This window comes from Rhodanobacter koreensis, assembly GCF_054782855.1.
The window spans coordinates 447899-562352 of record NZ_BAAGRR010000002.1; the positions used below are offsets into that span (position 1 = coordinate 447899).

The 114454-nt window shown below is 63.3% G+C and carries 103 protein-coding genes and 1 tRNA gene (2 of these 104 cut by a window edge); 68 read left to right on the plus strand and 36 right to left on the minus strand.

The window, feature by feature from the left end; translation table 11 throughout:
• The 4 genes from ACYVKM_RS07895 to ACYVKM_RS07910 all read left to right on the plus strand — a co-directional run.
• On the plus strand, positions 1 to 337 hold the final stretch of the coding sequence (locus ACYVKM_RS07895; protein ID WP_460877051.1) for an FKBP-type peptidyl-prolyl cis-trans isomerase N-terminal domain-containing protein. Its footprint begins 419 nt before the window's first position; 337 of the gene's 756 nt are visible here — the last part of the coding sequence; the start codon falls outside the window, past its left edge; it ends in the stop codon at positions 335 to 337.
• A gap of 144 nt (positions 338 to 481) precedes the next feature.
• Positions 482 to 1825 carry a UDP-glucose dehydrogenase family protein gene (locus ACYVKM_RS07900; protein WP_460877801.1) on the plus strand — a complete coding sequence of 448 codons (1344 nt, stop codon included), beginning with the start codon at positions 482 to 484 and terminating at the stop codon, positions 1823 to 1825.
• Positions 1822 to 2043, plus strand: coding sequence for a SlyX family protein (locus ACYVKM_RS07905; RefSeq protein WP_460877052.1), 222 nt, complete (start codon positions 1822 to 1824; stop codon positions 2041 to 2043). The genes ACYVKM_RS07900 and ACYVKM_RS07905 overlap by 4 nt, the downstream gene beginning before the upstream one ends.
• A gap of 31 nt (positions 2044 to 2074) precedes the next feature.
• Entirely contained in the window at positions 2075 to 2671 is a 597-nt protein-coding gene (locus tag ACYVKM_RS07910; RefSeq protein ID WP_460877053.1) for a DUF2058 domain-containing protein, read from the plus strand.
• A gap of 100 nt (positions 2672 to 2771) precedes the next feature.
• Here the strand turns inward: ACYVKM_RS07910 and ACYVKM_RS07915 are convergent, their stop codons facing one another.
• Positions 2772 to 4853 (minus strand): 3-hydroxyacyl-CoA dehydrogenase NAD-binding domain-containing protein, encoded by a 2082-nt coding sequence (locus tag ACYVKM_RS07915; protein WP_460877054.1) that lies wholly within the window; start codon positions 4851 to 4853, stop codon positions 2772 to 2774.
• A gap of 315 nt (positions 4854 to 5168) precedes the next feature.
• Here ACYVKM_RS07915 and ACYVKM_RS07920 point away from each other — a divergent pair, with 315 nt between their 5' ends.
• The 11 genes from ACYVKM_RS07920 to recO all read left to right on the plus strand — a co-directional run bounded on the left by ACYVKM_RS07920 (position 5169) and on the right by recO (position 17469).
• Entirely contained in the window at positions 5169 to 5663 is a 495-nt protein-coding gene (locus ACYVKM_RS07920) for a hypothetical protein (protein ID WP_460877055.1), read from the plus strand.
• Positions 5664 to 5675: 12 nt separating this feature from the next.
• Positions 5676 to 8237 (plus strand): GGDEF/EAL domain-containing response regulator, encoded by a 2562-nt coding sequence (locus ACYVKM_RS07925; protein ID WP_460877056.1) that lies wholly within the window; start codon positions 5676 to 5678, stop codon positions 8235 to 8237.
• A 216-nt stretch (positions 8238 to 8453) separates the two neighbouring features.
• On the plus strand, positions 8454 to 9047 hold the full coding sequence (rpoE, locus tag ACYVKM_RS07930; RefSeq protein WP_460877802.1) for an RNA polymerase sigma factor RpoE: 594 nt from the start codon (positions 8454 to 8456) through the stop codon (positions 9045 to 9047).
• Entirely contained in the window at positions 9044 to 9742 is a 699-nt protein-coding gene (locus ACYVKM_RS07935; RefSeq protein ID WP_460877057.1) for a sigma-E factor negative regulatory protein, read from the plus strand. The genes rpoE and ACYVKM_RS07935 overlap by 4 nt, the downstream gene beginning before the upstream one ends.
• 181 nt (positions 9743 to 9923) lie before the next feature.
• On the plus strand, positions 9924 to 11396 hold the full coding sequence (locus ACYVKM_RS07940) for a DegQ family serine endoprotease (RefSeq protein WP_460877058.1): 1473 nt from the start codon (positions 9924 to 9926) through the stop codon (positions 11394 to 11396).
• A gap of 185 nt (positions 11397 to 11581) precedes the next feature.
• Positions 11582 to 13372, plus strand: coding sequence for a translation elongation factor 4 (gene lepA, locus ACYVKM_RS07945; protein WP_460877059.1), 1791 nt, complete (start codon positions 11582 to 11584; stop codon positions 13370 to 13372).
• Between the two features lie 45 nt (positions 13373 to 13417).
• Positions 13418 to 14329, plus strand: a complete 912-nt coding sequence (gene lepB, locus ACYVKM_RS07950; protein ID WP_460877060.1) for a signal peptidase I — start codon at positions 13418 to 13420, stop codon at positions 14327 to 14329.
• A gap of 169 nt (positions 14330 to 14498) precedes the next feature.
• On the plus strand, positions 14499 to 14882 hold the full coding sequence (locus ACYVKM_RS07955) for a DUF4845 domain-containing protein (RefSeq protein ID WP_460877061.1): 384 nt from the start codon (positions 14499 to 14501) through the stop codon (positions 14880 to 14882).
• 3 nt (positions 14883 to 14885) lie between these two features.
• Positions 14886 to 15545, plus strand: a complete 660-nt coding sequence (gene rnc, locus ACYVKM_RS07960; protein WP_460877062.1) for a ribonuclease III — start codon at positions 14886 to 14888, stop codon at positions 15543 to 15545.
• A gap of 142 nt (positions 15546 to 15687) precedes the next feature.
• A complete protein-coding gene (era, locus tag ACYVKM_RS07965) occupies positions 15688 to 16629 on the plus strand; it encodes a GTPase Era (RefSeq protein WP_460877063.1) in 942 nt (313 codons plus the stop codon).
• 129 nt (positions 16630 to 16758) lie between these two features.
• Complete coding sequence (gene recO / locus ACYVKM_RS07970; RefSeq protein WP_460877064.1) at positions 16759 to 17469, plus strand: DNA repair protein RecO; 711 nt, start codon at positions 16759 to 16761, stop codon at positions 17467 to 17469.
• A 23-nt stretch (positions 17470 to 17492) separates the two neighbouring features.
• Here recO and ACYVKM_RS07975 read toward each other — a convergent pair whose 3' ends face one another.
• Entirely contained in the window at positions 17493 to 18230 is a 738-nt protein-coding gene (locus tag ACYVKM_RS07975; protein WP_460877065.1) for a response regulator, read from the minus strand.
• Between the two features lie 45 nt (positions 18231 to 18275).
• Here ACYVKM_RS07975 and ACYVKM_RS07980 point away from each other — a divergent pair, with 45 nt between their 5' ends.
• The 18 genes from ACYVKM_RS07980 to ACYVKM_RS08065 all read left to right on the plus strand — a co-directional run bounded on the left by ACYVKM_RS07980 (position 18276) and on the right by ACYVKM_RS08065 (position 36166).
• Positions 18276 to 20297 (plus strand): translocation/assembly module TamB domain-containing protein, encoded by a 2022-nt coding sequence (locus ACYVKM_RS07980; protein WP_460877066.1) that lies wholly within the window; start codon positions 18276 to 18278, stop codon positions 20295 to 20297.
• Positions 20298 to 20345: 48 nt separating this feature from the next.
• Positions 20346 to 20954: a YdbL family probable chaperone protein gene (locus ACYVKM_RS07985; RefSeq protein ID WP_460877067.1), complete on the plus strand. Its 609-nt coding sequence runs from the start codon at positions 20346 to 20348 to the stop codon at positions 20952 to 20954.
• Between the two features lie 83 nt (positions 20955 to 21037).
• On the plus strand, positions 21038 to 22378 hold the full coding sequence (rlmD, locus tag ACYVKM_RS07990; RefSeq protein ID WP_460877068.1) for a 23S rRNA (uracil(1939)-C(5))-methyltransferase RlmD: 1341 nt from the start codon (positions 21038 to 21040) through the stop codon (positions 22376 to 22378).
• A complete protein-coding gene (locus ACYVKM_RS07995) occupies positions 22375 to 22875 on the plus strand; it encodes a GNAT family N-acetyltransferase (protein ID WP_460877069.1) in 501 nt (166 codons plus the stop codon). Before rlmD ends, ACYVKM_RS07995 begins: the two co-directional genes overlap by 4 nt.
• A 54-nt stretch (positions 22876 to 22929) precedes the next feature.
• Positions 22930 to 23451 carry a CYTH domain-containing protein gene (locus ACYVKM_RS08000; protein WP_460877070.1) on the plus strand — a complete coding sequence of 174 codons (522 nt, stop codon included), beginning with the start codon at positions 22930 to 22932 and terminating at the stop codon, positions 23449 to 23451.
• Positions 23445 to 24467, plus strand: coding sequence for a beta-N-acetylhexosaminidase (nagZ, locus tag ACYVKM_RS08005; protein WP_460877071.1), 1023 nt, complete (start codon positions 23445 to 23447; stop codon positions 24465 to 24467). The genes ACYVKM_RS08000 and nagZ overlap by 7 nt, the downstream gene beginning before the upstream one ends.
• A complete protein-coding gene (locus ACYVKM_RS08010) occupies positions 24464 to 25024 on the plus strand; it encodes a hypoxanthine-guanine phosphoribosyltransferase (RefSeq protein WP_460877072.1) in 561 nt (186 codons plus the stop codon). The genes nagZ and ACYVKM_RS08010 overlap by 4 nt, the downstream gene beginning before the upstream one ends.
• A complete protein-coding gene (locus ACYVKM_RS08015) occupies positions 25021 to 25767 on the plus strand; it encodes an S-methyl-5'-thioinosine phosphorylase (RefSeq protein ID WP_460877073.1) in 747 nt (248 codons plus the stop codon). Before ACYVKM_RS08010 ends, ACYVKM_RS08015 begins: the two co-directional genes overlap by 4 nt.
• A 151-nt stretch (positions 25768 to 25918) precedes the next feature.
• Complete coding sequence (locus ACYVKM_RS08020) at positions 25919 to 26122, plus strand: cold-shock protein (RefSeq protein WP_077440322.1); 204 nt, start codon at positions 25919 to 25921, stop codon at positions 26120 to 26122.
• An 82-nt stretch (positions 26123 to 26204) separates the two neighbouring features.
• The gene (locus tag ACYVKM_RS08025; protein WP_460877074.1) at positions 26205 to 27260 is read left to right on the plus strand and encodes a N(4)-(beta-N-acetylglucosaminyl)-L-asparaginase; all 1056 of its coding nucleotides are present in this window, start codon (positions 26205 to 26207) and stop codon (positions 27258 to 27260) included.
• Positions 27257 to 28000, plus strand: a complete 744-nt coding sequence (locus tag ACYVKM_RS08030) for a copper homeostasis protein CutC (protein ID WP_460877075.1) — start codon at positions 27257 to 27259, stop codon at positions 27998 to 28000. The genes ACYVKM_RS08025 and ACYVKM_RS08030 overlap by 4 nt, the downstream gene beginning before the upstream one ends.
• A gap of 250 nt (positions 28001 to 28250) precedes the next feature.
• On the plus strand, positions 28251 to 29453 hold the full coding sequence (gene fabV, locus ACYVKM_RS08035; RefSeq protein ID WP_460877076.1) for an enoyl-ACP reductase FabV: 1203 nt from the start codon (positions 28251 to 28253) through the stop codon (positions 29451 to 29453).
• A gap of 345 nt (positions 29454 to 29798) precedes the next feature.
• Positions 29799 to 31133, plus strand: a complete 1335-nt coding sequence (locus ACYVKM_RS08040) for a phospholipase D-like domain-containing protein (RefSeq protein WP_460877077.1) — start codon at positions 29799 to 29801, stop codon at positions 31131 to 31133.
• A gap of 114 nt (positions 31134 to 31247) precedes the next feature.
• On the plus strand, positions 31248 to 32342 hold the full coding sequence (locus tag ACYVKM_RS08045) for a DUF4238 domain-containing protein (RefSeq protein WP_460877078.1): 1095 nt from the start codon (positions 31248 to 31250) through the stop codon (positions 32340 to 32342).
• Between the two features lie 222 nt (positions 32343 to 32564).
• On the plus strand, positions 32565 to 33707 hold the full coding sequence (locus ACYVKM_RS08050) for a S41 family peptidase (RefSeq protein ID WP_460877079.1): 1143 nt from the start codon (positions 32565 to 32567) through the stop codon (positions 33705 to 33707).
• A gap of 210 nt (positions 33708 to 33917) precedes the next feature.
• Positions 33918 to 34331, plus strand: coding sequence for a response regulator transcription factor (locus ACYVKM_RS08055; RefSeq protein WP_460877080.1), 414 nt, complete (start codon positions 33918 to 33920; stop codon positions 34329 to 34331).
• Between the two features lie 233 nt (positions 34332 to 34564).
• On the plus strand, positions 34565 to 35101 hold the full coding sequence (locus ACYVKM_RS08060; RefSeq protein WP_460877081.1) for a DUF4199 domain-containing protein: 537 nt from the start codon (positions 34565 to 34567) through the stop codon (positions 35099 to 35101).
• Positions 35102 to 35458: 357 nt separating this feature from the next.
• Complete coding sequence (locus ACYVKM_RS08065) at positions 35459 to 36166, plus strand: YceI family protein (protein ID WP_460877082.1); 708 nt, start codon at positions 35459 to 35461, stop codon at positions 36164 to 36166.
• A gap of 72 nt (positions 36167 to 36238) precedes the next feature.
• Here the strand turns inward: ACYVKM_RS08065 and ACYVKM_RS08070 are convergent, their stop codons facing one another.
• Together ACYVKM_RS08070 and bhcC are read right to left on the minus strand one after the other, a co-directional pair.
• Complete coding sequence (locus ACYVKM_RS08070) at positions 36239 to 37258, minus strand: alpha/beta hydrolase family protein (protein ID WP_460877083.1); 1020 nt, start codon at positions 37256 to 37258, stop codon at positions 36239 to 36241.
• Between the two features lie 112 nt (positions 37259 to 37370).
• The gene (gene bhcC / locus ACYVKM_RS08075; protein WP_460877084.1) at positions 37371 to 38693 is read right to left on the minus strand and encodes a 3-hydroxy-D-aspartate aldolase BhcC; all 1323 of its coding nucleotides are present in this window, start codon (positions 38691 to 38693) and stop codon (positions 37371 to 37373) included.
• Between the two features lie 110 nt (positions 38694 to 38803).
• Here bhcC and ACYVKM_RS08080 point away from each other — a divergent pair, with 110 nt between their 5' ends.
• Entirely contained in the window at positions 38804 to 39754 is a 951-nt protein-coding gene (locus ACYVKM_RS08080; protein ID WP_460877085.1) for an alpha/beta hydrolase, read from the plus strand.
• Between the two features lie 44 nt (positions 39755 to 39798).
• Here the strand turns inward: ACYVKM_RS08080 and ACYVKM_RS08085 are convergent, their stop codons facing one another.
• Both ACYVKM_RS08085 and ACYVKM_RS08090 read right to left on the minus strand, forming a co-directional pair.
• Positions 39799 to 40359: a sugar O-acetyltransferase gene (locus ACYVKM_RS08085; protein ID WP_460877086.1), complete on the minus strand. Its 561-nt coding sequence runs from the start codon at positions 40357 to 40359 to the stop codon at positions 39799 to 39801.
• A 114-nt stretch (positions 40360 to 40473) separates the two neighbouring features.
• On the minus strand, positions 40474 to 41526 hold the full coding sequence (locus tag ACYVKM_RS08090; RefSeq protein WP_460877087.1) for an SDR family oxidoreductase: 1053 nt from the start codon (positions 41524 to 41526) through the stop codon (positions 40474 to 40476).
• Positions 41527 to 41896: 370 nt separating this feature from the next.
• On the opposite strand from ACYVKM_RS08090, the gene ACYVKM_RS08095 reads away from it, so the two are divergent.
• Positions 41897 to 43102, plus strand: a complete 1206-nt coding sequence (locus tag ACYVKM_RS08095) for a serine hydrolase domain-containing protein (protein WP_460877088.1) — start codon at positions 41897 to 41899, stop codon at positions 43100 to 43102.
• Between the two features lie 134 nt (positions 43103 to 43236).
• Here ACYVKM_RS08095 and ACYVKM_RS08100 read toward each other — a convergent pair whose 3' ends face one another.
• Positions 43237 to 43737, minus strand: coding sequence for a PepSY domain-containing protein (locus ACYVKM_RS08100; RefSeq protein WP_460877089.1), 501 nt, complete (start codon positions 43735 to 43737; stop codon positions 43237 to 43239).
• A 303-nt stretch (positions 43738 to 44040) separates the two neighbouring features.
• Here ACYVKM_RS08100 and ACYVKM_RS08105 point away from each other — a divergent pair, with 303 nt between their 5' ends.
• On the plus strand, positions 44041 to 44490 hold the full coding sequence (locus ACYVKM_RS08105) for a hypothetical protein (RefSeq protein ID WP_460877090.1): 450 nt from the start codon (positions 44041 to 44043) through the stop codon (positions 44488 to 44490).
• A 22-nt stretch (positions 44491 to 44512) separates the two neighbouring features.
• Here ACYVKM_RS08105 and ACYVKM_RS08110 read toward each other — a convergent pair whose 3' ends face one another.
• Entirely contained in the window at positions 44513 to 46285 is a 1773-nt protein-coding gene (locus tag ACYVKM_RS08110; RefSeq protein ID WP_460877091.1) for an ABC transporter transmembrane domain-containing protein, read from the minus strand.
• 114 nt (positions 46286 to 46399) lie between these two features.
• Positions 46400 to 46996 (minus strand): IMPACT family protein, encoded by a 597-nt coding sequence (locus tag ACYVKM_RS08115; RefSeq protein ID WP_460877092.1) that lies wholly within the window; start codon positions 46994 to 46996, stop codon positions 46400 to 46402.
• 97 nt (positions 46997 to 47093) lie between these two features.
• On the opposite strand from ACYVKM_RS08115, the gene ACYVKM_RS08120 reads away from it, so the two are divergent.
• Positions 47094 to 47567, plus strand: coding sequence for a YehS family protein (locus tag ACYVKM_RS08120; protein WP_460877093.1), 474 nt, complete (start codon positions 47094 to 47096; stop codon positions 47565 to 47567).
• Positions 47568 to 47606: 39 nt separating this feature from the next.
• Here ACYVKM_RS08120 and ACYVKM_RS08125 read toward each other — a convergent pair whose 3' ends face one another.
• Positions 47607 to 47798: a hypothetical protein gene (locus ACYVKM_RS08125; protein ID WP_460877094.1), complete on the minus strand. Its 192-nt coding sequence runs from the start codon at positions 47796 to 47798 to the stop codon at positions 47607 to 47609.
• A gap of 112 nt (positions 47799 to 47910) precedes the next feature.
• On the opposite strand from ACYVKM_RS08125, the gene ACYVKM_RS08130 reads away from it, so the two are divergent.
• Positions 47911 to 50355: a S53 family peptidase gene (locus tag ACYVKM_RS08130; protein ID WP_460877095.1), complete on the plus strand. Its 2445-nt coding sequence runs from the start codon at positions 47911 to 47913 to the stop codon at positions 50353 to 50355.
• A 141-nt stretch (positions 50356 to 50496) separates the two neighbouring features.
• On the opposite strand, the gene ACYVKM_RS08135 is transcribed toward ACYVKM_RS08130, so the two are convergent.
• Positions 50497 to 53925: a glycosyltransferase gene (locus ACYVKM_RS08135; RefSeq protein ID WP_460877096.1), complete on the minus strand. Its 3429-nt coding sequence runs from the start codon at positions 53923 to 53925 to the stop codon at positions 50497 to 50499.
• 131 nt (positions 53926 to 54056) lie between these two features.
• Positions 54057 to 55496 carry a lipase family protein gene (locus tag ACYVKM_RS08140; protein ID WP_460877097.1) on the minus strand — a complete coding sequence of 480 codons (1440 nt, stop codon included), beginning with the start codon at positions 55494 to 55496 and terminating at the stop codon, positions 54057 to 54059.
• A gap of 196 nt (positions 55497 to 55692) precedes the next feature.
• Between ACYVKM_RS08140 and ACYVKM_RS08145 the strand changes: the two genes are divergently transcribed.
• Positions 55693 to 56463 (plus strand): YdcF family protein, encoded by a 771-nt coding sequence (locus ACYVKM_RS08145; protein WP_460877098.1) that lies wholly within the window; start codon positions 55693 to 55695, stop codon positions 56461 to 56463.
• Between the two features lie 42 nt (positions 56464 to 56505).
• On the opposite strand, the gene ACYVKM_RS08150 is transcribed toward ACYVKM_RS08145, so the two are convergent.
• The 6 genes from ACYVKM_RS08150 to ACYVKM_RS08175 form a co-directional block, all read right to left on the minus strand.
• Positions 56506 to 57936 carry an aldehyde dehydrogenase family protein gene (locus ACYVKM_RS08150; protein WP_460877099.1) on the minus strand — a complete coding sequence of 477 codons (1431 nt, stop codon included), beginning with the start codon at positions 57934 to 57936 and terminating at the stop codon, positions 56506 to 56508.
• Positions 57937 to 58066: 130 nt separating this feature from the next.
• Positions 58067 to 58834 carry an ABC-2 transporter permease gene (locus ACYVKM_RS08155; RefSeq protein ID WP_460877100.1) on the minus strand — a complete coding sequence of 256 codons (768 nt, stop codon included), beginning with the start codon at positions 58832 to 58834 and terminating at the stop codon, positions 58067 to 58069.
• Entirely contained in the window at positions 58831 to 59502 is a 672-nt protein-coding gene (locus ACYVKM_RS08160; RefSeq protein WP_460877101.1) for a hypothetical protein, read from the minus strand. The genes ACYVKM_RS08155 and ACYVKM_RS08160 overlap by 4 nt, the downstream gene beginning before the upstream one ends.
• Before the next feature lie 53 nt (positions 59503 to 59555).
• Positions 59556 to 60482 carry an ABC transporter ATP-binding protein gene (locus ACYVKM_RS08165; RefSeq protein ID WP_460877102.1) on the minus strand — a complete coding sequence of 309 codons (927 nt, stop codon included), beginning with the start codon at positions 60480 to 60482 and terminating at the stop codon, positions 59556 to 59558.
• A gap of 103 nt (positions 60483 to 60585) precedes the next feature.
• Positions 60586 to 61962 (minus strand): exodeoxyribonuclease VII large subunit, encoded by a 1377-nt coding sequence (gene xseA, locus ACYVKM_RS08170; RefSeq protein WP_460877103.1) that lies wholly within the window; start codon positions 61960 to 61962, stop codon positions 60586 to 60588.
• 99 nt (positions 61963 to 62061) lie between these two features.
• Entirely contained in the window at positions 62062 to 63546 is a 1485-nt protein-coding gene (locus ACYVKM_RS08175) for a phospholipase D-like domain-containing protein (RefSeq protein ID WP_460877104.1), read from the minus strand.
• A gap of 36 nt (positions 63547 to 63582) precedes the next feature.
• Between ACYVKM_RS08175 and ACYVKM_RS08180 the strand changes: the two genes are divergently transcribed.
• From ACYVKM_RS08180 to ACYVKM_RS08190, 3 genes are all read left to right on the plus strand, one after another.
• The gene (locus tag ACYVKM_RS08180) at positions 63583 to 65532 is read left to right on the plus strand and encodes an acetyl-CoA hydrolase/transferase C-terminal domain-containing protein (protein WP_460877105.1); all 1950 of its coding nucleotides are present in this window, start codon (positions 63583 to 63585) and stop codon (positions 65530 to 65532) included.
• A 77-nt stretch (positions 65533 to 65609) separates the two neighbouring features.
• On the plus strand, positions 65610 to 66884 hold the full coding sequence (ispG, locus tag ACYVKM_RS08185; RefSeq protein WP_460877106.1) for a flavodoxin-dependent (E)-4-hydroxy-3-methylbut-2-enyl-diphosphate synthase: 1275 nt from the start codon (positions 65610 to 65612) through the stop codon (positions 66882 to 66884).
• Positions 66885 to 66989: 105 nt separating this feature from the next.
• On the plus strand, positions 66990 to 67802 hold the full coding sequence (locus ACYVKM_RS08190) for an HD-GYP domain-containing protein (RefSeq protein ID WP_460877107.1): 813 nt from the start codon (positions 66990 to 66992) through the stop codon (positions 67800 to 67802).
• A gap of 42 nt (positions 67803 to 67844) precedes the next feature.
• Here ACYVKM_RS08190 and aat read toward each other — a convergent pair whose 3' ends face one another.
• From aat to trxB, 3 genes are read right to left on the minus strand one after another with little or no spacing between them, the layout of a single operon-like run.
• Positions 67845 to 68552: a leucyl/phenylalanyl-tRNA--protein transferase gene (gene aat / locus ACYVKM_RS08195; RefSeq protein WP_460877108.1), complete on the minus strand. Its 708-nt coding sequence runs from the start codon at positions 68550 to 68552 to the stop codon at positions 67845 to 67847.
• Complete coding sequence (locus tag ACYVKM_RS08200) at positions 68549 to 69688, minus strand: GNAT family N-acetyltransferase (protein WP_460877109.1); 1140 nt, start codon at positions 69686 to 69688, stop codon at positions 68549 to 68551. Before ACYVKM_RS08200 ends, aat begins: the two co-directional genes overlap by 4 nt.
• A gap of 40 nt (positions 69689 to 69728) precedes the next feature.
• A complete protein-coding gene (gene trxB, locus ACYVKM_RS08205; RefSeq protein WP_460877110.1) occupies positions 69729 to 70691 on the minus strand; it encodes a thioredoxin-disulfide reductase in 963 nt (320 codons plus the stop codon).
• A 217-nt stretch (positions 70692 to 70908) separates the two neighbouring features.
• Here trxB and ACYVKM_RS08210 point away from each other — a divergent pair, with 217 nt between their 5' ends.
• The 4 genes from ACYVKM_RS08210 to ACYVKM_RS08225 all read left to right on the plus strand — a co-directional run bounded on the left by ACYVKM_RS08210 (position 70909) and on the right by ACYVKM_RS08225 (position 75772).
• Positions 70909 to 71973 carry an alanine dehydrogenase gene (locus ACYVKM_RS08210; protein ID WP_460877111.1) on the plus strand — a complete coding sequence of 355 codons (1065 nt, stop codon included), beginning with the start codon at positions 70909 to 70911 and terminating at the stop codon, positions 71971 to 71973.
• Between the two features lie 30 nt (positions 71974 to 72003).
• Entirely contained in the window at positions 72004 to 74328 is a 2325-nt protein-coding gene (locus tag ACYVKM_RS08215; protein WP_460877112.1) for a DNA translocase FtsK, read from the plus strand.
• 79 nt (positions 74329 to 74407) lie between these two features.
• The gene (gene lolA, locus ACYVKM_RS08220; RefSeq protein WP_460877113.1) at positions 74408 to 75073 is read left to right on the plus strand and encodes an outer membrane lipoprotein chaperone LolA; all 666 of its coding nucleotides are present in this window, start codon (positions 74408 to 74410) and stop codon (positions 75071 to 75073) included.
• A 6-nt stretch (positions 75074 to 75079) separates the two neighbouring features.
• Positions 75080 to 75772, plus strand: a complete 693-nt coding sequence (locus ACYVKM_RS08225; RefSeq protein ID WP_460877114.1) for a YoaK family protein — start codon at positions 75080 to 75082, stop codon at positions 75770 to 75772.
• A gap of 9 nt (positions 75773 to 75781) precedes the next feature.
• Here ACYVKM_RS08225 and ACYVKM_RS08230 read toward each other — a convergent pair whose 3' ends face one another.
• The 3 genes from ACYVKM_RS08230 to ACYVKM_RS08240 all read right to left on the minus strand — a co-directional run bounded on the left by ACYVKM_RS08230 (position 75782) and on the right by ACYVKM_RS08240 (position 82071).
• A complete protein-coding gene (locus ACYVKM_RS08230; RefSeq protein WP_460877115.1) occupies positions 75782 to 78685 on the minus strand; it encodes a ligand-binding sensor domain-containing diguanylate cyclase in 2904 nt (967 codons plus the stop codon).
• A 384-nt stretch (positions 78686 to 79069) separates the two neighbouring features.
• The gene (locus tag ACYVKM_RS08235) at positions 79070 to 79771 is read right to left on the minus strand and encodes an acid phosphatase (RefSeq protein ID WP_460877116.1); all 702 of its coding nucleotides are present in this window, start codon (positions 79769 to 79771) and stop codon (positions 79070 to 79072) included.
• Positions 79771 to 82071: a TonB-dependent receptor gene (locus ACYVKM_RS08240; RefSeq protein ID WP_460877117.1), complete on the minus strand. Its 2301-nt coding sequence runs from the start codon at positions 82069 to 82071 to the stop codon at positions 79771 to 79773. The genes ACYVKM_RS08235 and ACYVKM_RS08240 overlap by 1 nt, the downstream gene beginning before the upstream one ends.
• A 325-nt stretch (positions 82072 to 82396) precedes the next feature.
• Between ACYVKM_RS08240 and ACYVKM_RS08245 the strand changes: the two genes are divergently transcribed.
• Positions 82397 to 83734, plus strand: coding sequence for a replication-associated recombination protein A (locus tag ACYVKM_RS08245; RefSeq protein ID WP_460877118.1), 1338 nt, complete (start codon positions 82397 to 82399; stop codon positions 83732 to 83734).
• A gap of 30 nt (positions 83735 to 83764) precedes the next feature.
• Here ACYVKM_RS08245 and pdxR read toward each other — a convergent pair whose 3' ends face one another.
• Complete coding sequence (gene pdxR / locus ACYVKM_RS08250) at positions 83765 to 85282, minus strand: MocR-like pyridoxine biosynthesis transcription factor PdxR (RefSeq protein ID WP_460877119.1); 1518 nt, start codon at positions 85280 to 85282, stop codon at positions 83765 to 83767.
• Between the two features lie 117 nt (positions 85283 to 85399).
• Here pdxR and ACYVKM_RS08255 point away from each other — a divergent pair, with 117 nt between their 5' ends.
• The 9 genes from ACYVKM_RS08255 (at position 85400) to ACYVKM_RS08295 (ending at position 92611) form a co-directional block, all read left to right on the plus strand.
• Positions 85400 to 86734 (plus strand): hypothetical protein, encoded by a 1335-nt coding sequence (locus tag ACYVKM_RS08255; protein ID WP_460877120.1) that lies wholly within the window; start codon positions 85400 to 85402, stop codon positions 86732 to 86734.
• A 134-nt stretch (positions 86735 to 86868) separates the two neighbouring features.
• Positions 86869 to 87291, plus strand: a complete 423-nt coding sequence (locus ACYVKM_RS08260) for a nuclear transport factor 2 family protein (RefSeq protein ID WP_460877121.1) — start codon at positions 86869 to 86871, stop codon at positions 87289 to 87291.
• Positions 87278 to 87829 carry a hypothetical protein gene (locus ACYVKM_RS08265; protein WP_460877122.1) on the plus strand — a complete coding sequence of 184 codons (552 nt, stop codon included), beginning with the start codon at positions 87278 to 87280 and terminating at the stop codon, positions 87827 to 87829. Before ACYVKM_RS08260 ends, ACYVKM_RS08265 begins: the two co-directional genes overlap by 14 nt.
• A gap of 165 nt (positions 87830 to 87994) precedes the next feature.
• A complete protein-coding gene (locus ACYVKM_RS08270; RefSeq protein WP_460877123.1) occupies positions 87995 to 88573 on the plus strand; it encodes a hypothetical protein in 579 nt (192 codons plus the stop codon).
• Positions 88574 to 88711: 138 nt separating this feature from the next.
• Complete coding sequence (serS, locus tag ACYVKM_RS08275; protein ID WP_460877124.1) at positions 88712 to 89992, plus strand: serine--tRNA ligase; 1281 nt, start codon at positions 88712 to 88714, stop codon at positions 89990 to 89992.
• Positions 89989 to 90372, plus strand: coding sequence for an LrgA (locus tag ACYVKM_RS08280; RefSeq protein ID WP_460877125.1), 384 nt, complete (start codon positions 89989 to 89991; stop codon positions 90370 to 90372). Before serS ends, ACYVKM_RS08280 begins: the two co-directional genes overlap by 4 nt.
• A 37-nt stretch (positions 90373 to 90409) precedes the next feature.
• Positions 90410 to 90499 (plus strand) — tRNA-Ser (locus tag ACYVKM_RS08285).
• Positions 90500 to 90809: 310 nt separating this feature from the next.
• On the plus strand, positions 90810 to 92012 hold the full coding sequence (locus ACYVKM_RS08290; protein ID WP_460877126.1) for an AAA family ATPase: 1203 nt from the start codon (positions 90810 to 90812) through the stop codon (positions 92010 to 92012).
• Positions 92009 to 92611 (plus strand): DUF4276 family protein, encoded by a 603-nt coding sequence (locus ACYVKM_RS08295; protein ID WP_460877127.1) that lies wholly within the window; start codon positions 92009 to 92011, stop codon positions 92609 to 92611. Before ACYVKM_RS08290 ends, ACYVKM_RS08295 begins: the two co-directional genes overlap by 4 nt.
• 72 nt (positions 92612 to 92683) lie before the next feature.
• Here the strand turns inward: ACYVKM_RS08295 and ACYVKM_RS08300 are convergent, their stop codons facing one another.
• The 11 genes from ACYVKM_RS08300 to ACYVKM_RS08350 all read right to left on the minus strand — a co-directional run bounded on the left by ACYVKM_RS08300 (position 92684) and on the right by ACYVKM_RS08350 (position 103433).
• Positions 92684 to 93076, minus strand: a complete 393-nt coding sequence (locus tag ACYVKM_RS08300) for a lipocalin-like domain-containing protein (protein WP_460877128.1) — start codon at positions 93074 to 93076, stop codon at positions 92684 to 92686.
• Between the two features lie 38 nt (positions 93077 to 93114).
• On the minus strand, positions 93115 to 94080 hold the full coding sequence (locus ACYVKM_RS08305) for an SOS response-associated peptidase family protein (RefSeq protein WP_460877129.1): 966 nt from the start codon (positions 94078 to 94080) through the stop codon (positions 93115 to 93117).
• A 142-nt stretch (positions 94081 to 94222) separates the two neighbouring features.
• The gene (gene folE2, locus ACYVKM_RS08310) at positions 94223 to 95125 is read right to left on the minus strand and encodes a GTP cyclohydrolase FolE2 (RefSeq protein ID WP_460877803.1); all 903 of its coding nucleotides are present in this window, start codon (positions 95123 to 95125) and stop codon (positions 94223 to 94225) included.
• Between the two features lie 136 nt (positions 95126 to 95261).
• A complete protein-coding gene (locus ACYVKM_RS08315) occupies positions 95262 to 96566 on the minus strand; it encodes a S8 family serine peptidase (RefSeq protein WP_460877130.1) in 1305 nt (434 codons plus the stop codon).
• Complete coding sequence (locus ACYVKM_RS08320) at positions 96563 to 97195, minus strand: anti-sigma factor (RefSeq protein ID WP_460877131.1); 633 nt, start codon at positions 97193 to 97195, stop codon at positions 96563 to 96565. The genes ACYVKM_RS08315 and ACYVKM_RS08320 overlap by 4 nt, the downstream gene beginning before the upstream one ends.
• Positions 97192 to 97776: an RNA polymerase sigma factor gene (locus ACYVKM_RS08325; protein ID WP_460877132.1), complete on the minus strand. Its 585-nt coding sequence runs from the start codon at positions 97774 to 97776 to the stop codon at positions 97192 to 97194. Before ACYVKM_RS08325 ends, ACYVKM_RS08320 begins: the two co-directional genes overlap by 4 nt.
• A 77-nt stretch (positions 97777 to 97853) precedes the next feature.
• Positions 97854 to 98567 carry a TorF family putative porin gene (locus ACYVKM_RS08330; protein ID WP_460877133.1) on the minus strand — a complete coding sequence of 238 codons (714 nt, stop codon included), beginning with the start codon at positions 98565 to 98567 and terminating at the stop codon, positions 97854 to 97856.
• A gap of 122 nt (positions 98568 to 98689) precedes the next feature.
• The gene (locus ACYVKM_RS08335; protein WP_460877134.1) at positions 98690 to 99397 is read right to left on the minus strand and encodes a c-type cytochrome; all 708 of its coding nucleotides are present in this window, start codon (positions 99395 to 99397) and stop codon (positions 98690 to 98692) included.
• A gap of 13 nt (positions 99398 to 99410) precedes the next feature.
• Positions 99411 to 102044, minus strand: coding sequence for an MtrB/PioB family outer membrane beta-barrel protein (locus ACYVKM_RS08340; protein ID WP_460877135.1), 2634 nt, complete (start codon positions 102042 to 102044; stop codon positions 99411 to 99413).
• A gap of 25 nt (positions 102045 to 102069) precedes the next feature.
• Positions 102070 to 103200, minus strand: coding sequence for a DmsE family decaheme c-type cytochrome (locus ACYVKM_RS08345; RefSeq protein WP_460877136.1), 1131 nt, complete (start codon positions 103198 to 103200; stop codon positions 102070 to 102072).
• A gap of 53 nt (positions 103201 to 103253) precedes the next feature.
• The gene (locus tag ACYVKM_RS08350; protein ID WP_460877137.1) at positions 103254 to 103433 is read right to left on the minus strand and encodes a hypothetical protein; all 180 of its coding nucleotides are present in this window, start codon (positions 103431 to 103433) and stop codon (positions 103254 to 103256) included.
• A 151-nt stretch (positions 103434 to 103584) separates the two neighbouring features.
• Between ACYVKM_RS08350 and ACYVKM_RS08355 the strand changes: the two genes are divergently transcribed.
• The 12 genes from ACYVKM_RS08355 to ACYVKM_RS08410 all read left to right on the plus strand — a co-directional run.
• Positions 103585 to 104022, plus strand: a complete 438-nt coding sequence (locus tag ACYVKM_RS08355) for a sugar 3,4-ketoisomerase (RefSeq protein WP_460877138.1) — start codon at positions 103585 to 103587, stop codon at positions 104020 to 104022.
• Positions 104007 to 104672 carry an acetyltransferase gene (locus tag ACYVKM_RS08360; protein WP_460877139.1) on the plus strand — a complete coding sequence of 222 codons (666 nt, stop codon included), beginning with the start codon at positions 104007 to 104009 and terminating at the stop codon, positions 104670 to 104672. Before ACYVKM_RS08355 ends, ACYVKM_RS08360 begins: the two co-directional genes overlap by 16 nt.
• A 7-nt stretch (positions 104673 to 104679) precedes the next feature.
• A complete protein-coding gene (locus ACYVKM_RS08365; RefSeq protein ID WP_460877140.1) occupies positions 104680 to 105633 on the plus strand; it encodes a hypothetical protein in 954 nt (317 codons plus the stop codon).
• Entirely contained in the window at positions 105620 to 106552 is a 933-nt protein-coding gene (locus tag ACYVKM_RS08370) for a GNAT family N-acetyltransferase (RefSeq protein ID WP_460877804.1), read from the plus strand. The genes ACYVKM_RS08365 and ACYVKM_RS08370 overlap by 14 nt, the downstream gene beginning before the upstream one ends.
• Before the next feature lie 44 nt (positions 106553 to 106596).
• Positions 106597 to 107709, plus strand: coding sequence for a DegT/DnrJ/EryC1/StrS family aminotransferase (locus ACYVKM_RS08375; RefSeq protein ID WP_460877805.1), 1113 nt, complete (start codon positions 106597 to 106599; stop codon positions 107707 to 107709).
• Complete coding sequence (locus ACYVKM_RS08380; RefSeq protein WP_460877141.1) at positions 107706 to 108956, plus strand: O-antigen translocase; 1251 nt, start codon at positions 107706 to 107708, stop codon at positions 108954 to 108956. The genes ACYVKM_RS08375 and ACYVKM_RS08380 overlap by 4 nt, the downstream gene beginning before the upstream one ends.
• Positions 108957 to 108958: 2 nt before the next feature.
• Positions 108959 to 109906 carry a glycosyltransferase gene (locus tag ACYVKM_RS08385; RefSeq protein ID WP_460877806.1) on the plus strand — a complete coding sequence of 316 codons (948 nt, stop codon included), beginning with the start codon at positions 108959 to 108961 and terminating at the stop codon, positions 109904 to 109906.
• Complete coding sequence (locus ACYVKM_RS08390) at positions 109903 to 111117, plus strand: O-antigen polymerase (RefSeq protein WP_460877142.1); 1215 nt, start codon at positions 109903 to 109905, stop codon at positions 111115 to 111117. Before ACYVKM_RS08385 ends, ACYVKM_RS08390 begins: the two co-directional genes overlap by 4 nt.
• Positions 111104 to 111940: a Wzz/FepE/Etk N-terminal domain-containing protein gene (locus ACYVKM_RS08395; RefSeq protein WP_460877143.1), complete on the plus strand. Its 837-nt coding sequence runs from the start codon at positions 111104 to 111106 to the stop codon at positions 111938 to 111940. The genes ACYVKM_RS08390 and ACYVKM_RS08395 overlap by 14 nt, the downstream gene beginning before the upstream one ends.
• A gap of 263 nt (positions 111941 to 112203) precedes the next feature.
• The gene (locus ACYVKM_RS08400) at positions 112204 to 113040 is read left to right on the plus strand and encodes a class I SAM-dependent methyltransferase (protein WP_460877144.1); all 837 of its coding nucleotides are present in this window, start codon (positions 112204 to 112206) and stop codon (positions 113038 to 113040) included.
• Positions 113041 to 113044: 4 nt separating this feature from the next.
• Positions 113045 to 114283, plus strand: coding sequence for an amidohydrolase family protein (locus tag ACYVKM_RS08405; RefSeq protein ID WP_460877145.1), 1239 nt, complete (start codon positions 113045 to 113047; stop codon positions 114281 to 114283).
• A protein-coding gene (locus ACYVKM_RS08410) for a class I SAM-dependent methyltransferase (RefSeq protein ID WP_460877146.1) crosses the window boundary here: on the plus strand, positions 114283 to 114454 show its beginning. 533 nt of this gene lie beyond the right edge of the window; 172 of the gene's 705 nt are visible here — the first part of the coding sequence; the start codon lies at positions 114283 to 114285; its stop codon lies off the right edge, out of view. The genes ACYVKM_RS08405 and ACYVKM_RS08410 overlap by 1 nt, the downstream gene beginning before the upstream one ends.

Genomic DNA, 114454 nt, shown 5'->3' on the forward strand with positions numbered 1-114454 from the left:
GTATCAGGTGCTCAGCCAGGGTACGGGTGCCCGTCCGGGTCCGAACGACACGGTTGAAATCAACTATACCGGCACCTTCATTGACGGTACGGTGTTCGATGCTTCCGCCAAGCATAACCCGCCGGGCGCGGCCAAGATTCCTCTGGCTGGCGTGATTCCGGGCTTCCGCGAAGGTCTGCAGCTGATGCAGGTCGGTGGCCACTACAAGCTGTTCATTCCGTCGGCCCTGGCCTACGGTGCCGAACCGCAGCCGCCGATGCAGCCGAACCAGACGCTGATCTTCGACGTGACCCTGGTCAGCACCGGCCCGACGCCGGCTGGAGCTGAAGGCAAGTAAGCGCAGCTCTAACAGCGCTACAAGTCGGAGGGGCGCGAAGCGATTCGCGCCCTTTCGTTTTTGAGGGCCATGGATGCCATGCCATCGCTGCTGCCCGGTTAGAATAGGCGGCTCACACCGCAAGGGAATGGTCGCACCACCATGATGAAGGTCACTATCTTCGGTACCGGCTATGTCGGACTGGTCACCGGCGCCTGTCTGGCCGAGATGGGCAACCACGTGATCTGCGTCGATGTCGATGCGGCCAAGATCGCACGCCTGAAGCGCGGCGAGATTCCGATCTACGAGCCGGGTCTGGAATCGATCGTCAGGCGCAACCACGCCAGCGGTCAGCTTGATTTCACCGTCGACGCGGCTCCCGCGATCGCGCATGGCGAGGTGATCTTCATCGCCGTCGGCACGCCGCCGGACGAGGATGGCAGCGCGGACCTGAAGTACGTGCTGGCAGTGGCCGGAACCATTGGCCGGCATCTGGATCGCTACACCGTGGTGGTGAACAAGTCGACCGTGCCGGTGGGCACGGCGGACCGGGTGCGTGAGGCTGTGACGTCGGAACTGGCCGCACGCAACGCCACGATCGGGTTCGACGTAGTGTCCAATCCGGAGTTTCTGAAGGAAGGTGCGGCGGTGGAAGACTGCCTGCGACCGGATCGCATCATCGTGGGTGCTTCCAGCGAGCATGCGGTGGCCGTGCTGCGCAAACTGTATGGGCCGTTCAACCGCAATCACGAGCGCATGGTGGTGATGGACGAGCGCTCGGCCGAGCTGACCAAATACGCCGCCAATGCGATGCTGGCGACGAAGATCAGCTTCATGAACGAGATCGCGAATATCGCCGAGCGCGTCGGTGCCGATGTGGAACTGGTGCGCCAGGGCATCGGTTCGGATCCGCGGATCGGCTATCACTTCATCTATCCGGGTGCAGGTTACGGCGGCTCGTGCTTTCCCAAGGACGTGCAGGCGCTTGAGCGTACTGCGCGCAGTCATGGTTACGACGCGCACCTGCTCGGCGCTGTCGAGGCGGTGAACCTGCAGCAGAAGGCCAAACTGTTTGAGCTGATCTCGCGCCACTTCGATGGCCAGCTGAAGGGCAGGACGGTCGCGTTGTGGGGACTGGCGTTCAAGCCGAACACCGACGACATGCGCGAGGCTTCCAGTCGCCAGTTAATGGAGGCGTTATGGGCGGCGGGCGCGAAAGTGCGCGCGTTCGATCCGGAAGCGCGTGAGGAAGCCCTGCGTCTGTACGGCCAGCGTGACGACCTGGTGCTGTGCGAACACGCTTACGATGCTCTTCATGGCGCCGATGTGCTGGCCGTGGTCACCGAGTGGAAGGCGTTCCGCAGTCCGGATTTTGCGCGGATCCGCGCCGTACTGACCGAGCCGGCGATCTTCGATGGTCGCAATCTTTACGATCCCGCGGCGGTGGAGGAGGCCGGTCTGGCCTACTACGGTATAGGCCGTGGCCGCAGCCTTCGGGTGCCCCGATGAATACAAGTGACACCATCGTGCAACGGCTTGACGAGATGGAGGTAAAGCTGACCTTCGTCGATGACACCGTGCAGGAACTGGCGACTGCGGACGCCAATTTGGCGCTGCGCATTGCCTCACTCGAGCGCGCCTTGCGCGAGCTGCGTGGCGAACTCTCGGCGATGCGCGTTGCGCAGGCGGATGACCCGCACAACGAGCCTCCGCCTCCGCATTACTGATTCAACCGATCACCGACCACGGATCATTCTCATGGCCGATTCCCTGCGCGATCAGCTTCTCAAGAGCGGTATCGTCAAACAGGTTCAAGTAAACCGGGCTCAGGCAGACCGGCCCCGCGAAGATCGGCGACCTGCAACGTCATCGTCTGGCAAGACTGCGCGCAAGGGCGGCAAGCCGCATGTCCCGTCGCAGACTTCGCGGCCGCCGCGGCAGAGCCAGGAAGACATCGATCTGGCCAGGGCTTATGCGATACGCGCACAGACCGAGGCCAGTGAGCGCAAGCGCGTCGAGCAGGAAGTGGCGGAGCAGGCCCGGCTGCGCCGCGAGCGCAAGCTGAAGATCCAGCAATTGCTCGACGGCAAGGTGTTGAACAAGGCCGAAGCCGACCAGCCGCGCAATTTCGAATACGGCGGCAAGATCCGCCGGGTGCATGTCGATGCGGTGCAGCTGGCTGCGCTCAATGCTGGTGAGCTGGGCGTGGTGCAGCAGGGTGGTCGCTACCTGCTGGTCAGCCGCGAGATCGCCGAACAGGTGCGCGATATCGATGCGCGGCAACTGGCACTGCTGGTCGATCCCGGCGCGACTGGCGTGGGTGACGATGGCGTTCCCGACGACTTGATGTGGTGATAGCGGCCGTGACTTCGGTCGGGCAACGCCCATGAAGCATGTGTAAATAAAAACGCCCGGTCATGCCGGGCGTTTTCATTGTTGGACGACTGCAGGGTGATCAGCTCGCTGTTACGACAGGCAGCTCGAAGCCGCTCTGTGCCAGCGCCGGATGATCCCAGCCATTCTTCGGCTTGAAGCGGTCACCATAACGCTGGGCCAGCTGCTCCAGTTTCGCCTTGAGCTTGTCGGTGCCTTCGCTGCGTGCGTACTGGATCGGGCCGCCGCGGAAGGGGGCAAAACCGGTGCCGAAGATCACGCCGGCATCGAGCAGGTCGGCATCGTCGACCACGCCGTCGGCGAGGCAGGCGATGGCCTCGTTGACCATCGACAGGATCATGCGCTCCTGCAGGTCCGGCGGCATCACATACTCCTTGTCGACCTCGGGTTTTATCGGTTTGCCGTCCTGCCATACGTACAGGCCTTGACCATCCTTCTTGCCGCGTTTCCCGGCCTCGAGCTTGCCGTCCAGGCCCGGCGGCACTTCCAGGCCGAGGAAGGGTGCCAGTTCCTTGCCAACCGACGCACAGACATCCAGACCCACGGTGTCGGCCAGTTCGATCGGTCCCATCGGCATGCCGAACTTCTTCGCTTCGCGATCCAGCACCGGACCGGGCACGCCTTCGCTGTAAAGCCGCATGGCTTCGAGCAGGTAAGGCATCAGGATGCGGTTGACCAGGAAGCCGGGCGTACCCTTGACCGCCACCGGCAGCTTGCCGATCGCCTTGCAGAAGGCGAGGGCCCGTTTCTCGATGGTCGGGTCCAGCTGGTCGTGCCGCACCACCTCGACCAAGGGCATCTGCGCCACCGGATTGAAGAAGTGCAGGCCGAGGAAGCGTTGCGGCGCCTTGAGGTTCCTGCGCAGCTCGTCCAGCGGGATGCTGGAGGTATTGCTGGCGAGGATCTCGTCGGTCTGGAACTGCGGTTCGAGATTGGCGTACAGCGCCTCCTTCGCCTCGGCGCTCTCGAAGATGGCCTCGATGGCGAGATCGGCCGTGGCCACGCCCTTGCCTTCGACATCGGCGCGCAAACGCCGGGCGGTTTCCTCGACCTTCTCGGGAACCTTCAGTTTTTTCTCGTAGAGCCGGCGGGCCCGGTCCAGCGCGGGCTGGATGAATTTCATCTCGCGATCCTGCAGGGTCACATCGAAACCCTTGAACGCAGCCCATGCCGCGATATCGCCACCCATCACGCCGGCACCGACCACATGCACATGCTTGATGCCAGGATCCACGCCGCTACCCTGGGCCTTCAACCGTTCCTGCAGGAAGAAGATGCGGATCAGATTCTGCGTGGTGGGGGTTTTTGCCAGCTTCGCTACCGAGCGTGCCTCCAGCTTCAGTCGCTGCTGGATGCTGGAGCCACCGCGCTTCCACACCTCGATCATCGCGAACGGGGCAGGGTAATGCTCCTTGCGCACCTTGGCTGCGGTCTGTTTGAGCACCATCGGGGCAAGGATCTGCCGGGCCAGCCAGGTATTGCTGGCCCAGGCCTTGGCGCGCCGTGTGAACGGATGTGGCTGCGGCCGACGCAGCAGCAGGCGTGCTTCGACCAGCAGTTCTTCCGGGCGGGCCAGACGATCGACCACGCCCAGTGCCAGCGCGCGTCCGGCTGACAACGACTTGCCGGTGAGCATCAGTGGTAGCGCCTCGGTAGCGCCGATCAGGCGAGGCAGGCGCGCCGTACCGCCCCAGCCGGGGTGAATGCCAAGCATCACCTCGGGCAGTGCGATCCGGGTCTTGTCGTCGTCGGCCGCGATACGCTGGTGGCAGGCCAGGATCAGTTCGGTACCCCCGCCCATGCAGGCGCCGTGCACGGCTGCCACCGTGGGGCAGGGCAGGCGCGCGAGCGATTCGTACACGCGCTGGCCATGCTCGATGTTTTCCAGCACGGTGTCGTGCTTTGCATAATCGACGAAAGCCTTGATGTCGGCGCCTACCGCAAAGCCTGCCGGCTTGGCCGAATGGATGACGACGCCGGCCGGCTTTTCGATCGCCAGCCGCTCGACGATCTGTTCGAGTTCGTCCAGTACCGCGCGGGAAATGGCATTGACGCTGCTGTCGGCACGGTCGAGAGTCAGCGTGACGATGCCGTCGTCACCTTCGCTGGTCTTCCAGTGGTTGAAGCGCAGTCCTTCGAACATGGCGGGTACGGGGTGATGGAGGAGGTCTGAACCATACCGTCCTGCTGCCGTGATTGCGAGATGTGACGGCCGTGCTTGACCGGGCCCGAAGGCGGGTATGAAATCGCATAATCACCTGGAACCTGGCCTGCCGGGCACAACAGGCTGATCCGGGACATCGGGGAGCGAGCTGCCTGACTGGACAATGGAGCGGTCCGGCGTGGTTCAATGAGTCGCGCCACGGTCGGGACGGATTCTCATGGATTGGCGGCTCCGGTCGAGGATCGATCCGGTTTCATCATGGCACTACCACAGGCACTGCAGGACGGGGACCCAATGACTTCCGTGATGGCCTCCGCCCCACCGCAAGCCGGAGCTGAAATCTTTGAGCGCATCCTGGCTGCACCCAGCGGCCTGGTCGTGCTGGACAGCAAGGATGTGCACGCGCTGATCGACCAGTTCCGCACCCTTGCCCGGCACACCGGTCAGGCAGTCTACCTGTGGCAGCCCGATACCGGCCTGGGCAGCCTGCGCGATGCTCACGTGCGGGTGCCGGATTGTCAGCGGCTTGGCAATGCACTGCGCTACATGCAGCAAAGCATGCATTTCGGTGTCTATTTCCTGATCGGGCTGGAACTGCCGTTGTCGGCGATGGATGCCACCTTGCTGCGCCAGCTGGCCCGCGCGCCGAAGGAGCATCTGCGGCGTGTCGTATTGATCGATGCACCGGCGACGTTGATCGAGCACCTGGGCAAGGTGGCGGCACGGGTGAGCAGCGAAGACAGTCAGCCGCGGCGCCTGCGCCTGCGCGATGGCCGTTGGCTGGTCTGAGGCAGAGCGCGCATGAACTCAGGCATCCTGGTGGTCGCTGCCCAGCGCGAATTGCGCCGCGGCCTGTTCGACGCGCTGGATCAGGCGGGTTATCCGCAGATCCACAGCGCGCGTGACGTATCGCATGCGGCCATCCTGCTCGAGGGCCGCCCTCCGTTGCCGCCGCTGCAGCTGATGGTCGTGGTATTGACTGGCGATCGGGCGCAGGCGCTGAGTGTCTGCGAGCAGTTGCGCCGATTGCCCGGTGGGTCCGATACGCCGCTGATCGTGGTGCTGGCCGAGGAGGCGACGATCAGTCCGACCGACCTGCCGCCCGGCATTACCGACTGGTTGTCGGCTGCCCAGATCGGCACCGAGCTGGTGGCGCGCTGGCGCCGCTCGCAGACAGGGAGGCAGGCGCGGCACAAAACGCCTGTACCCGTCAGCGATGTGCATGAGGACTACCGCTATGTATTCGAGGAAGGCAACAGCGAATGGCTGATTGTCGACGCTCAGACCCGCTGCCTGCTTGAAGTCAGTCCGACGGTGGCCAGGCACAGTCGCCTGCATGCCAGCCAGTGGGAAGGATTGCCGTTGTCCGACGTGCTGCGGTTCGAGGGCATCGCGCTCGAACAGGTGCTGGCAGAAGCCAATCGCAACTGGTACCCGTGCCAGCGCAAGTCGGCACAGGGTGCCGATACCGGGCAGGCCAGTGCGCGACGCATCCGTCATGGCGGGCGTGATGCGCTGGCGCTGATGTTCCGCAGCGATCGCGCCGATCTGCGTGCCGAGGCGGCCCTGTCCCTGCTGTCACGCATCTTCGCCTCGAGCAGTGGCGTCGATGCGCAGGGTGCGGCCGGTCGCCTGCTGTTCGACGAACTGGGACTGGACTACCTGGCCGTCTGGTCGACACGCCAGGATGGCGCCGAAGGGCCGGCGCAGCTGCTGCAGTTGTGGAACGGCGATGATCCGGCATGGCCACCAGCGCACGCGCAGAGCTCGCTGCAGCTGGTGCTGGGTGGCAAATCCATTCTTTATCGGACCGACGCGAAGCGGCTGGCACCGATCGACCCGCTGGTGCAGCAGCTCGATCTGGCTGGATTCGCCGGCTTGCCGCTGTACGACGAAAGGCACACGGTGCTCGGTGCCATGCTGGCCGGCAGCCGTCGGGGATTCGGTGAAATGGGTATCACCGAGCCGGTACTGCGTTGCTCCGCAGCCCGTTTTGCGCAGGTGCTGGAACTGGGGCGCACACGCGAGCAGGGACGCGCGGAAGGTCTGGTCGATGCATTGACCGGATTGCCGAACCGGCTGCTGTTCAATGACCGGCTGGACACGATCATCCGCGAGGCGATCCGCAACGGCGAGTGTTTCGCGATGCTGTTCGTCGATCTCGATCGTTTCAAGGCGATCAACGACACCCATGGTCATGCCGCCGGTGACCAGGTACTGCGGACAGTGGCACAGCGCCTGTGCAGCAGCATCCGCGCGTCCGATACGGTGGCGCGTTATGCCGGCGACGAGTTCACCATCGTGTTGCGGCATATCGTCAAGAACGAGGATGTGCTGCGCGTAGCCGAAAAGATCGTGCAGGTGATGGAGACGCCGCTGTACCTCGAGGACGGCACCGAACTGCAGGTCACCGCATCGATGGGCCTGAGCTTCTTCCCGGACGATGCCGGTGATGCACAAACCCTGCTCGAACACGCCGATGAGGCGATGTACGCCGCCAAACATCTCGGCCGCAACAATTTCCAGATCTACGAAGTAAGTCCAGAGTACGCCCAGGAACACGGCATGGCGTTGAAGACCCGCCTGCGCCACGCCGAAGGCAATGGCGAGCTGCGGGTTGTCTACCAGCCCCAGGTCGACGCCGAGAGCGAGGACATTGTCGGCATGGAGGCCCTGGTGCGCTGGGAACACCCGGAACTGGGCATGATCAGTCCGGCCGTGTTCATTCCGTTGGCCGAAGAGAGCGGCCTGATCGTCTCGATCGGCGAATGGGTGATGCGTACAGCCTGTCGCCAGGCAAAGGAGTGGGAACAGCTCTACGGATTGCGCCTGCGCCTGGGCGTGAATCTGTCGGCGGTGCAGCTGATGGAACCCAGGCTGTTGGATACCGTGACCACGGTACTGCGCGAGACCGGCCTGGACCCCACCCTGCTGGAGCTGGAAATCACCGAGAGCATCAGCATCAAGCAGGCACCCAACCTGGTCGAGAACCTGCATGGGCTGCATCGGCTGGGCTGCCATATCGCGATCGACGACTTCGGCACCGGCGCGGCGTCGCTGGATTACCTGCGCCGACTGCCGGCCGACCGCATCAAGATCGACCAGAGCTTCGTGCGCAATATCGGCGTCGATCCCGACGACGAGGCGATCGTGCGTGCCACCATCGAGATGGCGCATCGGCTGAAGCGTGCCGTCGTGGCGGAAGGCGTGGAAATCGAACAGCACCTGCAGTTCCTGCGCAACCATGGCTGTGACGAGTTGCAGGGTTATCTGTTCTGCCGCCCGCTGCAGCCGGTCAGCTTCGACAAGTTGCTGGCCGAGCGGCAGCGCCTGCTGGATGTGCAGGTGGCCGAAACGGCTTGAGCCGCGGACAGGCGGCCCCATAACTGGCATGGATCCTCTCTCTGGCATGAGGATGCGCCCGGCTCCGGCATGACAACCCGTGAACGGGCTGCGCGTTATGGTTGAATCGGTCACGCGCTTGCTGAACTTGCGCGATCGATGACGGTCTGAACGGCGCATTCAGTTCCCAACAAGTTTTCGCAGCGGATAACGGCATTGATGACGGATACGGCCCGGATGGGCGAAAACGAACTGGATCGCGCGCTGGTCGAACGTGTCCAGAACGGGGACAAACGGGCCTTCGACCTGCTGGTGCGCAAATACCAGCACAAGGTGATCGGGCTGGTGTCACGCTATGTAAGGAGCCATGCCGAGTGCGAGGACATCGCGCAGGAATCATTCATCCGTGCATGGCGGGCGATCGGCTCGTTTCGCGGCGACAGCGCGTTCTACACCTGGCTGTACAAGATCGCGGTGAACACCGCCAAGAACCATCTGGTGGCCATGGGGCGGCGCCCGCCGACCGACGACATCGACGCCGAGGATGCCGTATTCATGGCCGGTGCCGAGCGCATGCACGACAGCGCCACGCCCGAGCGCGAGATGATGCGCCAGGAAATTGAACAATCCGTGTTTTCCACTGTCCAAGCCCTGCCCGAGGAGCTGCGGACTGCCATTACGCTGCGCGAAGTGGATGGCCTCAGCTACGATGAAATCGCCGAAGCGATGGGCTGCCCGATCGGCACGGTGCGTTCGCGCATCTTCCGGGCGCGCGAGGCGATCGACGAGAAGCTGCGGCCCCTGTTGTCGGACCGCGAGGATCAGACATGAAGCAGGCAGGTATGAACCAGGCAGATACGAACAAGAATGTCCGGGAAGACCTTTCAGCCGGCATCGACGGCGAGTTGTCGAAGGAGCAGCTGCGTTTCCTGCTGCGCCGGATCGACCACGATGCGTCGTTGCAGCAGGTATGGGCGCGGTACAACCTTGCCCGTGACGGTTTGCGCAGGCAATTGCCACCGCTGGCCGCTCCCGGTTTCGCTGCCCGGGTGATGCAGGCCATCGAGCAGGAATCGATGCCGGTTGTCGCCAACCGACGTCATCACCACTGGTTGCGCTGGTCCGCTGGCGGTGCGATTGCCGCGAGCGTGGCCGCTGCCGCCTTGATGATCACCCAGCCAACCGGTGATCCCGAGCGCAATGCCATTGCGGCATTGCCTGCCCAGCAACAGAGCCATGCCGTCGCACAGGCTGTGCCGGTCAGCCGGCCAGCCACTCCGGCGGCGGTGCCGCCATGGCTGAGCGGCAATTCCGCCGGCTTGCTCAGCCAGCAGGCGTCGGCCACGCTGGGTGCTCCGTTCGATGTGAATCAGCCGATTTATACCCGTCGCCTGTCGGCATATCCGTCGCTGCCCCGGTTCCGTACGCTCGACAACAAGGATGGCAGTTATCTGCTGCTGCTGGATCCGGCGCAGCAGGCCACGCCGACAAATATCTCGCGTCAGGCCGCCGCCGTCGCGCAGTAAGGAGGAGTCCGCGCGTGTCTGCCCGCGCGGGTTGCTCCAGTCCATCGCCTGCTTCGTCCAGCCAGTCAGCGGCCGGGCGTGGCGGTGTGCGCGTAATGCGAAACCACGCAGCACGAATTCATTGAGCCCGGGAGTCATGCAACCCTGAAGTCTTCCGGGTCGAGTCAACCAAGGAGGAGTCATGAATCGTTCCATCTTGCGCACCTTCGCGTGCTCTGCATTGATCAGCATTGCCATCATTGGTGGCGTGCAGGCACAGCCGGCACCCAGCACGGCGGTGCTGCCGGATTTCACCGGTATCGTGGAAAAAAATGCGGCTGCCGTGGTGCACGTCGAGGCCCGGTATACCGGCGAATCCCCCCAGACGAATCAGGCTGCAGGCGGACAGGCGGCGCCGGGACAGGGCATTCCCGATGATCCGCAGGCCGAATTCTTCCGACGCTTCTTCGGCATGCCGATGATGCCGTCCCCGCAGGAACAGAAGCACACCTCACTCGGTTCGGGCTTCATCATTTCCAGTGACGGTTACATCCTTACCAACAATCACGTCGTCGATCATGCGGACAAGGTCATCGTTCGCCTGCAGGACCGGCGCACGCTGACTGCGAAGGTGGTCGGCACCGATCCCACCTACGATATCGCCCTGCTCAAGGTCGATGCCAACGGCAAGTTGCCCACGGTGAGCATCGGTGATTCACGCAGCCTCAAACCAGGCCAGTGGGTGCTGGCGATCGGCTCACCCTTCGGCTTCGACTATACGGTGACGCAAGGCATCGTGAGCGCCGTCGGGCGCAATCTGGGCGAGCGCGATCAGGCGTACACCTCGTTCATCCAGACCGACGTGCCGATCAATCGCGGCAATTCCGGTGGTCCGCTGTTCAATCTGCAAGGTCAGGTGGTCGGCATCAACTCGCAGATCTATTCCAATACCGGCGATTACCTGGGCGTGTCGTTCTCGATCCCGATCGACATGGCGATGAATGCGGTGCAGCAGATCAAGACCAAGGGCTATGTGTCGCGCGGCATGCTTGGCGTGACCGTGCAACCGGTCACCGACGACATGGTCAAGGCCTTCAAGCTCGACAATGGCGCCGGGGCAGCAGTGGTCGATGTGACTCCCGGCAGCGGCGCGGCCAAAGCCGGCATCCAGGTCGGCGACATCATCCTCAGCTACAACGGCCAGGTGCTGCAGCAGTCCGCAGATCTTCCGCCACTGGTTGGCATGACCAAATCGGGCAGCAAGGTACCTATCGAGATTCTGCGCAATGGCAGGAAGCAGACTCTGGAGGTCACCATTACTGAAACTTCGCGCGATCAGACTGCGGCAAACAAGCCCGGAGCGGCACCCTCGACGCATGGTGGCGCCGCTGCGCTGGGTCTGACCGTACAGCCGCTGGACAACGACACCCGCAAGCAGCTTGGCCTGAATTCGGGGCAAGGCGTGGTGATCAGCGACATCAGTGGTCCGGTCGCGGCACAGGCCGGCTTGCAGGCCGGTGACGTGATCCTGATGGTCAACCAGCAGAAGATCGGCAGTGTGGCCGAGTTCCAGGCCGCCACCAGGAATGTGAAAGGCGGCGACACGGTGCTGCTGCTGGTGCGTCGTGGCGAGCAGAGCCAGTTCATCGGCCTGACCGTACCGGGCGGCAAGTAGTTCGGCTGCCGGCTGCCGCGGCAGGCATCGGCACGGGTGTCCAGCAGGACACCCGTGCCGTGCGGAATCCGGTGCCAGCGGCGGGTTCCATGCGATAATGCCGGGTTAGCGTCGCCCGACGGTGACGCGCTGTCATGCATGGTGCGTGGTGGCAAAACCCAAGCCCGACAGGCCACCCGCGTTCCATGGAATTGATCCGCAACTTCTCCATCATTGCCCATATCGACCACGGCAAGTCGACTCTCGCCGACCGCATCATCCAGATCTGCGGCGGCCTGGCCGACCGCGAGATGGAAGCGCAGGTGCTGGACAACAACCCGATCGAGCGCGAGCGCGGCATCACGATCAAGGCACAGTCGGTGTCGTTGCCGTACACGGCGCGTGATGGCAAGACCTATCAGCTGAACTTCATCGACACGCCGGGACACGTCGACTTCTCCTACGAGGTCAGCCGTTCGCTGGCGGCCTGCGAGGGCGCGCTACTGGTGGTGGATGCCGCGCAGGGCGTCGAGGCGCAATCGGTGGCGAATTGCTACACCGCGGTGGAGATGGGTCTGGAAGTGGTGCCGGTGCTGAACAAGATCGATCTGCCGACCGCCGATATCGAGAAAGTGAAACTCGAAATCGAGGCGGTGATCGGCGTCGACGCCACCGATGCGGTGGCGATCAGCGCCAAGACCGGTCTCAATGTGGTCGAGGTGCTGGAGGCGATCATCGCCCGCATCCCGCCGCCGAAGCCGCGCGATACGGACCGGCTGCAGGCACTGATCATCGACTCCTGGTTTGACAATTATCTCGGTGTGGTGTCGCTGGTACGCGTCATGCAGGGCGAGATCAGGCCCGGCGACAAGCTGCTGGTGATGTCGACCGGCCGCACGCATGAAGTGGGCGATGTCGGCGTTTTTACACCCAAGCGCAAGAAGCTGGACAAGCTCGGCGCCGGCGAGGTGGGCTGGATCAACGCCTCGATCAAGGACGTGCACGGCGCCCCGGTGGGCGACACCCTGACCCACGCCGGCAAGCCGGCCGAGAAGCCACTGCCAGGCTTCCAGCACATGCAGCCGCGCGTGTTCGCCGGCCTGTTCCCGGTGTCCTCGGATGATTACCCCGCCATGCGCGAGGCGCTGGACAAGCTGCGCCTGAACGATGCCGCGCTGTTCTTCGAGCCGGAGTCGTCCGAAGCGATGGGGTTCGGCTTCCGCTGCGGTTTCCTCGGCATGCTGCACATGGAGATCGTGCAGGAGCGCCTTGAGCGCGAATACGATCTGAACCTGATCACCACCGCGCCGACCGTGGTGTACGAGATCCTGAAAAACGACGGCACGACCATGCTGCTGGACAACCCGGCCAAGCTGCCGGCGTCGCCGCAGGTACAGGAAATCCGCGAGCCGATCATCATCGCCAACATCCTCACTCCGCCGGACTACATCGGCAACGTGATCACCCTGTGCGAGGAAAAACGCGGCGTGCAACGCTCGATCCAGTACCTGGCGAGCCAGGTCCAGATCAGCTACGAGATGCCGCTGGCCGAGGTGGTGATGGATTTCTTCGACCGGCTCAAGTCCGTTTCGCGTGGCTACGCCTCGATGGACTATCACTTCGATCGCTTCGAGGCGGGTCCGTTCGTGCGTACCGACGTGCTGATCAATGGCGATCGCGTCGATGCATTGAGCCTGATCGTGCACCGTAGTCATGCCGACCGTCGCGGCCGTGATCTGGTCGAGAGGATGAAGGACCTGATTCCGCGCCAGCAGTTCGACGTGGCGATCCAGGCGGCGATCGGCGCGCAGATCATCGCGCGCTCCACCGTGAAAGCCCTGCGCAAGAATGTTCTGGCCAAGTGCTACGGCGGCGACGTCAGTCGCAAGAAGAAATTGCTGGAGAAGCAGAAGGAAGGCAAGAAGCGGATGAAGCAGGTCGGTCGGGTGGAAATTCCGCAGGAAGCCTTCCTGGCCGTGCTGAAGGTCGACAAATAACACACGCGATCAGTGATGATCCGTCAGGCAATCTGGAGTTAAGGTATGGAATTCGATTTTTCGGCGATTCTGCTTGGCCTCACCGTGCTGTTCGGCGTGGTGTGGGGCCTGGATCGCCTGTTTCTGTTCCGCAAGCGCAAGGCGCGACTGGATGCAGGGGGCAGGGAGTACAGCGACCCGATGCCGGTGGACTGGGCACGCTCGCTTTTCCCGGTGGTACTGGTGGTGCTCTTGTTGCGTTCGTTCGTGGCCGAGCCGTTCCGGATTCCGTCCGGCTCGATGATGCCGACGCTGGACGTGGGCGACTTCATCCTGGTCAACAAGTTCGCCTACGGCCTGCGCATGCCGGCATTCAACAACAAGTTCATGAGTCTGGGCGAGCCGAAACGTGGCGATGTGGTGGTGTTCCGCTTTCCAGGCTATCTGTGCGAGGACAACGGTGCCCTTGTGCGCAGCGGCGACATGAGTTGCGCCGATCCGCATGCGCCAGTGCCGCAGCAGAACTGGATCAAGCGGGTGATCGGCCTGCCTGGCGACACGGTCGAGGTGCACGGTGCCGACCTGGTGGTCAACGGCCGGCCAGTGACCGCGGACGAGATTGGCCCGTACCTGGGCAATCCGCAGCGCAGCGTGGACCAGATCATGCTGAACATGGGAGCCACGGTCTGGAACGAGCATTTGCCGCGTCCGGATGGCAGCATGGTCAACCACACCATCGCGCGGATGCCGGCCTACAACACGCCGAATTCGATCCCCGGCGACCGGGTACCGTCGAAGGTGCCGCCGGGCTGCTATCTGGTGATGGGCGACAACCGCAACGACAGCCTCGATAGCCGCTGGTGGGGCTGCATGCCGGAGCAGAATCTGGCCGGCAAGGCGTTCCTGATCTGGATGAGCTGGAAGGGCTGGGGTACCGGCGGCGTGGATTTCTCGCGGATCGGCACGGTGATTCACTGAGCCCACCCGTAGCGACAAAGCGTGACGGGGTCGAAAACCCCGTACACGGGTCGGACAACAGTGCGAGAATCCGCTGGCATAATCGGCACGCCGGATCGATCCAGCGGGAACTCGGCAGAGCAGATCCATACAGATGGGCACGCCGCACAGTCGGCATAGCGAGGGGACTATGAAATCGAGGCAGTCGGGCATCACCCTGATCGGGTTTCTGATCGTCATGGCCGTCGTGGGCTTTTTCGCCTTCATGGCGATGAAATTGTTGCCGTCATATTCCGAGTACATGGGCGTGGTCAAGTCCATGAACCAGATCGCCACCGAAGGCACCACGGGCAAGACGCTGGACGACATCCGCCGTGAGCTGATGTTCAAGATGGGCTTTCAGTACGTCGACGACGCCACCGTCAAGCCGGCGGACATCACCATCCTGCACAGCAATGGCGATGCCAACCAGCTGCACGTGGAGTACGACAAGCAGATCCCGTTCATGTACAACATCTCCTTCCTGCTGCACTTCGAGAAGAGCGTGGCGCTGCAGGGCAATGTGGGTCAGTAATCCTTGAATCTGCCTTACCGTTTTCGCGACCCGGCGCTGGCGCAGCTGGCACTTACCCACCGCAGCATCGGCAAGCCGAACAACGAGCGGCTGGAGTTTCTCGGTGACGCGCTGCTCGGTGCGGTCATCGCCGAGATGCTGTACGAGGAGCACCCCAAGGCCAGTGAGGGCGAGCTGTCACGGCTGCGTGCCCAACTGGTCAATGGTCAGGCGCTGGCGGTGCTGGCACGTGAACTGGATCTGGGCGATGGCCTGAAGCTTGGCCCTGGTGAGTTGAAGAGTGGCGGTTTCCGGCGCGACTCGATCCTTGCCGACGCGTTCGAGGCGCTGGTGGCGGCGGTATACCTCGATGGTGGTTTCGACGCCTGCCGCGATGTGCTTCGGGGATTGTTCGGCCAGCAGATCACCGCACTGCGACGATCCTCCAAGGACGCCAAGACCCGCCTGCAGGAATGGTTGCAGGCCGGTGGCTGGCCGTTGCCGGATTATCAGTTGATCGCCAGCCATGGCGAAGATCATGCCAAGACGTTCGATGTCAGCTGCATGATCGTCGAACCGCTGCCAGTCAGCGCAGAAGCCCGTGGCGTCAGCCGGCGCGCCGCCGAACAGGATGCCGCCGAGATCGTGCTGAACCAGTTGCTGGAGCAGCACCGCAAACCCTGATTGCTTCGCTTTGCCGGTGCGCAACTGCGACATGGTCGGGGCGATCTGCCGCGCCGCACATGCACACGAACCAGTCGCCGGTGCCATGCTGCTTCCGGCGAAGCACTACACTTGCCCTCCGACTTGCCGAGTACGCCCTGTCATGAACCACGAAACGGATTCCGCCGAAGATACTGCCGGCAGCCTGCCGCACGAGGATTTCCGCTGCGGCCTGGTCGCGCTGGCCGGGCGTCCCAACGTGGGCAAGTCGACCCTGCTGAATGCGTTGATCGGCTTTCGCCTGTCGATCGTCAGCCCGCGTCCGCAGACCACCCGTCACCGCATCCTCGGCATCGCCAACAGCGAGGCCGGGCAGATCATGTACGTGGACACGCCGGGGCTGCATCGCGGTGCCAAGCGGGCGATGAACCGCAGCCTGAACCGCGCTGCACGCTCGGCGATCAGCGATGTCGACCTGGCGGTGCAGGTGATCGAGGCCGGCCGCTTCACCGACGAGGACGAGGCGCTGTACGCCGCGCTGGTCGAACAGTCGTCGCCGCGGTTTCTGGTCATCAACAAGGTCGACCTGAGCAAGGACAAGACGGTGATGCTGCCGTTCGTCGCCGAGCTGGTCGCGAAGCACAGCTACGATGAGATCCATTACGTCAGCGCACTCAAGCAGCAGGGCCTGAAGGAACTGGAGCAGGCGATCCTGAAGCGACTGCCGGTGCAGCCGCCGGTCTACGCTGACGACGAGATCACCGACCGCAGCGAGCGTTTTCTTGCCGCCGAGATGGTGCGCGAGCAGCTGATGCTGCGACTCGACCAGGAACTGCCGTATGCCACCACGGTGGAAATCGAGCAGTTCAGCGACCGGCCCGATGGCATTGCCGAAATCCACGCGATCATCTGGGTCGAACGCGACGGCCAGAAGGCGATCGTGATCGGCAACGGCGGTGCCCAGCTCAAGGCGATCGGCATGAGTGCCCGGCGCCACATGGAGCGCATGTTCGAACGCAAGGTGTTCCTGAAACTGTGGGTCAAGGTGCGCGAGGGCTGGGTCGACGACGAGAACATGCTGAAGAAGTTCGGCTATACCGATTAGGAGCGGGAAGTGAGAGCTGAGGAGTGAGATGCAAGAGACGAAGCAGGAAGAGCGGTTGCGGTACAGGAAGCATCACCGTCGCAGCTTTTCTCCCGCTCCTCGCTTCTCATTCCTCACTCCTGATTTTTCATGCGCCTCGAACAGCAACCAAGCTACGTCCTGCACGCGCGACCCTACCGCGAGACGTCGCTGTTGCTGGAGTGCCTGACCAGGGAACATGGCCGGTTGGGCGTAGTGGCACGCGGCGTGCGCGGTGAGCGGGCACGCCTGCGGCGCGCGCAGCTCGAACCGTTTCAGCCACTGGCGCTGGACCTGCTGCTGCGTGGCGAAATGGCCACGCTGACCGCAGTCGAAACAGTCGGAACCTCGTTGCGTCTGCCCGGTGACGCCGGTCTGGCCGGACTCTATCTCAACGAACTGGTGGTGCGCCTGACCGAACGGCAGGATCCGTTCCCGCTGCTGTTCGACGCCTATGCACAGACACTCGCACGACTGGCTTGCGACGAACCGCTGGCGTGGAGCCTGCGTCGCTTCGAGCGCGATCTGCTGGAAGCGATCGGCTACGGCCTGCAGTTGCAATACGAGTCGGACACCGGCGAGCCGCTGGCACCGGATGCGTATTATCGCTATCAGGTCGAGCAGGGTGCCGTGCGCTGTGCCGCCAGCCACGCGCAGGTCTTGCGCGGCAGCGATCTGCTGGCGCTGGCGCAGGACCGGTCGCCCGACGGCCCGGGTCTGAAAAGACTGCGCGATCTGATGCGCGAAGTGATCCGTTTCCACCTGGGTGGTGGCGAACTGCGTGCCTGGCGGGTACTGGCCATGGCGGTCTCGCGCCGCTGAACTAGGGCCGCCGAAACCGGCGGTCAGTGATCCAGCGCGTGCAGGGTCGCCAGCAGCGTCCTGCGGAAACGGATCAGGGCAACCGGGGGCACCTCGTGTTGCGATAGCTGCTGCTGCAACAAGGCGGTCCGGGCCGACAGCGCGGCAGCACCGCAGAATCCGCAGGACGAACGTAGCCGGTGCAGACGTTCGCCGAAGGCCACCGGATCCTGGCTCAGCGGCTCCAGTTCCCGCTCGAGCAGGATCAGTTCTTCGCGCAACAGCGACCGCAGCGCATGCATGATGGTGGCGTCGCCCGTGCTGTTCAGGGCAGCCTGGTCATCGAGTACGCCCGCATCGGAAGGCTCGGCCCGGACCAGCGCCAGCAACCGCTGCAGATCGGCCAGTCCGCAGGGTTTGAGCAGGATCTCGCTGAAGCCGGCGGCGAGCAGCGACTGGCGGTCACGCGGTGCCAGTTCGGCCGTGGTGGCCACGGCGGTGCATTCTGCCGAACCGGCCTGCGGATCTGCGCGCAACCCGGTAAGGACCTCCAGCGCACCGGCTCCCGGCATGCGGCAATCCAGCAGCAGCAGGTCGAAAGCCTCGGAACGGGCGAACGCCAGTGCTGTTGCACCATCGCGGCAGGCCTGTGTCTGCGCGCCCAGCGAGCGCAATCCATCGCACAGGAAACGGCAACTAGCCGGGTCGTCATCCGCCACCAACACCCTCGGGTGGATGCTGCCGGTAGCTTCGATGGAAGGCATATCTGAATGGCTGGGCATGACGAAATCCGTGTCGTTCAGCGTTATTTGGCAGAATGGCCTGACATGCGTTCCACATCAAGCCATCTTTTGCTGTGCTGCTGCCTGCTGCTGGGAATCGGCTGGGCCGCGCCTGCACGGGCGGATGTGCTGCTGACGGCCAAGGCGATCAGCGTGCCAGGCGCCCATCTGCAGCAGGTGACCGCCCGGATCGGCGAAGACGCCGTGGGCGGCATGCACCTGCAGTTGAGTGCGGCGATGGCGGACGTGCCGGCCATGGGTTGGCAACGACTGGGTCTGATGCTCGACGGCAGCCTGCAGCGTGACGAACGCATGCGCTGGATCTTCGACGGCAAGGTCCGTCTTGCTGGTGCGCCGGGCGGTGCACTCAGCGATGCGCACGTGAACATCCAGCTGAGCGAGTCGGCGAACACCTTGCTGGTCGACATCCTGCAGGGCTCGACCCAGGCCAATACCGCATTGCCACTTGATCAGCTCAGCCATGCCCAGATCAGTCTGAAGAATCTTCCATCCGGCTGGCTGCAGGGCCTGCTCGGCACGGTATGGAAGGGTCGTCCCACCGGCGGCAAGCTCGATGCGGAGCTGGCACTGGACATGCGCGATGTGGGCCTGCAGTCGTCAGGGCAGTTCACGCTCAATGGCATCGGCTTCGATACGCCGACCGGTACGCTGGCAGGGCAGGGCGTGAGCGGCAATGGCCGGTTCAGTCTCGACACGAGCAATGGTCCGGCATCGATCGACCTGGATGCCAGCCTGCACGGGGGCGAGTTGCTGCTTGGCCCGCTCTACGCGAAATTGCCGGAACACGCGGTCCAGCTCGGCTTGCACGCCAATGCACAGGGAGGCGCATTTGAAGTGCCCCGGTTGCGGGTGAGCGATGCCGACGCATTGCAGCTCGACGGTGCGCTGGCCTTCGATGCGAAGGGTGGGCTGAAGACGCTCAGACTCGATCATCTGCATGCCAGCTTCCCGGCCGCCTACCAGCGCTACGGCCAGGCGTGGCTGAACACGCTGGGCCTGCGCAACATGAACATCATCGGCCAGTTGAGCGCTAGCGTGGATCTGCATGCCGATGGCCTGCACAGCTTTGCGTTCGATACGGATGGCCTGAACCTGGCTGATGCGAATGGCAGCCTGGCCATCGATGACCTGCGCGGCGGACTGGACTGGGCAGCGCAGGGCGAGAGGCCGGCGACCACGCTGGGCTGGCGTGGGCTGCAGTTCTACCGGATAGCCAACGGCGCGGCGCAATCGCAATGGCAAAGCCGCGGCGGCGCGCTCAGCCTGCGCCAGCCGCTGGAGGTGCCGGTGCTGAAAGGCCGCCTGCGGGTGGGTGAACTGGATTGGCGCCCGGCGGCAGCGAAAGGACAGCGGCTGGAAACCTCGCTGGTGCTGACCGGCGTCGACATGGCCGCTTTCAGCCGTGCGATGGGATGGCCGGCCTTCCCCGGCACGCTCGGCGGTGCGATTCCGTCGCTGCGCTGGGTCGATGATCGCTTTGAGCTGCAGGGTGGCCTGTCCGCAACCCTGTTCGGCGGCTTCGTCGACATCACCCAGCTTTCGCTGCAGCAACCGTTCGGGGCGAGCCCGGTGCTGAGTGGCGACATCGCCTTGAGCCAGCTGGACCTGGGTGCGATCACCAGCGTGTTCGATTTCGGCAGCATCACCGGCCGGATGCATGGGACGATCGACGACCTGCGTCTGGTCAACTGGAATCCGGTGGCGTTCAAGGCAAGCCTGCTCGCGGACGGCGGCGGGCGGATCAGCCAGCGTGCAGTGAACAATCTCACCACCGTCGGCGGCGGCGGTATGGCCGCCGGTCTGCAGGGTGCCATGCTGAAATTGTTCAAGACCTTCGGCTACAGCCGCATCGGCCTCAACTGCAGCCTGCAGGGCACGGTTTGCCAGATGGGCGGGTTGGGAGCTGCTGGTGACGGCTACACTATCGTCGAGGGGAGTGGCCTGCCGCATCTGCAGGTGATCGGCCATCAGACGCAGGTCGACTGGCCGACTCTGGTGCGGCGACTCCGCGAAGCCATCAACGGCACGGCACCGGAAGTTCGCTGACGGGCGTGCTGCCTGTTCTCTCCATCTCTTTCATTCCCGGAGTCCGCCATGCGCAAGCTCGTCTACGTCATCCTGACCTCGCTGGCCGTGGCACTGGTCGGCTGCGTCACCATCAATGTGTATTTCCCGGAAGCGGCGGCGCAGAAGGCGGCCGACCAGTTCATCGGCAATGTGCTGGATGACGCCGGACAGACGGTGACCCCGGCACCGAAGTCGCAGAAGCCGACAGCAGACAGTAACGACCACCCGCCGTCGGCGATGCTGCTCGATCTGCTGATCCCGGCGGCCTACGCTGCCGATACGCCGAACATCCGCATCCAGACCAGCACCACCGAGGCGATCCGCGAGCGCACGCATGCGCGCTTCCAGGGAGCCTTGGGTGCGTTGCTGGACAGTGGCGCAGTCGGCTTCACCAACGACGGCATGGTGGCCATGCGCGACGCTGCGAAGGTGCCGTTGAACCAGCGCGCGCAGGCCAATGCCACGGTCGCGGACGAGAACCGGGACCGCGCCGCGCTGTATCGTGAAATCGCCAATGCCAACAACCATCCGGAGTGGGAAGCGCAGATCCGCGCCACCTTTGCCAAGGGCTGGATCGAGAAGGCGCGTGCCGGCTGGTATTACCAGAACGCTGCCGGTGTCTGGCAGAGGAAATAAGCCGTAACGCTCCGATGGGCGTCACTCGGGCCGATCTGTGATAATCGGCGGCCAGCCCGCGCGGCCTCATCTGTTCATGCCTCATGTCACGATCCAACTCGGTTCCCTCGGCACCTTTTGAAGCGGTCATCACCGACCTCGGCCATGACGGTCGCGGCGTGGCCCGCATCGACGGCAAGACGGTGTTCGTCAGCGGCGCGCTGCTGGGCGAACAGGTGCTGGCCAAGCTGCGCAAGCGCCATCGCCACTTCGACGAGGCGGAAGTCGTCGAACTGATCACCCGTTCGCCGCACCGGGTGGAGCCGCGCTGCCGCCACTTCGGCCAGTGCAGCGGCTGCTCGCTGCAGCATCTGGACGCCGAATCGCAGATCGCCACCAAGCAGCGCGTGCTGGCCGAGAACTTCGAACGCATCGGCAAGGTGACGCCGCAGTCGTGGCTGCCACCACTCACCGGCGAACCCTGGGGCTACCGGCGCAAGGGTCGTCTGTCGGTACGCAACGTGCTGAAGAAGGGCCGCGTGCTAGTGGGCTTTCGCGAAGAGGAAAACCCGCGCTTCGTGGCCGACATCCAGCAGTGCGAAGTGATGCATCCCGCACTGGGTCCGAAGGTCGGCCTGCTCGCCGAGCTGCTCAACGGCATGGACGCGGCCAACGACATTCCGCAGATCGAGTTTGCCGCCGGCGACGACATCATGGCCCTGGTGTTTCGCCACATGCAGCCGCTGAGCGAACGCGACCTTGCCGCGTTGACCGCATTTGGCCAGCAGCACGGGCTGGCGATCTATCTGCAGCCAGGCGGCAACAGCAGCGTGCACCCGCTGTGGCCGGAACAGCCGCGGCTGGCCTTCCGCATTGCCAGCGGCGATGCGCAGGTCGACGATGTCGAGCTGGAGTTCCTGCCGCTCGATTTCGTGCAGGTCAATGCCGACATGAACCAGCGCATGATGGCGCGCACGCTGGAGCTGCTCGATCTGCAGCCGACCGACCGCGTGCTCGACCTGTTCTGTGGCCTGGGCAATTTCACCCTGCCCATCGCGCGCCGGGTCGCCGAGGTCGTGGGCGTGGAGGGCGAGCATGGGCTGGTCGAGCGTGCCGCACAGAATGCCGCACGCAACAGCATCGACAACGCGCGCTTCCATGTGGCGAACCTGTTCGAGGATCAGCGCAGCGCCGACTGGGCGCGCCAGCCGTGGGACAAGCTGTTGCTCGATCCGCCGCGCGCCGGCGCCGACAAGGTGCTGGAATACCTGCCGCACAGGCAGACCCGGTGCATCGTCTACGTGTCCTGCCATCCGGCCTCGCTGGCGCGCGATGCCGGCATCCTGGTGAATCAGCATGGTTTCAAGCTGAAGTCGGCGGGAGTGATGGACATGTTTCCGCATACCTCGCATGTCGAATCCATCGCGCTGTTCGAGCGCGATTGATCGGCGGTAGCATCGCGCATCCGGCCCGCCCATCCGCATCGGGAAACACCATGGCGACAAATGTGACTTTCAGGCCGTACTCCCACACTGACAAGCAAGCCTGTCTCGGCATCTTCGATGCCAACTGCCCGGAATTTTTCGCTCCCAACGAGCGCGCCGACTATGAGAGCTTTCTGGATGCCGATCCCGCCAACTACGAGTTGTGTGTGGCCAATGCACATGTCGTAGGCGCATTTGGGCTGAGCGGGCATGGTTCACACGATCGCAGGTTGAACTGGATTCTGCTCAGTCCATCATCACATGGGGTGGGCATCGGCTCGGCCATCATGGAACGGGTCGCCAGCCTGGCGCAGGATGCCGGGCTGGACCTGATCGCCATCGCCGCCAGCCACAAGTCCGCGCCATTCTTTGCCCGGTTCGGGGCGGTCGCCATGCGTACTACCGAGAATGGCTGGGGTCCCGGAATGCATCGGATCGACATGGAGCTTCGCCCGTGAGTTTGAACAAACCGCGCAAACCCCGGTCGCGTCGTGGCGTGGCCTGATTCGACGATGGGTATCGAGATCGAACGGAAATTCCTGTTGCGCGACGAACGCTGGCGCGCAGACATCGAGCGCAGCGAGCCGATCGCGCAAGGCTACCTGGTCAGTGCACAGGCGCTGCGCGACGGTAGCGCACGCGCGTCGGTACGCGCGCGGCTTGCGGGTGAGCAGGCATGGCTGAACATCAAGGCGGCTACGGTTGGCATCGAGCGGGCCGAGTTCGAGTACGCGATACCGGTATCGGATGCGAGGGTACTGCTGGCCACGCTGTGCGATGGCGTGCTGGAAAAGGTCCGCCATCATGTGCGGGTCGACGGTACGTTGTTCGAGGTCGATGAGTTTCTCGGCGACAACAGCGGGCTGATCGTGGCCGAGGTCGAATTGTCAGCCGTCGATGCACCGTTCCCGCGACCTGCATGGCTGGGGCGCGAGGTGAGTACCTTGACGCGCTACTACAACGTCAACCTGATCGCGCATCCGTACCGGCAATGGTCGCCGGCCGAGCGCGCCGCCGAGGATGCCGCATGTTGATGATCGGCGTGGCCGGACTGCAACTGGCCGAACACGAAAAACACTGGCTGACGGCGCCGGGTGTCGCCGGCGTGCTGCTGTTTTCACGCAATTACCAGTCGCGCGAACAACTGATCGCGCTGTGCGAATCGATCCGCGATGCCGGCGGCGACGAGCTGCTGATCGCGGTCGACCAGGAAGGCGGGCCGGTGCAGCGCTTCCGCGACGGCTTCACCCGCCTGCCGCCGTTGGCGGCAATCGGCGCGGTCCACGACCGCGACCCCGGCGAGGCAGTGCGGCTGGCCGAGGAGCACGCCTGGGTGATGGCCAGCGAGCTGCGCGCCAGCGGCGTCGATTTCAGCTTTGCGCCGGTGGTGGATCTGGCGCGCGGCAACGCGGCGATCGGCCTGCGCGCGTTCCACGCCGATCCGGCGGTGACCGCCGAGCTTGCGCAGGCCTATGTGCGCGGCATGCACCTGGGTGGCATGGCGGCCGTGCTCAAGCATTTCCCGGGACATGGTTCGGTCGCCACCGATACGCACAAGGCGCAGGCAATCGACCCGCGGAGCCTTGACGAGATCCGCCGCGACGACTTGCTGCCGTTCGCCGAATGCATCGAGGCGCGGGTCGAGGCGGTGATGATGGCGCACGTGACCTATCCGGCCGTGGACAGCCGGCCCGCCGGTTACTCGCCAGTGTGGATCGAACAGATCCTGCGCGGCGAGCTGGGCTTCGCCGGCGCGGTGATCAGCGACGACATCAGCATGGCCGCCGCGGGCGCCGCCGGCAGCGTGGGCGCACGCGTGCAGGCACATCTGGCTGCCGGCTGCGACCTGGTGCTGGCCTGCTTCCCCGAGGCGGTGGACGAGGCGATTGCCGCGATGCCCGACGTTCCAGCAACCAGGACGATACCGCCGCCACTGGCGGCCATGCGCGGCGCCCTCGGCGCCAGCTGGACCAGCCTCACCGACAATCCGCAGCGCGACCGCTTCGTTGCACGCATCATGGCGTTGCACGCCGATCAAGGAACCGCATGAACACCCCAATACCTTCGCTTGCCGATGCGCTGGAACAGTCGGATCTTCTGCACGAGCGCGGCGAACTGGAAACCGTGATCGCCGACATGGGCCGCCAGATCGACGCCGCGCTGGACGGCGAGCGTGCGGTCTTCCTCACCGTGATGAACGGCGCGCTGATCTTTGCCGGCCAGCTGGCGCTGGCGATACGCACCGATCTGGAATTCGACTACGTGCACGCGACGCGCTATCGCGGCGCCACCTCGGGCAGCGATCTGCATTGGCTGCGTGAACCACTGGTGCCGTTGGCCGGCCGCGTGGTGCTGCTGGTCGACGACATTCTCGACGAAGGCCACACGCTCAAGGCCGTACGCGACGACTGCTACAAGCGCGGCGCGAAACGCGTGCTGATCGTCAGCCTGTGCACCAAGCGGCATGACCGCCTCGTGGAAGGCATCGCCTCCGATTTCAACGGCGTCGAGCTGCCGGATCGCTACGTGTTCGGCTACGGCATGGATTATCACGAGCAGGGTCGCAACCTGCCGGGTATCTATGCGCTGAAGGAGGGTGCGGCATGAGCACCATCGATCTTGCCGTGATCGGCGGCAGCGGCCTGTACAAGTTTCCGGGGCTGGAAAACACCACACGGCACAGCGTGGATACGCCTTACGGCCCCGCCTCGGGCGATGTGGTGATCGGTGATTTTGCCGGCAAGCGGGTGGCCTTCCTGGCGCGTCATGGCGAAAGTCATACCTTGCCGCCGCATCGGGTCAACTACCGCGCGAATCTGTGGGCATTGCACAGCCTCGGCGCGCGCCGGGTGATCGGCGTCAACGCGGTCGGCGGCATCCGTGGCGACATGGGGCCGCGGGTGATCGTCGTGCCCGACCAGCTGATCGACTACACCCACGGCCGCTACACCAGCTTCTGCGACGTCGAGGGCGCCGAGGTGAAGCACATCGACTTCAGCGAACCGTATACCGAGTCGCTGCGGCGGCAATTGCTGGCAGCGGCGCGTGCAGCGGACATCGCGGTGATCGGCAGCGGCTGCTACGGCGCGACACAGGGACCGCGGCTGGAAACCCGCGCCGAGATCGCGCGGATGAAGCGCGACGGCTGCGACCTGGTCGGCATGACCGGCATGCCCGAGGCGGCACTGGCGCGCGAACTGGCGCTGGAATACGCGTGTCTGGCCCTGGTCGCCAATTTCGCCGCCGGCTGCGGCGACGAGGCGGAGATCAGCATCGACGAGATCTTTGCGCACCTGGCGGCGGCCACGGCCGAGGTACCACGCATTCTCGCGGCGATGCTGGAAAGCTGAGCACGGGGCCCGGCGACGTGTGACCGGCGCATATTGCGTTGAACCTGAACATGTTGGTACTTTCCTCTGGCCGGGATAGCGGGCCAAAGGGGGTAGTGGTTCTGCATGGGGATCCCGGCGCACCCATTCCATGGATCCAGAGGTTCGCGCAATGAGTTTCGGTACGGTCAAATGGTTTAACGATGCCAAGGGTTTCGGTTTCATCGCACCCGAGGACGGCAGTGCGGACGTATTCGTCCATTTTTCGGCGATCACCAGCAAGGGCTTTCGCAGCCTGCAGGAAGGTCAGCGCGTGAAGTTTGAAATTACCCAGGGGCCGAAGGGCGCTCAGGCTTCGGCAGTCGAAGCCGCCTGATCAGCCTGATCATAACGTTGTGATGCAAAGTGAAACCCCGCATCCTGTGCGGGGTTTTTTGTTTTCGGCGATGGAGATGGCAATGACTGACCGCAGACGTTTTCTCAAGGCCTCCCTGCTGGGCACCGCGGCATCGGCCCTGGCGTGGGGTGGCAAGCTGTCAGCCACGCAGGCGTCGCGGATTCCGGCGGCAACGGGTGCGCGGGTGATCTCGACCTGGGATTTCGGCGTGGCGGCGAACCAGGCGGCATGGGCCATCCTCGGCAAGGGCGGCCATGCGCTGGATGCGGTCGAGGCCGGTGCGCGGGTGCCCGAGGCCGACCTGAAGAACCACAGCGTCGGCCGGGCCGGTTATCCGGACCGCGACGGCCATGTCACCCTCGACGCCAGCATCATGGATGCCGACGGCAACTGCGGTGCCGTCGCCGCGATCGAGCACATCGCCCACCCGATCTCGGTGGCGCGGCGGGTGATGGAACGCACGCCGCATGTCCTGCTGGTCGGCGATGGCGCCCTGCAGTTCGCGCTGGAACAGGGTTTCAAGAAGGAACACCTGCTGACGCCGGAATCCGAGCAGGCCTGGCACGAATGGCTGAAGACGGCGCACTACCAGCCGTCGATCAACAGCGAAGTGCGCGATTACGGCCGCACGGCTGACAAGAGCATGGGCATGCCCGGCGGTGCCAACAACCACGACACCATCGGCATGCTCGCGCTGGACGCGCACGGCAAGCTGGCCGGTGCCTGCACCACCAGCGGCATGGCGTGGAAGCTGCACGGCCGCGTCGGCGACAGTCCGATCATCGGCGCCGGCCTGTACGTCGATGGCGAGGTCGGCGGCGCCACCTCCACCGGCGTCGGCGAGGAAGTGATCCGCAATGCCGGCAGCTTCCTGGTGGTGGAACTGATGCGCCATGGCCGCTCGCCGCAGGAAGCCTGCAAGGAGGCGGTGATGCGCATCGTGAAAAAACGCCCCGAGGCATCGAAGACCCTGCAGGTCGGCTTCCTGGCGATGAACCGAGAAGGCGAGGTCGGCGCGTACGCGATCCAGCACGGCTTCTCCTACGCCGTGTGCGATGCGAAGAAGCAGGACGGTTTGATCCCGTCGTCAAGCGTCTACACGACGAGCTATTCATGATACTGGAGATCGCCGCCAACTCGGTTGCGTCCGCGCTGGCCGCCCAGGCGGGCGGGGCGGGGCGCATCGAGTTGTGCTGCGCGCTCGAACTCGGCGGGCTGACGCCTTCGCATGCGCAGATCGCGCTGGCCCGCGAACGTTTGCATATCCCGCTGTACGTGCTGATCCGCCCGCGCGCCGGCGACTTTCTCTACAGCGACCTCGAATGCGAAGTGATGCAACGGGACATCGAAACCTGCGCGGCACTGGGATGCGATGGCGTGGTGCTCGGCGTGCTCGATGCGGAAGGCCGGGTGGACAGCGCCCGCTGCCGCGAGTTGATCGCCGTCGCCGGCAAACTCGGCGTGACCTTCCACCGTGCCTTCGACTTCAGCCGTGACCCCGCACAGGCGCTGGAAGATATCGTCGCGCTCGGCTGCGAACGCATCCTGACCTCGGGCACGCAGGCCAGTGCGCCGGACGGCGCGGCGCTGATCCGTGATCTCGTAGTGCAGGCCGCGGGACGTCTGGCGGTGATGCCCGGCGCTGGTGTCACCGCGCAGAACATCGCTGCGCTCGCCGCCGCCACCGGTGCGCATGAATTCCACGCGTCCGCCAAGCGCCAGTTGCCATCAGGCATGCGTCATCGGCGACCGCTGCTCGGCGACATGGAAGGCGGTGAGCTGCGCAGTGATGTCGAGCAAGTGCGCGCCTTGGCTACCGCGTTGGGGACCGTGGCGCAAAACGGGATCGGCACCTGAGTGGGTTTCAGTCGGAGACGGTCCCTCGAAGCACCTCGCCTCCTCATGTCGTCATCCCGGCGAAGGCCGGGATCGCACTTCAACTACGAAGCCGGCCATCCCTTCGGCCTTTCTCGGCGGCGAAGTGCGATTCCGGCCTTCGCCGGAATGACGAGTAAAAATCGGGTCATTCAATACTCCCTACGGCAGCGCATGGCCGCCCGCCTTGGTTAATATGGCGAATTGCCGAACAGCAGCAGGAGCCACCCGAGTGATCATCAAGCCCAAAGTCCGCGGTTTCATCTGCATCACCGCCCATCCGGTCGGTTGCGAGCACAACGTGCTCGACCAGATCAAGGTCACCCAGGCTGCCGGCCATGCGAAGGGCAACGGCCCCAAGCGCGTGCTGGTGATCGGCGCCTCCACCGGCTACGGCCTGGCCTCGCGCATCACCGCCGCATTCGGCTACGGCGCCGCCACGCTCGGCGTGTTCTTCGAAAAGCCCAGCAGCGCGGAGAAGAACGGCACCGCCGGCTGGTACAACTCCGCTGCGTTCGACAAGGCGGCCAAGCAGGCTGGCCTGTACAGCAAGTCGATCAACGGCGACGCGTTCGCCAACGAAACCCGCGCCCGCGCGATCGAGATCATCAAGAACGACATGGGCGGCCCGATCGACCTGGTGGTCTATTCGCTGGCCTCGCCCGTGCGCAAGCTGCCGGATACCGGCGAAGTGGTGCGCTCGGCGCTCAAGACCATCGGCCAGCCGTTCACCAACACCTCGGTCGACACCAACAAGGACACCGTCATCGAGGCCACCATCGAGCCGGCCACCGAGCAGGAAATCAAGGACACCGTCACCGTGATGGGCGGCGAGGACTGGGCGCTGTGGATCGACGCGCTGAGCGCCGCCGGCGTACTGGCCGAACACGCCAAGACCGTCGCCTACAGCTACATCGGCACCGAGATCACCTGGCCGATGTACTGGCACGGCACCCTGGGCCAGGCCAAGCAGCACCTGGACAACACCGCCAAGCAACTGCGCAGCCGCCACCCCGGCCTCGACGCCTACGTCGGCGTGATGAAGTCCGTCGTCACCCAGGCCAGCGCCGCCATCCCGGTGATTCCGCTGTACGTGTCCATCGCCTTCAAGATCATGAAGGAGAAAGGCATCCACGAAGGCCCCATCGAACAGGCCAACCGCCTGTTCCACGACCGCCTCTATCGTGCCGATGGAAAAGCCGCGCCCACCGACGACGAAGGCCGCCTGCGCCTGGACGATTGGGAACTGCGCGACGACGTGCAGATCCCCTGCAAAACCCTCTGGCCCACCGTCACCACCGAAAACCTCAAGCAGATCACCGACTACGCCGGCTACAAGCACGAATTTTTGCAGCTGTTCGGGTTTGATCGGGCGGATGTGGACTATGACGCCGAGGTGGAGGCGGATCGGCGGTTTGATTGTTTGGAGATTTGAGGGACGGAGGTTTGCGCTGAATCTTCGAGGGCACGAAGCCGAAGCAGCTCCCGCAAGGCGAGTTGGGTCGAATGTGAGATGTCGTGTGTGTAGCGATGGTGACTGCCCACATGCACATTCAGCCGTGTGAGACGAATGCTGCGCTGGATCCAGGCCGCTACGCGATGATGGTCTATCGCGCGTCTAGTGATGGCGTGGGCACCAATCCTTACGATCATCATCGAGGGTGGCGACGTCGGTGGGCCCGTGGCGACCGCCTTGGAGCGCTGAAGGACTGAGTGGTTGGACACCTCGCTGAGGATTCCGGATACTCGGCGAGCGTTTCAGGGGAAACTAGGGAGCAACATGAAACTCATCACGGGGCCGCTGGGCGGCGGCTGGTTGCGGGACTGTTTGATCGACTGTGAAAAGGAATGCACCGCGGTTCGGGCCGCGATTGCCTATGCAGACTGGGACATGCTGGATTTCTTCAAGTCCTGCATGACGAACAGCAAGGCGCTCGATTTCTACGGTCGGTACGACTCGACGGTTCCCGTGGATCCACGGATTCTCCGATGGTTTATTGAGCGCGCGAACCTCGACCTTCGGTGCCATCTGGTGCCGGACTTCCTGCATGCCAAAGTGATCTGGTGGGTCGATAAGGGTGCCTACATTGGCTCCGCCAATCTCACTGATCGCGCATGGAACCGCAATTTTGAAGTCGGCACGTTCTTCGATCGATCAGAACTGGTCGATCTTGGGCTCGACGAGCGGCTTGAAACTTTCTTCGAAAATCTGAGCGACCATTCGACTCGACTGAGCCTTGAGATTGTCGAAGAACAGGAGCAATGGGCGAAGAAGCATGGCGACGTCGAAACACGAAGGCTCGCTCGTGAACGCGAATTCGACTCGAAACGGCTGATTCCCAAAGGATCAAATCCGATCATGGAGTCCAACGAGCCCGCGGGCAACCGGCACTACAAAGAGTTTCAGGCCGAGTGGAACGCGACCCTCGAATTGATGCGAACGATTGCCCGGCGCGTGTCTTCGGACGAGTTTCGGCCTGACTGGATCCCAGCGGATGTTCCCGGTGGCGCCCAGGCCGACCAGTTCCTGCACGGGTTCTACTATCAGCAAGTGAAGCAAGGCATTCACTATCACGTGGACGAGTTCCACAAGAGGAACGTCGGTCGTCCCGACCAGGCGCTTGTCGATGCCATGAAGTGGTGGAAGTCGGGCAAATACGATCACCAGCACGAATTTACGATGCTGACGGATTGGGCCAAGACTGTGCGTGAGACATTTTCTTGGGAGAGCTTGCTGACGTTGACCGAAGGCCAGTGGGTCAAGGCAGCCTCCTGTGTTCACGCCATCCGCGACTACGCGGGCAAGCAGTCCCTGAGCGATGGGGTTCCCATGGTCCATGACGACAAGGTGGATATTCACTGCCATGCGCTCTGGCAGCGCAAGTCGGCCTCGGGCAAATCGGTTCGCGAATTGCTTGAGTATGTGATCTGGGGGCCGGGCCCGGTGGCTGAAAGGCTGTGGCGCGCACACCGAACCGAAGAGTGGAAAATCGAAGGTATCGGCCTCAGCAGTCTGGGAGAGATTGTTGGCTGGGCGCGTCCTGACGAATTCCCCCCTAGGAACATGCGCACGAGCAAGGGACTTCGCGCACTGGGCAACAACGTTCGCGTGTGACTAGCGCGAACTAACTGGGTCAGCTCACTTCGTCCCCTTTCTCGACCTTTCTCCGTAAAGAAGTGGAATGAGGCTCAATGCCAAAAACCTTTCACGCAGTCTCGCAGGTAAAGTATGAGTGAGCCTAAGAATCATCACTTCGTACCTCAGTTCTATCTCAGAAATTTTTCGGCCAACAAAAAACAAATCAAGCTTTATAACTTTTCAGGGGACAGGTTCGTAACAGAGGCCAGTGTCAGCGGACAGTGTTATCGTCGAAAACTGCACGCGTTCGAGCCTGGACTTGAGAAAAGGCTCGGTGACATGGAAACGATGGCCTCAATCGTCATCCGTTCTGTGATGGATGAGCAAGCTCTCCCCACTCCTCACACACAGGAATGGCTTGACCTCCTCATATTCCTGATATTTCAGAAGGCCCGCACAACACGCTCCATCAAGTCTGTCGACACCATGAATAAATTCCTACGGGAGCAGGTCGAGCAAGGCTCGGAAGAAGAGCCGGAAGGTTTTATCAAAGAGCTGATGGAGGATCAGACACCACCGCTCAAAATCATCTTTAACACGCTACCGCAAATGGCCTTGGTCGCCACCGACCTTCAGATGCATCTTCTCATCAACGATACGGCGGAACAGTTCATCACCTGCGATGACCCCGTGGTTTTCCACAACATGTACTGCGAGGGCATCACGTACAGAGGAGTTCTGGGATGGGATTGCCGTGGCTTGCAGGCATTCTTTCCACTATCCCCAAAGCATCTCCTGATGCTCTATGACGCAGACACCTACAGAGTGACAGGTGACCAAGGACTGCGGCACACGAGCACTTTAAAAGACGTACGCGACGTCCGTTGCTTCAACACCTTCCAAGCCCTGAACGCGTACGAGAACTTGTATTTTATTGACGACCTGAGCGCAGAATTCGAAGCGTTCTGTCGTGATAGCAGAGCACGCCGAACTCAAGGTCGAACCACTCTTGTGTCTTCAAAGATGACGAAGAATGCGGATGGCACGATGAGTCAAATCGTACACAGCTATGAACCACTGCTTCCAATTCGCCTCACCCCAAATTTCATAAAAATACGTCGTGCCTCCAACTCAGTACCACTGCACAAGAGAGGTGCACTATACCGTCACCGCCTGCCCCGAAATGCGCACCCAAGAATTGGCTCTTACGTGCGCTATGAAGTCGACGACATCAAACATCGATGATGTCCTGTAAAGGCCAACCTCTAAGGAAGGGCATGTATCCGACGGTATCGGGTCGACTATCGGGGTTAGGTTCACTTACTGCCGTGAGAAAGTGAACCTGACCTCGATCTTCAATCTTCCAGCAGCCCACCGGTTGTAAGTGCGCTGGTGCAACTGCGACCAGCTTGCGTGTATCTCTAATGTTCGAACGGCCATCATTCGTGGCCACCCGACGAGATACTCATGTACTTACGCTATGCACTACCTCTGTCGCTGCTGACTCTGGTTTTCAGTCCCGCTGTGTTCGCCCAGACATCATCGCCATCAAGCACACCGGTCAATGCTGCCGAGCAGTCCGCGGTCATCGCGGCCCTGGGTCGGCAGTTGAAGTCCCAGTACGTTTTCCCCGACGTCGCCGCCAGGACAGCCGCCGCGCTCTCGAGCAAGGCGGCGCATGGTGACTACCGCGATGCCAACACTACGACGGCATTTGCCAAGGTGCTGTCCACGGACTTGCGGACCATCGGCAACGACAGGCATTTTGCCGTCAAATTCGCCCCGGACTTGTCGCCGCCGCCGCAGAACGATGACAAGGGCGGGGACGACAAAGGCGTGGATGACAAAGACGCGAACGCCAGGGAAATCGCGCAAATGATCGCGCAGATGCGGTCCGATTCGGCGCGCGAGAGCTATGGCATCAGCCGTGTGCAGTTGCTGCCTGGCGACGTCAGCTACATCGACCTTCGGAGCTTTGGCCATCCGGAAATCGTCGGTGCCGCTTACGACGCGGCCATGTCGCTAGTTGCTGGAACCAAGGCGCTGGTGCTCGACCTGCGGCAGAACTACGGCGGCGAACCGGACGGCGTGGCCTATCTGCTCAGTCACTTTTTCGCGGAGGGCGATGCCCGGCACCTCAACGATGTCTACTACCGCCCGGACCACAGCACACACCAGTTCTGGACGATCCCGTCCGCGATGCCGCGCTTCGACGGCCCCATCTACGTGCTCACCTCGCCGTTTACGGGCTCCGCCGCCGAGGAATGCGCCTACGACCTGCAAACCCAGAAGCGCGCCACGCTGGTCGGTGAAACCACCGTGGGTGCCGCCAATCCGGGCGGCTGGATTCCGCTCGGGCATGGCTTCATGGCCTTCATCCCCATGGCGCGTGCCATCAACCCGATCACCCAGACCAACTGGGAACATGTGGGCGTGAAGCCGGATGTGGCCGTACCGGCCAGTTCGGCCATGAAAACGGCTTACGTCACCATTCTCAACGACCTCCTGAAAAAGTCGAAGGCGCCGGAGGAACAAGCCGGGTTGAAGGACATCCTGGCTGGTGTCCAATCGGACAAGTTCCCGTTGCCCGCGTACTACCCGCGACACTGACGTGATGCCGACCATCGGTCGCTGACTTTGCCAAGGCGGTCGAAAGTGCGGAACTCGAAAGGTGTCACGGACCATGTGGGTGGCCGTCGCCGCGCCTGCATTGTCCGTGACGCCTTGTTTCGCAGGTCGGGTATCGAACCGAGCGACCATTTCTTGGTGCCCGCGGACGAGCGCTAAGATGAGCCGGTATGGGGCGAGCGGAGACAGGGGATGTGGAAGCGGGTGGTCGGTTACGGGGCGCTGCTGGCGGCGGGAACGCTTGCCCTGCAGTGGCTCGACTACCAGCGCCTGGTGCGGATGCATTCGGGTGACGTCTACCTGTTCCTGGTCGCGGCCGCCTTCCTGGTGCTGGGCATCGTGCTGGGCGTGCGGGTGTTCGCCGCGCCGGCGCCGACCGCCTTCGACGGCAACCCGAAGGCGCAGGCGACGCTGGGCTTGAGCGAGCGGGAGCTGGAGGTGTTGCACGAACTGGCCGCCGGCCACTCCAACAAGGAGATCGCCGCGCACCTCCACGTTTCGCCGAACACGATCAAGACGCATGTGGCACGGCTGTTCGAGAAGCTGGGTGCGAAGCGGCGCACCGAGGCGATCCGCCGGGCGCGCGAGCTGGGGATCGTGCCCTAAGGATGGTCTGAATAAGCCTTTGCCCGTCATTCCAGCGAAAGCTGGAACCCAGCGTATTCAGTGCCTTGAACGGCACTGGATCCCAGCTTTCGCTGGGATGACGAGTTATTCAGACCATTCCTAACGCCGGATTATTTGGGATGAATATGCCGAAATCACCCGTTCGGGCGATTGCAGGGCGGGGCCGGATCGCCGTCAATGCCAGCTCAATCCATCACTCAAGGGGTAACACCATGTTGCGCACCATCCTGAAATACGGCGTGATTGCCGGCTTGGTCGTCGGCGGTTTCGAGATCGTCACCTTTGTCGCGTTCTCCGGCATGCCGCCGATGAAATACGGCATGGTGATCGGCTACACGACGATGCTGATCGCACTGAGCGCGGTGTTCGTGGGGATCAAGCGGCACCGCGATGTGGACCGGGGCGGGGTGATCGGGTTCTGGCCGGCGCTCGGGGTCGGGCTGGGTGTCAGCTTCATCGCCGGGATCTTCTACGTGGCCGCGTGGGAAGCGGTGCAGGCGATGACTCACATGGATTTCGCCACCTCCTATGCGAACGCGATCATCGCGAGCGAGAAGGCGAAGGGCGCGAGCGCCGAAGCACTGGCGAAACTGAGCGTCGACATGGAGGCCTTCAAGGTCCAGTACGCGAACCCGATGTACCGCCTGCCGATGACCTTCGCGGAGATCTTCCCGGTCGGCGTGCTGGTGTCGCTGGTCTCGGCAGGACTGCTGCGCAATAGCCGGTTCTTGCCCGCGCGCCGGGGTTGAAGAGTTTTTACGACCATGGGTGAGGCGGGTGGCGCGCTGCGTGGGTTTCAAGCCATGCAGTTTTTATCCGCGAAGGACCGCTTTCCAAAGCGACAAGCAAAATCTCTATGTGGGCTACTCGTGCTAAACAGGGCTGAATGAATAGGGTCGCCGGCATTTACGAAATTTTGCAAAGCACGGCCGATGCGTGTCGATTCAGCGATCAGTCGTTCGTTGCATAGATGGATGGATGAATACACAGCTGAGGCGTGCGACACACGGGACTGACGCGAGTGTGCAGGCCGCAGAACGTGGGTAGCAGCCATCCGCGTTGCCAACCCTGACCGGGACACTTCAACTCATACGGAATTACCTGTCATGAACAACACGATCCGAACCGCTTCGCGGCGGCTTGCCGCCAGCGCGGTTTTTGCTTTGCTTGGCGTGTATTGCGCCATGTCCCGCGCTGCCGACTCGTCCGCGCCACCTGCCATGCCTCCTGCGATTGCACCACCCGCGGGCGTGTACCAGATCGACAAGGCCCACGCGAGTCTGCAACTTCGTGTAAGCCATCTGGGATTCTCGACTTACACCACGCGGTTTAGCCGCTTCGATGCAACATTGACGTTCGACCCAAACAACATACCTGCATCCAAGCTTGTGGCCACCGTCGACGCTGCGTCATTGGAAATGGATGCGGCACCGAAGATGTGTGTGGATATCGTGCAAGGACCTCAGTTCCTTGATACCAAAAAGTTTCCCAAGATCGTCTTCCGCTCGGGAAAAATTCGAATGACCGGCGCCAAATCGTTTGAGATCTCGGGTACCTTGGATCTGCACGGCATCACGCGCCCACTGGTGCTAACCGGCACATACAACGGAGGGTATGCAGGCATCGCCAACATGGACCCTCACGCTCGCATCGGATTCTCCGCGCATGGAACCTTCAAACGCTCAGATTTCGGTATGGGATACGGTGTACCCGCGCCGGGCACCACCATGGGTGTAGGTGACTTGATCGACATGTCCATTGAGGTCGAATTCAGTGGGCCGCCGCTGCAGGCTGCTGCTGGTAGCCCACACTGACGCCAGTTATCAGAGACGGGGGTAAGGTCCTGCCTTTGCGGCCTCGATGACGGCCGGCAAGCGCGCGGATGCTCAGTGTGCTGCGACGCCCAGCGCCTCGCGGAAGAACGCCAGTGCGCTGGCGTTTATGCTCTGATGCGCCGTGACGCGATCGACGCCTGGCGGGTCCTTGCAAATGTCCGCTGCGCCCCTGGCTAGTTGCGGCGAGCATGGCGAGAGAAACACGTAATGCCCCGCCTTGGGAATCATCTTGATGCCGGCGAGCTTCCTGATCAGCGGTGCGATGTGCAGAACGTTTTCCTGCGGCAGCAGCACCCGATCGTCCTGGCCGTAATAGAGGAAAACCGGGCGATCGACGTGGGCAAGGCCGGCCTTGTCGAACACCAGGCTCAGCGGCGCCATGACGAAGGCGGCTTTCACGCGCGGGTCATCGGGCTTGCCCCAGCGGTCGACGTTGGCTTGCAGTGCGGCGAGGGCCGCTGACGCGGTCCCCTGGGATTGGAGCTTCTGCAGCAGCCCGCAGTCCGGGTCGTGGGGATGTCGTTTGCAGTAGCCGACGTAGAGATCGAAACGGGGTACCGCACCGACAACCACCAGCGCGGCGTAGCCGCCTGCGGAAAAGCCGGTGACGCCGATCCGGTTCGGGTCGATCAGCGTCTTCCAGTGCGGATCGTTCAGCAGTTCGCTGATCGCGGCCTTTACCTGGATCGGCCGGCCGTCCAGCACGGCGGCGGTTCCGACCCCGCTCGTGTCGTGGAAATTGTCCTTGGGGTGTTCCAGCGTCGCCACCACAAAGCCGTGGCTCGCCAGGTAAACCGCGAGATCGTGATGGCCGAGGTCCGACCCGCCGTGGCCATGCGAGATCACCACCAGCGGTTTGGCGCCGGCGATGGGTGCTGCGTCGGGCGTGGCATGCAATTCGTAAGGCCTGCGCCAGGTGATCTTCGAGGGTTGCGCGGACGGATAGAACACATAGCCGGGCGTTGTGCCGCCGTTGACCGGATCGTGAATCACGATCGCCTGAAATCCGACGCCGGTCGCGGCTTGGGCGATGGCGACGGCCGGCGCGAGGAGCAGCACCAGGATGAGCATGTGACTCACCAGACCATGGCGTAAACGGATATTCATGCGGTCGACCTTCCATGAAGGGAGACGGAATTGTAATGAGTCGGCACGTTGCAATGGCGACTTGGCGCGTGAAACGTCAATAGCTCTTTCCACGCGCCGATACCGGCCAGACCACCTCGACCTTGCCGTTGCGCACGCCGACATACCAGTCGTGCAGGTTGCAGGTCGGGTCGCAATGTCCGGGAACGAGCTTCAGCTTTTCGTTGATGCGCAGAACGCCGCGCTTGTCCTCGATCACGCCGTGTTCGTCGGAGGCGTTGACGTATGCCACGTCGTTGCGGCCGTGGATGACGGGCAGGCCGCTGTCGAGCGACTGCACCTTGAGGCCCGCGTCGCAGACGGCCTGGCCGGGTATCGCACGGCTCATCACCGAGGTCAGGATGAATAGCGCGTTCTCCCATTCGCCCTGGTCGATGCGATGGCCGTCCTTGTCCCTGATGCGCCCGTAGTCCGCATCCATGAAGGCGTAGCTGCCGCATTGCAGTTCGTTGTAGATGCCTGAGTTCGACTCGAAGTAATACGAGCCCGTGCCGCCACCCGAGACGAGTTCGGGTGGCAGCCCGGCCGCTTGCAAACCCTCGACGATGGTCTTCACCACGGCGATGGCATTGTCGAGCTTGGCCTTGCGGTCCTCGTAGCTTTCCAGGTGCTGCATGGCGCCCTGGTACGCCTGGATGCCGGCGAATCTCAGGGCCGGCGCGGCGTCGATGGCTTTGGCGATCCCGACCGCTTCGCCGGTCGTGAAAATGCCGCAGCGGCCCGCACCGCAGTCGATCTCGACGAGGCACTCCAGGGTGGTGCCGTGCCTTTGCGCCGCCGCCGAAAGTTCGGTGACGTTCGCCACGTCGTCGACGCAGACGATGATCCGCGCGCCGTAGCCCGGCAGTCGCGCGAGCCGGTCGATCTTGCCCGGGTCGCGCACCTGGTTCGACAAGAGGATGTCCCTGATGCAGCCACGCGCAAAGACCTCGGCTTCGGAAACCTTCTGGCAGCAGACGCCGACCGCACCACCCAGGCTTTCCTGCAGCTTCTGCACATCGACCGACTTGTGCATCTTGCCGTGGCTGCGGTGGCGCACGCCGTGCGCCTTCGCGTAGTTGCCCATCTTGATGATGTTGCGCTCCAGCGCGTCGAGATCGAGGACCAGGCAGGGCGTCTGGATATCCGCCTCGTCCATGCCCGGCAGGGCGGGGATGTCATAGCCGACTTCATGGTCGGCGAAATCCGTCGTTGCGTTCACGGGAGTCTCCGCAGTGCTTGAGTGGCTTGGCGAGATCGGCATGGCTTCCGGGCGATGATGACATTGACGCGCTTCGAAGCGGGAGCCAGGGTGCGCTGGCCCGCCAGCAACCCCCAGACTTCCCATCGGCTGCAGTGGGCTTTGCCCGAAGAAATCCACGGAAGCGGCTGCAGCAGGCCCGATGCGGTGTGCAGCATCGGGAAGAGGGGCCGGACCCGATTTCCTGCTTGATCGCATAACGTTGGCGAAAGCCAAAACGGAGGAGCGTCATGAAGCTGTGGGCTATTGTGGTGTGTCTGCTGGTGGCATGCGGTGGTGCGCAGGCGAAGACGATGGTCTGGCAGCCCGCGGCCGGACATACACAAATACCGATCTGGCCGGGAGCGGCGCCTGACGCACAACAAGCTCCCGGTCCGGAAACTGCGAAGGTGAGCGACAAGTTGTTGGCCGGCAAGCCGGTGACCGCGGTGACCAATGTGACCCTGCCGACGATGACGGTGTATGCGCCCACGGAAAAAAATACCGGGGCCGCCGTTGTTGTGATTCCGGGCGGCGGCTTCCAGATCCTGGCCATGGACCTCGAAGGTACCGAAATCTGCGACTGGTTGACGTCCAGGGGCATCACGTGCGTCTTGTTGAAGTATCGCGTTCCGAGTGTGCCCTATGTCTGGCAGTGCGATTGCCGTCCGCATAATTACCAGCTATCGGTGCCTTCGCTGCAGGACGTGCAGAGAACGATGCGGCTGGTGCGTCATCGCGCCGCGGAATGGCACATCGATCCGCACAAGGTCGGTGTGATCGGGTTTTCAGCGGGTGGCTATCTGGTGGCGGAAATCAGCACGAACTTCAAGCGGCGCCTGTATGCACCCGTCGACGCCGCCGACAAGGAAAGTGCCCGCCCGGATTTCGCGATGCCCATCTATCCGGGGCATCTTGCGGTCGACCACGACAGCAAGTTGAATCCGAATGTCTCCGTCTCCCGTGAAACGCCACCCACCTTTCTGGTGCAGGCAGAAGACGACAACGTGGATGGCGTCGAGCAATCCCTGGTTTATTTCACTGCGCTGAAGAATGCCGGCGTGCCGACGGAGATGCACCTGTATGCCCACGGCGGCCATGCGTTCGGGCTGAGGCCGACGGCGAATCCGATCACAGGCTGGCCAGCCCTGGCCGAGACATGGATGAGCACCATCGGGATGATTCCCGCTCCGGGTCGATAGTAAGGCCGTGTCCCGGTCGCATGGAATCCCTTGTGGTTGCTCCTTCAGTCGCCGCCAATCGGACGAATGACCCGCGCCGGATTCCCCCCGACCAGGGTATTCGGGGGAACGTCCCTGGTGACTACGGAACCTGCAGCCACCACCGAGTTTTCGCCAACCGTCACCCCGCCGATAATCGTTGCACCGGCTGCGATCCAGACGTTTCTCTCGATCACGATGGGCTTTCCAATGGTGATGGAGCGTCGCTGCGAAGGCTCAAGGGGATGGCCTGCCGTGATGATGCTCACGTTCGGCCCGATCATCACATCGTCCGCGATGTCGAGTCCCCCGAGGTCATAGAAAGTGCAGTTCTGATTGACGAAGACATTGCGCCCGACGCGGATTTCGTTCCCGCCGGCGGTATAGAACGGTGGGATCAGTGAAAAGCTCTCGTCTACCTGTTTGCCGATGAGTTCGCTGAACAAGGCCCGGATTTCGTCTGCATCGTTGAACGTCAAACGGTTGAGTGCGGCGGTGATCGCCATCGCTCGTTTGACGTTTGCCACCATGTCCATCGATTCCGGCGTCCTGCCGTAAATCATCCTGGCGCGATCGTCATTCGGCATTCGTAATTTCCCCCGGGCTACAGTTGAACGTGCATTTCGGTGCACGAGGATGGCACCGAGATTCGCTGAGGGTAGCCACAAAACAGAAGGATCGGAATCCACCCCATCCCGTAGTCAAACCGACACACTACCAGCCGGGTTTTCCTTCAGAAGCCCGAGCCGCAACAGGCTTTCGGCGGTGGCGACGATGGCCTCCTCGTTCGAACGCGGTGCCCAGCCGAGCACACGCCGGGCTTTTTCGCTGGTGGCGTTCTTCGGCTTGCCGAGTTCGGGAAGGATCTGTTTGACCGCCGGGTCGCGCAGTGCCGCGAGGCGCACCAGCCAGTTCGGCAATTGCCGGGTCGGTACCCGTCTGGCCGCGGCACCCATGCGGTTCTTCAAGATCCTGGCGATGTCGCGTATCGAGATGAAATCGCCGGCGACGGCGAGGAATCGCTCGCCCTTCGCGGCAGGATCGGTCATGGCGCGGATATGCAGGTCGGCGACGTCGCGCACGTCGACGGCACCGAAGCTGAGCTGCGGGCAGCCGGGCATGGCGCCGTCCATCAGCCGCTGCACCAGCAGGATCGAGGTCGAGTAGTCCGGCCCCAGCACCGGGCCGAACACGCCTACCGGATTGACCACGGAAAGTTCGAGGGCGCCGCCTTCGCGGGCGATGAAATCCCAGGCCGCACGCTCGGCCAGGGTCTTCGATTTCGCGTAGGGCTGCACGTCGTCGGCTGCGGGATCGGTCCAGTTGCTTTCGTTGAATGGCGTCGTCTGCACTTTCTGTCCGTAGCCGATCGCGGCGAACGAGGAGGTCAGCACCACGCGCTTGACCCCGGCGTCGCGCGCGGCGCGCAGTACGCGAAGCGCGCCTTCGCGCGCCGGCACGATCAACTCGTCCTCGTGTTTCGGCAGGGTGGAAGGAAACGGCGAGGCGATGTGCAGCACGTAGTCGCAACCGGCGACGGCTTGCGGCCAGCCGGTGTCGCTCTCGAGATCGGCGACCGCAAAGGACAGGCGGTCGCCCGGTTCGGCGCCACCATGCTTCAGCATCGCGCGCACGTCGCTTTCTCGCTTCAGGCTGCGCACGGTGGTGCGTACCTGGTGGCCTGCTGCCAGGAGTTGCAGGATGGCTTGGCTGCCGATGAAGCCTGATCCGCCGGTTACCAGAACGGTGCTCATGGTCATTCCTGTTGTTCGATGGGTGGGAACCAAGGGGCGGTGACGTTGGTACGTGATAGTAGCCGTCTCCCGATCCCGGGTCAGGTTGGGCCTTGGGAACGTCGCCCGCCCTCGCGGGAAGGATGTCATGGGAGGGCGAGGTTCCTTTTACAAGATCCCGAAAACCGGACTTTTGCTCGTCATTCCTGCGAAAGCAGGAAGCCAGCGACTCCAAGCGACTGAATCCAGGGGCACTGGATCGCTGCCTTCGCAGGGATGACGATGGTTTTCGGGGTTCCCTTTAGCCAGTTGGATCGCATATGCGTTTCGCTCTTCGCAGGCATCGACCCGATATCATGATGGCTTCGCATTCCTCCGGCCATGCACCCACATGTCTTCAGCGATCTGCATCCGCCTGCTTGCCGCCGTACTGTGCCTGACTGTTTCACTGCCGTTGGCAGCCGCCGATCAGCATGCACCGACCATCGGCCAGCAGCGCGAGTCCGTGCTGTTCTGGTCGCAGGCGCAGCGCGAGGCGCAGTTCCGGCGGATGTACGAGCTGTTCCCCAGTGATCGTGCCGCACATGGCGCACACGTCCACGCGTTGCCGCAGGGACAGCCGCTGATAATGCCCGGGAAGGGCACGTCGGCGTGGTTGGCCGGTTACATGGACGAGTACCACCTCGCCGGCGTGATGGTGCTGCAGCATGGTCGCGTCCGCCTGCAGCGTTATGCGCTGGGCTTCAAGCCGGAGCAGCGCTGGGAGTCGTTCTCGGTGGCCAAGTCGGTCACCTCCACCTTGCTGGGGATCGCGCTGCAGCGGGGCGACATCCACAGTCTGGACGACACGCTGGGGACCTACATCCCGGAACTGCGCGACAGCGCCTACGCCAAGGTCACGGTGCAGCAGTTGCTGACGATGACCTCGGGCGTGCATTGGAACGAGGACTACGCCGACGCGAAGTCGGACGTGGCGCAGATGTATCTCCATGCCTGCGTCGACGGCCAGGCGCACATCGTGACATACCTGCGCAAACAGCCACGGCAATGGCCGGCCGGCACGCACTGGAACTACAACACCGCCGAAACCGACCTGCTCGGCATCCTGGTACAGCGGGCCACGCACCGTTCACTGGCCGCCTATCTTTCGCAGACGATCTGGCAGCCGTACGGCATGGCGTCCGATGCGTACTGGATCAAGGACGAATGCGATGGCAGCGACACCGGCGGCAGTGGGCTATCGGCCACCTTGAGTGACTACGCACGGCTGGGGCAGTTCATGCTCGACGGCGGTCGCATCGGCGGCAAGCCGGTGGTCGCCAAGGTGTGGCTTGAGGGTGCACTGCGCCGCCAGGAAAACGTCGACGAGCCGGATCGCGGCTACGGCTATCTGTGGTGGACCGATAGCGACGGCAGCTATGCCGCGATCGGCATCTTCGGCCAGATGGTCTACGTCGATCCCGCGCGCCAGTTGGTGATCGCCCAGGTGGGCGCATGGCCGCATGCAACCAGCGATGCCCTGGTCGCCGCGCGACGCGAGTTCGTGGCTGCGATCAAACGTGCGGTGGATGCGGACCCGGAGAAGCCGACGCATTGAATTGGTTGCGTTGCGGGAACGATGGTGCGCGACCGCACACCAGGCATGCGCGGCGCGCGAGTTTCCTCCATCAAACAAGGAAGCCCGACGCCATCAACGCGCCGGGCTTCCTTGACTATCGCAGACGCAACAGATCAATCGTGCGACTTGGCCACCACGCTGCCATCGTCCGGGTCGACCAGCAGGTCGACGTCGTTGCCATGCGGGGTCTTGGCTTCGGCGGCCCACAGGCCTTCGTCGAACTTCACGTCCTTGATGTTCTGGTAGCCGGCCGTGGCCAGCTTGGCGCTGATCTCGTCCTTGCTGAGCTTGGACGGTGCATCGGCCGCATACACCTTGCCGTTGACCGGCCCGACCGCGAGCTTGACCCACTTCTTGTTGCCGCCACGGGCCTCGCTGCGCCATACGCCGTCCTTGAATTTCAGGCCCTTCACTTCCTTGTAGCCGGCGTTGGCGATCGCGGTCTTGACGGCATCCTCGGTCGAGCCGCCCGTGGGCGGCTGGGCCGGCCACAACGTGGTCACCGTCGTGGTGGTGGTACTGGTCGTCGACTGGGCGGTGGCAGGCATGTCCTGCGCGAAGGCGGCACCGCAAACCGACAGTCCGATCAACAGGGGAAGCATGCGCTTGATCATGGGGAACTCCTTGAGTGTTGAAACGAATCGGTGTCGCCAGCTTGTGCAGGCGTCGTGCCGACGTGCGAGTCTGCGGATGACACTGATTGCCGACTCATGCGGCCAACATGGGATCACCACGTTCAGGACGGCGGCGTGAAAGTGCGCGTGACTTCCAGGTGAAAGAAGGGTGGGGTTCATGTATGTCGAAGCAGCGTTCAGCCTGCACCCTCGATCACGAAGAGGAGACATTCATGCCGAAATGGGGGCGGTCTGCAAACAGGCCTGATGTTTCTTTCCTGACGGACAGGGGGACTGTCACTGATGCGCGAAAGAACTGAAAAAATCACGCGGCTCGTCTTGCTGATCATGAGCATCCTGGCGGTCACCGGGCCGGCCGCGCTCGGCGTCGGAATGATGTTCATCAGCCTTGTTTTCTGCGACTCGGGGCCTTTTCAGAAGTGTGCCGAGATGGGCCTGATGTTTCTGGGCGGAATCTGGATTTGCGCGGTCCTGCCGGTGCCGGCAGTGGTTGCGCTCATTCGCAACAAGGGTCGGCTTGGCTGGTACATGTACCTCTACCCCTTCCTGATGCTGGGGCTGGCCTGTGTCGCGTACTACATAAAGAGCGCTGTTTCGTTGGGCATGACCAAGATCATCCTTGAATACGCATGCCTTGCCGTGGTGGCGTTCGCTTATGTGGTGCTCCGACGCATGAGCACGAAGCAGGGTGTGCCTGCGGGTGGTCCGCCAGTACTTCCTCCCGCCCGATAATCGAGCGGTGCGCTCGATATTCTCAAGCCACGAACTGCAACCGCGCCAGCTCCGCATACAGACCACCCTCGGCCAGCAGGCTTTCGTGCGTGCCCTGCGCCACGATGCGACCGCCGTCGAGCACGACAATGCGGTCGGCGCGCTGCACGGTGGCGAGGCGGTGCGCGATCACCAGGGTGGTGCGGCCTTTCTCGAGGCGTTCGAGCGCCTGCTGGATCGCGGCTTCGGATTGCGCATCCAGTGCGGAGGTGGCTTCGTCGAGCAACAGCAGCGGTGCGTCGCGCAGGATCGCACGAGCGATGGCGATGCGCTGGCGCTGGCCGCCGGAAAGGCGTACGCCGCGTTCGCCCATTTCGGCGTGGTAGCCGTCGCTCAGCGCACTGATGAAGTCGTGTGCCTCGGCGGCGCGGGCGGCCCCGCGTACTTCGTCGTCGCTGGCGCCTTCGCGACCGAAGCGGATATTGTCGGCGGCGCTGCCACTGAAGATCACGGTTTCCTGCGGCACCAGCGCGATCGCGCCGCGCAGGTCGGCGAGCGCCACCGCGCGCAGATCGATGCCATCGATGCTGATGCGGCCCGACTGCGGATCGTAGAAGCGCAGCAGCAGCGCGAACACCGTGCTCTTGCCGGCACCTGACGGGCCGACCAGGGCGACGGTTTCGCCGGGACGCACGTCCAGCGTGAAGTCGTGCAGTGCGGCTGTATCCGGACGCGTGGGGTAGTGGAAGCTGACGCCGTCGAAACGCAGCGCACCGCTGATCGGTCGGGGCAGCGCGAGCGGCTGGGCCGGGTCGACGATCTCGGCGCGTTCGTCGAGCAGTTCGCCCAGGCGTTCCATGGCACCGGCTGCGCGCAGCACGTCGCCCCACACTTCGGACAGGCCGGCGACCGAGCCGGCGGCGAACACCGCGTACAGCACGAACTGGCCCAGCACGCCGGGATCCAGCGTGCCGGCCAGCACGTGACGCGCACCAGCCCACAGCACCAGGGTGATCGCGCCGAACACCAGCACGATCACCGCCATGGTCAGCAGCGCGCGCATGCCGATGCGCCGACGCGCCGTGGCCAGTGCACGGATGATAGCGTTGCTGTAGCGCGTGCTCTCGATGTTCTCGCGCGCGTAGGCCTTCACCGCTGTGGAAGCGTTGAGCGTTTCGTTGGCGATCGCGGCGGCGTCGGCGAGGCGGTCCTGGCTGGCGCGCGAGAGCTTCTGCACGCGACGTCCGAAGACGAGGATCGGCAGCATCACGGCGGGGATCACCAAGGCAGTGAGGCCGGCCAGCGACGGCGCCGTCCAGACCATCGCCACCGCTGCACCGATCAGCATCACCGCGCTACGCAGCGCCACCGAGACACCCGAGCCGATCAGCGCCTGCACCACCTCGGTGTCGGCGCTGAGGCGCGACAGCAGTTCGCCCACGCGGCTGCGTTCGAAGAAGCTCACGTCCAGCCGGATCACCTGTGCATACAGTGTTCTGCGCAGGGAGGCGAGCGCCCGTTCGCTGAGCAGGGTGATGCAGAAGTAGCGCGCTGCAGTGGCGACGGCGAGCACCAGCGCCACGCCGAACAAAGCGATGAAGGTCTCGTTGATCACCATCTGGCTGGAATGCCCGAAGCCCTTGTCGATGATGTGGCGGAACGCCAGCGGCAATACCAGCGAGGCACCCGACGACAGGCCCAGGAAGACAAGCCAGCCGATCGCCAGTGCACGATGCGGTTTCAGGAACGGCCACAGGCCACGCAGGGCGCCGATGCGGCGGGATGGGCGGGCGGTGCTGCTGGTGGCGTTGTTCATGGGTTCTCGCAAGGTGGATCGCGGTGCCGTTGATGCGCCGGGCGCAGGCAATGCCATCAAGGTGGGGCATATGGGCGCCGATTCAATCCATGCGATGTCGTAGCCACCGGTCCGTCAATCCAGACGCCTGGCCTCGCTGTGTCCGCGGCTGAGGTCGACGATGCGTGCCTGTGCCTCGGTCACCCGGCTTTCCGGCAGGCGCAGTTCAAGCTCCACGCCGTCCGTGACGAAGGTTTCGCTTTCCACCTCGGCCTGCCAATCCTTCAGGCGTGCCTTGAGCAGGGCCAGCCCGGCGAACTCGCAGTGCAAGCCCAGCCGTGCCATCGCCACGATCGGCACGCGTTCGGCGCGACGCAGGCATTCGGCCGCGGTGCCGCCGTAGGCGCGCACCAGGCCACCGGCGCCTAGCTTGATGCCACCGTACCAGCGCGTTACCACCACCATCACGCGATCCATTGCCTGGCCTTCGATCGCCTGCAGGATCGGTCGCCCTGCGGTGCCGCCGGGTTCGCCGTCGTCGTTGAAGCGATAGTCCTGTCCGATGCGGTACGCCCAGCAGTTGTGCGTGGCGGTCGGGTCGCCTGCTTCGCGCAGGAAGGCCAGTGCCTGCGCGCTCGATTCCACCGGGGCGGCCAGCGCGAGGAAGCGGCTTTTCCGGATCTCTTCCTGATGCCGGCATGGTCCGGTCAGCGTGTGCAGCGATTCACTCATGCCGTGCAGTTTCCCATGCCTCTCCGGACTGTGGCCGGGTGCCCGGTTGACCGACGCGGTAGCATGGCGTCTTTCCCCGTGACTTGCTGGGCCTGCCATGATCAACAACGACGTACTGCGCGCCATCCGCTACATGCTCGACCTCAGCGACGGCAAGGTGGTGGAAATCACTCATCTCACGGACGCGAACTTCCCGATCGCGAAGGAGGATGTGCAGGCGTTCCTGAAGAAGGACGAGGAACCGGGCTACGTCGAATGCAGCAGCAAGGTATTGGCGCATTTCCTCGACGGTCTGGTGGTTTATCGACGCGGCCGTGACGAGAGCCAGCCGCCGCGCCCGGTGGAGAAACGCGTCACCAACAATGTGGTGCTGAAGAAACTGCGCGTGGCGTTCGAGCTGAAGGACGTCGACATGCACCAGATCCTCGAAGCCGCCGGCTTCCCGATCTCCAAGCCGGAACTCAGTGCACTATTCCGCCAGCCGGATCACAAGAACTTCCGGTTGTGCGGCGATCAGCTGCTGCGGAATTTCCTGAAGGGGCTGACCTTGCGCTTGCGAGGAAATATCTGAAGGTTTTTCGGTCCATCACGCGGGGGATTGCCGGCGTCGTCACCCGAAATTCATGGCGGGAACGTACTCGATGCCGCAAACCGCCGCAGGCTTTGGCGACGCAAATTCCTGCAATGCCGCCAGCATTCCGATGATGGTGCAGGCATGCATTTCTCTGGCCATGTCACCCGCTTGCGCAAGCCTTTGCGCATACCTGTCGCACAAGTTGTACACAAGATCACGATGCAACATCTATGTTGTCATCGGCACTGGACCGCGCAGCCAGGTCGGTAGCACGATCAGTACCCCCGACGTTTAGGGGCGGGGTAGCGGGAGCTTTATCCGGTCAGCACGACCGTAGCCTGTGGCTGCGTCGGATCCGTACGGCGATCCGACGTTCTTTTTGCTGGTGCGCCTTTCAAACAACGGAGGTGACTACACGACGATCCATTCGATCAGTCGACAACTTCATCACAGGGGGACTCGTTTTTTTCATCTAACTTTTCGGAGAAAAGACGTGAAAACTGAGCATGTGATGTTAGGTGTATCCATTGCCGCAGCGCTTGCCACGCTGCCCACCATCGCCTCGGCCCAAGCTTCGCCCGCGCTGGCCGGTCTCAACACGACCGAGGCGTCCCGCGTTACCCAGACCATCGACAATCGCGTCGTGTCCACCCTGGGTAATACCCACTTGTCGTTTGTCGGCACGTTGAAGCCCACCAGCAGTGTGGCCGACTCGATGCCCATGAATCATATGCAGCTCATTCTCCAGCGCAGCGCGTTGCGCGCATCGGCACTGGCATCATTGAGTGCTGCGCAACACGATCCCAGCTCGTCCAAATTCCATCAGTGGGTGACGCCCGCTGAGTTCGGTGCCGCTTTTGGCGTGATCGATGCCGACGTCGCAGCCGTGAAATCGTGGCTGACTTCGCAGGGCTTCACCGTGAATGGTGTGTATCCGAACAAGATGCAGATCGATTTCAGCGGTACGGCAGGCCAGGTCCGGCAGGCATTCCACACGCAGGAAAACCGTTACACCATCAATAAAGTCAGCCATATCGCCAATGCCGGCGATATCAGCGTGCCATCGGCGCTGAGAAGCGTGGTGGTGGGCGTTGCCGGTCTCAACGACATCCGGCCACAGCCATTGCATGTAGCTCCGCAGGTGGCGCAGTTCAACGCTTCCGCGCATAACTTCAAGATCAAGCAGCCCGCGGCACCGAGTGTGCGTGCCGCAGCTAGTCCGATGATCAATTTCAGTGGTGGTGTGCGCGGGTTTGTGCCGTACGACATGAATGTCATCTACAACACCACGGCGTTGTACAGCAGCGGCGTGACCGGTACAGGCATGACCATTGCCGTGGTCGAGGACCAGGACATGGATCCTTCGGACTGGCCCAATTTTGTCGGTCAATTCAACCTGGGCAGCTACGGCGGCACGTTTAACCAGTTTCAGCCGCAGCTGACGCCGAGCACCGGCAATTGCACCGACCCGGGCGGCACAACTCCCTACAGCGAAAGCATCGAGACCGTGCTGGATTCGGAGTGGTCCACAGCCATGGCGCCGGGCGCCAATATATGGGTCGCGACCTGCAATGATGCCGACACCACCAATTTCTTCGGTGGTGTCTACATGGCAGCAGACAACCTGATCAACGGCACCTCGCGGCCGAATGTCATAAGCGCAAGCTATGGTTACGGCGAGGGCTTCACCGACTCCGCCAGCAAGGCGGCGATCGACCTGATGTGGGCGCAGGCGGATGCAGAAGGCATCTCGGTGTTTGTTTCTACCGGGGACTCAGGCTCCAACCCGAGCTTCAATGGTTTCGTCATCAACGATGCCGGCATCGATGCCAATTCGTTTGCTACTTCGCCCAACGACACCGGCGTTGGCGGATCAGATACTGCCGATATCCTCGCGGGCACTACCAAGAAGTATTTCAGCAGCACACTCAATTCGGTGTACGGATCGGCGTTGTCCTATGTACCGGAAATCACCTGGAATACGTCGTGCGGCAACACCGTGGCAGCTCAGGATTTAGTGAGCCTGACGGCGCTCAAATTCTGCAAGAACGCGTTGATCTACGATCCGAACGGCGATTACGCCACGTCTGAAAGCGGGAGTGGCGGCCCCTCGTCGGTCGACCTGAAACCAGCCTGGCAGCGGCAGGTTCATGGTGCCGCCAAGGACCAGTCGCGTGATCTGCCGGATGTCTCGCTGTTCGGCGGATCGTATGGCGGCTATTCATGGGTCATTCTCTGCACGGGCGCCTATCCATGCACGCCTGGCTTCACTTCGCCGGTGCAACTGGAGGCTGGTACATCACTGTCCTCGCCGATGTTCGCCGGCATCCAGGCATTGATCGACCAGGGCCTGTCCAAGCTCGGCGTGTCGGCGAATCAAGGCAACGCGGCACCGACGCTGTATGCATTGGCCAGGAAAGAATACGGCGATGCCACGGGTGCGGTGCCATCCACGCTTGCGCAATGCGATGCTGACAACGGCACCAAGGGAACCGGCAAGTGCGTGTTCCACAACATCACCGGCGGTGGCAATTCCACCCAGTGCATCCAGGTCCAGGCGTTCGCGCAGGTGACTCCGAATTGCTACTTCTACGGGACGATTCAGAACTTCGAGGGATTCTACGGTCCCACCCTGATCGGGCTGACATCGACCAACGCAACGAAGTACAACAGCAACACCGCGGCCTATGCCGCACAGCCCGGCTGGAGCTTTGCCAATGGTCTTGGCTCGGTGAACGCCAACAACCTGTTCTCGGCCTGGAAGGCCTTTGTCAACGCAAAGTAACAGCTTGATGTGTTGATGCCATTCCTCCCGACGGTTATGCCCGTCGGGAGGAATGGATGCAAGAGGTGTTCCGGCTCGATCGTTCCGACTTTCAGCAAGGGGTTGTGGCCACTGTCGACCGAACGCGTGTGTTGATGCAGCTCACGATTTCGGCTCGTCACGGGTGCTCACGGTCGCCTTGCGTTCCTGCTTGCCCCAGCCCACCGACGGTCCGCGAATGGCCGTCCATACCGAACGCACAACCACGTAGTACATCAGCTGGCGGTAGCCGAAGCGTTGCAGCACCAGCCACCACAGCAGGCTCCATTTCTCCTTCTTCTCCATCGCGAAGGCGAGTGCCGATGCGGCGAGGTCCACCGCCATGAAGGCGGCGTAGAAGACCAGCATCCTGATCAGGTTCTCGTCGTTGAACTGGCCGCGGTGCTGCAGGTAGTCGAGGCCGGTGGCGATGATCTGCCACACCAGCACCAGGTCGACCAGCGGCGATACCACCGAGAAGAGGATCTGGAACAGCCACACCTGCGGCAGCGCCACCATGCCGAGCGCACCGTAGCGCGGGCGGAAGGTGGCGTCGTGGTGTTTCCACAGGCATTGCAGGGTGCCGTAGGCCCAGCGGAAGCGCTGGCGGGCGAGGCCGCGTGCGGTATCCGGTGCCTCGGTCCAGGCAATCGCCTCGCTGTCGAACAAGGTGTGGTAGCCGGCTTTCTGCACGGCGAGGGTGAGATCCTGGTCCTCGGCCAGCGTGTCGGCAGGGAAGCCGCCGAGCTGCTCCAGTGCCTCGCGGCGCCATGCGCCGACGGCGCCGGGTACCACGGTGATTGCGCCGAGTGCGGCCAGTGCACGGCGCTCCAGATTCTGCGCGGTGATGTATTCCAGCGCCTGCCACAGGGTGATCAGGTTGATGCGATTGCCGACCTTGGCGTTACCGGCCACGGCGCCGACTTTCGGATCGACGAACCAGCGCACCAGTCGCGGGATGGTATCCGGTTCAAACTGGGTATCGGCATCCAGCGCCACGACCACCGCGCCGTTCGATTCGTGCAGCGCCGTATTGACCGCGTGTGCCTTGCCACCGTTGGGAATGGTGAGGAGCCGCACGCGCGGCTCATGTGCGTAGTGCTCGGTGACCACCGCGGACGTGGCGTCGGTGGAGCCGTCGTCGACAACGATGATTTCAAGATTCCGATAGCGGCTCTTGAGGATCTGGCGGATCGAGCTGGCGATCACCTTTTCCTCGTTGTAGGCGGGAATCAGCACCGAGACCAGTGGCGGTTGTTCGCCGAGCACGGGTGGCGCATGGCGTCGTTCGCGCACGCGATTGATGAGGGCGAGGCCGCCGAGCAGCAGCAGGCGGGCCACGCCCAGCGAGATGGCGATCAGCAGCAGCCAGCGCAACAGGTGTCCGAACAGGCCCACGGTCATGAAGACCGATCGGTCGGCCCAGCGCGACAGCGAACCCGGCGGCAATGGCGGCATGGTCTGGTCGCGGGTGAGGCCGGCCAGGGCCGACACCGTGACGAAGTCGTAGCCCTGCGCACGCAGCCCGTCGATGATGCGCGGCAGCGCGGCCACCGTCTGCGAGCGTTCGCCGCCGCCGTCGTGCAGCAGCACCACCTGGCCCTTGCGATCGGGGTTGGTGGTTTCGATGCCGCCCAGCACGTTGTTGACGATGGCGTCCACGCCGGGGCGTTGCCAGTCTTCGGCGTCGACATGCAGGCCGACCGCGAGGTAGCCCATCTGCTGTGCGATCTGGATCGGCACCAGTTCATCGGCCGTGGTCGGTTCGGCATCGCCGAAGTAGGGCGCGCGGAACAGCCGCATCGAATGGCCGGTCAGCGCCTCGAACAGGCGCTGGGTGGCGTTGAGCTCCAGCGCCACGATGCCCGGCGGACTCTCGCCGAGGTTGGGATGGGTGAAGGTGTGGTTGCCGATGTCGTGGCCTTCGTTGAGTTCGCGCTGCACCAGCTTCGGCGCCATCTCGGCGTTCTCGCCGATGATGAAGAACGTCGCCGGCACATGCTTCGCCTTGAGGATGTCGAGGATCTGCGGCGTCCACTCCGGATCGGGGCCGTCGTCGAAAGTCAGCGCGATCTTGTGATCCAGCGTGCCGGCACGCTGGATCACATAGGAACTGGGCAGGGCGGTGTAACTCTCGTCATCGATGCTGCCGTCGTCCTTGTCCAGTTCGACGGTGCGCGCACCCGACGCGGGTTGGGACGCGATTTCGAGTACCTCGCCCTGGCCCGCGATGTCGATGTCCTCGCCCTGGCCGATCGTGCGCAGCTGGTCCGGTGCCGGCGCGCCATAGTTGCGGCCCAGCACCGACCAGACCGACGGGTCTTCCGAACCCAGCCGCCACAACGCATAGCCGTAGGGCTGGTAGCCGTCGGCGGCGTGGATCTGGTTGTAGGCCGTGACGCCGTCGAGGAACCACACCTGGTGCGCGGTACCGTCGTCCTCGCTGTAGGAGAATCGCGGGTTCTGCGCATCCGGGTCGAAGGCGATATCGGCCTGCGCATCGGCAGCGCGATCCATCGCGTCCTGGAAGGTGAGCGTCTCGGCGCTCTGTCCATGGGCCCAGTCGTAGCCGTAGCTGCCGATCGCGACGATGGTCTGGTCCGGATCGAGCGCCTTCATGCGCTTGTCGAGGGTGCGCTCGAACCAGTCCTGGCTGGCGATGCTGCCGGGGTTCTTGCCGGCCCAGTGCTCGTCGTAGGCCATCAGCAGCTCGAAGTCGACGATGCCGGCGTAGCCTTGGTAGTCCCACGACGCGTCGTCGAACGGTACCGACAGCACGATGCCCCAGCCATGCGGATCGAATGCATCGTTGAGCTCGGTCAGGAACGCCTTGAGATTCTTCTGCGAATTCTCGGGGACTTCCTCGAAGTCCACGGTGACGCCCTGAAAGTGGTTGGCGGCAATGAACGCGACGATTTGCGCGATGCGTGCCTGGCGCATGGCAGGGTCCGCCAGCATGCGCGCAAGGCCCTTGCCGTCCCACACGCCATCCACCGCGTTCTGCAGCAGCGGCAGGATGGGCGTGGAGGCCTTCTTGGTCCGGATCAGATCCAGTGCCTTGGCATCGACGCTGGTGTGCAGCGCCATGTCGGGGCCGCTCAGGTTCATCCAGGTGGGGATCACCCAGTCCAGTGTCGGCAGTGCGCGTTTCAGCGACGGGTAGCTGCTGTCGTCCCAGTTGACGTAGAAACCGATCGCCAGTGGCCGGTTGGCCGGCTTGTCCAGGGACAGTGGCGGCGGCGTGCGTGCCGCGTTGCCCTTGCTGCCATGCGCACGTGGCGGGTGCAGCAGTTTCTGCCGGGCACGCACTTCCGCGGCGAGTTTGGCAGCCGGTTTCAGCAGTTCGGGATCAGCTGCCTTCACTCCGGTCAGTGCATGCCGGATCTTGCCATGCCAGTCGAGGTGCAAGCCGCCCATGCTCGGTCCGACAAACAGGCTGATCGCACAGGCCAGTACGAACAGCGTGCTGACCACGCCGGCAAGCAGGGCCAGCCGCGAGACATGGCTGGCCCGTCGGCCGGTAGGGTCGAAGAAGATCGGTTTCTTTTGCATGTGTTTCGGGAATCGGCAGGCGCGGTGGATGGCCAGTGTGCACGGAGCTGCTTAACCGTGCCGGAGCGTGCCGTGATGATACGGGATCGCTGCTGCCTGCCGGCATGGGTTGCACGCCTCCTCGGCGCCGATCAGCCGATCACGGCACCTGGCATGGGTTCGCTGAAATCCTCCGGTGTCAGGTTCTGCGTGAGCCGGAACACACCTTCGTGGATTTTCCTTGGCAGCACCACGTCGAGTACCGTGGTCTGGTGCGGGCCAAGCATGACGAACAGGTCGTCACCGGCAGCGCTTTTCGCCAGCGCATGATGGACGAGGCCGCCGAGATCGGTGGGTTGCACGCTGGCGCCATAGGGACGGTGGCTGGTCACGGCTGCGCGCAGCGTCCTGCGGGAATGGCGGGGATCGGCGACGCGATTGTCGCCGGCGAGCAGGGCATGGTTGAGAAACAGCGAGATCGTGGAGCGGTTTTTCGAATTGGCCTGGCGGTCGATCATGAAATCGTCGGGCATCAGGTCGGGGCTGGCCTGGGGGCCGGCCGTGAGCAGCAGCCCGGCACCGGCGAGCGGCTCGCCGGCTTCGTCGCTGAGTCGCACGATCAGCAGGCTGCGCGGATCGTGGATGTGCACACGCGGCGCGAACAGGCCGGCCGGATCCAGTTCCACCTTGCCCGCGTCGCGCAGGCTGTTCTCGCTGTCGAAGGCATTGCACAGGGTGCTGTAGTCGGCCGCACTGCGAACCTGCAGGCAACGCAGAATCGCGTCGATGGTGGCGGTTGCGGCGCTGGCCAGAATGCCGTGCGCGCTGCCCGAATGGGCTGCGTCGGCAATCAACTTGAACGCACAGCGCGGCCCCTGCTGCAGGTTGAGCAAGAGCGTATCGACCGGGTCGGTGGCGTTGCGCCGGACTGTCAGCACGGCATGCTGCGCATTGAGATTGGCCGCGGCGATGCGCACGACGCCGTCGGAACCGTCCTCTCCTGTATAGCTGTTGAGATGGTCGTACAGCGAACGGTCCGGACGGTCGCCGGTCAGTACGAACAGGTAGTGATCGCTGGCCGCCGGATCGGGGCCATGAATATGGTCCAGGTTGAGCGAGAGCGATTCGGCGCTGCCCAGTTCCAGCCAGTCGAGCATGCGCTGGCCTGGTGCCACGCCATCGAACCACGATTTGAGCCGGCCCAGCACGCCCTTGCCAAGCTGGGCCAGCGCGGAGCCGAAGTTCGCCGGCGCCAGCATGACAAGGTGGCTTAGCCGGATCGTGCTGGTGTTGTCGGGCCTGTCGCGTTGCGCGCGCAACCACTCGCGCACGACCGGGCCGCCGGTGGAGTGCGTGACGCAGGCAAAACTGGCGTCGGTGAGGTGCAGGTCGCGCAGCGCATGATCGAATGCACGAACCACGTCGGTCATGGTCACGGCATCGTCGAAGCTCACGTATTCGGACAGCCAGATATCCGCGAGTGTGAGCACCAGACCGGCTGCCGCCGCGCGCTGCTGCAGCTGCTGCGGCATCTGGCCGTAGGTCGAGGTGTTGCTGACGCTCCAGCCGTGGACGAACACGAGGGTGGTCATGACTCAACTCCGCGAGGCGAAACGCGCCCATGATGCCGGATGAAGAGGTGGATGGCGGCAGGTCATCCGATCTGGACGGATGCCTGACACCTGATACGGGATGACAGGCGCCCGCCATACCCTGTTTCGTGAAATCGTTCTGGCGAATGCATGAGCTGGGTTACGCTGGCGGCTTCTTCATGCGAATCTCCTTGCCATGACGTTGAATGCGCTTGAGGTGTTGCTGCTGCTGGCGGCGCTGGCGGCCTGGGCTGGTCGACGCCGGTTGGCATCCGGTCTGGCGGGGCTGACCCTGCTGCTGTTCCTGGCCGCCGGTTGCGGGCCGTTGCCGATCTGGCTGCTGCACAACCTGCAAGCTCCGTATGCGGCCACGGTTTCCGGTGACTGGGCGCCGCGCAACGCCATCGTGCTGCTGGGTGCGGGATCCACTCGCGTCGCACCGGGCGCCGCGCTGGAACCACCGCTGTTTGCCTATGGCCGCATCGTGAAGGCGGCCACGCTGTATCACGACTGCAAGGCATCGGGGCAGCAGTGCCTGCTGCTGGTGAGTGGCGGTGACTCGCAGCATCACGGTGAGGCGGAGGCGGCCGTCTACGAACCGGTGCTGCGCCGGCTGGGGGTTCCGGCGCAGGATCTGCAGCTGGAGTCGCGCAGCATGAATACCTGGCAGAACGCCCAGTTCAGTCGGCCGCTGTTGCAGGCCTACCATCCGCAGAAACTGGTGCTGGTGAGCTCTGCCATCCACCTGCGACGCAGCATGCTGTATTTCAGGCACTTCGGCCTGCGACCGATGCCGGTGCATGGCGACATGGTCGCCGCCATGCTTTCGGTATGGCCGCTTTCGTCGAACCTGGCGTTGTGCGATGACGCCCTGCACGAGTACGTGGGAGCTGCCCAGTATCATGTGTACAACGCGCTGGGCTGGAACGCACCAGCGGTGCTTGCACCGCTCATTCCGACGCGGTGACCGGGCGGCATCGCATCGACCGGCCGGTCGAGCTGTGTCCACTCAGCGCTCGCGCATCACCATCAGGCGAATCTCCGTCATGTCCTCGATCGCGTAGCGCACACCCTCGCGACCGAGGCCGGACAGCTTGACGCCGCCGTAGGGCATGTTGTCCACGCGGAAGCTGGGGATGTCGTTGACGATCACGCCGCCCTGTTCGAATTCGTTCCAGGCGCGCATGGCATGGTCGAGGCTGTCGGTGAAGATGCCGGCCTGCAGGCCGTAGTCGGAATCATTGACCAGCGCGATCGCCTCGCCGAACTTCTTGAACGGAGCGAGCAGGGCGAACGGGCCGAACGCTTCCATGCGATTGGCTTTGGCGTCGCGCGGCACGTTTTCCATCAGGGTCGCTTCGAGCATGTTGCCGTGGCGCTTGCCACCGCACAGGATCTTGCCGCCGGCCTGCTTCGCTTCCGTGATCCAGCCATGCAGGCGTTCGGCGGCGGCCTCGTCGATCATCGGGCCGAGGAACACGTCCTTCTTTTTCGGATCGCCGGCCTTGAGCTTCTTCGTGGCCGCGACGAGTTTCTTCTTCAGCGCATCGTAGATGTCGGCATGCGCGTAGATGCGCTGCACGCCGATGCAGCTCTGGCCGGACTGGTAGAACGCCCCGAAGATCAGCCGTTCGACCACGCGATCGAGATGCGCGCCCTGATCCGCATCGACGATGCAGGCGGCATTGCCGCCCAGTTCCAGTACCACCTTCTTGCGGCCGGCGCGGGCTTTCAGCTCCCAGCCGATCTGCCCACCGGTGAACGAGAGCAGTTTGAAGCGCTCGTCCTCGACCAGCGGCACGGCATGCTTGCCGTCCAGGGTGAGGATCGAGAACGCGCCTTTCGGCAGATCGGTCTCGGCCAGCACCTCGCCGATGATCAGCGCGCCGATCGGGGTCTTCTCCGACGGCTTCAGCACGAACGGGCAGCCGGCGGCGATCGCGGGCGCGACCTTGTGCGCGACCAGGTTGAGCGGGAAGTTGAACGGGGTGATGAACGATACCGGGCCCAGCGGTACGCGCTTCGTATAGCCGTGATAACCGTCCAGACGCGAGGCCAGTTCGAGATTCAGCGTTTCGCCGTTGATGCGCACGGCTTCCTCGGCGGCGATCCGGAACGTCTCAATCAGTCGCGTCACTTCGCCAGCCGAATCCTTGATCGGCTTGCCGGCTTCGATGCACAGCGCCTCGGCCAGTTCGTCGCGGCGTTCGGCAAAGCGTTGCGCGCAATGCTGCAGCACCGCCTGGCGTGCCCATGGCTTGAAGTCGCGCATCGGGGCGGCAGCTTTCACCGCGGCGGCTATCGCCTTTTCGGCAGCCTTCGCATCCGGTACCGCCACCCGTGTGGCGAGCTTGCCGCTGTACTTGTCCAGTACGTCCAGCATGACTTTGGACGTCTGTGGCTGGTTGGCGAGGTAGTAGGGGTAGGTTTTCTTGAGCATCGTGGCGACCATGCAAAACAGGTTGCCGGACAGCATAGACGGGCGGCATGTTCAGTATTCGTGACAAGCGATCAGGCTTGAATCCCCGCGCAACGCCAGGATTCTGCCGCCTCGTGTGGTGCATCCATCGTCATGGATAGTCGCGGTGCCTGGTGATCTGAACCGCCAGGGCGATCAACACGCCGGCAATCGCCATCATCGAAGCCAACAGCGCCCAGGGCGGTGATCCCACCAGCAGCGCGTTGCGCGCATCGAAATACGGCATCGCCAATCCACTCATGATGTGGTGGATGTTCAACGGGTATCGATTCAACGGAGGAAAGAGCACCGTGATCGGATAGAAGATCATGAAAACAAACGACGCGGCCAGCGCCGTATATTCGCTGCGGAACAGCGTCGCGGACAGGAAGGCTACGGCGAAGAACACCGCGCCACCGGCGAACCAGAACAAGCCGAAACGCGCCATCTGCTCCAGGGGATACGACACATGCGCCAGCGGCGAGCACGCGGTCAGCAACAGCAAGGGCAGCACCGACAGGATCGCCACCTGCACCAGGCCGAGCAGCGCCTGCACCAGTACCAGCCGCGCGCGACTCACGGGCAGCGCCAGGGTGAATCCTGCCGTCCGATGCAGGCGCTCGCGCTGCAGGCCGCCAAGCGCGAGCACCATGGTCATGATGACGAACAAGCCGCGTGCCGTTCCGTCGTAAACCAGCCGGTAGATGTAACCGACATAGGGATCACCGACGAACGGCCCGTTTGGCGCGAATACCTTCATCAGGCTGGTGTGGCAGAACACGCCCAACACGCAGATAGCCGCCAGCAGTGCGGCGCTGAGCAGAAACCGCTCGCTGCTCTCTCGCCAAGCCTTGAACAGTAACGGGGACGTGGCGTTCATGAAAAATCTCGGCGCGCTGTGATGCTGCTGGCCGCCACCACCAGGCACAGCGCCACCAGCGCGTACAGGCCTAGGGACAGCCAGGGCAGCGAAGTGGCGCCCGCTGAGATCGAAAGCTGTGCACCATGCATTGTTTCCACCAGATCGAGCGCTGGATAGCGCTCAAACAGCGGCAGCTCGGCGACGGCCGAGAAAGTCAGCACTCCAGCTATCGAAGCAATCGCCGGCGAGTAAGCCCCAGGCAGAACCACCGAGAAGAAAAACGACAGCGCAAAAATCACCATTCCGCAGCCGGCCCACAACACGCTGAACTGCAAAGCGCGTGCGAACGGATAGGCTTCTCCGACAAAGGGTGACAGCAGCGGAATCAGCAGCGCAGGCAGCAGCGCAAGTACTGCAACCTGTGCCATTCCCGTGGCGGCCCTGACGGTAGTGAGCCGCCACCGGCTCACCGGCAGCGACAGCGTGAATCCAACCGTGCCCTGCGCGCGCTCCTGCAGTACGCCACCGAGTCCGAGCACGATCACCAGCAGGATGAACAGGTCAAGGACATTGGCCTTGTAAACCGCACTCCAGATGTAGTGCGCATAGCTCAGCGGCTCATCGGCATGGGCGCGCACCTGCTGCTGCAGCAGCACCACGGCACCGCACATCCACAGCAGGGCCACCGCGCTGATGGCGAAGCGGGTCAAGCTTTCCCGCCACATCTTGTACCAGAGCATCAGGGCGCTTCCCTGACGATATCGAGAAAGACATCGCGCAGATTCACCGGTGTCACCTGCACGACGGCATCGAGGGAGCGCGCATGGGCCACGATGCCCTCGACGTTGGAGCTGGCGAGCACCCAGGTCTGGCGCCCCCTGACCCGGGTCCGCTCCACGCCAGCCAGATCGAACGCCGGCATCGGGCCTTGCGCGGCGGATTCCACGGTGATGTTGCGATAGTTGTTCAGCAGGTCGTCGAGCCGGGTGTTCATGACCAGCTGCCCGCGATCGATCATCAGCACCCGGTCGGCGATCCGCTCCACCTCGCTCAATTGATGCGAGGAAAAGAAGACGCTGGTGCCGGCGGCGCGCACCTCCTGCAAGGTTTGCAGCAACTCTTCGATGGACACCGGATCGAGCCCTTCCGACGGCTCATCGAGAATGATGAGTTCAGGGCGTCGCGCCAGTGCCAGCAGCAGTGCCAACTTGGTGCGCATGCCCTTGGAAATGGCCTTGACCTTGCGCCCGGGCGGCAGCTGGTATTCCCTGAGCAGACGCGCCTCGATGTGCGGTTGCCAATCCGGATAGAAAGAGCGGATGAAACGAATGAGTTCGGCGACGGTCATGTAACCGTACAAACCCTTGTCCTCGCCGACGTATGCGATGCGCCGACGAATCTCCAGGCTCTGTGCGGGATCGGTGATGTCGTATCCCAGCACCCGGCCTGCGCCGGATGTGGGCCGAATCATGCCGAGCAGCATCTTGATCGTGGTGCTCTTGCCGGCGCCGTTGCGCCCGAGGAATCCGGTGATGCGCTGGCGCTCCACCGTCAGACTCAGGTCGCGCACCGCCTCGACCGTGCCGTAGTGCTTGGTGAGATCGTGGGTTTCAATGACCAGTTCGTGAGTCACGTGTGTCGAAGTCCGTCGGGTTTGATCGTTCACCGAATCACTCAAAAACGTTCACTGCGCCATCTTGTCATCCTGCACCTGAGTGCTGGCAACCAAGTATCGAACACACAGCGATCAGGCGGATCGGAGTCCGTGATCAGCGATTGGCGTCAGGCGTCACCGCTCGCTTGCCAAGCACCTGCAGGCCGAGTTCGCCATCGCTCACGCGGGCGCGCAAGGTATTGCCTTCGCTGACGGCGGCGACAGAGCGCACGACCTGTCCCGCTTCGTCGAAAAGAATCGCGTAACCGCGCTCCAGCGTTGCCAGCGGGCTTATCGCGTGCAGCGCATGGCCGGCATGGCGCAGGCTGGTCTGCCGGCGTTCGATGATGTGGGCGATCGCGCGGCGCAGGCGCTGGTCCTGTTCGGCCAGCCGACGTGACAGCAGCGGCAATTGCGCGCGGGGATGCTGCGCCAGCAGGCGTGAGTGCATCCGGTCGAGTCGGCTCCGCCGGAGCTGGCTTTGTTCGCGCAGCACCGCGGTCAGGCGGTGCCGGAGATGCAGCAGCCGTTCGCGATCGCGCGCCAGCCGTGCCTGCGGTCGTTGCGTCTGCAGTCGCGCCAGCAGGTGATCGACGCGTTGCGCGTGCGACTGCAACTGGCGCTGCTGCAAGGTGAGCAGGCGTTGCTGCAGCTGCTGCAGATGGCGGGTGACGGCGGCCGCATCGGGTACCAGCAATTCGGCGGCGGCCGATGGCGTGGGCGCGCGCAGGTCGGCGACGAAGTCGGCGATGCTGAAATCGATCTCATGGCCGACGGCCGAAACCACCGGCACCGCGCTGGCATGGATCGCCCGCGCCACTGCCTCGTCGTTGAACGCCCACAGGTCTTCCAGCGAGCCGCCGCCGCGGGTCAGCAGCAGCACGTCGTAGCGCTTGCTGGCCGAAGCCTTGCGCAGCATGGACACGATCGCCGGCGGTGCTTCGCGCCCCTGCACCGGCACCGGCAGCACCTCGACGTCGGCCAGCGGCCAGCGCCGTGCCAGTACGCTCAGCACGTCGCGCACCGCCGCGCCGGTGGCCGAGGTGATCACGCCGATGCGCCGCGCATAACGGGGCAGGGCACGCTTGCGTTCCTGCGCGAACAGGCCTTCGGCATCGAGGCGTGCCTTGAGCTGTTCGAACTCACGCTGCAAGGCGCCTTCGCCGGCCGGTTCCATGCTTTCGGCAACCAGCTGGAATTCACCGCGCGGCTCGTACAGCCCCACCTTGGCGCGCAACATGACCTGCATGCCGTCGACCGGGCGAAACCGCAGCGCGACCGCTTTCGGTTTGAACATCGCGCAGCGCACCTGTGCGCCGCTGTCCTTCAGGGTGAAATACAGATGGCCGGAGGCCGGCTTCGCCACGTTCGAAAGTTCACCCTCGATCCACACCAGCGGAAACACGTCGCCCAGCAGGTCGCGCACCAGCCGGTTGAGCGAGCTGGGGGTCAGGACGTGGCGTGGCGTGGTGTCGTCGAACGGCGCAGGCATAGGGGTACGAGACTAGCATGCTGGGTGAATCAAATTGTGAGAAAACATCTGCTTGAGACAGGAAGTGCAGAGACTGCTTCAAGCACGGGCCATGCTGTTTCAGTCGCTGTCTGCCTCGTGCAGCGCACGTCGGCGGCGTTTGCGCACGCGCCAGCTGCGGATGCCGAGGTTGAAGGCGAACCACGCCGCCAATACGCCGAAGGGCCAGCCGATCCATGCCGGCCACAGGATCGCGATGACGGACAGCAGGGCCAGTGCCAGGGTGCCGACGACCAGCGGGCCGCTGGAGGTATCGCCGAGCACGCGACGATTGGTCAGCGCGGCACCGACGCTGTTGGCGATGCGCAGGGCGCCGGCGGCGGCACGGCCGGAACTGCCGCCGCCATGTCGTACCCGTGGCGGCCGCGCTGGACTGCTGCGTACCTGCTCGCCGCTGCCATGACGACGGCGCGCGGCGAGCACGATCTCGGTGGCGTTGCCGAGGTCACGTTCGTATTGCGCCGCGAGCTGGCCGGCAAAGCCGGCATCCTCGACCGCCACGTCGAGTTCGCGATTGCCGAGCCAGCTGGCGATGTTGAGATTGGACGAGCCGACCCGTGCCCATTGCCCGTCGGCGACCGCGGTCTTGGCGTGCAGCATCGAGCCGTTCCATTCGAATACGCGGATACCGGCTTTCAGCAATGGCCGATAGCCGGAACGCGACATGGCGGCCACCGCGGGAATGTCGCTGCTGCCGGGTACCAGCAGGCGCACGTCGACACCATCGCGCGCGGCGGCGACCAACGCCTGCACGTACGGCGTGAGGCCGACGAAATAGGCATCGGTCAGCCACAGCGTCTTGCTCGCCAGTGAGGCGATCAGTTGATCGAGCCGGTACATGCCGGCAGTGGCCGGCTGGGTGGCGATCAGCCGCAGCGATACGTCGCCGGCCGGTACGGCCGGCTCTGCTGCGGCCTGTGCCGATGCAGGGGGCAGCGGCGCCAGCGGTGCACCGATCTCAGCCCAGCTCTGCGCGAACGCCGCTTCCAGTTCCGCCACCACCGGGCCGCGCAGCGCCACGCCGGTGTCGCGCCACGGCGGCACCTTGCGTGCCGGGTCACCCAGCCATTTCGCGCTGATGCAGACACCGGACAGAAAGCCCAGTACGCCATCGACCACCAGCAGCTTGCGGTGGTCGCGGCTGATCCAGCCGAGTGGTTGGCCCAGCTGTGGCGGATTGAAGATGCGTACCTGGCCACCGGCTGCCCGCAACGGTGCCCAGAACGTGTTGCGCGACTGGCCGAGGCAGCCGATCCAGTCGGCCACCACCGCGACGAATACGCCGGCCTGCGCCCGTTCGACCAGTGCATCGAGGAACGCGCGGCCAACCTCGTCGTCGCGGATGATGTAGTTCTCCAGCAGCACGCGTTGCCGGGCACCACGGATGGCCGCCAGCCAGGTGGTGTAGTGCGCGGCGGCATCGATCAGCAGTTCGGCTGCATTGCCGTCCAGCAGCGGGGCGCCTGCGGTCCGGCTGAGCGCCTGCTGCGCGAGCAGGCGGCTGGGCGTGTCGGTGATGAGCGGCATCGGTCGAGTGTAGGTCATGACCGGTCCACGTCCCGTCATCATGAGGCTTCTGGCATGATCCGCGGCATGCCGATCGAGCATTGTTACAGCGACACCGAGGCCTGTGCGCGTTACCTCGCCGGTGAGCTGGGTCCGGATCTGCGCGTTGCCGCGCCACTGGGTCTGGGCAAGCCGCACGGACTGCTCAACGCGCTGTATCGATTGACCGGCACCGATCCGGCTCGTTCGCTGCGCCTGTACACGGCGCTGTCGCTGACCCGGCCGCAGCCGGCGCCTGGACTGGAGCAGCGTTTTCTCGAACCGTTCCTGGAGCGTCATTTCGGTGTCGATCAGGTCGATCCGCAATACGCACTGGATCAGGCGCGTGATGCATTGCCGCCGAACGTCGAGATACACGAGTTCTACATGCAGTCCGGTGCATTGCTGCATTCGGGCAGCGCGCAGCGCAGCTACATCAGCCAGAACTACACCCACGTCGCGCGCGACCTGGCCGTGCAGGACATCAATCTGCTGGTGCAACTGGTGGCACGGCGCGAAGGGCCGGATGGCGTGCATTACAGCCTGTCCTGCAATCCGGATCTCACGCTGGATTTCCTCAGCCAGGTCCAGGTCGCCGGCCGGCAACGGCCGCTGTGCGTGGCGGTGGTGCATCCGGACCTGCCGTATCTGGGGGGCGACGCCGAAGTGGCAGAGGCGTATTTCGATGTGGAGCTGCGTCCGGAAACATCGCCGCGGCTGTTCGCGCTGCCACGACTGCCGGTCGACCTGGCCGAATATGCGTTGGGACTGCATGCCAGTGCGCTGGTCAGGGACGGCGGTTGCCTGCAGATCGGCATCGGTGCGTTGTCCGATGCGCTGGTCAAGGCACTGCTGCTGCGCCAGCAGGATAATACGCAATGGCGGCGTGCCCTGGTGGCGCTGGATCCGCTCGGCGCCACCCATGCGCTGGCCGGGCGGATCGGTGGCCTGGCACCGTTCCAGAGCGGGCTCTACGGGGCCAGCGAGATGGTGATGGATGGTTTCATGCACCTTCAGCGTGGCGGCATCCTCAGGCGGCGCAGCTGGGACAACCTCGCGCTGGAACGCGCTTCCGCCAGCGGGCGACTGAGTCCGGCCACGCCGGGCGGTCACTATCTGCGCGGTGCGTTCTTCCTCGGTTCGCAGGAGCTGTACGACTGGCTGGAGGCCACCGAGGCGGCCGATCCGGATGCCATCGCGATGTGCCCGGTCTCCAACGTCAATCAGCTCTACGGCGACCACCAGGCACTGGCGACGCTGCAGCGACGCGGCGCGCGTTTCTTCAACACCTGCATGATGGCGACCCTGCTCGGCGCGGTGGTGTCCGACACGCTCGACGACGGCGCCGTGGTCAGCGGGGTGGGTGGCCAGTACAACTTCGTGGCGATGGCGCACGAACTGCCGGATGGCCGTTCGGCGCTGCTGCTGCGCGCGACCCGCAGCCACCGCGGCGGCATCGAGAGCAATATCCGCTGGAACTACGGCCAGACCACGATTCCGCGCCACCTGCGCGACCTTGTCATCACCGAATACGGTGTTGCCGACCTGCGCGGCAAGAGCGACAGCGAATGCGTCGAAGCGATGCTGTCGATCTGCGACGCGCGTTTCCTCGATGCGTTGTGTGCGGAGGCGAAGGCGCACGGCAAGCTGGCGGCGGATTTCGTGGCGCCGGAGGCATGGCGCCGGCATCGCCCGAACCATTTGCACGATGCGCTGGCACCGCTGCAGCAGAAGGGATTGTTTCCGGCGTTTCCGTTCGGCAGCGATTTCACTGAAGTCGAGCAGCGTCTGTTGTCGGCGCTGAACTGGTTGAAGGCGTCCAGCGCTACCTGGCGCGGCAGATTCAGGCTGTTGCGCGCAGCCTGTCGGCCCGGCCCCGTGGCGATGGGCGAGGCCGAGGCGCTGGCGCGGATGGGGCTGACCGCACCCGGCAGGCTGGCCGATCGCGTGCAGCGCCGCCTGTTGCAGGTCGCCCTGCGACGCTGAAGCGGTCACATCGGTTCGGTTATCCTTGCAGCTTCGCCGCTCGGTGATTGCGGCAGTACGATCCGGTCACGTCAGCCATGAACGAAACAGATTCTCCATCTCCGCGTCCGGCCGCTCCGCGTCTTGCCGAGCCCTCCCTGCGCCGTCCCAGCGTGGCCGTGCAGATCGGCAGGGTGAAAGTCGGCGGCGGTGCACCGATCGTGGTGCAGTCGATGACCAATACCGACACCGAGGATCCGGCCAGCACCGCGAAACAGATTGCCGAACTGGCGCGCGCCGGTTCCGAGCTGGTGCGCATCACGGTGAACACGCCCGCGGCGGCGGCGGCAGTGCCGCGCATTGCCGAACGCCTTGCGATGATGGGGGTCGACGTGCCGATCATCGGCGACTTCCACTACAACGGGCATCAGCTGCTGGAACACGAGCCGGCCTGCGCCGAGGCGCTGGCGAAGTACCGCATCAATCCCGGCAACGTGGGTTTCGGCAAGAAGCGGGACAGCCAGTTCGGCGCGATCATCGAGATGGCGCTGCGCTACGGCAAGCCGGTGCGTATCGGCGCGAACTGGGGTTCGCTCGACCAGAGCATGGTCGCCACGCTGATGGACGAGAACCACAAGCGCGCCGAACCGTGGGATGCCTCGCATGTGGCACGCGAGGCGCTGATCCGTTCGGCGCTGGATTCGGCGGCACGTGCCGAGGAAATCGGTCTGGCGCGCGATCGCATCATCCTGTCGTGCAAGGTGTCCGGTGTGCAGGAACTGATCGCGGTATATCGCGATATCGCCACGCGTTGCGACTACGCGCTGCATCTCGGCCTCACCGAGGCCGGCATGGGTTCCAAGGGCATTACGGCGTCCAGCGCCGCGCTGGCGGTGCTGCTGCAGGAAGGCATCGGCGACACCATCCGCATCTCGCTCACGCCGGAGCCGGGCGCCTCGCGTACCGGCGAGGTGATCGTGGCGCAGGAGCTGCTGCAGACCATGGGGCTGCGTTCGTTCACGCCGCTGGTCACCGCCTGCCCGGGCTGCGGCCGCACCACCAGCGAGTTCTTCCAGGAACTGGCGAAGACGGTGCAGGAACACGTGCGCGAGCAGATGCCCTTGTGGCGCATCAAGTACGACGGCGTGGAGAACCTCACCCTGGCGGTGATGGGCTGCATCGTCAACGGACCGGGCGAATCCAAGCATGCGAACATCGGCATATCGCTGCCCGGCAACGGCGAGGCACCGGCAGCGCCGGTGTTCATCGATGGCGAGAAAGCGATGACTCTGCGCGGCGACAACATCGCCAACGAATTCGTCGGCATCCTGGACGATTACGTCGCGCGCAAATACACGATGCGGGCCAGCTGAGGCTTCTGTCACACTGTCCCTGTGGTCGGTGCTTCACACTTTCGCCTGCCCACGACGAAGCGTGGCGTGAATGCCGCGTGCGAGACCCCTCGCCGGAGCCTTGCCGTGAAGATCAGTCCTCAATTTCGCATTGCGTTTTTCTATGTCCTGCTGTCCGTGCTGTGGATCTGGTTTTCCGATCGCGCGTTGAATGCATGGGTGCACGGCCAGGCAGAGCTCACGTTCCTGCAGAGCGTCAAGGGCGGCCTGTTCGTGCTGCTCACCGGGATCGGGTTGTACTGGATGATCGGGCGCGACCTGGGCCGGCTGAAGGCCATCAACCAGACCTTGCGGGATGGCCACCGGCAATCGCTGCGTGTGCTGGTGTCGGCGATGGACATCCGCCACAAGGAAACCGGTGACCACTCCGACCGGGTGATGCGCATGGCCGCTGGCCTGGCCCGGTTGGCCGGTGTGCATGGTGAGGCACTGCGCCATCTCGAGTTCGGCGCATTGCTGCACGACATCGGCAAACTGGCGTTGCCGGATGCCGTGCTGGTCAAGCCGGGCAAGCTGGACGAGGACGAGATCGTGCTGATGCGCCGGCATCCGAAGATCGGCTACGACCTCCTGCAACAGGTGGATTTCCTGCGCGGGGCGGCCGACATTCCGTACAGCCATCACGAACGCTGGGACGGCAGCGGTTATCCGCAAGGATTGCGTGGCGAGGCGATTCCGCTGGCAGCGCGCATCTTCAGCGTGGTCGACGTCTGGGATGCCTTGATCTCGGCACGTGTCTACAAGCCGGCATGGCCGGAAGCGGAGGTGCTGGACTATCTGCGCAACGCTGCCGGCAGCCAGCTTGATCCGAACCTGGTGGCGCTGTTTCTGGAGCATCGCGAGGAGATCAGGAAGCTCGGCGACTCGACCGGCGGCTGAATCTGCGACCGCAAGGTCAGTCTGCCCGACCGGCCGCCAGCACTACAGCCGCGGGGTCAGATCGGCCCAGCTGCCGGCAAGTCCCGGCAGCTGGATGAGGCGGTCAATTTCCTGCAGATACCACGCACGCGGCACCTCGATTGCTCCCAGCGACTGCGTGTGCGGATTGCTCACCTGGGCATCGATCAGCGGAAATTCCAGCTCGCGCAGCAGCCGGGCCAGTGCAACCAGGGCGATCTTCGAGCCGCCGCTTTCCGCGCTGAACATCGACTCGCCGCAGAACAGTCGGCCAATCGCGATGCCATAGATGCCGCCGACCAGCCGCGAGTCTTCCCACACCTCGACGCTGTGGGCATGTCCCAGGCGATGCATCCGCACATAGGCGTCGATCATCGCCGGCACGAGCCAGGTGCCTGATTCATGGGTGCGAGGTGCGGCGCAGGCGTGGATCACTTCCTCGAATGCATGGTCGACAGTGAGCCGCCAGTGTTTGCCGGCGAGTTGGCGGCGAAGGCTGCGGTTGATCTTCAGCGTATCGGTATGAAACACGCAGCGCGGATCCGGCGACCACCACAGGATGGGCTCGCCTTCGCCGAACCAGGGGAAGATGCCGCGCGAGTAGGCCGTCAGCAGCCACTGCACGGACAGGCCGCCGCCAAATGCAAGCAATCCGTTGGGCTCGGTCAGCGCATCGCGCGGATCGGGAAAGTGATCCGGTGCGTCGGCATCGAGTAGCGGCAGGTGGATCATCGTTCGGCGTGGTTGGCGTACGGGCTGTGGCCCTGCAGTTCGGCGGCATAAGCGTCGACCGCTGGTGCCTCGTGCGCAAGCGCCGTCGCCACGGCGGCGCGAAAATCCTTGTTGACCAGATAGTGCCGCGAATGCGTGCGGACCGGCAGGAACCCACGCGCCAGCTTGTGCTCGCCCTGTGCGCCGGGTTCGAAGCGGGCCAGGCGGTGTGCGATAGCGTGCTCGATGCCCTGGTAATAGCACAGCTCGAAATGCAGCCCCGGGACGTCCAGCGAGGCGCCCCAGTAGCGGCCATACAGCACGCCGTTGCCTTGCACGAACAGCGCCATCGCTACGATGTCTTCCGCATGCCGCGCCAGTGCCAGTTGTGCGGTCGGGCCCAGTTCGCCGAGTTGCTGGAAGAATGCTGCAGTCAGTGCGGCATGGTTGCCCTTCATGTCGAACGTGGCTTCGTACAGCGCATGCACCCGGCGCCATTCGTCGCTGTTCAGCGTATCGCCGCTGCGCCATTCGATGACTACGCCACTGGCTACGACCTGGCTGCGTTCGCGCAGGATGTTCTTGCGTTTCTTGTGATTGAGCGCGGCGAGGAAATCCGGGAAGTGCCGGTAGCCGCGATTGTGCCAATGGAACTGCACGTCCGAGCGGGCCAGCCAGTCCTTGTCGAACGCGTCGAGCTCGGTCTCTTGCAGGAAATTCGCATGCACCGAAGACAGTCCCAGCCGTTCGGCCTCGCTACGCATCGCCTCGACCAGCGTCCGCTGCAGCATGGGTGTGCGCTCATCGTTGCCGGCGAGCAGGCGTGGGCCCGGTACGGGCGAGTAGGGCACCGCGTTGAGCAGCTTCGGGTAGTACTCGCCGCCGGCACGTTGCCATGCACTGGCCCAGCTGAAGTCGAACACGAATTCGCCGTGCGAGTTGCCCTTCAGATACAAAGGTGCGGCGGCGAGCAGCCGGCCATCTTCATGCAGGCCCAGATGATGGGCCTGCCAGCCCCACTCGGGACGGATGCAGCCACCGTGTTCCAGTGCAGCCAGGAACGCGTGCGATACGAAGGGGTTGGCGTCAGCACGTAACGCGTCCCATGCCGTCGCCGGCAACTGGTCGATCGCTGCGTGGAAGCGCGCCTCGATCAAGGCGCGCTTGAGCCTGCAGTGGCACTCCTGCGCAGGTTCATCAGCCGGCCGGGGTCTGCTGGTCCAGCCAGCGTTCGGCGTCCAGCGCGGCCATGCAGCCGAAGCCGGCCGACGTCACCGCCTGGCGATACACGTGGTCGGCCACGTCGCCGGCGGCGAACACGCCCGGCACCGAGGTCATCGTGGCCATGCCGTGCTGGCCGCTGTGGATCTTGATGTAGCCGTCGTGCATGTCGAGCTGGCTTTCGAAGATGCCGGTGTTCGGCGTGTGGCCGATCGCCACGAAGAAGCCGGTCGCCGCGATGTCGCGGGTGACGCCGGAGTTGACGTCCTTCACGCGCACGCCGGTGACGCCGGTGTCGTCGCCAAGCACCTCGTCGATGCTGTGGTTCCAGACCAGTTCGATCTTGCCGGCAGCGGCCTTCTCGAACAGCTTGTCCTGCATGATCTTCTCGGCGCGCAGCTTGTCGCGGCGATGCACCAGGTAGACCTTGCGGCCGATGTTGGCCAGGTACAGCGCTTCCTCGACGGCGGTGTTGCCGCCGCCGATCACCACCACGTCCTGGTCGCGGAAGAAGAAGCCGTCGCAGGTGGCGCAGGCGGAGACACCCTTGCCCTTGTACTTCTCCTCGCTGGCGATGCCGAGGTACTTCGCGGTGGCGCCGGTGGTGATGATCAGCGCGTCGCAGGTGTATTCGCCGGAATCGCCCTTGAGCCGGAACGGGCGCTGCTTCAGATCCGCCGTGTGGATATGGTCGAAGATCATCTCGGTGTGGAAGCGCTCGGCATGTTCGGCCATGCGCTGCATCAGCGCCGGACCCTGCAGCCCCTCGACGTCGCCCGGCCAGTTGTCCACATCCGTCGTGGTCATCAGCTGGCCGCCCTGCTGCAGGCCGGTGATCATGGTCGGCTTCAGGTTGGCACGGGCCGCATACACCGCAGCGGTGTAGCCGGCGGGGCCGGAGCCGAGGATCAGCAGGCGGCTGTGTTTGGGAGTGCTCATGGTTATAATCCTAGGGTTTGCTGGCGGCTTTGATCGTTATTCGCTTCAACCCCTGCCGCGGTTTCATCTGACCGTTTCGCGGGACGAGGCGGAGTTTGAATCCGCAAGGATGGGGAAGGGAGCACCCCGATTCAAGCTTTCCGGCCATTGATGTTTTCTCAACCCTGCTCGGCGCACGCAAGTCGCCACGGCAATGACCCCCACAGGACTGCCTCCCATGCGTATCGGTATCCCCTCCGAAACCAAGACCCTTGAGGGTCGTGTTGCCCTTGTTCCCGCCGCTGCCGCCGACCTGGTGCGCCGTGGCCACGAAGTGTTCCTCCAGGCCGGTGCCGGCCTGAAGAGCGGCTTCGCCGACGAGACCTACGTCAAGCAGGGCATCAAGATCGTGCCGGACGCCGCCGCGCTGTACGAGGCCGGCGAGCTGATCGTCAAGGTGAAGGAGCCGGTTGCCGGCGATCTGGCCTTGCTGAAGAAGCACCACCTGCTGTTCTGCTACCTGCATCTGGCCGCCGAACCGGCACTGACCAAGAGCCTGCTCGACATCGGCCTGACCGGCGTGGCGTTCGAGTCGGTGGAAGAGAATGGCGGCCTGCCGCTGCTGCTGCCGATGTCGGTGATCGCCGGCCGTATCGCCACCCAGATCGGCACGACCCTGCTGCATCGTCCGCAGGGCGGCAAGGGCAAGCTGCTGGGCGGCATGGCGTCGACCCCGCGTGGCAAGGTGGTGGTGCTGGGTGCCGGTGCCGCCGGTGGCAATGCCGCTGCGCTGGCCGCCGCGGCCGGTGCCAACGTGGTGGTGTTCGACAAGCGCCAGGACCGCCTCGCCGAGATGATGGCGATGGGCCCGAACGTCACCGCGCTGTATGCCTATGAATCCTCGGTCGCCGAGGAAGTGCGCGATGCCGACATCGTGGTCGGTGCCGTGCTGATCCCCAGCGCGAAGGCCCCGCGTGTGGTCACCGAGGCGATGGTCAGGACGATGGAGCCGGGCTCGGTGCTGGTCGACATCTCGATCGACCAGGGCGGCTGCTTCGAGACCTCGAAGCCGACCACCTGGAAGGAGCCGACCTATGACGTGCACGGCGTGACGCACTTCTGCGTGACCAACATGCCGGGCGCGGTGCCGCAGACCTCGTCGGTGGCGATCTCCGCCGCGATCCTGCCGTACGTGCAGCGTCTGGCGGCCGGCAACGAGTGGCGCGAATTCGCTCCGCTGGGCGGCGGCATCAATGTCGACGGCGGCAAGCTGGTACATCCGGCATTGCAAGGTATGCTCTAACCCTGTCCAGAAATAAGGAAGCCTTCCAAGGTGGCGCGAAGCGCGAACGTCAAGCAACAACCGAAGGAAGGCCTCAGCGAGGAGATGAAGCGCCGGCTGCGTGAAGCCGGCGCCCTGCTGCTGCTGCCGCTGGCGCTGTATCTGCTGATCTGCCTGCTGACCTACGACGCCCGCGATCCCAGCTGGACCAATGCCAACCAGATCAATCTGGTGCAGAATTTCGGCGGTACGTTCGGTGCGCACATCGCCGATCTGCTGCGCTGGATTTTCGGCTACGTGGCGTACTGTTTTCCGCTGCTGCTTTTGCTGCTGGGCGTGCAGGTGCTGCGTCAGCATGGCGAGCGGACCGCGCACGCGTGGGAGCCCTCGCTGCGACTGATCGGCTCCGTGTTTTTCTTTGTCACCGGCCCGGCGCTGCTGTATCTCGAATTCGGCGATGACCCCGTACCTCCGCAGGGTGCCGGCGGCATCATCGGCCTGTGGGTCGGCCGCCCGCTTTCGCAGGCCCTGGACAAGGGCGCACCGCTGCTCCTGCTGGCCCTGTTCCTGGTGGCGGTGACCCTGGCGACAGGGCTGTCGTGGTTCAAGGTGATGGACTGGACCGGGCAGGCCGTGCTGAAGCTGGTCGACTGGCTCAAGGGCAAACTGCATGAGGCGCCGCAGGCGCTGGCCGCACGACAGGCGCGCAACGAACGTGAAGTGGTCAAGAAGGCCGACGCGGTGAAGCAGGCCAAGCGCGAGCCGGTACGTATCGAGGCGCCGCCCGCACCGGTGGCGAAAAGCGAGCGGGCCAGGCTCGAAACGCAGATTCCACTGTTCGTCGGCGCCGCCACGCCAGGCGAGCTGCCGCCGTTGTCGCTGCTGGACGAGGCGCCGGAGCAGGGGCCGGGCTATTCCGAGGAAACCCTCGAGGTGCTCTCGCGCCAGGTCGAGTTCAAGCTGAAGGACTTCAAGATCGACGCCAAGGTGGTCGGTGCCTATCCGGGCCCGGTGATCACCCGCTTCGAGATGGAGCCGGCCGCCGGCGTGCGCGGTTCGCAGGTGTCGAGCCTGGACAAGGACATTGCGCGCGGTCTCTCCGTGGTCAGTGTGCGCGTGGTCGACGTGATCCCCGGCAAGAACGTGATCGGCCTGGAAATCCCGAATACCAAGAAGCAGATCGTCTACCTGTCGGAGATCCTGCGCTCGGACAAGTACGATCAGCTGAAGTCGCCGCTGGCACTGGCACTGGGCAAGGATATCGGCGGCAAGCCGGTGGTAGTCGACCTGGCCAAGATGCCGCATCTGCTGGTCGCCGGTACGACGGGTTCGGGCAAGTCGGTGGCGGTCAACGCGATGGTGCTTTCGCTGCTGTACAAGGCCAGCGCGAAAGACGTTCGGATGATCATGATCGACCCGAAGATGCTGGAGCTTTCGGTGTACGAGGGCATCCCGCATCTGCTGGCGCCGGTGGTCACCGACATGAAGGAGGCCGCCAACGCCTTGCGTTGGTGCGTCGCCGAGATGGAGCGCCGCTACAAGCTGATGGCTGCCGTGGGCGTGCGCAACCTGGGTGGTTTCAACAAGAAGGTGAAGGACGCCGAGAACGCCGGCCAGCCGTTGCTGGACCCGCTGTTCCGGCCCAACCCGGAGATGCCGAATCTCGCGGCCGAACCGCTGGAACCGCTGCCCTACATCGTGATCATCATCGACGAGTTCGCCGACATGATGATGATCGTCGGCAAGAAGGTCGAGGAACTGATCGCCCGTCTCGCACAGAAGGCGCGTGCGGCCGGCGTGCACTTGATCCTGGCCACCCAGCGTCCCTCGGTGGACGTGATCACCGGCCTGATCAAGGCGAACATCCCGACCCGCATCGCCTTCCAGGTTTCCAGCAAGATCGACTCACGCACGATCCTCGATCAGTCCGGTGCGGAGGCCTTGCTCGGTCATGGCGACATGCTGTACCTGCCGCCCGGCACCGCCACGCCGGAGCGTGTGCATGGCGCCTTCGTCGACGATCATGAGGTACATCACGTGGTCGCCTGGCTGAAGTCGCAGGGCGCGCCGCAGTACATCGAGGGCGTGCTGGAAGAAGTACAGTCCACCAGCGACGGCAAGTTCATCAACGATTCCGGCCTGCCGCAGGAGGGCGAGGAAGGCGGCGGCGATGCCGACACCCAGTTGTACGACAAGGCCGTGGCGATCGTCACGCAGACCCGTCGTGCATCGATCTCCGGCGTGCAGCGCCATCTGCGCATCGGTTACAACCGCGCTGCACGCCTGGTCGAACAGATGGAGCAGGATGGCGTGGTCAGCGCCCCCCAGCATAACGGCAATCGTGAAGTGCTGGCGCCACCACCACCGAAGAACTGAGTGCCCGGGAGCCAGCTTGCCTTTCATTAAGCCGGCAGTGTTCACACTTCATTGCCATCACCATGTTTCGGGGAATCCGATGAAACGCTTGATGTCTGTCCTGTCTTCCTTCGTGCTGGCGTTGTCGCTGAGCACGACGGCACAGGCCGCCACCGGCCCGGCGCGCGCGCGGCTGGATGCCTTCGCCAGCGGACTGCATTCGCTGACCGGCCACTTCACCCAGTCGCTGACCGACATCAACGGCAAGGTCAGCAAGACCAGTTCCGGCACGCTGGCGCTGGAAGCACCGCGGCAGTTCCGCTGGGACACGCTGACGCCGTCGAAGCAGACCATCGTCGCCGACGGCAGCCGGGTGTGGCTGTATGACCCGGATCTGGAACAGGTCACCGTGCGCGTCCAGAGTACCGAGGAGTCGCACAGCCCGCTCACCGTGCTGACCGATCTGAAGCAGATGGACAGGGACTTCAAGGTCGCCGAGCAGGGCGAGCGTGATGGCCTGGTCTGGCTGCGGCTCAGTTCCACCGCGAAGGACCCGCAGTTCGACTATGCCGATCTCGGCTTCGATGCGAACGGACTGGCGCGCATGGTCTTCCGCGACCAGCTCGGCTCCACCACCGACATCCGTTTCTCCGGCTGGCAGCGCAATGCGCCGATTCCGGCGTCCGACTTCAATTTCGTGCCGCCGAAGGGTACCGACGTGATCGGCGACGTGCCGGTGATCACCACCCAGCCACTGAAAGACTGATCCACGATGCCCGTGCTACGCCAGTTGCCACGCTGGGCCTGGATCGGCGGCGGCGTGCTGGCCTTCATTGCCGGCATCGTCAATGCCGCCGGCTACATGGGTTTCCGCCACCAGTCGATCACCAACCTCACCGGTTCCACCAGCCTGCTTGGCGTCTCGCTGGGCACGGCCGATGGTGGCGAGGCGGTGCATTGGGCGCTGTCGATCGGTGCGTTCCTGGTCGGTGCCATCCTCAGCGGGTTGATCGTGCAGCAACGCACACTGAAGCTCGGACGCCGCTACGGCGTGGCACTCGTGCTGGAATCGTTGTTGCTGTTTGCCGCCGTGCCGCTGCTCGATGCCGGCAACGCGATCGGCCTGTACCTGGCCTCGATGGGGGCTGGCCTGCAGAACGGCATGGTCAGTACCTACAGCGGCATGGTGTTCCGCACCACCCACGTCTCGGGCATGTTCACCGATCTCGGCATCTACATCGGCCAGCGGCTGCGTGGGCTGGAGGTCGATACGCTGCGTGTCCGTGTCTGCGTGCTGGTGATCGGCACCTTCCTGCTCGGCAGCGTCGCCGGTGCGCTGCTGTTTGGCCTGCTGCAGGAACGCACTCTGCTGATTCCTGCCGCCTTGACCGGCCTGTGCGGCATCACCTATGGCCTCTACAGTCAGTACACGATCAACACCAAAACGGATGCCGCCGCGAATTGACTGGGCATTTCAGGATGCCATGACGCAGCGATTGCGGCCTTCATGCTTGGCCTCGTAGAGCGCCTTGTCGGCGCGTGACAGCCATTGCTCGATGGATTCGCCGGGCCGCAGTGCGGCGACGCCGATGCTGACAGTCACCCCGATCGAACGCCCTTCGTGTACCACCACGGCCGTGGCCAGCTCACTGCGGATGCGCTCGGCGATGTCCCGTGCCTGCGGCAGTATGGTGTCGGGGAGACACAGCACGAATTCCTCGCCGCCGTAGCGGCCAACGAAATCGGCTTGCCGGCAGTGCTGCCGGATCACCTCGATCGCGCAGCGGATCACCGCGTCGCCGGCCAGATGCCCATGCGTATCATTGATCCGCTTGAAGTGGTCGAGGTCGAACAGCGCGATGCAGATGGGCTGGTTGCTGCCCAGTTCGTGTTCGCCGCCGACCAGTTCGAGGAAGCGGCGGCGGTTGTAGACACCGGTCAGTCCGTCGGTACCGGCGAGCTCGTCGAGACGCTGGTTGGCCGCCAGCAGGTCGCGCGTGCGTTCGTCGATCTGCCGCTGCAACTGCACGGCCTGACGCTTGAGATACAGGGTGCGCAGATGGACCAGCAGGGCCATCAGCCCGATCAGCAACAGCACGGCCAGCAACCGGCTGAGCAAGGTCTCGTACCAGCGCGGCTTGACCACCACACCGATACGGGTCTCGACCGTATGCGGGTACATGCCACGGGTTTCCGCACGCAGCTGCAGGTGATACTCGCCGTGGGGCAGGTTGGTATAGGCGGCACTCGGGGCACCCCCTCTGGAGATCCGGGTCCAGTCCTCGTCGAGGCCTTCCAGGCGATAGCTGTAGGAGGTTTCCATCGGTGCCTGGTAGTCGAGCAGGGCAAAGTCCACGCGCAGGTTGCGACTGCGCGATTCCAGGCTGAGGCTCTGGCCGTCGGCGGGAAGCTTGCCGAACGGGATCTCGTCGCTGCTGACGACGGCGTCTGTAATCGCCAGTGGCGCGGGGGCTGCCGCCGGGGGCTGCCAGTGCGGCCGGATCACGGTCAGGCCGCCGAGGCCGCCAAACAGCAGTTCACCGCCGGGCGCACGTGCCGCGCCCACGTAGATGTAACTGGCGATGTTCAGCCCGTCGCGCGGACCGAGGTTGTGCACGGCATACGTGCCGCCGTCGATCCTGGATACGCCATTGGAAGTGCTGACCCACAGGTTGCCTTGATCGTCATCCAGCACACCGCTGACCTTGTCGCTTGCCAGACCTTGCGCAACGCCTATGTTGCGGAAGCGGTGGGGGCCATCGGGCGAATAGTGATCGATCAGGCCGAGTCCGCCGAACGTGCTGACCCATAGCCGTCCCTGCGGATCCAGCATGGTCGAGCTGATGTAGTTCTGCGGCAGGCTGGTGGGATCGCCCTGCTTGTGCCGCAGGGTCTCGAAGCCGCGATTGTCGAGTGTGCTGATGGCGATGCTGATGCCACGGGTGGTGCCATACCACCAGCTGTCACCGACGTGGGCGATCTGTCGCACCGTGTTGCTGCTGAGGCTGCCCGGATCTTTCGGGTCATGTTCGACACGATCGAGCTTGCCGCTGCGCGTGTCGTAACGATACAGGCCGTCGTAGGTGCCGATGAGGATGCGCTGGCCATCTCGTTGCAGGCTCAGTACCGGCTTGCCTTCCAGGGCCGGCAATATCGAGGGCTGGATCGCCAGGGTATCCGGATTGATCCGTGCCAGGCCCTGCGTGCCGACCAGGATCGAGCCGTCCGGTGCTTCGACGAAGGCCTGCACGTCACGGTGGATCTGGTCGCCGCCCAGCTGCAGGTGCGTCATGTGGCCGGTGGCGAGGTCGATCACGTCGATGTGGCCGGAGCCCAGCGCCAGCCATATGCGGTTGCGCGCATCGACATAGATGCCGCGAACGCTGGTGTCGCTGAGCGCGTTCTGCTCCAGCGGCGAAGGCAGCAGGGAGAAAGCCGTGCGGGCGTTGGGGTTGGTGTGTGCAAGACCGAGATCGGTAGCTGCCCAGATATTGCCCGAACGGTCCTGCAGCAGACCCCGCACCGAGTCGCCAGGCAGCGAGGAGGCTACCGCGGCATCGTGATGAATGCGGGTCAGGTGGGCCTCGCCCGCCGTGTACGCGAGGATGCCGCTGCCGTCGGTGGCGATCCATACAGTGTTTGCTGCGACGTCCAGGAAATTCCGGATGGTGGACTGCTGGCTGCCGTGCCGATAGCCGCTGAAACCCGGCACCGGATGCCATTGGCCATCGGTATCGCGATAGACCGCGCCGGCCTGTCCGCTGCCCACCCAAAGCCTGCCTGTTCGATCTTCGTGGATGGCCCAGATCTGGTTGGTGAGTACGTTGGCGATCGTGCCTTCGGGATGCTCGGGCCGCACGAACGTCGTCGAGCCCGGGTGACGGACGAACAACCCGTTGTCGTTGCCCAGCCACAGGTTGCCGGTACGGTCCTGCATCACGCTGAAGTTGCGCGGTGCCGTACCGGCACCGGGTTTCAGCTGGGTGATCGTGTCCGTGCGCGGATCAAGATGATCCAGCCCCGAATCGGTGGCGATCCAGACGCCGCCGGCATGATCGTCGGCGAGGTCGTAGATCTTGCGGTCCGAAGTGCCGTTCGTGCCGATCGGATAGGTCCGGAAACGATTGGTCGCGGGGTCGAAGCGGACCAGGCCACCGGCATTGGTGCCGATCAGCATGCCGCCGTCGGGTAGTGCGAACAGGCTGCGTACGTAGGCATCGGGCAGTCCCTGTCCGTCACCGTTTCGGGTGTCGAACCCCTGTGCACGGTAGCCGTCATAGCGTGCCAGCCCCACCATGGTGCCGACCCAGATCAGGCCGCGTTGATCCTGTGCCACTGAGGTGATGATCGACTGCGGTACGCCTTCACTGCTGCTCACGCGGTCGAACCAGGGGACATCGAACGGAGCCCATGGATCGCTGGTCGAGGCACAGGCCGTTGCGGCAGCGAGAAACACTAGAAGCAGCCCGAGCAGACTCAGGCCGGGCCGGCGAAAGCGATGATGCCGAGGACTCATCCAACCGGTGCAGTGAGGGTGGTGTACGCGCAGGTAGATCCAGTCGCCATGGTCGCCCATGCAAGAGGAATATGCGTCCGGCCCTTCACTTGTGTCCTGCCCCTGGCTAATGCATTGCGGATCGAGACTGCAATGAGCGACATGATAGCGGCAAACCCGGCCCGGTTTGAGACATGGGCTGCGGGCAGCCAGGCCGGCAACCTGCCCGAAGCGGACCGGGCAGGTTGCCTGTCGGGGGTGTCTGCCTTACCCGCCGGTTGCAGGTCCCAGCGTCAATGCCTTGCGCAGTTCATCCCGTGCGGCGACAAAATCCGCCTGCCAGAGCGGATCCTGCAGCAGGTGCGCCGCGATGACCGTGCCGGCAATCCGGCCTGCCTCCACGTCGCTCGGGAAGTGCGCGCCCATCACGATGCGATGCTCGGCATAGCTATCGGCTCTGGCAAAGATCTGTGCGCGCTTCTCAGGCACCATGTTCGCGAGCAACACGGCTGTGGTGTAGCCGAACGTGGAGTGGCCGCTCGGGTAACTCCAGTCGTTGCGTTTTTCCTTGGCAAGCGGATGCACGAGGCTGGAAACGACCCCGGGGCGCGGCCGCAGCCAGTGGTTCTTTGCATCTTTCGCCTCGGCTTTGTCCAAATCTGCCGTGCGTGCAAAAAAGGCTGATGTCCTGGGCAAGTTGGAGGCGTTCAATGCAGGCCCCAGCACGTCCGCGAAGCGGAATACGGAACGCTCCGTATCCGCTTTCGCCGCGGCCATGTCCGCGGCCGTGCGCGAGCGTTGCGCGGCCAGCACGGCCTGAAGATCGTGCTGGGCCGCGGCCGAACCCGCTGCCGGCGGAGGCGGCAGCAGGTTCGACAGTTCGATGGTGGCCGGACCAGCGCCACCACCGTCGGCCAATGCGGTCTGGCCGACCAGCAGCAACGACAGCAGCAACAGCGTGCGTTTCATCAGAACAGGTCCGCCGAGATGGTGAAGCTGTAGTTGCGCGACGGGATGGTGAAGAACAACGGTGTGCCGTCCTGGGCTGTGGTGCCGGCCAGGGCGTTGATGTGGGTGTTGTTGAACACATTGTTGACCTGGAAGCCGAGCTTGATGTCCTTCACGTCGGTCGAGTTCAGATCGAAACGGTAGCTGGCGGCGAAGTTGGTCACCGCATAGCCGCCGATCGGCGTGTCGTCGTTGGCGTTCGCCGTGTAGTAGGTCTTGCCGACGAACTTGTCGATCAGCGACGCGTAGATGGGGCCGTTGCTGTAAATGAAGCCCAGCGCGGCGGTCTTGTGCGGTGTGTTGGGATTCCAGCTGTTGTCTGCGGTCTGGATCGCGCGATTGAGCGATCCATTGGCGTAGACGCTGAAGCCGGCGCCCAGCATGTAGGTGCCTTCGAGTTCGACGCCGCTGTAATGCACGCCGCCGCCGTTGTAGAACTCGGTGATGCCGCCAATCTTGTGGCTCTGGACGAAGTTGTTGAAGTCGATCTTGTACACGTCACCCGACAGCGTCAGGCGATCGTTGGTCCAGGTCGTGCCGAGCTGCCAGTTGGTGGTCTTCTCCGGGGCCACGGCGCTGTCGGAAACCGCCGGGTTGGGCACGTACAGCAGATTGAGGTTGGGTGCGAGGTAACCCTTGGCCCACTGCGCATAGGCCGTCCAGTTGGAGCTGAAGGCGTAGTGGAACGCGGCCGACGGAAGGGTGGCGCTCCAGGTCTTGGAATAGGTCAGCGGGGTTTCCGTCTTCTGGTTCACCGGGGCGTCAAGGTCGCGCTCGAAACGGTTGTATTTCACACCACCGACGAACCAGGCGTTGTCGGTGATGTTCCACTGGTATTCGATGAACGGCTGGATCGTTACCAGCGTGTCGTTCATGCGGCGATCCGTCGACCCTTGCAGAATCTGGGCGGGTGTCAGGGGACTGGTTGCAAGCGTCGCACCGGTATTGGGTTCCGGGTTCAACAGGCCATTCGTGTCGTCGAATTCATACAGCCAGCGAATGTCGTCCTGATGGTCGTACCACACGCCGGTGCGTACTTCACCCGGGCCCAGTTCCTTGCCCAGACGGAAGATGTCGCCCCATGAACGATTAGTATTGCGCATGTGCTGGCCCGGTACGTCATCCGCGCTGTAGTACGTGCCGTTCGGTGTTTCGCCGTTCGGATCTTCACCGTTGAAGCCGAAATGGTTGTAGCCGTAGGTGTAGGCCTTGTTGTCGATCGTCCAGCCGTCGAACACCGAATGCAGGCCGATGTAGCCGAGGTTGGTGTTGATCTTGTCCTGGTTGTAGCGGTAGTAGGCCTGGCTGGTCGGGTCGTTGACCAGGCCATAGTTCACGCCGTACTGCGCGATCTGCGCCTTGGTGGCGCCGAACGGCACGTACTGGTCGAGTTTGTTCGCCATGGCGACGAAGGTCAGCGTGGTGTTGTCGCTGACCGGCTGCACCACCTTGGCGAACACGCTCTGGCGGCGTTGGCCGGCGTTGGTGAGGTAGCCGTCCGAATCGCTGTTCTGCACATTAAACACGGCAGTGGTGCCGCTGTCGGTGAAGCGGCCGGTATCGACGCGGATGCCTTCGACAGCGGTACTCCAGCTGCCGATGCTGAGGTACGGGCTGACGTTGAGTTTGTCCTGCGGGCTGATCGAATCCACCGAAATGGTGCCGCCGAACGTGGCGTTGCCGAGCGTGCCGGCCGTGCCCGGGCCGCGATCGACCGTCACGCTGCTGGTTTCCTGGTTGGTGAAGTACGAGGTGGAGTGGTGCGTGAAGTCGTTGGAGTCCATCCACGGGATGCCATCGAACGTCACATTGTACTGGCCGTCCTGGAAGCCGCGGATCGAAACGACCGGCGCCTCCATCAGGCCGGAGCCGTTTGGCGTCACGGTGTATACGCTCGGTGCGATGGCCGCGGCGTCGGTGTAGTCGCCGGTAGGTGAGATGTTTTCCTGGATGTACAGGCTGCCGATGATTGATTGAGGCTGTATGGCCACCATCGAGCCTTGCGTCGGCGCGATATTGCTCACGGTCATGGTGGTGCCGGTGACCTGGACGGCGCTGAGGTTCTGCGCATTCTGTACCGACGTACCCGTGGCGGCGTCGTTGCTCGCCGCTGAATTGTTCGGGGTCGAGCTGGTCGGGGCAGATGTGGTGCCAGTCGCCGTGGAGTCGCCGGCAAAGGCCGGGGCGGATAATGCCGCGGCGATGCAGAAGGCGAGCAGGGCGGGTTTGCGGAGCAGGGTGGTCGAGGTCAGCCGCGTCATGGGTTGTCCCAAAGTTGTTGTTGGATAGGGGGCACTGTGCGGGGCGCCACGCTAGTCATCCGACATGACAATTTGGTAACAACTATATTAATTGAAAATCTTTCGACATAATCGAAAATAAATACGCTAAGCTGGATCTAAGCTTGGTAATGAATGGCAAATATAAAATCCATTGATATGATTATTTCGCATGTATATTTCAGGTAATGCCGGCCATATTCCGGAGGTGCCTGGCATCGGCGCGTGCGTACCAGTGTGTACATGGTGAGCTGGCCGGCATCCACGCAGCCCGCAAGCCACCAGGTGGATGCCTTATCATTCGGGCATGCCATCCCGTGTTTCACCCAGCGCCCCCGGCCTGTTCGCCGAACCCGACGCGCTCAAGCCGCTGGCCGAGCGCATGCGTCCGCGCAGCCTGGACGAGATCGTCGGCCAGCAACGGCTGGTCGGCCCGGACAAGGCGCTGCGCCGTGCGCTGGAAGCCGGCAGGATCCATTCGATGGTGCTGTGGGGGCCGCCCGGTTGCGGCAAGACCACCTTGGCGCTGCTGGTGGCACGTTATGCGGATGCGGATTTCCGCGCGATCTCCGCGGTGCTGTCCGGTCTGCCGGACGTGCGCAAGGCGCTGGCCGAGGCCGAGGTGAATTTCGCGCAGGGCCGGCGCACCGTGTTGTTCGTCGACGAGGTGCACCGTTTCAACAAGACCCAGCAGGATGCCTTCCTGCCGCATATCGAAAAAGGCGTGATCATCTTCATCGGCGCCACCACCGAGAATCCGTCGTTCGAACTGAACTCCGCGCTGCTGTCGCGCTGCCGTGTGCACGTGCTGGAGCCGATCTCCACTGACGACATCGTGGCTGCGCTCAAGCGTGCCTTGAGCGACAGTGAGCGCGGCCTCGGCGAGTTGCAGCTGCAGGTGGGCGACGAGTCGCTGGAGTCGATCGCCCAGGCCGCCGATGGTGATGTGCGCCGCGCGCTGACCCTGCTGGAAATCGCCGCCGAGCTCGCCGAAGACAAGCGCATCGACGAGGTCACCCTGGCCCAGGTGCTGGCCGACCGCACCCGCCGCTTCGACAAGCAGGGCGAACAGTTCTACGACCAGATCTCGGCGCTGCACAAATCCGTGCGCTCGTCCGATCCCGATGCCGCGGTGTACTGGCTGTGCCGCATGCTCGATGGTGGCGTCGACCCGTTGTACCTGGCCCGGCGCATGACGCGCATGGCGGTGGAAGACGTCGGCCTGGCCGAACCGCGTGCCTGGCGCATGGCGCTCGACGCGTGGGATACCTACGAGCGTCTCGGTAGTCCCGAAGGCGAATTGGGGCTGGCCCAGCTGGCGATCTGGCTGGCGATCTCGCCCAAGAGCAATGCCGCCTACATGGCCTGCAACAAGGCCCGCGAAGCGGTGCGCGAAGGCGGCACGCTGGAAGTGCCGATACACCTGCGCAACGCGCCGACCAAGTTGATGAAGGGTCTAGGCTACGGCAAGGGTTATCAGTATGACCACGACGCCGAAGGCGGCATCGCGCTCGATCAGCAATGCCTGCCCGACGAACTCGTCGGCAGCGTGTTCTACGAACCGGTCGAACGCGGGCTGGAACTGCAGCTACGCGAGAAGCTGCTGGCTCTGCGCGCCGCGCGTCAGCAGGCGCGCGGCAAGTAACCGCGCTCCTGCCTGCTGGCAAGATAAACACTATCCGGGCGATGCAACCCCTGAAGTCCGGGCCGCCGCGTTACGCGGCATGCTGACAGCATGCCGCTGGCTTTGTGCGAGTGCGCGTGCCATGCGCCGCACGGCTTCGTCCAGCTCGGTTTCATCGTGATAGCTGAAACCGAGATGCACGAAAGGCTGTTCGCGCTGGAAGAACTCGTAGCGACCGGCGCCAAAGAACCGCACGCCCTCACGTTCGCCGGCGCGGGACCAGGTGCCCACGTCGATCGCGTCGTCGACACGCGCCCACAAACTCATGCCGCCCGCAGGAATGCGAAACGTGAGGGCGCTGCCGAGATGGCGCGCGAGCGATGTGGCCAGCGCATCGCGGCGGCCGGCGTAGATACGTCGCATCCGGCGCACATGGCGCAGCAACTCGCCATCTTCGAAGAGTTCGGCGATGGCGCATTCCATGGCCACGTTGCCGTGTGCATCGCTGGCCGCACGCAGGCTCGCCAGCCGCTCGAACACGGGCGGCGGCGCGATCACGAAAGCTGTGCCCAACCCAGGCGCAAGCAGATTGGATAGCGAGCCGATATAGATAACGTTGGCTCCGCCCACGCCGGAGGCAATCGGCAGGACCGGCTTGCCGGCGTAATGGAATTCGTGATCGTAATCATCCTCGATGATTGCGAAGCCGTGCCGCAGCGCAAGCGTGGCCAGCCGTGTGCGCCTGGCCTGCGACATTGTGACCGTGGTGGGAAACTGGTGATGCGGTGTTAGGAATACCGCGCGCACTTGCTGATGCGCCAGCAAGGCTTCCAGTGCATTGACATCAAGTCCATCCTCATCCAGCGGCAACGGGAGCAGTCGCGCACCAGCCAGTTTCAGCACGCTCCAGGCCGGCGGGTAACCGAAAGCCTCGACGACGACGACATCACCCGGTTGCAGCAGCATCCGCGCAACCAGATCGATACCCTGTTCGATGCTGTGGGTGACCATGAGGTTGTCCGGTGTCACCGGCAGACCGCGCGTGCGCGCGAGCATCGCAGCCAGCACCTTGCGCAGTCGCGGGTGACCGCAGGGATCGGCATAAGTGAGCAGGGAATGGCCGCGCTGCCCAATGGCACGACGAAACGCGCGCGCGAGTTCTGCCGCCGGAAACAGGCGCAGGTCAGGCATGTCATTGGAGATGAGCAAGGTGCCCGGCGGCGGCACGCTGCCGGGCGGCATCGCGTGCACTGGCGCAGTCAATGCATAGGTGGGAACTTCGGTCTGTGGTTCATGTGCAGTGAGTGGAGCCACCGCCGGCGATGCGACAAACGTGCCCCCACCAATGCGCGTACTGACCAGCCCTTCGGCCGCCAGCTCGCCATAACCGGCGACCACGGTGTTGCGGTTGACGCCAAGCAATTCGGCCAGCTCACGCGAACCGGGCAGCGCTTCGCCGGGCTTGAGCCGGCCGCTGCGGATGCTGTCGGTGAGCGCGGCGGCAAGCTGCAGGAACAGTGGCAGTTCCTGCGCGGGGTCCAGTGTGATCGTCAGCTCCCAACGTCGCATGCACGCATGCTAGCACTCGTGCATCACGACCGGACTAGCTGCCATCGCAAAAGTGGAGCTGTCACTGCGCTGCGCGATTGATCACGCTCGACTCCCCGCAGGAAAGAGGAAAACGTCATGAATCGCAAATCGCTTGCTGTGCTGATCGCGGCGCTGATCGGTTGTGGCGCCATTGCGCAAACCTCGATGGCGGCAGATGCGGCGCCGCAATACTTCGCGAGCAACCTGCCTTCGCTGGGCGGTAACAATAGCGAGGGCAACAGCATCAATGATTTCGGGCTGATCTCCGGTTATTCCAATACGACGGATGACCTGAACACGCTCGCCACCGCGTGGGTGTATGGGAGGGTGGTCAACCTGAAAACGCTGGGCGGCGCCAACAGCAATGTGGCGTGGCCGGTAAAAAACAACTTCGGCGTGATCTCGGGGATCGCGCAGACCGCTACACCGGATCCGAACCAGGAGAGCTGGAGCTGCTCGGCGTTTTTCTTCGGTTCGGATACGGGGGCTGGCAACACGTGCCTGGGCTTCGTCTGGGCATTCGGCAAGATGAGGCCGTTGTCGCCGCTGCCAGGCGGCAATAACAGCTTCGCCACCGGCACCAATAACCGTCTGCAGACCGTCGGCTGGGCCGAGAACGCCGTGCACGATCCGACCTGCAATATTCACCACGACAGCAATCAGGTGCTGCAATTCCTGCCGGTGATATGGGGACCGGACCCGGGCCACGTTCAGACGCTGCCGCTGTTGCCCGGCGACAGCGATGGTGCCGCCACCGCGATCAACGATCGCGGCCAGATCGTGGGCATCTCCGGTCTCTGTGACCAGGCGGTCGGGCGCGATACCGCCAGGCATATGGTGCTGTGGCAGAACGGCCATGCGACCGATCTGGGCAACATCGGCGGCAACGCCTGGAACACGCCGATGGCGATCAACCGGCAAGGTGACATCGTCGGTTTCGCCAACACTTTGCCTGGCGATGGGTTCAGCCTGCACGCCTTCTTCCGGAGCCATGCAGGTGGACCGCCGGTCGATCTGGGTGTGCTCTATCCCGGCGACAACATCAGCCAGGCGCTTGGCATCAATGACCGCGGCCAAGTCGTGGGCCTGTCGTGCGGTGGAAGCGGATGCCATGGTTTCCTCTGGCAGAACGGCGTGATGACCGATCTCAACAAGCTGGTGTCGGGTTACGACGGAGTGATCGAGGACGCACAGGACATCAATGATCTCGGGCAGATCACCGGGCAGGCGGCCGATGCGACCGGCAATCTGGTGTCGTTCTGGGCGACTCCGATGGCAGGCTACGGAAGTCATGGCGTCGCTGCCTCCGGTGCGCCTGCGGCAGACCATGCGGTTGTACAGGCCGCACTATCGTCCAAGGCGAAACAAGAGTTGATGCAACGGCTGGGTTTGGGTCGCATCGATCCGGTGACCGGTGCGGTTCACCATTGAAGGCTCACGAACACGGCGATGGTGCATCCACACTTCGACTTGTTTTCTTTGAAAGGGCTGCATGGCTATTCTATGCAGCCCTTCGGGGCGTGGAGAGAGCCGCGCAAAAACCGCTTTCTTTATCGGAGAAGGTCATGCCCTCGACAGCGATGAACGCCGTGACAGCAGGCATGAAAGCCCGCGAGCAGCACTTGCGACGCATGAACGAACGGTACGTGGCAGCGTGGCTGGCGGGAGACGTGGATTGGTATCGCGTGCATCTTGCGGATGAGTTCGTCTGCATTGAATCGGACGGCTCGCTGCTTGACAGGGACACCTTCCTGCGCCTGACCGCACAGGGCTGCACCGACCTTGCTGATTACCGACTGGATCATGTCGACGTGCAGTTCTACGGTGATGTCGCACTGGTGCGGGCCTCGGGCTCCTGGGTCATGAAGACCGGTACGCCCGGCATCAGCCGCTACATCGATATCTATGTGCGCTCGGGCGACGAGTGGAAAGTGGTATCTGCGCAAATTACCCGGGCGCTTCGGGGAGCTATCCATGAACTGCATTAGGATGCTGCTGCCCGGCCTGGCCTGCGCCGCTGTCTTTGCGGCGGCGAGCAGCCATGGCACCGGGATTGAAGGCGCAGCGAAACCGGCGGCGCCCTGCGGGTCGGCGCTGTTCCGGCAGTTCGATTTCTTCGCGGGCGATTGGGATACCTACGACGTCGGCTCCCCGTCGAAAGTAGTCGCACGCAACAAGGTAACCATCATCCTCGATGGCTGTGCCGTGCAGGAGGACTACCGGCAGAGCGATGGCATGCATGGCGAAAGCTTCAGTGCCTACGACGTCACACGTGGCATGTGGCATCAGACATGGGTGACCAACCACGGCAAGCTGCTCCTGCTGGATGGCCGGCTCGCAGGCGATCGCATGGTCCTGACCGCCACGGAAACGGCAGCGGACGGCTCGACATCACTGCAGCGCGTCATCTGGTTTCCCCAGGGAACCGCCGTGCGTGAGACAGCGGAGCGCTCGACCGACGGCGGCAAGACATGGAAACCCGTTTTCGACATCGTGTTTCGCCCGCATGCGCAAGGCCGCGGCTGAGCTTCGCCCGACGTCCATCGCGGCGATTACGAACCGGTGGCGGTCATTCGGTGGCCGGGCCGGCATGTCGACTCGATCAGGCTGATTCTGCCTTGCTGCGCATGCCCTTGCCGGTAGACGTTGCCCGGCATAGATTCGCCGCATCCACCGGGGGAGAGGTGAATCATGCGCGTATTAGTGGCGGGTCTGATCGGCGGCATCGTGATGTTCATCTGGGGCGTGGCGGCGCACATGGCGCTGGGACTGGGTAACGTCGGCATCCATCAACCCGTTGATGAAAACGCCGTGCTGACCACCCTGCACGAGGGCCTGGGCGAACGGGCCGGTGTGTACATGCTGCCGTCGTTCGATCCGAAGCAGATGAACGATCCCTACAAGGTCCGCGCCTATTCGTTGAAAGCCATCCGCTCGCCGTACGCCTGGGTGGTCTACCTCCCGCAGGGCGAGGACATGCTGCAGATGAAGCAGCAGATTCCCCGCCAGTGGGCGTCGGACACCCTGGGAGCGCTGGCGCTGGCCTTCGTGATGGGACTGGCCGGGCTGGGCTTCCGGCGCCGCGTTGCCGTGGCCGCCGCCGCCGCGGTGTTCGCCTGGCTGAGCACGATGGTGCCGTACTGGAACTGGTATCGCTTCCCGCTCGATTTCACCTTGGCCGCGCTGATCGAGCAGCTGATCGGCTGGCTGATCGCCGGCGCCGCCATGGCGTGGTGGCTCGGCCGCAGCGAGCGCAAGCTGGCGAGTTGATCTGCTTCGCTCCCTCCCCTGCGTGCAGCAGGGGAGGGCTGGGGAGGGGTGAAGTCCTCGGGGAAAACGGGATTCCGTTGCGGTGTTTGCCACCAGCCAGCGATAATTCACGGTTCAAGCCTTCATCTGGACCCGATCATGCTGGATCCCGCCCTGCTGCGTTCGCGCCTCGCCGAAACCGCCGCACGTCTCAAGGAAACCCGCGGCTTCACGCTCGACGTCTCCGCGATGGAGGCGCTGGAAAGCACGCGCAAGCAGCTGGCGATGGAGACGCAGGAGCTGCAGAACCTGCGCAACACGCGTTCCAAGGCGATCGGGCAGGCCAAGGCCAAGGGTGAGGACGTCGCCGCGCTGATGGCCGAAGTCGCCGGCATCGGCGACAAGCTCAAGGCCAACGAACAGGCACTGGCCGAGGCGCAGGCCAAGCTCTCCGACATCGCGCTGATGATCCCCAACATCCCGCACGAGTCGGTGCCGCTCGGCAAGGACGAGGGCGACAATCTCGAAGTCAGCCGCTGGGGCACGCCAAACACCTTCAAGTTCGAGGTGAAGGACCACGTCGTGCTGGGCGAGCGTCACGGCTGGCTCGACGGCGATGCCGGCGCCAAGCTCTCCGGCGCGCGCTTCACCGTGTTGCGCGGCCAGCTCGCGCACCTGCATCGCGCGATTGGCCAGTTCATGCTCGACCTGCATACCGGCGAGCACGGCTACCTCGAATGCAACGTGCCGGTGCTGGTCAACGCCGACAGCATGCTCGGCACCACCCAGTTGCCGAAGTTCGAGGAGGACCTGTTCTCCACCCAGGTCGGCGATTCGAAGCGCTACCTGATTCCCACCGCCGAAGTCTCGCTGACCAACCTGGTGCGCGACAGCATCCAGGAAGCCGACGTGCTGCCGCTGCGCTTCACCGCGCACTCGCTGTGCTTCCGTGCCGAGGCCGGCAGCTACGGCCGCGACACCCGCGGCATGATCCGCCAGCACCAGTTCGAGAAAGTCGAGATGGTGCAGGTCGCACGCGCCAGCGACTCCTACGCGCAACTCGAGGAAATGGTCGGCCACGCCGAAAAAGTGCTGCAGAAACTCGAGCTGCCGTACCGCAAGCTGCTGCTGTGCACCGGCGACATGGGCTTCCAGTCGACCAAGACCTACGACCTCGAAGTGTGGCTGCCCAGCCAGCAGACCTACCGCGAAATCTCCAGCTGCTCCAACTGTGAGGATTTTCAGGCACGCCGCCTGCAGGCCCGCGTGCGCAACGCCGACACCGGCAAGCCCGAACTCGTGCACACCTTGAACGGCTCCGGCCTCGCCATCGGCCGCACCCTGATCGCGGTGATGGAGAACTACCAGAACGCCGACGGCTCGATCAGCGTGCCCGAAGCACTGCGCCCGTACATGGCCGGGCTGGACCGCATCGCATGAACGCGCCGGCGCCCGTTCGCGGCAAGTGGGACAAGGTCGAGTTCTACACCAGCTACTTCCTGCTGCTGGTGCTGATCTCTTTCATCGGCACCCGGCTGGCCTTCGCCACCGTGTGGCAACTGCCGACCATCGACTTCGTCCTCTCGGTCATCGCCATGCTGCTGGTCCTCGCCAGTTTCTGGTTCGGCCGCCACAGCCGTCGCTGGCGCCTGTGGACCATCGCCTTCGCCACTGCCACCCAGATCGTGCCAATGGTGATCCGCGAACCGGTGCTGCTGTTCCCACTGATTGGCGCACTGATCCCGATCGCGATCCTGGTCGGCTGCCTGATTGCGCTGTCCAAGAAAGGCCCGAATAGCGACCCGCAACGAGGTTCCTGATAGCATTGCGACCCTCGCAAGGGGCGCGAACAAGTTTGGAGAGATGGCCGAGCGGTTTAAGGCAGCAGTCTTGAAAACTGCCGTAGGTGTGAGCCTACCGTGGGTTCGAATCCCACTCTCTCCGCCAGAAACACAAAACGCCCCCTAGTGGGGCGTTTTGTGTTTCTGATGGTGACGGCTGGGTAAGAACCCCCGGTTCGACAAATTCGTCTGGAACGAATTTGGACAGCCGCAGGCTGGCCCCGTAGGGCGCAGCGCGGTGGGGTGAGGCTCATGGATAAGCCGAACAATCTCGCTCGTCACGCGTGCCGGACGCATGAATAAGTGATGCTGGGCCGCTTAGTTGGTAGATGATGTATTTGTGTTCTTCCATGCGAGAGGCAGCTCTTCGTGCCGGTGCTGGTACCATTCGGTCATCACCTTGGGGATGGAGTTGAATGAGCACTTCACCGTTTATCACTCGCGTGATCTTGCGAAATTTCCGAAGTATCGGCCTATGCGACGTGACGCTAGGGCCTTTAACCTACCTAGTCGGTTCGAATGGCGCAGGCAAAAGCAATTTCGTTGATGCGCTGCATTTGGTTACAGATGCCTTAACCAGTTCACTTGATCAGGCACTTAACCTCCGCGGTGGTTTGGCTGAAGTGCGTCGCCGTTCTGCTGGCCACCCGACTAACTTCGGAATTCGTCTTGAATTCACTTTGAATGGCCAAATTGGTCATTACGCATTCAACGTAGGTGCACTCAAGAATCGCGGTTTTGAAGTCCAGACTGAGGAATGCAGTCTTGGAGGGCAGGGAAAAGGGCCTTTTTTCCGTATTGAGCGCGGCCATGTAAAAGATAGTAGCGAATCGACCTTGCCAGCTCTGACTAAGGATCGCTTAGCCTTGGTCGCGCTATCAGGTCTGAGTGCTTTCAGACCGATCTTCGACGCTCTTACTGCGATGGGTTTCTACAATCTCAATCCGAAGCTAATGCGTGATCTTCAGCACCCTCAAGAAGGGAGATTACTTAAGCCGGTCGGTGAGAACATTGCTGCTGTTATTGGTCACTTAGAACGGATCAATCCTGTAGCATTAGAATCAATAGAAGGGTACTTGCGAACAGTCGTGCCGACTGTGCACGCCGTAAAACGGCTCCAGGTGGGCCCCATGGAAACACTTGAGTTCCGTCAGGAAGTTCCTGGTGTTAAAGATCCTTGGCGCTTCACGGCTCAGAATATGTCCGACGGAACGCTGCGCGCTTTAGGAGTGTTGACTGCACTATTTCAGGGCAACAACGATTTTGCGCCGAGCCTGATTGGCATTGAAGAACCTGAAACTGCGCTGCATCCTGGCGCAAGCGCGGTGCTTCGTGAGGCTCTTGGACGAGCTGCATTGCAGACTCAAATAATCGTTACGAGCCACAGTCCTGACCTCTTGGATGATGAGTCGGTAAAAGACAGTCAAATTCTCGCCGTGGTATCGCAGGCTGGTGAAACGAAACTCGGCTGTATCGACCCGGCATCTCGCGATGCGATCCGAAACAATCTTTTCTCGGCAGGCGAGCTGCTTAAGCTTGGGCAGCTCCAACCTGATCCAAAAAATCTTCTGGAGCAGGCTGCAGCTCAGTCAGATTTGTTTGGAGAGGTCAGCGCTTGACGAATGTATCTTGCATAGTTGAGGGACATGGTGAAGTTGCAGCCGTGCCTGTATTACTTCGTAGGATTGCAGCTTGGCGGTCACCAAATTCTATTTTTGATGTTCAAGTCCCTATTCGCGTCAGTCGTGATCGCTTTTTGAATCGCGAAGATCAGTTTTCGCGCTTTCTGCAACTTGCAGGTAGCAAGTGCGGCGATGATGGATGGGTGTTGGTGCTGTTGGATGCAGATGATGATTGTCCTGCGGCGCTGGGGCCTCAAATTTTGGCGCGTGCTAGGAATGTTTTGCCGCACCGATCGATCTCGGTTGTGCTAGCGAATCGAGAGTTTGAGGCGTGGTTTATTGGAGCCGTGGAATCATTGAACACGCACCGAGGGCTTATGATAGCCGCGGTTGACTTGGGTATCGATCCTGAGCTGCCTCGAGATGCAAAAAGTTGGCTTGGTCATCGAATGACGAGTGGAACATACGGCCCAACAACTGATCAGCCTGCTTTTTCGGCGCGCATGGATCTGCTGCAAGCCCATAACCGGTGCCGATCTTTTCGAAAATTATGTGATGAGTGGGATCGGCAATTTCCTCCCGCCGAAGTCCCTTAGGAAAAGCTTAACTATCCGGGTCAGAGCCACATTCCTGTCAGCATTCTTGAGCTGCTCTGGCTTGCTTAGCCCCTACGACCGAACCCGCCGCCACACCACCTCACCATGCGCCCCTTCGGCCGCACCACTCGACGGCTTGGCCACGCGATAGGTCAATTCGTCGCCGTTGATGGTGTAACTCGAGTTTCCGCTCTTGCCATCCCAGTTCGGGAACGAGGCATGCAGGATGTGGCTGTGCATGACTTTGGCGTCGGCACTGACGTGGTCGAAGTGGGCACTGCTGTCCATCGAGGCGGCACGGTACTCGTCCGGGGTTCCCCTGGATTTGTCGTTCGCTGCGAATGGCATCCGCTTCGCCCGCACGATCTGCAACATGCAGTCGCCCTGTGCATCGATAAGCCACATGCCTTCTGGGTGGGGACCGTACAGCGCCGGCGGGATGCGCACGCCAGCTTCGCGGAACATGTCGGCAATGCTCGCCTTCGCGTGGCACCATGAGCGTGCTAGGCCGCCATGCGGTATTCGTAATACGGGCGCTCGCGGTCATCAAGAATTGCATATGCTGCGGCCAGGTTGCCCGGATCCGGGTTTAGCCAAGCGTCGATGTTCTCCGGCTTGATCGGGATGATGCAGCGGTCATGACCGGCAATGGCGATCTCCGGAGGAGGGTCATCGGTGATTACCGCGAAAGACAAGAGGTCTGGTTTGTCACGGCCGGTCCAGTGTGACCAGAGGCAGGCAACAAGCATGTCCTGTGCGATCTTCGGCCGAAATTCCAGCACCACGTTTTCTTCTTTCTCACCCGGTGCCAGCTCGCGGCCTTCCATCTTGTGCCGGCTGACGTTCTCGTAGAACGCGTTCATCACCATGACTCCATGGTGGTATCCGAACAGCTGGCCCCAGGTCTTTTCGAGATTGTCGCGGCGCGCGTTGTAGGTACCCGGATGCTTACGCTCCACCGCTTCCGTCCAGCAAGGCAGGCGGCACTGATAACGCATGGGCACCACCAGGCGCCTGCCATCCTTCCGGATCATCACCGGCGCGTATTGGCCAGGGGACATGAGCGAGTCGCGGTCGAGCAGGTCTGTGCGCTGCAAATCACTGAGCCGGCGTTGCGCCTGTTCGATCTTGTTACCGGCGACACGCACATCATTTTCGGCTTTCTTCGTCGGATTACCCGAAGCCATGATGCGTTCGGCGTTGGTAAGCCGGGTCTTCTGCCGGAACAGCTCGGACTCAAACGCCAGCGCCAGTTCCCTGTCCGTGTCGGCGATCAGCGCCTGGACTTCCCGTTCTTCGCCGGTGCGCGGATCAGCGAAGGCTGCTTTCATGGCCTTCGGGATCTTCTGCCAGCTCCCATCCTTTTTCTTTTGCCAGAAGAGCTCGACATACCGGCGGACACCGATGTCAGCGCCAAATGCCTTCGCGTACTTCTTGTAGTCCGCCCAGACTTGAGCTGAGTAGCACATGGTCGAGTCCTGCAGTTGCCGTGGGCAAAAGCGTACTCCTGCGCCATTCTAAGGGCGTGAAAGCGCTACGGCGTAGGGTGCGCGGATGCCTGTGAAACGTCCTCATTGGTTCGAGCCACTTCCTGGTGGAAATTCGGCGAAATCAACGCCCATGAATATTTTTGCTCACATGTGCCACGGCATCATGCGGATGCAGGCTTTCCTGATGTTCAAGGCGAACGTGAAAATCAGCGATGCTGTCATCGCCGTCGAGCGTGCGCTGGATTCGGCGTGCGGCGTCTTCGCAGAACATCAGGTTGCTGCCATTGGCAAGGGCAAATGCCTTTTCGTCGACACGCTTCACGGCGGTCTGCACCGGCGTACCCAGCGACAACTCGATGCGATCGAGCAAGGCAATCAGATTCAGCGGCGCACCATCGACGAAGCGTACCTGCAATCGCGCGACACTGCGCTGTGCATGGGGCGTGGCGACAATGCCTTTCTCGCTGCCTAACCATGCGAGCACGGCAGCATGATCCACCGGCTCGGTCGCCTCGAAATCCCTGGCGAACTGTTCCTGGATAAGCTGGCGCGACAACGCCGCCGAAGCAGGGCAGGTCGAGGAATACACCACCTCCGTGCCTAGATCCAGACGGAAACCGTCGGCATCAAGACTTGCCTCGATCGAGACGGGATAAGCACGCCAGCCGCTGTTTTCACTACGAAGTGCAGCGCGACGCACGAGCTGCTCGAAGCGGATGCTGATGCGTGCGCGGTCGGCCAGATCTCTGTGAGACTCCAGAAAGGCGCGCAGCAAGTGTTCGAGCATCGAGGCACTGATCGCCCTTGCGTTCAGGTACTCGTCCATCAGCAGGTACAGGCGCGACATGTGGATGCCGCGTCGATCCGGCCAGGCGAGGTTGACGAAGGCGCCGACTCGGGCGCTGGTGCGCCGGACGTCACCATCGCCAGCGTCGAAACGCACGGACATCTCGATACCATCCATGCCGACCCAGTCCAGCGCGGCACCCAGATACGGCTGCGTCTGGGCAGCTACGTCGGGCATCGGGCCAATAGCGTCATCAATGCGCTTCAATGCGTTGTTCCGATTTAGTGACACGCGTATTCCCTTCAGAAGTTCGCTGCGCATCGCTTCGAAAGCGGTGGGCCACGAAACATCAACATGGGGCAAGCCGTTCAGCTCAAGGAGCGACCTGCTGTGCATGGCGGAGTGCCATTACCGCGGATGCGGCGTTCACCTGAAGCGTCCCGCTGGAGACTTTGCTGCTTCGTAGCAGGAGATCATGGACTGCGTTTGCATCCAGCTTCGGCGCCAAGGAAAGCAGCAGGGCAACAATGCCGGTGACATGCGCCGCCGCCATCGACGATCCGGAAGTGAAGTCATATCCACCACCAGGCTGGGTGGTCAGAATGTCATTTCCGGGAGCGCTCAGAACACCGGGCGGTGCCGCGGATGATCCGCTTGTGCGAACGACAATGACTCCAGGTGCATTGTCGGGGAATCCATTGACAACTCCATCCGGCGGCAGAGCTGTGATCACGATACGGCCTTGGCTCAATAACTTGGCAAGCAGCATATTGAGCAGCGGATCTGCCGGTCCGCCCAAGCTCAAATTGACGATGCGGGCATCCGTATCAATGATCCCCGCCAAAGCCTTGGCCAGGGTGAAGGAGTTGCAGCGTGCGCCGACATGGGGAGCTGGCGCGTACCAGCATGCCTTGTAGACGCTGAGCATGGACTCGGGTGCCATTCCAACAATCCCTTGATGATTGTTGGCGTTTGCAGCGATGACGCCGGCGACTTCGGTTCCATGGCTGTCGCGGTTGAACGTCGACGCATTGTCATCAACCATGTTGTGCACATCGCGAATGCGCCCCTGAAGATCCAGGTGCGTCATGTCAACGCCGGTATCGACGACCGCGATATGAACCCCGCTACCCTGGCTAAGGCCCTGTGCGAGGGCGGCATCCGTTTCCACGAAGCCTCGCTGGAGACTGACGTAGGGATCGTTGTAGTGATGGACGTCCGTGGACCCGTCTGCGTATACGGAATAACTTTGCAGTGGTTGCGCAAGTTGTACCCGTTTGTCCTTGGCCAGTGCCCTGAGCAATGCATCCCGAGTCATGCCGGGAGGCGGCTCCAGCACGGCGCAATACAAGTCGAGGGCCTTGATGGGCCAACCCGTTATCTCACGCAATCCGTAACCCTGCTTCAACGCAGCCAGGGTGGAAACCGCACGCTGACCGGCGCCGTAATGCCTTGACGGGACATACCCCAACAAACTGGCACCTGCATGCATGCCCGGCGGCTCAAGCGGGTTCGCTACAGCAAGCACAATGTCGCGCTGGCTGTCCATGGCGCTCACGTTCGGGCCTGAAATCTGGCCAGGGTTGGCGTGGTTGTCCGAAGGCATCATCGGACGCGAGGACGCGCACGCGCTCAAAACCGCCATGACCGCGACAAGAATGGGGACGCCGTATTTCATGGAGTGACGGCTACGGGCTCTGCCAGGCGAATGCCTTGTGTTGCACGCAGCTGCTGCAATACATGAGCCGTTGATGCGGAGCCGATGGGTGCGACTGTATAGGCACCCACATCGTTGGGACCGCCCACCACCTGCAATCGGAGGGTATGGAGCAACGCGTTCCAGTTGGCCAGGGTCATGGTTGCATCAGGCACGACACGGATCGTGCCGGGGGCGGCAGGCAAAGGCTCCTGGCTGAGCGTGCGATACGAAGGGCTGCTGCCGGCCGACCACAACTTCACGCCCAATGCGCCGATGCTGAGCGCCTGGATCAGCACCACGGCGACCAACGCCCGGCTGAACCAGCTTCCCGATCGCGAACGAAGAGGCGCTTCCTGGACATCAGGCATATCAAGGCGAGCCAACAGGCGCTTTAATCCGGCATTGGCGTCGACTGGAATATCCGTGGGCAGCGACATGGCAAGCCGCAAGCGACTTTGTTGTGCGAACTCCGTACGGCACGATTCGCAGTGCGCCAAGTGATCTTGCAGCCATTCGCTTTGCTCTTGCGTGGCACTGCTCTGCAGTACCCAGGGCATGGCGTCCCAGGCCCGCACGCAGTCCCTGCCGGAATTCTTCGGGAACGTCATGGCGCGTTCTCCTTGTGCTTGGGCGAGTCTCCAGCCAACGCCGGGAGCACGTTGCGCAGCTTGACTCGCGCGTGGAACAGACGCGCCTTCACCGTGCCGACGGGGCACTGCATGATCACGGCAACATCGTCCAGAGTGTGACCCACCCCATAGACCAGCTCGATCACGACCCGTTGATCCACGGACAGGTGGTCGAGCCCCTTGCCCAGCCAGTCGCGCAGCTCGCGATCTTCATCCAGATCATGGGCAGGGGTGCGCTGTTCCGGTGAAGTATCGTCTTCGACAGGTTCGTCACCGTGTTGCCGAAGGGCTTTCAATCCACAGCGATAGGCTATGCCCATGAGCCACGTGGAAACGCGTGAATCACCATGGAAATTGCCGGCTTTCTGCCAGGCGATCCAGAAGCAGTCGTTGATGACTTCTTCGATGACATCGGGGCGCCGCGTCAACCGGGACAGGAAACGGCACAACCTGCCGTTGTAACTGCGGTACAGCACGCTCAGAGCGGCGCGGTCGCCCGTCGACATGCGCTGGAGCAGCATGCGGTCGGTGACGTCAGCGTCGATATCGTCGTTGGTCATAGGTTCGGTGAAGACAATCGGATTGCGGCTTGTTCGCTATGTAAGTGCCGTATCCACGCAAAAAGGTTGCTTTTGAATCAAAAGGATCGCGAAATTGTTGCGACCCAGGGGGAGGCGCCCAGATTGGCCCATTGTTGCCGTGTTTCCGGATCGGCCATGATGCGATCGAGTTCTATCCGCCAAGGCCCATGGCTCCACAATAACCCCGCATGGCCATAGCCGTGGAGGCCCGTGCGATCGTAGCTGTAAGAGCCTGCGTGGCCGTAGCCATACGGGGTATAGGGCGCGATGAGCGGCTGCGCGACGCCAACCCCGGCGGAAAGCGAGAAATGCCATGCCAACGGCCAATGGAAACTGAGATCGGCGGCACCACGCGGCTGATGATCCCTGGCGCCGATGACGTAGATGGCCGACATACCGAAGGTCAGCACGTCTCGATATGTCCAGTCGACGCCCGTTTCGGCCCGATCGTAGGCTCTTGAACGTGTTTCGCCAGGATATCTGTAGTAGAGCAGGTTCGCCTGCATCTGCCAGTCGTCGGAAAGCGACCAATAGCGGGATGCCTGGACAAGGGCTTCTACAACACGACCAGGCGAGCGCACTTCGGTGCTTCCCGACAGCCCCAGTGACCAGCCTGCGGGAGAAGTCCAGGATGCAGCCCCCTGCAATATCGGTGTATTGCCGGTAATGGCCTGACCCCGGTCGATCAATTCCGAGCTGAGTGCCGCGGTGCCGGTGAATGTTGTCGATTGGGCATGAAGCGGCATGGAAAGACATGCCGCAATGGCCATTGACATGAAACCCAGGCTGACGCGGGTGACGCTTGCATCAGCACGGTGTGGCACTGCCTTCCTGATCCCTGCGCCGGGGATGTTGCAAGGGCTGCTGGTTCGTTCTCGGAATCGTTGCCGATTCACTGCGTCACCACGTAGGTCGACAGCGCCTGTATGTCCGCATCGCTGAGCGTCTGTGCGACGCCGTGCATGATCAGCGCATTGCTCGTGCCGCCGCGCGCGCCGCTGCGGAAATCGCCCAGCGCCTTGGTCACGTAGATCGCCGATTGGCCGTGCAGTCTCGGGAAGGTCGACCACGGCGGCTGTGGTGCATCGCTGGAGTACACCCGAGGCCCTTGCCCCGTCGGGCCATGACAACCCTGGCAGGGCGGCACGCCCTGGGCTGGGTCGCCGTCGAGGAAGAGCCGTCCGCCGCGGGAGGCGGCATCGGCGTGCCCGGCCGGTTTGGGCGGGAGCGAGGCGTAATAGGCGGCCAGGTTGCGCATGTCCGCGTCGCTCAGCGCGGCGGCCTGACCACTCATGATCGGGTCGCTGCGCTGGCCGTTCTTGAGCGTCTTCAATTGCACATAAAGATAGGTCGCCGACTGCCCGGCCAGGTTCGGGAAGTTCGGCGCGATGGCTACACCCTGCGGCCCGTGGCAGGCGGCGCATACGGCTGATTTTGCCTGGCCGGCCGAGGCGTCGCCGGTGATCGGTTGTTGCCGGCGCAGGTCGGCCCATGCCGCCGGCGTGCGCACCGTAGTGCCCTCGGCCGCCATGGTGGAAAACGCGGGCAGCCACGGGATTGTCGCCATCACCAGATAAAGAACACGGTGCACGGAAGGCATGACGGTGTTCTCCTCAGAGCTTCACGTTCATGAAGACACCTACCACCATGGCATGCCAGTGTGGCTGTGGCCCCAACTCGGTGAAGACGCGGTTGCCGACGATGAGGTCGGCAGGCGTGTCGAAGCCGGCGTAGTTCCAGTCGACATAGTTGCCGAACTCGTATTTCCCGTACAAGCGCACGCCCAGCCTCCGGGTCAGAGCCAGATTCAGATTAGCCGTGAGCGTCTGCATGCGGTAGATGTTGGGAGGAAAACTGTTGCCGATATCCGCCGCAGTCAGGATCGGCAGGTACACCGAAGAAATCGCCGCCAGGCTGGCGTAGTTGTAGCTGTTCAAGCCGCGCGAATAGGTGTAGTCGTAGCTGAGGTCGAGCCTGACGCGCGGCGAGAAGACATGGTTGAAATGCGCGCTGGCATCGATGTCGCGTTCGTTGTCCGTCGCCGTCCAGAAATTGGCATACGGGAAAAACGGGCCGCCGAATTGCATGTCGGCCTGTTCCGGCGAGGAAAAGGTCAGCGCCTCGTTGTCATTGACGTTGCCCTGCTTGAGCCGGCTCGATTCGATGCCCGCATAGACGCTCATCGAGGTCGCCGCCGTCGGCTCCCAGTCCCATGAGAAATCGGCGCCGGTCGTGTCATAGGACTGCCGCCCGATATCCGCTCCGTAGCGAAGGCGGTTGCCATACAGCGTGGCGGTGAAGGTGGCTGTGGTTCCCAGCGGCTTGGTCAGGATCGCCTTGAGCTTGCTCGCATCGAGGTTGCTCATGTCGTACTTGTACATCTGGGCGACGGTGAACGCGGTATAGCCAACCGCAGGCAGCAGGTACCCGGGCATGGACGGCGAATACGCGGCGAGGTACGGATCGGGGTTATAGGGGCCGCCCGTGCGCTTCTGGTATTCATAGCTGAGACGCAGGGTTGCGTCGCCGAAGGCCTTGGTATCCCAACCCAGCTTGAAGTGCTGGTCGTTGATATAGGTACGTTCGCGCGGGTGCGGTGTCTGATAGTCGAGCAGGTAGCTCGCGCTCAGCGTGTTGTTCTGGTTGATCCGGTAGCTGCCACCCAGCTCCGTCTTGCGGTCGTTGTAGCTGAAGGGGATGCTGGCGATCTGCGCGAAGTTCGACTGGTAAAGGGGACTGCCAGGCTGGAACAGTTCGGTCTGCCCCCCGGTGGCAATCGGTTCCGCGCCGTTCTCGGGTACATAGCCATACTGCCCGGTCAACGGGTTGTACATGGTGTAGCGCGTCATGTTGTCTTCGTCGCGCTGGCGCAGGTTGACGTGCCAGCTGAGCTTCGCGGTCGGACGGAAATCCACGCGCAGGTTGAGCAGGCCGCTATCGATGCGCGCATCGCCGTCCTGCCGCGACAGCGCGGCCGTGGTGTTCCAGTCCGCACAGGCAATGCCGGTCGTGCCGAGATACTGTCCGCTCGGGCAATACATCGGGCTGAGCGGCGCCTGCAGCGGATCGTTTTGCCGCATGCTGCTGTAGGCCGCCGAAATGGAAAACTCGCCGTGCCAGAGCTTCAGCGGATGCGAAGCCTCCAGTCGCACGTTGTAGTAGTTGTTGTCCGGCTCCAGCGACCACGTGCCGCCGGTGACTGTCGAGGTGGAGCCCGGCGCTACGGCAAAAGGCACGGCATAGTCCAGGGTGCTCTTGTGGTCGCGGAAGAACGAGCCGGTCATGGTGAAGTTGAACAGCCAGCCCGAGGCGCCACCCTTGTTGCGCAGGCCAAGGTTGACGTCGGTGGTGGTGAAGTCGACCGGGCGCACCGTGTCGTACTGACCGCCGGACGTACCCGGAATGCTCGGCGTTCCCGGGCCGCCAGGCCCCGGGGCCACGAAGAAATAGCTCAGGTACATCGGGCCGCCCCAGTCGCGGTCGCCCGTGCGATGTTCGCTGGTCACGCCAGCGTAGCCGATCCAGTTCGGGGTCAGCGCGCTTTCCCAGCTGACACCCGCGCTCTGGCGCGTTACCGACAAGGTCCGGCGCGGCCGATTCGCTTCCACGGCCTGCACCTGGGCTGGCGTACTGCCGGTGGCGAGACCGTTGGGCAGGGTCAGGTTGGTTGAACCTACGCCGTTCCACAGCGGATAGGCCGTGGTGCTCAGGGTATGCGGGATGTCCCGGTAGAACGCCTCGATGTGATAGTCGCCGTAGCGACCGGTGCGCAGGCGGTAATACTGATCCTGGCTGCTGATCCGGCTGCCGCGGAAGTCGACGTACTGGCCGGTCTTGTGGTTCAGGGCGGAGAACGCGAGCAGGCTCAACGCGGGGCCGTTCTTCCAGCCCGAGTACATGCGGAAGAATTCGTCGTTGCGGTCGCCGCTGGTATGCATGTAGCCGAATTCGACCAGTCCGGCATAGGTCCAGTCTCCCGTGCCGAGCGGGGTCTCGTCGGGTACCTGGTGGGGGTAGGGATAGAGCATGCCGGTCGGCGTGCGCAGCTGGCCGGCATGCAGGTAGGACATGCCTGCCGGATCCGGCACGGCGTACGCTCCCCAGCCGGTGGGATCGAGGCTGTTGCCGTACTGGATGTTGCCCACGCGCTGGCTGTCGCTGGCATCGGCCTGCGCCAGCACCGGCAACGGGCCGACCAGGCCAAGTGTCAGGCCCAGCAGCGCAGTCAGAGGTTTACGCTTCGGCATATCTCCGCCCTTCACCGATGGCCGTTCACTGGTGGAACTTGGCGCCGTTGGGATCGTTGGAGCCGTGGATGTTGCTGTGGCAGCTCAGGCAACTGCGTCCCATCACGCGCTCGTCCGGCACCAGCCCGTTGCGCAGGCTCTGGCGCGTCAGCAGATCGTTGGGGTGGTCGCTATTGGTGTGGCACTGCTGGCACAGCATCGGCACCGGCAGCACCAGCAGGTTTTCCTGGTTCGAGCCGTGGGGGCTGTGGCAGTTGAGGCAGTTTTCGCCCACTGGCGCGTGCTCGAACAGGAACGGGCCACGCTTCTCGGCATGACAGGTTTCGCAGGTCTCGTTGACGGTGTCGGTCTTCAGCAACGGCTCGGTGATGCTGCCGTGCGGGTTGTGGCAGTCGACGCAGGAAATCTGTCCTTCCGGCAGCGGCATGTGCGAGCGGCGGTTGAACTGGGCGCGGACATCCTGGTGGCAGGTCGCGCACACCTGGTTGATGGAATCGTTCGCCAGCACGCCCTCGGCCGACTGCCGTGTCATCGGGTTGTGGCAGTCGGTGCAGGACAGCCCGCGCTCCTGGTGCACCGAGCCGATCCAGTGCTGGCGCGCGCCGCCGACGTGGCAGCTCAGGCAGGTGCTTGTCTGGGTATCGATCGGGGTCTTGGCGTCGTGCGTGAAGGCGATGATCAGGCCCGGAGCCGCGGGATTCTTCGCGTGCTCCGAGCCGGGGCCGTGACAGGTCTCGCAGGCGGCCTGCGGCCCGGTGTTGGCGCTGCCCGCGCGGAACGAGGCCACATGCAGGCTGTGCGAAGCCTGGATGTCTTCCAGCGCGTGGCAGGCGGCGCAGCTCTTCGCACCGATCGCATCCGCGCCGGGCGCCAGCGGGTTCTGCGGGATCGGGGCCGCATCGAACGGTGTGGCGGGGCTGCCGTCGAACGCACCTGCGTGCATGCCGCCACGCACCGATGCACCGGCACCCATGTCGGTGGAGGGCAACATGCGTGCGATATCGCTCTCGCTCAGGCGATTGGACGGCTGGTGGGCCGCGGGCTGGCCGGTGTTCGTGCTGTCACTTTGCTGTGCCATCGCACCGGACGACCACAGCAACACGCCGCCAAGACCGGTCATCACGGCCAGCAGCGCCGTCAACGATAGTGCTATCACACCCGTCTCCAGACGAGTCCTCTTTCTGACCAAGCTGCCTTTGCGCGTTGCCGTCATCCAGCCGATCCCCATGCATCCCCCATGGCTTGCTTCATGCCCAAAACGAGGCTCGTGCGCGTGATGTTGTAGAGAGCCTTGTGAAACTGGGTGCCGGTTGAGCCATGAAAGGTTGCATCCGGTGTTGAACGGGCCCGGGAACCCGCTTCCCGGTGGCCCTGCATCGCAATGGTCATGACGATCGCGCCCAACTTCGCAGCAGCAGTCGGCCTGTCATCCAGAGCGAAGCCGGTGCTCTGGCCATTCCCGATCCGACGCAACCTTTCCACACCGACGCGGCACTCAGGTATGTGGATGATCTTCAGAATTTAGGGGGTGGCCTGGAACATGGAAATCGAACGAATCCAGTTGCAGAAGCATGGCGACAGCCACGGCATGCTCATCGCCTTGGAAGAGGATCGGAACGTGCCCTTCGTGATCCGGCGCGTGTACTACATATTCGCCACGCAGAACGACGTGCATCGGGGCCGACACGCACATCGCCATCTGCATCAACTGGCGGTGGCAGTGCGAGGTTCCGTCACCTTTCTGCTGGACGACGGCAGCGGACCGGTCGAGGTCGTGCTCGACGATCCCTCGCATGGACTGATGCTTGGTCGCATGGTGTGGCGCGAGCTGTACGACTTCAGCGAGGATTGCGTGCTGATGGTGCTGGCCGACCAGTTGTACGACCAGAGCGATTACATCACCGACTACGACGATTTCCTGCGCGAGGTCAGCGGCGCCATGTACCTCGAGGACATGGCAGCATGTCAAGGCCGCTAGTCCTGATCGGAGCGGGCGAATTTGCGCAGATCGCCTGCGAATACTTCGAACACGACAGCGACTATGACGTGGTGGCTTTCAGCGTCGAGCGCGAATATCTCGGACAGCCGACGCTGGCGGGTCGTCCCGTGGTGGCCTACGAGACACTGGAAGCACACTACCCACCAACCGGTGTCGAAGTGTTCGTTGCCATCCCGGCCAGCCAGCTCAATCGCCTGCGCACGCGTTTTTACCAGGATGCCAAGCGACGTGGCTACCGGTTTGCCACGTATGTCAGCACGCGTGCCTTCGTGTGGCGCAATGCCGAGCTGGGTGAAAACAGCTTCATCTTCGAAGGCAACGTGATCCAGCCTTTCGTGCGCATCGGCAACAACTGCATTCTGTGGAGCGGCAATCACGTGGGGCATCGCACGGTCGTGCGCGACAACGTGTTCGTCGCCTCGCATGCGGTCATTTCAGGTTATTGCGAGATCGGCGAGAACAGCTTCATCGGTGTGAACGCCACCTTCAACGATCACGTGAAAGTCGCGCCCGGCAATCTGATCGGCGCCGGTGCGCTGGTCACGCGCGACACCGAGCCGGGGCGGATCTACGTCGGCTCGCCGGCCAAGGCTGTGCCCGGCAAATCCAGCCTCGAAGCGGGGCTTTGAAGAACGCATGTTCGAATGGAGCAAGAAAGGGCTGGTGTTCGAAACCGCGCGGCATGGCGTGGGTGGCTGGATGCGTCACTCGGCGCTTACGCCGACCCCGTATCGCATCGACGATGAGCTCATACGCGTCTATGCGGGGTTTCGCGATGCCGATGGCGTCAGCCGTATCGGCTACGTCGACGTGCGGGCAGACGATCCTGCGAGCATCGTGCGCGTCAGTGCCGAACCGGTACTCGACATAGGTCGGGACGGCTGCTTCGACGACAACGGCGTGATCCTGGGGGATATCGTCGATGCGCCGGGCGGTCTGCACCTGTTCTACGTCGGCTTCCAGCGTGTGGCCAAGGCCAAGTTCCTGGCCTTTACCGGCGTGGCCATTTCGACCGACGGCGGCCATCGTTTCGAGCGCACGCAGGAAACCCCCATCCTGGACCGCGCGCAGGGTCGCAGCATGATCGGCGCTGTGCATTCCGTCATTCATGAAAACGGCCGCTGGCGCATGTGGTATGCCGCTGGCGACGATTGGGAAACCATTGGCGGCTGCCCCTTTCCGCGTTACCACATTCGTTATATGGAGATGGACGATCTTGGTGCGATACCGCACAAGGATCATGCCTGCCTGCTGCCGCGCGGCAACGAATACCGGATCGGCCGGCCGCGCGTGTATCGGCTCGACGGCAAGTACGTCATGTACTTCACTCGAGGCAATGTCACCGGCGAATACTTTCCTGGTCTTGCCTACAGCGATGACGGCATCGGCTGGGAACGCCGCGACGAAACGCTCGGCCTGACGCTGTCCGCCAGCGGCTGGGACTCACGGGTCATCTGTTATCCCGCACTGATCCGCCAGCGTGACAAGTTGCTGATGTTCTACAACGGCAACGACATGGGGGCGGATGGATTCGGCGTGGCCGAGGCCAACGGTGACCGCTTCGACGGCGATGCTCATGTTCGCGATTAGACCTTACGCCAAGGCGGACGCGAATGCCTGGGACGCCGTCGTCGAGCGCTCCAGAAACGGCAACCTGATGCATCGGCGCGGCTACATGGATTATCACGCCGACCGTTTTGTCGATGGCTCGCTGATGGTCGAAAACAATGGCGAGGCCGTGGCGGTTTTCCCTGCCTGCATCGGGGACAACACGGTGACGAGTCACGCCGGCCTCAGCTATGCAGGACTCATCACGACGCATGCCCTGCGTGCCGAATCGACGCTCGCGGTGTTCGAGCAGATGGGCGGCCACTATCGTGCGCTTGGCGCGGAACGCATCATCTACAAGGCAGTGCCGCATGTGTTTCATGCCTACCCCGCCGAAGAGGATCTGTATGCCTTGCATCGGCTGGGAGCGCAGCTGAAGCGCCGCGATCTTTCCTCGGTCATTTCGCTGCAGGAAGCGTTTCACTTCACGTCGGGTCGCCGGCATGCCATCGACAAGGCGAAAAGGGCAGGCGTCCGTGTGCAGTCTGGCGTCGATCTGGGAGTCTTTCACAGCTTGCTCTCCGACGTGCTGCGCAAACACGATGCCGTGCCGACTCACAGTCTGGCGGAGTTGTGTCTGCTGCAGGCGCGCTTTCCGCAGCAGATCGTGTTGCATGAGGCACGCCACGAAGGCGCCTTGCTGGCGGGCGTTCTTGTCTACGACTTCGGCAGGGTTGTGCACACCCAGTACATGGCTGTCTCGGAGGAGGGGCGGCACCTGGACGCGCTCAGTTTCCTGCTGGCGGAGTTGATCGAGAATACGTACGCAACGCGACTCCATTTCAGTTTCGGCATTTCGACCGAGCAGGAGGGGCGCGTGCTCAATGGTGGGCTGATCGCGCAAAAGGAATATTTCGGTGCCCGCGCCGTCGTGCACGATTTCTACGAGTGGCGGCTCTGATGGAGACCGATCTGATGGAGACCGCCCTGATGGACGCCGCCCAGATGGATGTCCCCTTCCTGAGCCTCAAGGACGTCAATGCGCGCTACGCCGATGAACTGAAGGCTGCGGCTGCGCGCGTGATCGATTCGGGCTGGTACGTGCTTGGCGAGGAACTGGCGGCCTTCGAACACGAGTTTGCCGCCTACTGTGGCGTGCGCCATGCCGTGGGCGTCGGCAATGGGCTGGACGCGCTGTCGCTGATCCTGCGTGGCTACAAGGAACTCGGCGTGATCGAAGAGGGCGACGAGGTCATCGTTCCCGGCAATACCTTCATTGCCAGCTTTCTTGCCATCACCGGGAACCGGCTGGTGCCGGTACCGGTGGAGCCCGATCCGACAAGTTTCAACCTGGATCCGACCGGCGTGGAGGCGGCCATCGGGCCACGCACGCGCGCGATCATGGCGGTGCATCTGTACGGCCAGCTGGCGGATATGCATGCGCTGTCTGCGCTGGCCCGGCGGCACAACCTTCTGTTGATCGAAGACGCGGCACAGGCCCATGGCGCGATGAGCGACGGCCGCAAGGCCGGTGCGTTCGGCGATGCGGCAGGCTTCAGCTTTTTCCCCGCGAAGAACCTTGGCGCGCTGGGCGATGGCGGCGCGGTGGTGACCGGCGACACCGCGCTGGCGCAGCGGATCGCGGCGCTGCGCAACTACGGTTCCGACGTGAAGTACCGCCATCTTTTCCAGGGCCTCAACTCGCGGCTCGACGAAATGCAGGCGGCGATGCTGCGGGTGAAGCTGAAGTATCTCGACGAGGACATCGCACGGCGTCGCCGCGTGGCGCGCCGCTATCGCGACGGTATCCGTCATCCGCAGATCCTGGTGCCGGAGGTGGCGCGGGAAGAACAGCACGCCTGGCATCTGTTCGTGGTCCGCTGCTCTCGCCGTGACGCCTTGCAACGGCATCTGCAGGCGCACGGCATCCAGAGCCAGGTGCATTACCCGGTGCCACCGCACTTGCAACCGGCCTACGCCGCCTTGCGAGACGCCGATCTGCCACTGACGGAACGATTGCACGATGAAGTGCTGAGCCTTCCGATGGGACCGACGCTGAGCGATGACGCGGTGGACCGGGTGATCGAAGCCTGCCAGGCATTCGAGTGCCCCGCATGAACATCGTCCGCACCGGTTTCTACACCACGATCGCCACGGCTGCGAGGCTGCTCGCGGCCCTGGTCGTGATCAAGCTGGTGGCATGGTTCGCGGGCCCTGCGGGGGTGGGCAAGCTGGGCCAGTTCATGAGCCTCATGTCGTTGCTGGCCGTGCTGGCCGGTGGCGGCATCAGCGCCGGCATCGTCAAGTACGTCGCCGAATACCGCCACGACGCGCAAAAATTGTCGCGCCTGCTTGCTGCGGCGCTCTGGTATGCGCTCTGCGCATCCTGCCTGATGGGAGGCGTCGCGCTGCTGTTCAGCCGGCAGATGGCGCTCTGGCTGCTGGGCGATCCGGGTTATGCAAGCCTGATCCGCGTACTCGCCGTGGCCCAGCTCGGCATTGCACTGGTCAACTACATGCTTGCCGTGATCAACGGCTTCATGGATGTGCGCCGGCTTGCCTTCATCCAGGTGCTGGGATCGGCTTTCAGCATCGTACTGGTGCTCTGGCTGTCGCGCTGGCTGCATCTGTACGGCGCGCTGCTGGCACTCGTCCTGGGCCAGCTGCTGTGCCTTGCCGTCGGCTTGCCGGCCTGGTGGCGCAGCCCATACTTCCGGCGCAGCATGCTGCGGATGCATTTCGACCGCGAAATGACCCTGCGGCTCGCGGGCTTTTCGGTGATGACGCTCAGCTCCGCCTTGCTGCCGCCCATGATCAATATCGCGGTTCGCGACCACCTTGCGGCCCAGTTCGGCTGGGAGCAGGTCGGTTACTGGCAGGCCGTGAGCAAGGTGTCGGATGCCTATCTGCTGTTCCTCACCACGGCTATCAATATCTACTACTTGCCCAAGCTGGCGTCGACGCACGAGCGCGAATCCCTGGCTCTTGAACTGCGCCATGCCTACCGCTACCTGCTGCCCGCCGTCGTCGCGATGGCGGCCGTGGTCTATGCCTTGAGAGGCTGGGTGACACGCCTGCTGTTCAGTGCGGACTTCACTGCCGCCAATGCCTTGTACGGACCACAGCTGGTGGGCGATGTCATCAAGATCGCCTCCTTCATCCTGTCCTACGTCATGCTGGCCAAGGCCATGACGCGGCTGTTCGTGATATCCGAGTGCGTGTTTGCAGCCAGCTATCTGGCGCTGGTTTATATGCTTACCGCGCACTTCGGCCTCGTCGGGGCGATGTACGCCTTCACGATCAACTATCTCTTCTACCTCGCGTTCACCGTGCTGGTCGTACGACGTTACCTGGGGAGGCTGTGATGATGGCCTTCGACGTATCAAGGGACGCGACGGCGATGCCGCTGGTCTCCGTTCTCATACCCGCCTTCAACCACGAGCGTTTCGTGCAGCGCTGCCTGGACAGCGTGCTGGAAGATCCGTATCCGGCCAAGGAACTCATCATCATCGATGACGGGTCGACCGACAGGACCGCCGAAAGGATTGCCGATTGGGTGGCGACGCATTGCATGGAACTTCCGATCGAATACGTGCACAGGGAGAACAGGGGCATCGCTGCGACCTTGAACGAACTGGTGGCGCGTGCCAGCGGAGAGTTCCTCCGGCCAGGCGCCAGTGATGACTACCTGTTGCCCGGAGGCCTTGATGCCCAGGTCCGCTATCTGCTGGCGCATCCGGACAAAGGAGCGGTGATCGGTGATTCGGTCGTCGTCGATCGGGACGGGAAAAAAATCCATGACAGCGGCATGCGCGATCTTCACGGTGCCGACAAGACTCTCTATCGATCGGACGACGGCATACGACGCGCCGTCATCAGCCAGTGGGCCATCGGAGGGCCGGTCGCCTTGATGCGAAGGAGCGCGCTCGATACCGCCGACCGCTGGAGCGAAGGCCTGCGCATCGAAGACTGGGATCTCTTTCTTCGCCTGGCGGCCCGTGATGCGCTTGGCTTCATCGACGTCAGCGTCTGCGCGTACCGCATTCACAGCACCAACCTGAGCAAGACGCGACACACGGCGACCCGGGTCATCAATCTCGTCGAGTCGAGGCAGGTTGCGACGCGCCGGGCATGCTTGTTCGACGAACCCTACAGAACCTTGCTCAGGGCGCAGTCGCACTATATCGGGGCCAAGATTTCGTTCCTGCAGAGACAGCTGTGGCCCTTGGCATTCCACATGCTGGCGTATCTGTCGCTGATGGTTCTGTCAAAGGTCAGGCTTCCGTCCGAAAGTCCTGGTGCGGAGGCGACATGAAACGCTTGCTGTGTCTTCCCTCGACCTGGCTCGGGCTGCCGATCCTGCTTGCCTGCGGACTTACCTGGCTCACCTACGATCTTTCCGCCGATTACCTGCAAGGTCTGTTTTTGCTGGCCGTGGTTGCCGTGGCCGTCATGCTGCTAGACGTGCTGGCGGGTGTCAGGATTCCGGATGCCGTGCGATTTCACTCGCGTCACTATGCGGGTACCCGCGATTCGTTTGTCGCGTTGGCTTTTGCCGGCCTGATCGTTCTTTTCTGTCTACTCGATCTGGCGCTGTTTTCCATTCCACTGCTCAACAAGCCGTCGTCCTACGCCACGATGGAAGGCGGCCACGAGCATATCCGGCACATTTCGGACATGTGCTGGGTACTTCCTCCGATCGGGCTGCTCTGCGTCAGGAGCAGGTGGCTGCGCAACATGCTCATCGCCATCGGGTTCCTGTTTCCCATCCTGGTGATCGACCGGAACAGGGTTTTCGCCACCGTGTTTTCGTTTGCGCTCGTCATTGTGTTGCGCAGGGACGAGACAAAGCCATTGCCGTGGAAAGCCGTCGGCTTCCTGGCGCTCGCAGGCAGCAGTGTTTTTTCGATACTCGGCATACTGCGGTCCGGGCCGCTGGATCACGTCACGCTGCCCTTCAGTGCCATGTATCACGCGGCTCCGCAGGGCATCAAATGGCTGCTGCTTTACGGTAGCGCCGGCCCCTACAACTTCAGCGCCATACTGGCCAAGCACTACTCCAACGCGAATTTCCTCATCAATCAGGTGGTTCCGTTGAGCGGGTCTGTCGCGACGGCCGGGACGGATATCCCGCTGGATGCGCCGAATATCAACGTGGGTACGGAGTTCTTTCCCTTCCTGATGGCGTTCGGCCCCCTTGGTGCGGTGGCTGCGGTCTTCGTGCTGTACGGCATGCTGCTGTGGAGCGTGCGGCGCCTTCGTCCGACGGTCCCGCTGTTTTCCTTCCTGATTTTCCTGCGCGTTTCCTACGTGTGCGTGATGTCGCCCTTCGCACCGCAGGCTTTCACGTGGACGAACGCCGGTTTTATCGGCCTGTGTCTTCTCATGCAGGTTTTCTCGGCATGGCTACCGAACAGAAGACCGCGGGAACCGGCAGGCACCGGGCAGAGGCATGCGCCCGCGATTGTCGTGCAAACCGTGTCTCCACCCTCTCTCCAGCGAGTACAGAACCATGGAACAAGATGAAATCTATCTGATCGATCTCTGGCGGATATTCTCCCGCGGGTGGATGTGGTTCGTTGCCGTGCTGGTCGTGACCCTGGCTTGCACCTATGCCTTCGCGCACCTGGCGAAGCGCCAGTGGGAAGCGACCGCCTGGATCCAGATCGCGCAGGTCGGGCAGGTGCCGTCGGGTCAGGATCTGAAGGTCGAACCGCTGCAGCGGGTGATCGAGCGGCTGCAGCTGGTGCCGTTTGAAAACGAGATATTGAAAAGCGCCGGCTATGCGTCCGATTCGTCCGTGGCACAGCTTTACCGCAAGAGTCTGAAGGTGGAGCCCATGCTCTACGCGGGCTCGCTCGTCCGGCTGACCGTGCGGGGATACTCCCGGCAGCAGGCCAGCGAGCTCGCCACGGCGACGGTCACCCAGCTGCGTGCGCTCCACCAGCGCCTCGAAGAGATGCCGCTGGAGTCGGCGCGCGCGCACCTTGCCCAGATCGAGGCCGACCTGCAGACCGCCGAAGCCGACCGGTCCCGTTATCAGCAGGCAGCCGCGCCAGGAAACAAGGACGATGCGGGAAGCAAGGGTGTCCTGAATCCGATGCTCGCCAGTGTGCTGCTGGCCAACAAGAATGACGAGATCCGCAGCTTGCAGCAGGCGAAGAGCGATCTCGTCGATCGCCTCGGCCCTACCTACACGTATGAAACGTCGATGATGTGGCCGGTCTATGTTCCCGACAAACAGGCGTTTCCGAATCCCGAGCTGACTTATGGCATCGGCCTCTTGCTGGGAGTTTGTCTTGGCGCATTCGCGACCGTCGCGAGAGGCGCCAAGCGACGATCCCCATAGAAGTGGCCCGCTTTCGCCGAGAGACGGGATCGGGTGCAGGGTTCATGGCGCTGAGGCGGGTGATACATCCGCTCGCCAGCGTCATTCAACCAAAACGGCCCATGCCGGCACTCACTGAGCAGTCCAGTGAAGTTGCCGGGGATCAGCCGGTGGTCGGCCCGTGGGTGTGGTGATGAGCGGAGGGCTGCATTGCGGTGGAGCGGAGTTCGATCGAGATGAGCGGGCAGCACACGTCTGAAACCAGGTGCCAGGCTGGGTCCGCCATGGGCGCTCGCCAGCACCCACGGGGCGCGTCCCTGGACGAAGCGCAATTGCTTGAGACGCAGCATGCCTTCGACAGTGTTGCCGCCGACTATGACGGTCCTCGCGGCAACAACGAGCTGATCCAGCGCATGCGGCTGACCCTGTGGGACACCGTGCACAGCGAGGTGCCGGCTGGCGCTCGCTTGCTCGACCTGGGATGCGGTACCGGCATCGATGCGCTCGAATTTGCACGACGTGGTTTCCATGTCGTTGCCACCGACTGGTCGCCACTGATGGTCGAACGCACGCGGGCACGCGCCGCCGCCACGGCCCTGCAGTCACGCGTAACGGCGGCGCACCTCGGCGTCCAGCAACTCGACCAGCTGGACGGCGAGTTCGATGGCATCTATTCGAACTTCGGCCCCTTGAACTGTGCGCCGGACCTCGGTGCCGTCGCGGCCGAATGCGCACGTCTGCTGCGGCCCGGCGGCAGCCTGGTTTTTTCGGTGATGGGACGGATCTGTCCGTGGGAGCTGGGCCACTACGCGCTGCGCGGCCGCTTCAAGCGGGCCGGCGTGCGGGCCGCGCGAGGCGCGACGGCGGTCGGCATGAACCGCCACACGATCTGGACTTACTACTACCTGCCGCGCGAGTTCTATCGCGCCTTCGCCGGACACTTCTCGCTGCAGAGCTATCGCGCGCTGAGCCTGTTCATGCCACCGCCTTACCTGGTGGATTACTACCGGCGTCGACGCGACTGGTGCGAGCGGCTGGGGCGGCTGGACGATCGCCTGGGTGGCCTGCCGCTGCTGCGTGACATGGGCGACCACTTCCTGATCGTGATGCGACGGCGCTGAGCCCATGGACATACTCCAGGCAGCGATGGATGTCAGCCTGTGCCGCGCGGTCTCGGTCACGACGGAAGCCCGCTCGCGCGTACCGCTGCCGATCCGGGCAGGGCGGATCGGTTCGTCGCTGGCCGCGCGGGCCTACCGGGTCGATCTGCGCGACCACCTGATCTTCCCCGGCCTGATCAATGCGCACGAGCATCTGCACGTCAACTCCGTTCCACCGCTGAAAACCGGTACGCCCTTTCCCAACAGCTATGCCTGGATTGCGGCTTTCCAGGCGCATTTCGAAGAACCCGTCGTCATCGCCGCGTTGCAGGTGTCGAAGGAATTGCGGCTGCGGCATGGTGCGCTGAAGAACCTGCTTGCCGGCACCACCTGCGTGGCGCATCACGACCCGTGGCATCCGGCGCTCGACGCGACGAATTTCCCGGTCGCCCTGCTGCGCGATTACGGCTGGAGCTACGCGCTGGGCTGGCCCGGTTACGGACCTCCCGTCCAGCAGAGTTTTGCTGCCACACCCGCCGACCGGCCCTGGCTGATCCACCTGGCCGAGGGCACCGATGCGACGGCGCAGGCGGAGCTGGCACAGCTGGACCAACTGGGATGTCTGGCGGCGAACAGCGTACTGATCCATGGCGTCGGCCTGCGCGAGCAGGACATCGATCGGGTGATTGCCAGCGATGCCGCAGTGGTCTGGTGCCCGACCAGCAACCGCACCTTGCTTGGGCGCTCGCTCGATCCGCAGCGCCTGTGCGCGGCCGGCCGGCTTGCGCTGGGCAGTGATTCACGGCTCAGCGGTGCCCGCGACCTGCTCGAGGAAATGCGCGGCATCGCAACTCGCGGCGAGCTCAGCCCCAGGCAACTACTGGCGCTGGTCACGACGCAGGCCGCCCGCATCCTGCGCCTGCCTTCGTGCGGCAGCCTCATGCCGGGCGTACCTGCGGACCTGGTGATCGTCGAGGACCGCGGTGGCAGTGAGGAACGCAGTCTGGTGGACATTGAACGCAGCCAGATCCGCGCCGTGGTGCGCAACGGTGTCCCCTGTATTGCCGATACCGATTTTGCCGAATGGTTTGCCGTTGCCGGCATGGAAGCCGTGCCGGTGACACTGGACGGCAAGCCGAAGTTGCTGGCCAGGTCGCTGGCCGAGCCGGCGCTGCTTGCACTTGAACCCGGGCTCGAATGGGTCGCTGATCGGAACGAGCGCGAGCGCGAGCGCGATCTCGGCATCGAAGCGCGGTGCTACTGATGTCACGGCCACCGACTCTCGATCCCGCCGAGGCTTATGCGCTGTGGGCGCGCAGCTATCCGGCGCATGCGCACAATCCGGTCATGCACGCCGAGGAGCGTGCCATGCTCGGGCTGATGCCGGTCACGCTGCAAGGAGAGGTCGTGCTCGATGCCGGCTGTGGCAGCGGAC

What these genes read in the sequence shown, in the direction of transcription:
- ACYVKM_RS07900 (WP_460877801.1), top strand. Translation starts at nt 482, where the DNA reads ATGAAGGTCACTATCTTCGGTACCGGCTATGTCGGACTGGTCACCGGC.
- ACYVKM_RS07905 (WP_460877052.1), top strand. Translation starts at nt 1,822, where the DNA reads ATGAATACAAGTGACACCATCGTGCAACGGCTTGACGAGATGGAGGTA.
- ACYVKM_RS07910 (WP_460877053.1), top strand. Translation starts at nt 2,075, where the DNA reads ATGGCCGATTCCCTGCGCGATCAGCTTCTCAAGAGCGGTATCGTCAAA.
- ACYVKM_RS07915 (WP_460877054.1), bottom strand. Translation starts at nt 4,853, where the DNA reads ATGTTCGAAGGACTGCGCTTCAACCACTGGAAGACCAGCGAAGGTGAC.
- ACYVKM_RS07920 (WP_460877055.1), top strand. Translation starts at nt 5,169, where the DNA reads ATGACTTCCGTGATGGCCTCCGCCCCACCGCAAGCCGGAGCTGAAATC.
- ACYVKM_RS07925 (WP_460877056.1), top strand. Translation starts at nt 5,676, where the DNA reads ATGAACTCAGGCATCCTGGTGGTCGCTGCCCAGCGCGAATTGCGCCGC.
- rpoE (WP_460877802.1), top strand. Translation starts at nt 8,454, where the DNA reads ATGGGCGAAAACGAACTGGATCGCGCGCTGGTCGAACGTGTCCAGAAC.
- ACYVKM_RS07935 (WP_460877057.1), top strand. Translation starts at nt 9,044, where the DNA reads ATGAAGCAGGCAGGTATGAACCAGGCAGATACGAACAAGAATGTCCGG.
- ACYVKM_RS07940 (WP_460877058.1), top strand. Translation starts at nt 9,924, where the DNA reads ATGAATCGTTCCATCTTGCGCACCTTCGCGTGCTCTGCATTGATCAGC.
- lepA (WP_460877059.1), top strand. Translation starts at nt 11,582, where the DNA reads ATGGAATTGATCCGCAACTTCTCCATCATTGCCCATATCGACCACGGC.
- lepB (WP_460877060.1), top strand. Translation starts at nt 13,418, where the DNA reads ATGGAATTCGATTTTTCGGCGATTCTGCTTGGCCTCACCGTGCTGTTC.
- ACYVKM_RS07955 (WP_460877061.1), top strand. Translation starts at nt 14,499, where the DNA reads ATGAAATCGAGGCAGTCGGGCATCACCCTGATCGGGTTTCTGATCGTC.
- era (WP_460877063.1), top strand. Translation starts at nt 15,688, where the DNA reads ATGAACCACGAAACGGATTCCGCCGAAGATACTGCCGGCAGCCTGCCG.
- recO (WP_460877064.1), top strand. Translation starts at nt 16,759, where the DNA reads ATGCGCCTCGAACAGCAACCAAGCTACGTCCTGCACGCGCGACCCTAC.
- ACYVKM_RS07975 (WP_460877065.1), bottom strand. Translation starts at nt 18,230, where the DNA reads ATGCCCAGCCATTCAGATATGCCTTCCATCGAAGCTACCGGCAGCATC.
- ACYVKM_RS07980 (WP_460877066.1), top strand. Translation starts at nt 18,276, where the DNA reads ATGCGTTCCACATCAAGCCATCTTTTGCTGTGCTGCTGCCTGCTGCTG.
- ACYVKM_RS07985 (WP_460877067.1), top strand. Translation starts at nt 20,346, where the DNA reads ATGCGCAAGCTCGTCTACGTCATCCTGACCTCGCTGGCCGTGGCACTG.
- rlmD (WP_460877068.1), top strand. Translation starts at nt 21,038, where the DNA reads ATGTCACGATCCAACTCGGTTCCCTCGGCACCTTTTGAAGCGGTCATC.
- ACYVKM_RS08000 (WP_460877070.1), top strand. Translation starts at nt 22,930, where the DNA reads ATGGGTATCGAGATCGAACGGAAATTCCTGTTGCGCGACGAACGCTGG.
- nagZ (WP_460877071.1), top strand. Translation starts at nt 23,445, where the DNA reads ATGTTGATGATCGGCGTGGCCGGACTGCAACTGGCCGAACACGAAAAA.
- ACYVKM_RS08010 (WP_460877072.1), top strand. Translation starts at nt 24,464, where the DNA reads ATGAACACCCCAATACCTTCGCTTGCCGATGCGCTGGAACAGTCGGAT.
- ACYVKM_RS08015 (WP_460877073.1), top strand. Translation starts at nt 25,021, where the DNA reads ATGAGCACCATCGATCTTGCCGTGATCGGCGGCAGCGGCCTGTACAAG.
- ACYVKM_RS08020 (WP_077440322.1), top strand. Translation starts at nt 25,919, where the DNA reads ATGAGTTTCGGTACGGTCAAATGGTTTAACGATGCCAAGGGTTTCGGT.
- ACYVKM_RS08025 (WP_460877074.1), top strand. Translation starts at nt 26,205, where the DNA reads ATGACTGACCGCAGACGTTTTCTCAAGGCCTCCCTGCTGGGCACCGCG.
- ACYVKM_RS08030 (WP_460877075.1), top strand. Translation starts at nt 27,257, where the DNA reads ATGATACTGGAGATCGCCGCCAACTCGGTTGCGTCCGCGCTGGCCGCC.
- ACYVKM_RS08040 (WP_460877077.1), top strand. Translation starts at nt 29,799, where the DNA reads ATGAAACTCATCACGGGGCCGCTGGGCGGCGGCTGGTTGCGGGACTGT.
- ACYVKM_RS08045 (WP_460877078.1), top strand. Translation starts at nt 31,248, where the DNA reads ATGAGTGAGCCTAAGAATCATCACTTCGTACCTCAGTTCTATCTCAGA.
- ACYVKM_RS08050 (WP_460877079.1), top strand. Translation starts at nt 32,565, where the DNA reads ATGTACTTACGCTATGCACTACCTCTGTCGCTGCTGACTCTGGTTTTC.
- ACYVKM_RS08055 (WP_460877080.1), top strand. Translation starts at nt 33,918, where the DNA reads ATGTGGAAGCGGGTGGTCGGTTACGGGGCGCTGCTGGCGGCGGGAACG.
- ACYVKM_RS08060 (WP_460877081.1), top strand. Translation starts at nt 34,565, where the DNA reads ATGTTGCGCACCATCCTGAAATACGGCGTGATTGCCGGCTTGGTCGTC.
- ACYVKM_RS08065 (WP_460877082.1), top strand. Translation starts at nt 35,459, where the DNA reads ATGAACAACACGATCCGAACCGCTTCGCGGCGGCTTGCCGCCAGCGCG.
- ACYVKM_RS08070 (WP_460877083.1), bottom strand. Translation starts at nt 37,258, where the DNA reads ATGCTCATCCTGGTGCTGCTCCTCGCGCCGGCCGTCGCCATCGCCCAA.
- ACYVKM_RS08080 (WP_460877085.1), top strand. Translation starts at nt 38,804, where the DNA reads ATGAAGCTGTGGGCTATTGTGGTGTGTCTGCTGGTGGCATGCGGTGGT.
- ACYVKM_RS08085 (WP_460877086.1), bottom strand. Translation starts at nt 40,359, where the DNA reads ATGCCGAATGACGATCGCGCCAGGATGATTTACGGCAGGACGCCGGAA.
- ACYVKM_RS08090 (WP_460877087.1), bottom strand. Translation starts at nt 41,526, where the DNA reads ATGAGCACCGTTCTGGTAACCGGCGGATCAGGCTTCATCGGCAGCCAA.
- ACYVKM_RS08095 (WP_460877088.1), top strand. Translation starts at nt 41,897, where the DNA reads ATGTCTTCAGCGATCTGCATCCGCCTGCTTGCCGCCGTACTGTGCCTG.
- ACYVKM_RS08100 (WP_460877089.1), bottom strand. Translation starts at nt 43,737, where the DNA reads ATGATCAAGCGCATGCTTCCCCTGTTGATCGGACTGTCGGTTTGCGGT.
- ACYVKM_RS08105 (WP_460877090.1), top strand. Translation starts at nt 44,041, where the DNA reads ATGCGCGAAAGAACTGAAAAAATCACGCGGCTCGTCTTGCTGATCATG.
- ACYVKM_RS08110 (WP_460877091.1), bottom strand. Translation starts at nt 46,285, where the DNA reads ATGAACAACGCCACCAGCAGCACCGCCCGCCCATCCCGCCGCATCGGC.
- ACYVKM_RS08115 (WP_460877092.1), bottom strand. Translation starts at nt 46,996, where the DNA reads ATGAGTGAATCGCTGCACACGCTGACCGGACCATGCCGGCATCAGGAA.
- ACYVKM_RS08120 (WP_460877093.1), top strand. Translation starts at nt 47,094, where the DNA reads ATGATCAACAACGACGTACTGCGCGCCATCCGCTACATGCTCGACCTC.
- ACYVKM_RS08125 (WP_460877094.1), bottom strand. Translation starts at nt 47,798, where the DNA reads ATGTTGCATCGTGATCTTGTGTACAACTTGTGCGACAGGTATGCGCAA.
- ACYVKM_RS08135 (WP_460877096.1), bottom strand. Translation starts at nt 53,925, where the DNA reads ATGCAAAAGAAACCGATCTTCTTCGACCCTACCGGCCGACGGGCCAGC.
- ACYVKM_RS08140 (WP_460877097.1), bottom strand. Translation starts at nt 55,496, where the DNA reads ATGACCACCCTCGTGTTCGTCCACGGCTGGAGCGTCAGCAACACCTCG.
- ACYVKM_RS08145 (WP_460877098.1), top strand. Translation starts at nt 55,693, where the DNA reads ATGACGTTGAATGCGCTTGAGGTGTTGCTGCTGCTGGCGGCGCTGGCG.
- ACYVKM_RS08150 (WP_460877099.1), bottom strand. Translation starts at nt 57,936, where the DNA reads ATGCTCAAGAAAACCTACCCCTACTACCTCGCCAACCAGCCACAGACG.
- ACYVKM_RS08155 (WP_460877100.1), bottom strand. Translation starts at nt 58,834, where the DNA reads ATGAACGCCACGTCCCCGTTACTGTTCAAGGCTTGGCGAGAGAGCAGC.
- xseA (WP_460877103.1), bottom strand. Translation starts at nt 61,962, where the DNA reads ATGCCTGCGCCGTTCGACGACACCACGCCACGCCACGTCCTGACCCCC.
- ACYVKM_RS08175 (WP_460877104.1), bottom strand. Translation starts at nt 63,546, where the DNA reads ATGACCTACACTCGACCGATGCCGCTCATCACCGACACGCCCAGCCGC.
- ACYVKM_RS08180 (WP_460877105.1), top strand. Translation starts at nt 63,583, where the DNA reads ATGATCCGCGGCATGCCGATCGAGCATTGTTACAGCGACACCGAGGCC.
- ispG (WP_460877106.1), top strand. Translation starts at nt 65,610, where the DNA reads ATGAACGAAACAGATTCTCCATCTCCGCGTCCGGCCGCTCCGCGTCTT.
- aat (WP_460877108.1), bottom strand. Translation starts at nt 68,552, where the DNA reads ATGATCCACCTGCCGCTACTCGATGCCGACGCACCGGATCACTTTCCC.
- trxB (WP_460877110.1), bottom strand. Translation starts at nt 70,691, where the DNA reads ATGAGCACTCCCAAACACAGCCGCCTGCTGATCCTCGGCTCCGGCCCC.
- ACYVKM_RS08210 (WP_460877111.1), top strand. Translation starts at nt 70,909, where the DNA reads ATGCGTATCGGTATCCCCTCCGAAACCAAGACCCTTGAGGGTCGTGTT.
- lolA (WP_460877113.1), top strand. Translation starts at nt 74,408, where the DNA reads ATGAAACGCTTGATGTCTGTCCTGTCTTCCTTCGTGCTGGCGTTGTCG.
- ACYVKM_RS08225 (WP_460877114.1), top strand. Translation starts at nt 75,080, where the DNA reads ATGCCCGTGCTACGCCAGTTGCCACGCTGGGCCTGGATCGGCGGCGGC.
- ACYVKM_RS08235 (WP_460877116.1), bottom strand. Translation starts at nt 79,771, where the DNA reads ATGAAACGCACGCTGTTGCTGCTGTCGTTGCTGCTGGTCGGCCAGACC.
- ACYVKM_RS08240 (WP_460877117.1), bottom strand. Translation starts at nt 82,071, where the DNA reads ATGACGCGGCTGACCTCGACCACCCTGCTCCGCAAACCCGCCCTGCTC.
- ACYVKM_RS08245 (WP_460877118.1), top strand. Translation starts at nt 82,397, where the DNA reads ATGCCATCCCGTGTTTCACCCAGCGCCCCCGGCCTGTTCGCCGAACCC.
- pdxR (WP_460877119.1), bottom strand. Translation starts at nt 85,282, where the DNA reads ATGCGACGTTGGGAGCTGACGATCACACTGGACCCCGCGCAGGAACTG.
- ACYVKM_RS08255 (WP_460877120.1), top strand. Translation starts at nt 85,400, where the DNA reads ATGAATCGCAAATCGCTTGCTGTGCTGATCGCGGCGCTGATCGGTTGT.
- ACYVKM_RS08260 (WP_460877121.1), top strand. Translation starts at nt 86,869, where the DNA reads ATGCCCTCGACAGCGATGAACGCCGTGACAGCAGGCATGAAAGCCCGC.
- ACYVKM_RS08265 (WP_460877122.1), top strand. Translation starts at nt 87,278, where the DNA reads ATGAACTGCATTAGGATGCTGCTGCCCGGCCTGGCCTGCGCCGCTGTC.
- ACYVKM_RS08270 (WP_460877123.1), top strand. Translation starts at nt 87,995, where the DNA reads ATGCGCGTATTAGTGGCGGGTCTGATCGGCGGCATCGTGATGTTCATC.
- serS (WP_460877124.1), top strand. Translation starts at nt 88,712, where the DNA reads ATGCTGGATCCCGCCCTGCTGCGTTCGCGCCTCGCCGAAACCGCCGCA.
- ACYVKM_RS08280 (WP_460877125.1), top strand. Translation starts at nt 89,989, where the DNA reads ATGAACGCGCCGGCGCCCGTTCGCGGCAAGTGGGACAAGGTCGAGTTC.
- ACYVKM_RS08290 (WP_460877126.1), top strand. Translation starts at nt 90,810, where the DNA reads ATGAGCACTTCACCGTTTATCACTCGCGTGATCTTGCGAAATTTCCGA.
- ACYVKM_RS08300 (WP_460877128.1), bottom strand. Translation starts at nt 93,076, where the DNA reads ATGTTCCGCGAAGCTGGCGTGCGCATCCCGCCGGCGCTGTACGGTCCC.
- ACYVKM_RS08305 (WP_460877129.1), bottom strand. Translation starts at nt 94,080, where the DNA reads ATGTGCTACTCAGCTCAAGTCTGGGCGGACTACAAGAAGTACGCGAAG.
- folE2 (WP_460877803.1), bottom strand. Translation starts at nt 95,125, where the DNA reads ATGCCCGACGTAGCTGCCCAGACGCAGCCGTATCTGGGTGCCGCGCTG.
- ACYVKM_RS08315 (WP_460877130.1), bottom strand. Translation starts at nt 96,566, where the DNA reads ATGAAATACGGCGTCCCCATTCTTGTCGCGGTCATGGCGGTTTTGAGC.
- ACYVKM_RS08320 (WP_460877131.1), bottom strand. Translation starts at nt 97,195, where the DNA reads ATGACGTTCCCGAAGAATTCCGGCAGGGACTGCGTGCGGGCCTGGGAC.
- ACYVKM_RS08325 (WP_460877132.1), bottom strand. Translation starts at nt 97,776, where the DNA reads ATGACCAACGACGATATCGACGCTGACGTCACCGACCGCATGCTGCTC.
- ACYVKM_RS08330 (WP_460877133.1), bottom strand. Translation starts at nt 98,567, where the DNA reads ATGGCCATTGCGGCATGTCTTTCCATGCCGCTTCATGCCCAATCGACA.
- ACYVKM_RS08335 (WP_460877134.1), bottom strand. Translation starts at nt 99,397, where the DNA reads ATGCCTTCCGTGCACCGTGTTCTTTATCTGGTGATGGCGACAATCCCG.
- ACYVKM_RS08340 (WP_460877135.1), bottom strand. Translation starts at nt 102,044, where the DNA reads ATGCCGAAGCGTAAACCTCTGACTGCGCTGCTGGGCCTGACACTTGGC.
- ACYVKM_RS08350 (WP_460877137.1), bottom strand. Translation starts at nt 103,433, where the DNA reads ATGACCATTGCGATGCAGGGCCACCGGGAAGCGGGTTCCCGGGCCCGT.
- ACYVKM_RS08355 (WP_460877138.1), top strand. Translation starts at nt 103,585, where the DNA reads ATGGAAATCGAACGAATCCAGTTGCAGAAGCATGGCGACAGCCACGGC.
- ACYVKM_RS08360 (WP_460877139.1), top strand. Translation starts at nt 104,007, where the DNA reads ATGTCAAGGCCGCTAGTCCTGATCGGAGCGGGCGAATTTGCGCAGATC.
- ACYVKM_RS08365 (WP_460877140.1), top strand. Translation starts at nt 104,680, where the DNA reads ATGTTCGAATGGAGCAAGAAAGGGCTGGTGTTCGAAACCGCGCGGCAT.
- ACYVKM_RS08370 (WP_460877804.1), top strand. Translation starts at nt 105,620, where the DNA reads ATGTTCGCGATTAGACCTTACGCCAAGGCGGACGCGAATGCCTGGGAC.
- ACYVKM_RS08375 (WP_460877805.1), top strand. Translation starts at nt 106,597, where the DNA reads ATGGATGTCCCCTTCCTGAGCCTCAAGGACGTCAATGCGCGCTACGCC.
- ACYVKM_RS08380 (WP_460877141.1), top strand. Translation starts at nt 107,706, where the DNA reads ATGAACATCGTCCGCACCGGTTTCTACACCACGATCGCCACGGCTGCG.
- ACYVKM_RS08385 (WP_460877806.1), top strand. Translation starts at nt 108,959, where the DNA reads ATGGCCTTCGACGTATCAAGGGACGCGACGGCGATGCCGCTGGTCTCC.
- ACYVKM_RS08390 (WP_460877142.1), top strand. Translation starts at nt 109,903, where the DNA reads ATGAAACGCTTGCTGTGTCTTCCCTCGACCTGGCTCGGGCTGCCGATC.
- ACYVKM_RS08395 (WP_460877143.1), top strand. Translation starts at nt 111,104, where the DNA reads ATGGAACAAGATGAAATCTATCTGATCGATCTCTGGCGGATATTCTCC.
- ACYVKM_RS08400 (WP_460877144.1), top strand. Translation starts at nt 112,204, where the DNA reads ATGGGCGCTCGCCAGCACCCACGGGGCGCGTCCCTGGACGAAGCGCAA.
- ACYVKM_RS08405 (WP_460877145.1), top strand. Translation starts at nt 113,045, where the DNA reads ATGGACATACTCCAGGCAGCGATGGATGTCAGCCTGTGCCGCGCGGTC.